Genomic DNA, 95,526 nt, shown 5'->3' on the forward strand with positions numbered 1-95,526 from the left:
AGCAGAGCAGGAGGAAAAGCGGCCGGAGAAGGAAACCCAGGCAAAAAAGCCGCAGGAAAAGAAGACGACAAAAGAGCTGGTCAGCGAGGCAAGCAAAGCCTTTAGTGACCGTATGCAGGAAGCCCACGCCAGTGGGAATGCCGTCTGGCAGAACCCGTACGAAGAGCGGCAAAATATCCATGCGCCTGTCCTGATCTATCAGGGCAGGGATGGAGAACACAAGTCGTTCTATCCGCCTGTTGCGAATATGCTGCCCGCCGTTCAGCATCAGCTGGATATTGGCAGTCAGGATAATCGCTGGATTCCCGCCAAGGAAGCAGGGGCGAACCCCGACATCACCATCCGTAAGGATGCGAAAGCCGTTACCTTTGTGCTCTTTACCAAAGACAAGCAGCCGTATACGAAGAAGTTCTTCAATATGGCCGACGTGTCAGGAAAAGGCGTTCCTGCACTTGCGCCGACACCGGAACTGCGGCGGGATACCTATCTGCACGATATGATCGACTATCTTGCACGGCGCACCGAGCGCGGCACGTTCAAGGGGGACAACTACTTCCTGATGGTCATGGATGCAAAGGAAGCGGCCAACAAGAGCTATCAGGCGAAAAAGGAAGTCTACGACTTCCAGAACCTCGACTACGGTACCTACATGAAGGCACGCCTTGAAGCCAATCGACGGCTGGACGCGATCCTGGGCGCGGATGTCCGGGAAGTCGTTCCCGCGAAGGACTACGAAAAGACCTTCATTCAGCTGCTGGCAAAAGAGATTCGCGAGCCGTCCAAAGAGACGAACTATGTCATTCGTGCGGCACGTAAGGCACTAAATGAGCTGAAATGGCAGCAGAGCCATGTAAAAGCGGCGATGAAGGCTCTTGTTCCACAGGCGGCGTTCGATTCGCTGGCACGCAGCGGGAAGATGCCGTCGCAGACACTCTTTATCATCGCAGTCAAGGGTGTGGAGCAGAACAATGCACAGGAGGCCGCCCGCTGAAGGAGGTGAACACAATGACGGATGAAGAGATCTATGAAATGTACTGCGGAGATGTTGACGACATGCCCGCAGATGATGCGCTGATGGAAGACTGAGCGCAGCTGCAGCAAGTGAATCATGAACGAAAGTCGGATGTTTTGCATCCGGCTTTTGTGTTTCTCATCAAGTTCTAACAGGAAAGTAAAAAAGATAGGAATTTTTTCCATTTCCTGTCACATATACTAAATATGAAATGGATGTGAAAGATTTACGTGAACAACAACACGTGTTTATGCGGTACACCGCATAGAAATCATATCTGTTTCTGAATGAATGGTAAGAGTATAGGAACGACGAGGAGGAACGGTCATGCAGCTTTTGGTGGCAAATGACAATGGAAACGCCGAACAGGATCTGGTGATTAACGGCCAGCGAATCAGTGCACCGAATGTTTTTGCGCGTGTCGGGAAACTGGTGAATTTGGACGAACTGAACCCGGAGTATGTGCTGAAGCACATCCACGACAATCTCATTGTCTCCGTGGAGGGAGCGATCTACTACGTCGGCGCGTATGCACTCTCGAGCGGGCAGCAGTGCCGGTCGATCACCGTCGGCGTAGATAATGACAAGGTGTCCAGCGATATTGTCTATGTGAATACGCTCGCACATATCGCAGGAGAGGCAGTCGCTGCGTGCTATCGGGAGAGCGGAGCTGTTCCTGATACGGGAGACGCGATCAAGGTGCATGTGGATATGGCGACAGCGATTCCCGTGTCCTACTACACGAAGGCAAAGGCGGCCGCATTCGCCGAGAAGTTCATGCACAAGCAGCATAAGGTTACCGTGTATGTCGGGGCAAAGGAGTATGTCGTTTTTATTCAGTTTGATTTCGTCAAGGCGATCCCCGAGGGAGTCACGGCAGCACACGCCTTTATGCACCGTCCGACACTGATTCATCAGCCCGAGAACCTTTCCGCCGGAAAGTTCAAGACGCTGCGTGTCCTTCATATCGCCATCGGTGAGGGCACGACGGAGTTTCCCATCACGACGGGAATCTCCTTTAAGCCCGACTTTATCATGGGGACGCATAACGGAAACGGCCACGCGATTGAGCGGGTGCTGGATCCGTTTAAGAGGGACTTCGGATTGCAGAGTGTGACACGGCAGGATTTCTCCCGCTATCTGCGTGATGCTGCACACAAGTATCATGATGCAGCCATGTCCTATTTCATGCCGGCACTCGAAGATGAGGCGGAGGAAATCCTGACGATGGCCGAGCAGGTCATTTCAAGAGCCAACAACGAAGTGGATGTTGTCGCTGTCTATGGAGGCGGCTCTATCCTGATGCGTGAGGCACTGGAAAAGCGGCTTATGGCGTTCTGCACACGGGCGAAGATTGAGCTTGCCTACATCGACGATCCAAGCGATGCCGTGTTCCTCGAGGCAGAGGGGCTGAACGCATTTATCAACAGCCCGCTCTTTCAGCTGCTGGGCGACAAGGCACGTAGTGGAGAGAAAGGATAACGGAAATGGCAGAGAAGAATGTGATCACAAAGTCCGTCTGCTTCCCACGGACAGCGGAATTTGAGGAGTTTGTCGCAAAGCAGAAGAATTTCAGTCGGACGATGTGTATCCTGGTTCAGCAGTCCATCTTTCAGCACGGCGGTAAGATCGTTGATGTGCTGGAGGAGTATGAAAGCGTGAGCAGGGACATCGTGTTTCGCCGTCAGATCAGCGAGCTCTCAAAAACAATGGAGGAGAGCGAAGGGGGACTGTTCCTCGTCGATGAAAATCCGACGATTCCTGCCGAGGAGGAGCACCGGAGGGAAGAACCAATGGCATCACAGGGGGATGACAGCATCCCCGAGGGCTACCAGTAAGAGGTTGTTGTCGCGGCATCCGCTCTGCGGTATAATTGATGTAGGAGGCGAGGCGCATGGAGCAGTACAAATATAATCCGAGTGACTACGTTGATTATCTCTGTGAGAGCATGACGAATTTTTACGCGGCACTTCCAACGGCGAATGCTATTGACTTATCTTGTATCTGGCAACGGATTTTTTTCGACACGAAACAGGCGATGAAGGAGCGCTTTATATCTCCTGATGAACGTGATGCTATCCTTGATTATTTTGGAGAGTTGATACCGGAGGATGAAGCTTTATCATGAGGCGCAATCAGGCTTATGAATCCTATGGGAGGCGATAACGATGGAGTACAAATATAATCCGGAAGACTATGAAGAGGTGCTTTGTGAATATATGACGGCATTCTACCGGGCGTATGAGGAGAAGAACCGTGCTTTCATGATCTCGGAAATGGAGCATCTTTTTTCCGAGACGAAATATGCTATGAAAGAAGGAGATATTACCTCTGCTGACCGTGAGGAAATGTTGATGTATTTTGGAGGATTGCTGGATGCTTGATTTAAGATATGCAGAATGGCTCCCAAATCGCTTTGGTGGTTCCGAGAGCAAGTGGACGATGGAGTATGAAGGGAAACTCTACATGGTGAAATTTCCAGACCCCAATCGTTCGCCAAAGCAGACAACATTGAGTTACATTAACAATCATTATTCAGAGTACATAGGCTGTCACATTTTCCAAACACTTGGAATCCCCGCGCAGAACACTTTTCTAGGCCGTGGGACTCCACCCAACAGCAAAAGAGAGAAAGTCGTTGTTGCTTGTGAGGTCTTCTGTCAAGATGAACCAGGCTACCTCATTGAATTTAGCAAGTTTCTTCTGCATGAGACGGACAGTGAGAAGCGGAAAAAAACGACCATTGAAGATGTCATGCGCGTGATTGACGAGGATGTGACGATAAAAAACAAAGCTCAGCTAAAAGAGTTCTTCTGGGACATGTTCGTAGTGGATGGCTTTATTGGCAATGGTGATCGTCATTTGGATAACTGGGGGGTCATTGCCCATGCAGACAAATCGCTTACTCCTGCTCCTGTATATGACTGTGGGTCGGGACTTTCTCCGTTATCATCTGACGAGAAAAAAATCGTCCTTTTAGAGGATGCTGTCAGCTTCAAGAATACGGAATACAATCTGTGTTCTGCCTATCGTTATCAGGGAAAACGAATTTTTTACCACGAAATCTTCAAGAACCCGCCGGAGGACCTGCATCGTGCGATCCAGCGCATCGTGCCGAGAATCAAGACGGCATCCACACAGATCGACCGGCTGATTGACAGCACGGAAGGACTATCGGACATCTCCAAAGAGTATATGAAAAAGTCCCTGCTGCTCAGAAGGGAGCTGATCCTGCTTCCAGCTCTTAAAAAATGCAACAAGAGGGACGAGTCGCGGGGCTTTGCCCGGTAATATGGGGATGCAGCTGCGCACAGAAATGTGTGCAGCTTTTTCAAAAGGTATACTTTTTAGGAGAGTGGCAGCCGGCATGAAAAAGTGTCTCAAAATATCATGTATATCATTTTGAAACATCTCAAAAGTAACATAGAGGTTTTGAAACAGATTGATCGAATGATGAAGGGAAGGAGGGCAAGATGAACATAGGATACATTCGTGTCTCCGACAAAAGTCAGAATCCTGATCGGCAGATTGAAAAGATGAAAGAGATCGGAATCGAGGAGCGGTTTATCTTTGTGGATCGACAGAGTGGGAAAGACTTTTCACGGCCGGCCTACCAATCCATGAAGCGGGTTCTCCGCGCAGGGGATCTGCTCTACCTGGATGCGCTTGATCGCTTGGGGCGCGATTACGACGGGATTATCGATGAGTGGAAAGATATGACACGAAACATCGGTGCCGATATTGTCGTGCTGGAGCAGGAATCACTGTTTGACAGCCGCAAGTTTCGAGAGATGGGGGAACTGGGAAAACTGATGGAAGACCAGTTTCTCAGTCTGCTCAGTTACGTTGCTGCGCAGGAGCGTAAAAAAATACGCACGCGGCAGCGGGAGGGGATTGATCTTGCACGACGGAAAGGCGTGTGTTTTGGCCGGCCACGGGTCGAAACGACAAAGGATTTCAGAGAGACCATAGAACGATGGAGGAACGGGGAAGTGACGGCAAGGGAAGCGATGCGCATTTGCCGTATGAGCCCGTCGACCTTCTATCGCCGCGTAGAAGAATGGAAGGAAGAGTTACGATGAAGCGATTGTTGTTGCTGCTCCTCTGTATGCTGGCCTATATGTCGGCAGCGTTTGCCTCGACATGGCAGGAGGACGTGGAGGCCGTTACAAGCCATCCAGAGAAAGTCTATGAAGTGTATTGCGGAATGCCTTATGAAGACTTTGAACAGACATGGGAGAATGTACCGAACTGGAGCTGTAAGGATAAAAAGCCGCGTCGGCAGATATTTGAGAAGATCATGGAAGGAACGCCACCGCTGCGGGAGACGTTCACCGTGCTCGGTGACCGTACGAGCGTCATACACATGGAGGTTTCCTTCCTGACTGATGACAAGAAGCTAATGGACTGGATCTTTAACTATACGCGAAACCGGTTGGCCATCAAATTTGGCAATCCGGGAGAAGTTGAAGGGTGCCAGGTCATCGACATGAATTATCCGACGTTTATCACATGGCCGGGACATCCTGTAATGCTGACACGCGGTTCCGTTGAACGGGGCGGAAAGACGTACCGGGTTACGATTATGCTTTAGCACACATAACGATGATAAATAGGGACTGCACCAACTAGGCGCAGTCCCTATTATCGTCTCAATTATTCCTCGTCGTAATATTCCATAGCCCATATCTTGTACTTTTCGAATCGCGGGAGCAGTTCCTTTTCAATATGCAGTGAATCGAAGGATTCTCCATTGGAAAAGTACACGTCGGCCAGGCTTTCCTGTATCACTTGGTTGTCGCCATCAGCACGTAAAAGATCATTGATGGTTTGATTCACAGTTGTGCATAGAAGGCCATTGCGCCGCTCATAGTCTACCGTATCGAAGGATGGGATTATGTGCTCCCGCGTTCCCTTCAAGTTTAATGGCGATAATACGTAAATGTCGGCCGCCTCATGAAAACTGCTTCCGTTGGATAGACCTAAGTAGTCCGCAGCAGTGTCGTATGCCAAGATGCAGGGCGCATCCTTCAGCAGATCGCGCAGATAGTCATTATATGTGTATATTGCCATTATCCTCATCCCTCCTTCCATGTCTTAGTCATATCTTATCGGAAAATGATGCTTGCTGTCAACGAATGAGCGTCTATAGATCACGATACATCCGCTTATTTGCCTCTTCCTCTTTTGCTGCATCAGACATGAGTGTCCATGTTTTGAGTGCAGAATTATCGTCCCGCATGGTGGCGACAAGGCTCGCATAATGTTCATTTCCAGAGACAGCCTCGGCGATAATACCGGGTCTGTCTTTTACTTTTTCCGGCGCAGCGATCTTGTAGCGTCTCACGTCGTTCCGATCTGTTTTTACCGCTTTGGCGAGCGCATCCATTTGCACTTTGGCGCGATCCATCCTTTCTGTCGCACGATCCAGCCGTGCTTTTAGTGCATCGTATCGTTTCTGATACGGCGCATTTTTCCGTATGATGCCGAGGGCGATTTCTTTGATTTTTTCCTTTCCCTGTGGGGCGTCAATCTGTGCGGGCAGACGTTTTTGCCATGCGGCCAGTTTTGCTTTCTGCTCGGCCAGTTCCTGTGCTTTTTTCGTCAGCGCATCACTTCGTTCGTCGAGTGCACGCTTGCGATCCTGATACTCCGCATAGGCATCCCGATCATCAGGAGATGGGATCGGCCGCCTTTGAAAAGCTACGATTTCCTGCTCCAGTTTTGTCCGATCATTTTGCAGATAACCTTCTTTCTTCTTCCAAGCACGAAGAGCTTCTCGCAGCTTTTTGAGTTCTCCCTTTGTGTAGATATTTGCCCCCATCTGCAAGGCGCGATCCATGGAAAATCGACGACATTTGGGGGATTGGTTTCGGAAGCATCTGTGCATGAAAATGCCGAGGGAAATCCTTCTGGTAACGTGAGTCAAGCGACCACACCGGAGGAGACATTCCGTTCCGAATCTGCTGTGCAGTGACTTTGACAGAGATACGACGAGGATGGTAGTATATGGATAAGCGACAGCTTTCTATGGACGAGATACAACGCGCGTAAAAGGAGCATCAGCGATGGTTGGACACAAATCATCAGTCTGGTACTCAGGCAGATTTCTCCAACTGCGATTTTCGCAGCTTCGATTTTTATTATGAGAAACGTGGGGAGCTACATGAGTTTCGTTCCATGAATTTTCGTGGAGCTGATTATGTCAGATGATGGAGGTATTACGATGCAGTATTGGGTAGATGCAAAACGATTGAATGACTTCATCACACTCCGTGAAATGACGATTGATGATGTCGAAGCGGAATGCAGTACGAAAGGACGACATGACGTTTTCCAACGTTTGGTAACAGAGGGGGGACCGACGCGTGAGTTCTTTTTGATCGGTGAGATTGGTCGGGCAATCAACGTCCCCAGTCCAGAATTTGTGAAATGCAAGATGGAAGAAGGCGATGGGACAGATGATCTTGCTGCAATAAAGAAAAAACAACTGATGCCGCTCGATTATGATGAAAGTCATTACATTGATCAGAGCATGGGCATTGAGCGTTTGAAGGAACGCGGTATAATCTGATGGATCACTAATGTGCAGGGTAGTACAAAAGATAGGTTTTTTTCCTCGTTTCAAGATATAGGTATGTCTTGAAAGGAGGCTTTATCTATGCGACCTGTCTGCCAAGACTGGGGTAAAGTGATGCGGCTGCGCAAGGGGAAGTAAGGGAACTTCTGGGCATGCGCCGGTCATCCTTTGCCAATCACAAAGACGCTCTGCCTTTTTGAATACCCGCTGCATGAAAAAAGACGAGTTGTGCAAATCGCAGGGCTCGTCTTTTGACTGTAATCTCGTTGTTGGTTGATCCGTCACTACGATCTATTCTCTTCTATTTTTGCCCCTAATTTGCCCCCTAAGAGATTGAAAAAGACGTAGAATATGTGTAATATGGAGAACTGAGAGAAAAAGAGTAGGCGAAATACACAGTTTGAGATATAATGTTAAACTGCTGTAGTTTTGCTGATATGGTCGAAGGAGGATTTAAATACTGTGGAAATATCATTGGCGGAGATGCTAAAGGTCGTTATTCTGGGAATTGTTGAGGGACTCACCGAGTGGCTTCCTGTGTCCAGCACAGGGCACATGATCCTCGTTGATGAATTCATTCGACTGAATGTATCAACTGCCTTTATGGATATGTTTTTGGTGGTCATCCAGCTCGGCGCTATTCTTGCTGTTGTGGTACTGAATGCAAAAAAGCTAAATCCGTTTCTTGGAAGTAAGACTAGATCAGAGCGACGTGATACATTGGATCTCTGGGGGAAAGTCATCGTTGCCTGTCTGCCTGCTGCGGTGATCGGGCTCGCGTTCAACAAATACATGGAAGAACATTTCATGAATGCGCCTGTTGTTGCTTCCATGCTGATACTATACGGTATTCTTTTCATTGTTGTAGAGCGCTGGAATAAACGCCGGACGCCGCGTGTCGATAGCCTTGCTGCACTGGACTATCGTACGGCATTCATCATTGGCGTCTTTCAGGTGCTTTCGCTCGTTCCGGGGACGAGCCGCTCCGGGGCAACAATCCTTGGCGGCATTATCTTTGGGGCTAGCCGCTATGTCGCAACGGAATTCACCTTCTTTCTCGCCATTCCTGTCATGTTTGGCGCATCCTTTCTGAAACTTGTCAAATTTGGCTGGCACTACACGGGGGCAGAACTGCTTATTCTCGCTGTTGGCATGGTAACAGCATTTGCCGTGTCGATTCTCTCGATTCAGTTTCTCTTACGATACATAAAGCGCAACGACTTTACCGCGTTCGGCTGGTATCGTATTGCTCTTGGCATCCTAGTACTTGCCTATCTCTTTATGATTGGTGATCCGACGAAGGAGCAGTGAATGAAACTTATTGCGGGGCTTGGGAATCCCGGAGCAGAGTATGCCAACACCAAGCACAACGTCGGTTTCATGCTGATCGATGCTCTGGCAGAGCATCTGAACGTCTCTGCATGGAAAGAGTATTTCTCTTCATCTGTTGCAGAGGCGCGCATCGGCGGAGAAAAGATTTTCCTTGTCAAACCATTGACTTATATGAATAACAGCGGGGAAGCGATCGGCCCCATGCTTTCCTACTACAAATTGAGCAGTGAAGATTTGATCGTTGTTCACGATGATATGGATATTCCTGTCGGGACAGTACGTATTCGGAAGAAAGGAAGTTCAGGCGGGCATAATGGGATTAAATCCATCCTTTCCCATGTCGGCAGCGAGGCGTTTGCTCGTGTCCGTATTGGCATTGGGCGTCCGCCAGCCGGATGGACCGTCATCAACCACGTTCTTGCTCCATTTGCACCAGAGGATACGCCAAAGATTCGCGAGGCGATAGCATATCTTTTGCCCGCAGTGACGTGTATCGTAACGGATGGGACAGATTTTGCAATGAACCGCTATAATCCACATCGGAAGAAGAAAAAACATCAAGAGGGCGATCATGAAACGAACGAGAACGGCGACACTTCTGCATGAGAAGAAGGATAGGATTACGGCAGTCTATGCCGACCATCACGGCAACATCTGTGACGCAGCGAATTTACAGGGGTTAGGTCGAGTTGGCACATTAAATGTTTCACTTCATCCCGATGAACTCATTCCGCTTCCTGACAGTGCTGATCTTATGTTTATGCCTTCGCATAAGGCGGTGGGTCTGCGTATGGATGGATGTGAGGAAGAGATCAATGGCACTGCCGTAGCCGCCATTCTTCCACAGGGCTATACCCGAACCCATCTTCCTGCTTTCCATCGCACAGATGATACATCTCTACTCCCATTATATGGCTATACGGCCGTATTGTCCTATCGCGGACAGCTGTGGGTGACTGCCGTATATACGGATGAAAATGACAAATGGGATCCATCCAACTATAATGGTACTGGACTCAAGAAGCTGGTGCGCCGCACGATGAAAGAGCTCCCCCATAACCGCATCGTAGAGCAGGTGGGGAACTGCTCGCTGAACTATCATTGCCTCACGGCACAGAACCTGTTCTACCGGCGCTGGGAATGCGGTGTGCCGACATCACCCGCCTGTAATGCCAACTGTCTCGGCTGCATCTCCCTACAGAGTTCAGAATGCTGTCCGTCTCCGCAAGAACGAATTACATTCGCACCGACAGCAGATGAAATCGCTGAGGTCGGCATCTATCATCTCTCGCTCGCCCCGGATGGAATCATCAGCTTTGGACAGGGCTGTGAAGGTGAACCGTCACTTGCCGCGGATCGGATTTCTGATGGAATCCGTAAAATACGCAGCGTTACCACGCGCGGTCAAATCAATATGAACTCCAACGCCGGATATCCGGAAGGCATGAGAAAAATTGTCGATGCAGGGCTTGATTCTTTGCGTGTATCCATGATTAGCGCACGGCCTGAAAGCTACAATGCATACTATCGCGCAAGCTATCAGCTGGACTCTGTTAAGGAGTCCATCCATTATGCATTGAAACACCAAGTATATGTCTCCATCAACTTGCTGCATTTTCCGGGATTTACCGATCGCCCCGAGGAACTCCATGCGTGGCAGCAATTTTTCCGCGAGCTTCCGGTTCAGATGATTCAGATGAGAAATCTCAATATTGATCCGACACAATTTCTGCAAGTCATGCCGGGGGCGGAAGGGATGCCCGTTGGGACGAAAAATTTTATGCATCTTCTTCATGAAGAATTTCCGCAGCTCGTCATTGGGAGTTTCAGTCACTATGTTGCCAAAATGCCATGAATCAACAGTATTTTTTTCTCGCAGATATGAACGATTGACTTATTGCGCTATATCGGATAGAATGTCCCCATGCATCATCTGATGCATGGGGGATTTCATTTATAAAAAAGAATTAATCTTAGCGCTGGCTCTGGGAAGATGTTTTCTCAGAGGACGAGGAGAAGGTTGTCGAGCCGTCAGCGGATGCCTTCCGGCATACTCTGCCGATAGGCTGTGGTCAAATCATGCGGGTGACCGCGTGGACAAAGCTGCAGTCAGAGTGAAATCCCTGAGCGATGTTTTACTCGATCAGGAGGTATTTTTATGTGTGGAATTGTTGGTTATGTCGGTGATCGTCAGGCAGCAAAGTTCCTGCTGGATGGTCTGTCCAAACTGGAGTATCGTGGTTATGACTCAGCCGGAATCGCTGTTTACGACAACGGAAGCATTCGTGTCGAGAAGAGCGTTGGACGCCTATCTGCACTTCGTGACAAGATCAAGGGAAACGTCCCCGTTGGCAACATCGGTATCGGTCATACACGTTGGGCGACGCACGGTCGTCCGTCGGATGTGAATGCACATCCCCATGTGGATTGTCACAACGATTTTGCCATTGTCCATAACGGCATTATCGAAAATTATCTTTCACTGAAGGAAGAGCTCATCGAAAAAGGTCATGTATTTAAGTCCGAAACGGATACAGAGGTAGTTGTTCATCTTCTGGAGGACGTATATCAAGGCGATTTCGTTGCAGCTGTTCGCGAGGTTCTGCGTCGTATCGAAGGGTCTTATGCTCTGGCATTTATGAGCCGCAAACACCCGGATATGCTTGTCTGCACAAAGCAGGACAACCCACTGATCATTGGCCTCGGCGAAGGGGAGAACTATATCGCCTCGGATATCCCCGCGATTATCTCCCGTACACGCCGCACCTACATCATGGGGGACGGCGAACTTGCCATTGTACACAAGGACAGTGTCGAGATCACTGACCGCAAGGGCGAGCCCGTTGCCAAGAAGGTATTTGAAGTCACATGGAATGCTGAGGCAGCAGAAAAGGGCGGCTATGAGCATTTCATGCTCAAGGAAATTCATGAACAGCCGAAAGCCGTTCGTGACACGATGAGCCAGCGTATTACGAGTGACAAAAAAAGTATTTCTTTTGAAGAACTTTCTTGGACCCCCGAGTATCTCAATTCCTTCAACAAGATCTATATTGTCGCCTGTGGTACGGCATATCATGCAGGACTCGTTGGGAAGTACTATATTGAGAAAATGGCGCGTGTCATTGTCGAAGTGGATGTCGCATCAGAGTTCCGTTATCGTGATCCGATCGTCGATGACAAGACGCTGCTGATCGTTGTATCGCAGTCCGGCGAGACAAGTGACACTCTTGCAGCACTCAAGGAGTCCAAGCGTCGTGGAGCGAAGACACTTGCGATTACGAACGTGGTCGGATCCTCCATCGCACGCGAGGCAGATCAGGTCGTTTACACATGGGCAGGACCTGAGATTGCCGTCGCATCGACGAAAGCATACACAACACAGCTTGTTCTCTTCTTCATGCTTGCACTCTATATGGCAGAGATCAAGGGAATGATTGCGCCAAAGCGTACGGCGGAATTGGTAGAGCATCTGCAGGAGATTCCCTCGCAGATTTCAGAGATCTTGTCTGATGTTGATCCCATCAAGACCTTTGCCAAGCAGTACGGGTTCAATGAGGATGTTTTCTACATTGGCCGTGGTCTTGACTATTCCGTATCCCTCGAGGGAGCACTCAAACTCAAGGAGATTTCGTACATTCATGCGGAAGCCTATGCTGCGGGCGAGCTGAAGCATGGTACGCTTGCTCTGATTGTAGAAGGCGTTCCGGTCATCGCACTGGCAACCCAGCGGAATGTCTACGAGAAAACGCTCTCCAACATCAAGGAGGTCAAGGCGCGTGATGCTGTTGTTATCGGTATCGCCGCCGAAGGGGATACCGAATTGAAAAAGTACGTGGATCATGTGATGCACGTACCGGCATCCGACGAGTTCATTATGCCGATTCTCTCGGTTATCCCGCTTCAGCTGCTTGCCTACTATGCTGCAATCACACGCGGCTGCGATGTAGATAAGCCGCGGAATCTCGCAAAGTCTGTTACCGTAGAATAATATCGTACATGGTGTATGCAGCAGGACTGTGAAAACGGTTCTGCTGTTTTTCTTTGAAAAAGCGTGACATAGCAATAAAGACATGTTATAACTATGTTCATTATGATAAACGAAACAGCACGAATTAACATCAACAAGATTCTGGAACGTGCCATCGATATTGGACAGCGCATGCTCGTAACGGGTGCGGAGGTAAGCCGCGTAGAGCGAACGATCAAATTTATATGTCGCGCCTACGGAGTTCGCCATGTGGATGTCATGGTCATTACCTCCAGCATTGTTGTGACGATACGTGGGGAGGACATCGGCGTCATTACACAGATGCGTCGTGTTCCGGGCCAGAACTTTGATTTTCAGCGATTGATCGCATTAAATCAACTTTCACGAGAAATTTGTGCACGTCCCATCACTTCGGATGAAATAAAGGCGCGTATACGCGACATTGATACGATGGGTGAGATTTCTCTCAAAGCGTCTGTATTTTATTGGGCCATTATCGCGGGCAGTTTTTCTGCTTTTTTCGGTGGGCGTTTAGAAGATGCCGTATGTGCCGGGATCGTTGGTGTTTTTCTTCGGCTCATTCAATATTTGCTTGGCAGAACAAAACTGAATCCATACTGTGCCCTTGTTTTGCTTAGTTTTATCGGTGGTGTTTTTGCCAACTCATTCATGTGGATGGGGATGGATATTCATCCGGCTGCGATAAATATGGGCAACATTATGCCGGTGATCCCAGGGCTTGCCCTCATGAACTCGATTCGCGATATGTTCAGTCAGGAAACGATTTCCGGGCTGCTCAAGAGTGCAGAGGCATTTATTCTGAGCCTGCTGATCGCTACCGGCTTTGCGTTTAGTTCATCAGGAACCATCATCGCTTTTCAAACAACGTGGTGGGTCTATCTCCTCACGTCTCTCATCGGTGGATTCTTTTTTCATCTGCTTTGGCATGGGCATATCAAAGATGCCTGTGTAGGAGCTGTAGTCTGTATGATTGCCTGGGGATTCACCATCCTGTTCATAGCACTCGATTGGAATGAGTATGCCGGTTACTTTGCTGGAGCTGTATTTGCGACACTTGCCGCAGAAATTCTGGCACGTTTTTATAAATGCCCCGCAACAATTTTTTTGATCATCGGTGTTATCGCCATGGTTCCCGGTGGTTCGCTCTACCGAACAATGTTCTATGCGGTTGCTGCTGACTGGGATAAATTTGGTACGCAGGGGATAAAGACCTTCCTCTATGCGGCATCCATCGCAGCGGGAATCGTCATTGCAACTGCAATATGGGAAACGATAAAGGCATGGCTGATGAGCCGCGGAAAGAAATCAACTGCTGCAAACGCTGCTTGAAACAATTGGTACATACAGCAAACGAGGATCAGGGAGAAATACAATGGACATGAATGCGCGTACGCGGCTTTGGCTGACCATATTCCTTGGTGTTATGACGGCAATTGCACCGCTCTCAACGGATATGTATCTCCCGGCACTGCCTGAGGTGCAGGAAGCCTTTTCTGTCCCAACGTCATTGGTACAGATGACGCTTACTATGACAACGCTGGGCATGGCACTTGGACAGATTCTTGCCGGTCCATGGAGTGATCTCTGGGGACGCCGCAGGCCTCTTCTGATCGGAATGCTTGTCTTTGTCGGTGCAACGCTCGGCTGCGTACTCGCGCAGAATATATATCTTTTCCTCTTCTTTCGCTTCTTTGCCGGTTTCTCTGGGGCGAGCGGAATTGTTATCTCACGTGCAATCGCACGTGATGTTTGCGAAGGCTCAGAGCTCACACGGTTCTTTTCTGTACTCATGATGGTCAACGGATTTGCCCCCATTATTGCGCCTGTGATCGGCGGACAGATTCTTCTTTTTGCAAATTGGCGCGCCACTTTCATTTTATTGACACTCATCGGCGTAGTGCTGGCTGGTGCAACTCTCGCTTATCAAGAGACGCTCCCCAAAGAACAGCGCAGCAAGAACGTGATGGATTCTCTGAAGAAATTCCCCATCCTTTTACATGATCGTTATTTTCTCGGACATTGTCTGTTGCAGTGCTTCGTATTTGGTGGTTTCTTTTCCTACCTCTCTGGCTCTTCATTCGTCTTTCAGAATATCTATGGTGTCTCTCCACAGGGATTTAGTATGATTTTTGCCGTAATTGGAGCGGGGCTTCTCCTTGCCGGAATTTTACCGGCCCGTTTTGCCGGACGTGTGCCGGATATCGTTATGTTGAAATATGCCGTACTTGTTCCACTGATCGGGAGCAGCTTGCTTCTGATTGGATTTTTTGTTTCCGCACCGCTTCCTGTTATCTTTATTCTACTCTTTATTACCATCATACCACTCTCGGTGATGGGTGCGGCGAGCTTTTCTCTCGCGCTTTCACGACAGGGGAAAAATGCGGGCAGTGCTTCTGCATTGATCGGGTGTTTCTCGATGCTGCTGGGAGCCTGCATGATGCCTGTGGTAGGCATCGCAGGTGATTATACTGCCATTCCGATGGGAGTCATTATGCTGACTTGCTACGGGCTTGGGATGTTTGTCTTTTATCGCATGATTGCATCAGTGCACATAGCGATGCGTTAGCTCCTTTTTCAGCTATCTTTCACCCCCCTTATCTATAATTCTATTCGATATAGCAGGGAGATGGTATTATGCGTGTGCTTTTGGCAGAAGATGATCTGCGCCTTGGCAAGCTCATCCAATATATGCTTGAACAAAACGACATCAGTGTTGAGTGGGTGACAGACGGCAGTGATATTTATGCGTATGCAACCTACACAGAGTACGATATCCTGATCTTGGACTGGATGATGCCGGGCGAGTCAGGAGTCGATGCCTGTGCACGCCTGCGCCGAAACGGCTATGATCGTGCCATTCTCATGCTGACCGCGCGGGACTCTGTGGAGGATCGTGTGAAGGGACTTGATGCCGGTGCGGATGATTATCTCGTAAAGCCATTCGAGTTTTCTGAGCTTTTGGCTCGTCTACGCGCACTTGGCAGACGATCAACGCAGCGTATACAGCATGAGGTTGATGAAATCGGCGGTTTTAAGTTGAATCGTACGGCAAATATTCTCGAAAAGAATGGAAAGATCATTCAACTCTCTCCACGAGAATTTCAGCTGTTTGATCTCCTAGCACAGAATATCGGAATCGTGGTTCCGCGCGATATCATCCTCGATCGAATCTGGGGCTTGGAGGCAGACGTCAGCTCGAATAATATCGACTCCTATATGAAAATGCTGCGAAAGAAGTTAGACGCAGCGGGAGAGGGGGCCTCCATCAAAACGATACGTGGTGTCGGATATAAGCTGGAGGCACCGAATTGAGCGAACAGAATCTGTTTGGACGCAGCCGCTTGCTGTTGATGCTGCGCTATGCACTGGTTATGGGAGGGCTGGTTATTGTCCTCCTTTTTGCTATGCACAAGACGATGCAGTGGGCGATTACTTCCGAGCAGGCGCGGGAACTTCTGGATACAGCGAACAGCATCGCAGAGTCTCAGGTGTATCATGAACTACATACGGGAACAGATGCAGATGAGGCACAGCTGTATCGCAGTACCAATGATCGTCTCTTTTATTATGTGTTTGATGATCGGGGTCGTCTCATAAATTTTTCGCGTGCCTCATCCCGTATCGAATCCTTTGTCTTGGACATCGTCGGGACATGGAATTCGTCCGACCGTGAGGTACGCGTATTTACCAAGACGAGTGAGCGCGGAGTTCAGACGAAAGTGATGATGACCTCACAAACGGTATCCAGCCCCCCCATGCCAATGCAAACGGTATATGTAGGAAAAGATGTTACAGCCATGTATAATGGACTAGAAAAAGCAACATCGGCACTGGCAGCATTGGGCGTTATCGCCATCATCTTTGCCGCAGCAATCGGCTATATTCTTTCGGGTGGCGCCATGCGGCCAATCCGTGAGGCGTATGAGCGCCAACGTCAATTTGCAGCAGACGCTTCCCATGAACTGCGCACCCCTCTCGCTGTTGTCCTAGCTTCTGCTGATCTTCTTCACAGTGATCCAACAATAACATCACCATTTTTAAAACAAGTCATTGAAGATGTACGTGATGAAGTAAAAAAAATGACAAAACTCGTGAGTGATCTACTTACGGTTGCGCGCACAGATGGACGGGCAACACAGTTCAAACCGGTACGCATGGATATCGCGGCAGCAGCCAGACAAACGGTACGCATGATGCGCCCATTTGCCGAGAAGAAAGATATTGCGATCGAAGAGCTCCTGCCCAAACGTGCAGAGGTATACGCAGATGAACAGAAAATACGTCAGCTTATTCTGATTCTTGTCGATAATGCAGTGAAGTATACACCGGAGCATGGTCACATTGAAGTTTCCTTGAGCACAGAGGAACGAGGCATGGTATGCCTTTCTATCACGGATTCGGGAATCGGTATTGAAAAAGAACATCAGGAACGCATCTTTGATCGATTTTATCGTGTTGATAAAGCGCGTTCGCGCCGTATGGGCGGCAATGGGCTCGGCCTCGCCATTGCACGCGAGATAGTTGAGGCACACCACGGTTCAATTACACTCAACAGCGAACTTGGCAAAGGTACGACATTCCATGTTCGCCTGAAAACAAAGTCGAAAAACATACGGGATGATAAAGACTAATGGAAGCACAATCTTTTTTTTCACTTGACCATGTGACGCATATCTATCAAGGCACGGATAACGAAAACCACGAGGCACTCCGTGATGTATCTCTGGAAATTCCGACCGGTGCGTTTATCGCTATCCTTGGCGCTAACGGCTCAGGGAAGTCTACACTAGCACGTCATCTGAATGCACTTCTTCTGCCATCATCAGGAATCTGTCTCGTCGATGGCATGGATACGCGGGACGAATCCCAATGGTGGAAGATACGCCAAAAAGTCAGTATGGTATTTCAGAATCCTGACAATCAACTGATCGCCGCTGTCGTTGAAGACGATGTAGCATTTGGCCCAGAAAACCTTGGTATTTCCCCATGCGAAATACGGACACGCGTCGAGGATTCGCTTGCATTGGTCGGGATGAGTAATCATGCGACGGATGCGCCGCATCTGCTTTCCGGAGGACAGAAGCAGCGTATTGCTATCGCGGGTGCTATCGCTATGCAAACGCAGTGTATTGTCCTGGACGAGCCCACAGCTATGCTGGACCCGCGCGGACGCTCGGAAGTTCTTTCTGCCGTGAAAAAACTGCACGAAGAGCAAGGGACAACGATCATCTATATCACGCACTTCATGGAGGAGGCAATTGCTGCGGATCGCATTATTCTGATGGATCAGGGGAAGATTGTCATGGATGGAACGCCGCATTACGTATTCTCTCACACGGAACGTATACAGCAGCTGGGACTCGATCTCCCCCTTGCTGCCGATATTGCACAACACTTGCGTCGTGCTGGAGAGCATCTATCGGAAAATATCTTAACAGACGAGGAGTTGATCCATTGTCTATCGAAATAGGTTCTGTTTCCTATACCTATATGGAGAACACACCTCTCTCCCATACAGCACTTTACGACGTTTCACTTGTCATTAACGAGGGAGAATTTACTGCAATAGCAGGGGAAACAGGCGCGGGAAAATCTACGCTTATGCAGCTGATCGGCGGGCTGATTCAGCCCACTTCCGGCACAGTCTCCGTAGATGGCGTGCCTCTTGGGAAGCGAACTCCCAAAAACAATATGAAGGATCGTTCCGCTCGCTTTCGCGTAGGCATGGTTTTTCAGTACCCTGAGCATCAGCTTTTTGAAGAAACTGTCTACGAGGATATTGCCTTTGGTCCGCACAACCAGGGCTTGTCCGAAGCCGAGGTTGAGCGGCGTGTGCAAGAGTCAATGGAGCTTGTCCATCTCCCACAGATCTATCGGGCGCGTTCTCCATTTGCGCTCTCCGGAGGAGAGCGCAGACGTACGGCGATTGCCGGTGTATTGGCTCTTGCACCACGCTATCTCGTTTTGGACGAACCGGCAGCCGGTCTTGATCCACGTGGTCGCGAAGAACTATTGTCGATGCTCTCGACACTTCACCGTGAGCGCGGTATGTCCATTGTTCTCGTCTCGCACAGCATGGAGGATATCCTTCGTTCTGCCGAGCGTTTAATCCTGCTGGCGAATGGTCGTGTCATCGGAGAAGGTGCTCCATGTGATATATTTCGCAATACAGAACTGTTGGAGCAAGCCTCGCTTACAGCACCGCATCTCCTGCTGCTTGGAAAGCAAATCGAAGAGATCGGCTATCCCGTCGGTCGTTGCAATACAGTAAGAGAGATGGCCGATGTAATCCTGAGAACGCAAAGATAAGCAACAAAAGTCCGTTAGTGTATGATAGATGCACGAGATCTACCATACGCTAACGGACTTCGTTTTATATTAATTCAACTTCGCACGCGGTGCCATCGACACACCGGAGGATTTTATCCCAGCGGCCGCATCCTTTTTTCGTTCCTCTTCGAGGTAGTAAGATGGGTCGACGCCTAGTTCATGGATGAAGTGATAGAGCTCATTTCCTGTAGGAACGACCTGTATGGATTTTGCTCCATTTGGTGTCTCATAGAGATCGATGACACTTCGCTCATTCAATAATTTTCCGTTTGTATCGGCAAAAAGAATGATGATCGGCGTTGTTGTGCGTCCGAACCTACTCTCTTTCACAACGGCAAAGCCAAATGTTGTCTTTAACACGGCACCTTCTGGATAGAGTGCGACGTTGTTGAAAAATGTATCCAGCAAATCTTGGTCAAATTGTCCCTTGTTGATATTATGCATGATATTGTAGGCGATATTTGGCATGTACGCCTTTTTGTAAGGACGTTCACTGGTTAGTGCATCATAGACATCGGCGATTGCCGTGATCTTTGCATAATGATGCATCTCATTGCCTGTAATCCCATTGGGGTAGCCTGATCCATCAATGTGTTCGTGATGCTGCGCAGCAATGGCTGCCAGAATACTTTTCTTGGGAAGGTCACTGACATTGAGGATTCGGCGAGACCCATCGAGTGGATGGTTTTTCATAATCTTGAACTCACGGTCAGAGAGTCCTCGATTTTTTGTCAGGATAGCTGAGCTCACGTCTACTTTGCCAAGATCGTGCAAGAGACCGCCGAGTGTAATCAGAGAGATTTCATCCCTTGGCATATGACAGAGCATGCCCATCATGGCAGAGAGTACGGCCACATTGACGCTGTGCGCGAAAGTATAAGCATCATGGGCGCGTATATCGGTCAGCTGGACGAGGTTATTCCGGTTTTCAAAGAGATCAAAGACAATGGAGTCTGTCACCCTCTGCAATGCCGTCGTATCAAGTGTTCCGTTCTCTTCAATGGATTGAAACGTATTGTAGACCGTACTGATTGCATTGATTCGTGTCTTTTCTTCAATGACATCGGGAGGAGGCGGCAGTTTATGTGCCGGATCCATGGAGGTAACCGTTACAGATTGAATGCCAATCTGACGCAGTTTCCGAATATAGTCAATGGTTACCGGCTGTCCCTTGACAAGATAGCTTCCTCCTGCCGTATTGAACAAGCTTTGCCCAAGAACCATTCCGTCTTTTAATTTCGATACAGGAAGTCGAAGCATAATTCCCTCTCCCTTGCAGCATTAGGCAACATCCCCATCTGTATTGCACTATGCCGATATACCGTTACAAATCCATATGTAAGTATAAATCATAGTTTACATGATATGTCTTTTTTTGTAAAGAAGGATTAAAACAGCATGGTTGTAGAAGGTATGTTTTATTGCAAGCATTATATTGCTCCCACTTATTCATACGTAGAGAATTTGCGCGGAACGCCTGTTTTTGCTATACTGGAGCCGATTGGTATAAGCGGAGAGGGAGATTTACGAATCGATGGCACAAGAACCAGAAATAACTCCATCAGACAAGAAAACAACAGATCGTATGTTCATTAAGTATGCGGGAATTATATTTACGTTTTCATTTGTACTGGTGTGTGTGATTTATTATGCAGGAGGATATTTTTTTTCCAGTTCATTAAAGGATGCAGATGTCGGCACCAGTGTTTCCGACGATCTCGGTTATGTGCTGCTCATGGGAGTAGATCGCAGAGATAACGATATTGGACGAAGTGATACGCTGATGCTTGCCGCCGTCGATGAAAAAAAAGATCGGATATCACTGCTGTCCATCCCTCGCGACACACGCGTTGAAATTGGAAACTATGGATATGATAAAATCAACCATGCGTATGCATTTGGCGGTCATGATCTGACAATTGCCTCCATTCGCAAGCTGCTTGGTGTTCCTGTCTCGCACTATATTTTGATTGACACGTCAGCGTTTGAGCGTATTGTCGATGCCGTCGGCGGTGTCGATATCGACGTAGAGAAACGAATGTATTATGAAGATCCTTGGGACGACAATGGCGGTCTTATCATTGACCTTCAGCCTGGCATACAGCACATGGATGGTGCTCATGCCATTCAGTATGTGCGTTATCGAGATGGGGAAGGGGATATTGGGCGCATTTCACGCCAACAACGCTTTATGCGGGTTTTTTTTACGCGTCTTATATCCCCTGAGATTCTTCCCCGCATCTCTGCCATCATAGGGGAAGTAAAGAATGCTGTTCAGACCGATCTTTCTCTGCGTCAGTTGATTGCGCTGGCAAAACGGTTTAAAACCATTGATGCAGATGGACTTTCGATGGCTATGGCTGCAGGAACCCCTGCATATCTTGGCGATGTGAGCTATTGGATTCCAGACATTGTCACGTCAAGATCACTGCTCATGGAAGGCGTTGGCAGAGAGCTGTCAGCCCCCATGCGCGAAGAAGCCGAACGGGATGCCGATAAATACCGTGCCGATATGCCGGAACGGCTGCGCAGGATGATGGAGAACAACGCAAAAGTCAATTTTCCTTCTGCTGATGAACTGCTGGCGGAGGGCGATCGCGTGATCGGCGCACATCGTACAGCCGAAAAAAAAGAATCAAAAGAAGCTGGCGCGGAAAAGCGCCAAGATTCAACGGATCGTATTTCCGTCCTCATCGTCAATTCCAGCGGAATTGACGGGGCAGGGGCAGATGTAGCAGATATTCTGCAGGCAAAAGGGTTTCGGATTTCAAGTGTCGAGACGGGACGATCGTCAGATCGCCCAAAAACTGCAGTCATGACGGCGAATTCGCATGTCAATCTTTTTTATGGCATGCCGTTTCCATGCGTTATTATGCCGGTGGAGGGAGCCGGAGAACAGCAGGCAATCATATACATTGGGCGTGACTATCAGTCAACGCCAAAACACAAGGACGGAGAAACGTAATATGGGGAGTTTTAAGGCGGTCGGGCTGGAAAAATCGTATGGGATACATACACTTTTTTCTCATGTGAACCTTGAAATTATGCGCGGTAATAAAATAGGTCTTGTTGGCGCCAACGGAAGCGGTAAAACAACACTGATGCGTGTTCTCCTTGGACGGGAAGAAGCGGATGATGGTACAGTGTCTGTCGATCCGACCGATACTATCGGCTACGTTGAGCAGCAGGCAGTATTTTCTTCGGAAACACTGTATAATGAATTATACAGTGCCTTCTCTGATATCATTTTACTTCGTGAAGAAAAAGAACGGATGGAACGTCGTATCTCCTCCGGACAGAGCAGCGAAGAAGATCTCAAAGCCTATGGAAATCTTGTAAATCGATTTGAGTCCATGAATGGTTATGATTTTGAACGACATATTCGGCGCGTTGCATTTGGTCTTGGTTTTTCAGAACCGGATTTGACTAAGGATGTTCATCATTTTTCCGGTGGTCAGACAACACGTATATGTCTTGCCAAAGCACTTTTGCGTGAACCAGATTTTCTTTTTTTAGACGAGCCGACCAATCATCTGGATATCGGCATGATCGAATGGCTGGAGGAATTTATCCGCTCCTACAGAGGCGGTGTTCTTTTAATTTCTCACGATCGTTATTTTCTTGATCGTGTCGCCTCACATATTCTCGAGCTCGAACATCAGACTATTACGTCGTATACAGGAAATTATACACATTACATACGCATAAAAAATGAGCGCCGCACAGCACTTCAGCATGCTTATGAAAAACAACAGGACCATATCCGTAAGACAGAAGAATTCATTCGCAAGTATAAAGCAGGGATAAAAGCCAAACAGGCACGCGGCAGACAGAGTCAGCTCAATCGGTTGGAACGCATCATACTTCCGCCTGAAGCAGCACAGTTTCAATTCTTTTCCTTTGCTCCCCCGGAGGAGTGCGCACAGCGTGTTGCGGAACTTGAGAATGTCTCGTTTTCCTATCAGGATGGGCATCGTATTCTTGATCACATCTCCCTTTTGATACGAAAAGGAGACGGTGTGGCACTAATCGGAGAAAATGGTGCAGGGAAGACGACACTCCTTCAAATTCTGGTGGGAGAACGTGAAGCAGAAGGCCGTGTCAAGATCGGCAGCCGTGTCAAGATCGGATATTTTTCCCAGCAGCACGAAGGCCTTAACCCTAATAATACGATACTAGATGAAATCAGCTATACCTACGGATTAAGTGAGGAGACTGCACGTAGCTATCTCGGTGCATTTCTCTTTCACGGAGATGATGTGCTCCGGCGTATTGGGGAATTGTCCGGTGGTGAACAGGCGCGCGTCGCATTTCTGAAACTGATGCTGACAGGCGCTAATTTTCTCGTTCTGGATGAGCCGACGAACCATCTGGATATCCCGGCACGTGAGGCAGTAGAGGAGGCTCTTATGGCCTTCCCTGGAACATTCATTGCCGTATCTCACGATCGTTATTTTCTGGATAAGACAGCAAACTGCACATTGGTATTGAACCAAGGAACGATCACAGAGTATCTCGGTGGATACAGTTACTATTTGATGAAAAAAGAAGAGGAGTCTTCACGGCCACAAGAGCAAGAACATGTCTCCCAAAAGAAGAAAGCAGAACAACCTCCTGCGCAAAAAAACAATTCCCATAGACAGTCGTCAGCAAGCACGCTGCCTACGAGCCGCCGTCAGGAAATGATTGAACGTGCTGAAGCAGAGATCGCTATGGCGGAGGCAGAGCTAAAAGGGTTGGAGTATGAGATGAATTTACCGGAAACACAATGTGACCCCGAACGCAGCCGTACTGTTGCTGCAGCGTATGCAGAAAAGGAGCAGGAAATTATACAGCGTTATGCTAAGTGGGAGCAGCTGACGGAGGTCGATGATGCAGCTTCAGCAAGATCTTGATTTCAATAACAAGGAAGAACGACTAACCGGTATTGTAGATCATATCATTTTTTCGGCTGCAAATGATGAATTTTCTGTTTTTCGCCTGCGGCTGCAAGGTCAGTCAAAATGTACGGCAACGGTGAACCTTCCCGCACCGCTTCTCGGACAGGAAGTGCATTTAAGCGGAACATGGTTTGTACATCCTCGCTTTGGGAGACAGTTTCGAGCTGTGCAAATGCGCGTTAGTACACCGACGACGGCACATGGAATCGAGCGGTTTTTGTCTTCCGGTGTGATCGAAGGAATCGGCCCAGCGATGGCACGTCGCATCGTTGAACGTTTTGGTACAGACACACTAAAGGTCATAGAGAGCACACCACGTCGTCTAACGGAAGTTACCGGAATTGGACCTAAAACGGCAGAAAAAATTACAGCATCCTATCTTAGGCAAAGCGAACTGCGTGATATTATGCTTTGGCTGGAAGAGCACGGTGTGACTGGGGGCTATGCTGCACGTATCTTCAAAAAATATGGCTCACTCTCTCTGAAGGTGATGGAGACAAATCCATATCAGCTGGCACAAGAAGTGGATGGTATTGGGTTTATCACGGCGGATACGATTGCTGCAGCATGTGGGTGGGAAAAAAACTCAACGGAACGGATTGCAGCAGGCATCCTTTTTGAACTGGCACAAATTGCATCCAATGGGCATTGCTGCATTCCGGAGGCTCTGCTGATTGAGCATACCACCAAGCGCCTCGGTGTTGAGCATGTTGAGATTATGGATGTACTCCGACGCGAAGTGAAAATGCATCGCGTCTATGCCGTGGACGAAATGGGAGAGCGTCTGATTTATTTGCCTCAATTGTATCATGCAGAGGTGGAAACCGCGGATCTTCTCCGCATGCTCAAGCATAAGGCAGAACCAATTCACGTTCACAACCCTGCAGCACTTGTCAGAAAATGGGAGGAAGAGCATGAGGTAACACTCGCACAGCAGCAGCGAGATGCCGTGATTGCATCCCTGCTTCATGGCGTTGTCATACTTACCGGCGGCCCTGGCACAGGAAAGACAACAGTAATTCGAAGCATGATTGATATAATGGGAAAGCAAGGGCTGGAAATCCTTCTCGCTGCGCCAACAGGCCGTGCGGCAAAACGTCTTTCAGAAGCGACTGGGGCTCCCGCAGCCACTGTACATCGTATGCTCGAAGCACAAGGACGTGAAGACGGCAATATGCATTTTGCACGTGATGCGGAATGTATGCTTGAGGCAGATGTTGTCATCATCGATGAGGTATCCATGATGGATATTGTGCTTATGCAGCATCTGCTTTCCGCTGTCCTTCCAGGCTCACACATCGTCTTCGTTGGAGATGCAGATCAACTTCCGGCAGTCGGGCCAGGATCGGTATTAAAAGATATTCTTCGTTCGGGCGTTTTTCCATGTGTGCGTCTGACACAGATTTTTCGTCAGAATAACAGAGGAACAATCGCGCTCAATGCACACGCAATCAACACAGGATCTATGCCGACATTTACAGGAAACGATTTCTCCTTTGTTTCGGCAGTATCCGCCGAGGAAGCTGCAAAACAAGTCCTATCAATTTGCCAATCGTTGATCGAAGCGGGGCACTCTGTGATGGACATGCAAGTGCTTTCGCCCATGCGTCGCGAAGCATGTGGCGTAGATGCACTAAACCGCACACTGCAGGAAGCACTCAACCCAGAAACGGAAGACAATGCGTCAATCGCCGGATTTCACAGCGGCGATAAGGTCATGCAGATACGAAACGACTATACTAAAAATGTTTTCAACGGTGATGTTGGCCGTATTGTATGGATTGATACAGAGAAACTTATCGTACAATACACAGATGATGTGGATGTTACGTATACACGGGATGAGTTCGCATCGCTTACACTCGCCTATGTGATGAGTGTACACAAGAGTCAGGGCAGCGAATATAGTACTGTCATTTTACCGCTTGTACGTGCGCATCATATTATGCTGCAGCGTAACCTCCTCTATACGGCTGTCACACGCGCAAAGAAACGTGTGATTCTTGTAGGAGATCGCATAGCACTCTTTACCGCTGTAAGCAATGATCGAACAAGACGACGCTATACACTCCTCGCGGAGCGACTCTCCGAAAGGATTTGAGTACAGTCAAATTTTGGCTTGCTGTCAATCTGAAATAATGATATTATTGGGGTGTGATTTTTCTGTATGTACCTCCAAGTAAATGTATTCCTGGGGAGGATCTGGATTTATGTTTAATTTCAAACAGAAGGATGATGAGTTCTTTGATCTATTCCTTGAAAGTGCGAAATTCTTTCATGCAGGAGCTTTGATTCTGGACGAGGTCATCCAGGATTACAAAACGACGGCGGTTAAGGTAGAAGAAATCAATAAAATTGAACACGAAGCAGATACTATCAACGACCGTATTATTGACAAGCTGAACCTCACTTTCATTACACCGATTGATCGTGAAGACATATACGCATTGGCAAATAACCTCGATGACGGCGTTGATCTCCTCCAAGGAATATTACAGCGATACGACATGTACCATATGGGGGAACCAATGACGGGAGCAGTAAACCTGACCAAGTTATTGCTCTCTGCAACGGAGGAGATCGTTCGTGCGGTATCCTTTTTGGGGAACATCCGCAAAAATCAAGTGGGTATATTGGACGCATCGCACAAGATTGAACGCTTTGAAAGTGAAGGCGATCTCATCTACCGTCGTGAAGTTGCCTACCTGTTTGAACACGAGAAGGATCCGATTGAGCTCATTCGCTGGAAAGATGTTCTGGAGCAGCTGGAAGACACGCTGGATCATTGTGAACATATTGCTGATATGCTGCGAGGAGTGGTAATGAAGTATGCCTGATTTGCAGCTATTGATCTTTCTGGTCATTCTGTTGGCCTTGATATTTGACTTTATCAATGGTTTTCATGATACAGCGAATGCAATTGCCACTTCCGTTTCCACGAGAGCGATTCATCCGCAGCATGCCATTATTATGGCCGCGGTCCTTAATTTTTTCGGTGCAATGTACAGCACCGGTGTGGCAAAGACCATCGGTTCAGATATCGTAAAATCAGCCTCTCATGTAGATGAACACGTTCTTATTGCTGCGCTCTTCGGCTCTATCGTATGGAATGTGATTACATGGAAGTTTTCGATGCCTTCCAGTAGTTCACATGCACTTGTCGGTGGGGTGATCGGTGCTGTTCTGATGACGTCCTCGGGCGTCGACGGATTAAACTTCACGGGAATCGGAAAAATTGTTCTCTCGTTGATTTTATCCCCTTTGGTTGGTATGGTTTCTGGATGCATCATCATGTTGCTTCTATTCCGCGTGTTTGGGCATTCGCGTCCGACATCCATCAATGGGAAGTTCAAGAAGATGCAGATCCTATCAGCTGCTACAATGGCATTTTCTCACGGCTCCAACGATGCACAGAAGTCTATGGGCATCATTACACTCGCCTTATTGGCCGGTGGATACATTGATGCGTTCGAGGTTCCCACTTATGTCAAAATCCTTGCCGCAACTGCAATGGCTTGTGGAACGGCCGTCGGCGGTTGGCGCATTATTAAGACAATCGGAGGTAAGATATTTAAGTTACAGCCGATTTCAGGCTTTTCGGCGGATTTGAACTCATCCATTATTATATTTGGTGCAACTTTGCTGCATCTTCCTGTGAGTACAACACATGTCGTCTCCGGCTCCATTATGGGGGTAGGAGCGGCAAAACGCATTAACGCCGTTCGATGGGGTGTCGCACAGCAAATGGTAGTAGCGTGGGTGCTGACAATCCCATGCACAGCCGCCATGGGGGCAATCACCTACAAAATTGTTACATTCTTTATCTGATGATAACCTGCTCGCAATGGGCAGGTTTTTCTGTAAAGAGAGAAGAGGGTTCTGATGAAAAAAACATTGATGCAGCTTGCACAAGAGGAAGAGCAGAATTACTCTAGTCCGATTGTTGCAGCTAAAATCAACGGTGAAGTACGAGATATACAGTCAGAATATGATCATGATGATGAAATTTCATTTATCGAGCTAAATACTGCCCTTGGATGGAGAATCTATCAGCGCTCCATCCTCTTTCTCTTTATCGTGGCCGTATCCAATATGAACAAAGAAGCAGAGGTCGTCGCCGAGTTTACGGTCAATAAAGGCCTATATTGTGAAGTTAAAATCCCAGGACAATCCATCAATCCTCGATTAATTCAAGACATCGAACAAGAGATGCGGGGGATGATTGCAAACAACGTGCCTATTCTTAAACACGGTATTCCGCGTCAAGAAGCAATTGAACTCTTTCAGGCGCGCGGTAATAGGGGAAAAGCTGCACTGATTGCGTCACTTCCACACCCTATGATCAGTATATATACGTGCTGTAACTACCCGGATTATCTGTATGGAGCGATGCTCCCAGAGACAAAACTCCTCGGACAGTTTGCATTAGATGTGGAACAATCCGGTGTATTGATACGTACGCCAGATGAAATGACAGACGGGAAAATAAGAATACGTGTAGAACAGCCGAAGTTTGGACACATTCTTTCTGAAGCGAAGGAATGGGCGAGGATCTTGGAGTGCCCATATATCTCGAGTCTGAATCAGATCAATACAGAACATCGTATGGGAGAACTTATACGCGTATCTGAAGCATTGCAGGAGAAACGTATCGGACAAATTGCGGATCACATCGCTTCACATCGAAACAATATACGACTCATTCTGATTGCTGGACCATCATCTTCCGGGAAGACATCCTTTGCTCAGAGACTGCGGATACAGCTTCGAGTCAATGGGCTGCATCCCATTATGATCTCATTGGATGATTATTTTTTGAATCGTGAGGATACGCCTCGAAATGAAAAAGGACAGAATGACTATGAGTCGATTGACGCCATCGATACGGCTCTCTTCAATCGAAATATGCTGGAACTCTTAAATGGACATAGGGTACAAATCCCTTACTACAATTTTATTACAGGAAAGAGGGAATGGCATGACGATAATTTCTTGTTGATGAAAGAAGATCAACCAATTATTATTGAAGGAATTCATGGCCTGAATGAACGGCTTACGGCCGATATAGCACGAAAAAATAAATACAAAATATATATTAGTGCATTAACACAACTGAATATTGATGCGCATAATCGTATTCCGACTACAGATGTGCGGTTTCTTCGCAGATTGGTTCGAGATCATCAATTTCGTGGTGCGAAGGCCATTAAGACGATTAAGCAGTGGCCGGACGTCAGGGCGGGGGAGGAAAAATATATTTTCCCATTTCAGGAAGAAGCCGATGTTTTGTTCAATTCCGCGCTGATCTATGAAATTGGTGTGTTAAAAAAATATGCAGTACCTCTTTTAGAGGCGATAGGCAGAGGGGAAGAGGGATATACAGAAGCGCGATTGATTCTGCGTTTTCTTCAATATGTCGATGAAATTCATGACATCGATGATATCCCCAATAATTCCATCTTTCGAGAATTTATTGGAAAATCGGTATTCTTCAAGGAAAAATAAAAGAAGGCGGAACGCGACGAGTCGCGTTCCACCTTCTTTTATGTCTGAGCTTATTCTTTTACGTATGCTGTAATCGGCTTGTAGTGTGCCTTGAAGAACTCCTCTGCAACTTGCGGGAAGAGGGCATAGGAGAGAACATCCTCATCGGTCGGATTGAGATATCCCTTTCCTTTCAGTTCTTCCTTAAACTCGGCGAATGTCTTTGCCTTTGCATCTTCGATCGAGCAGTCTTCGATGATATCTTCCGGAGCAATCCCAAGTGTATCGGTCAGGAACTTACGATCGACCTCAACGGGGGTTCTGCCGAATTTTCCGCGAGCAAGATCCTTGAACTCATTCGGCACCATCTTGTAACGCTGGCCGCTCATAACGTTAAACGTTGCCATGGTTCCAACGATCTGCGAAGAGGGTGTAACGAGCGGCGGATAGCCGACATCTTTGCGTACGCGCGGCATCTCGTCGAGAAGATCCTGGTACTTGTCTTCCATGCCGGCTTCTTTGAGCTGGTTCGCAAGATTGGAAAGCATACCGCCAGGAATCTGGAAATCCAACACGTTCGGATTGACGTCAAAGTATCCCTTAAGGTTGAACGTCTTAATGAGATCCTGCTTTACCTTGAGGAAGTACTTGGAGATCGGCGTCATTGCCTGACGGTCAAGTCCGGTATCACGCTCTTCTCCTTCCAGCATCGCAACCATCGTTTCAGTACACGGCTGAGATGTGTCGCTGGAGAAGGGCGCCAGTGCTGTATCGATGATATCAACACCCGCCTCGATGGCTTTCAGATACGTTGCATGACCAAATCCAGAGGTGCAGTGTGTATGGAGATCGATGGGGATCTTCACCGCTGCTTTGAGCTTCTTGACCAGATCCTCAGCAACATATGGCTTCAGCAGGCCTGACATGTCCTTGATGCAGACGGAATGACATCCCATCTTCTCGAGCTCGACAGCCAATTCAACAAAGCTTTCGTTTGTGTGAACCGGGCTGATCGTATATACAAGGCAACCCTGGACATGCGGTTTCTCCGGGCATTTCAGAGCCGAATCAATAGCAACCCTCAGGTTGCGGATATCGTTCAATGCATCAAAGATGCGGAAGACACCGACGCCGTGTGCAGATGCTTTCTGGACAAATTTCTCAACAACATCGTTGGAATAATGATTGTATCCAAGCAGGTTCTGGCCACGAAGGAGCATCTGAATTGGCGTCTTAAGATTCTTCTTCAGAATATCCAAGCGCTCCCACGGGTCCTCATCGAGGAAGCGAAGGCATGTGTCAAATGTGGCACCGCCCCATGCCTCAAGAGCATTGTAGCCGATGGCATCAAGCGCCGCAAGCTGTGGAAGCATGTCCGAAATGCGCATGCGCGTTGCTACCAACGACTGATGTCCGTCGCGGAGGACAGTCTCGGTAATTTTGACCGGATTCTTTGCCATAAAAGAACACTCTCCTTGATTAAAACTATAATCTATAGTTATATAACCCAATATCTAAATTATAGTTTCAAATTGCGTTATTGTCAATGACAAGTTATAAGATTCACATATCTTTTGCTCCAGTTTTTCTTTATTTCACCAGCTATCCATAATTACCATTATAGATAGTTGAATAAAAGAAGAGTTACATATCTGGACGTATGCCTGTCTTACCGGCAAATTTATGATATTTTCCTCCGCTGTTTCTCCGCTTCAATTCTTCCAGTAGATCTTCCGGCGTCATGTTGTGATACGCCAACAAGACGAGACAGTGATACCACAAATCTCCCATCTCATAGAGGACATCTTCGCGAATGTTATTCTTGGAGGCAATGATCGTCTCTGCCGTTTCTTCGGCGAGTTTCTTCAGGATCTTATCCTGTCCTTTATCAAATAGATAGTTGGTATAGGATCCTTCGACTGGATGCAGGCGTCGGCTCTGAATGACCTGATAAAGGGACGCCAAAACTTCAGTCAATGGATGCTCTTCTTTTTCTGTTAGAGGGATAATACTCTTACTGTCTGCGTCATAGAGTTTACGGCCGCTAAAACATGAGTAGGTGCCTGTATGACACGCTACGCCTGACTGCTTGACACGCAGCAATATGGTGTCACCGTCACAATCGTAAGAGATTTCTTTTACGCGTTGGACATTACCTGATGTTTCGCCTTTTTTCCATAGTTTTTGGCGGCTGCGGCTGTAATACCATGCAAATCCGGTCTCTATTGTTTTTTCAAGCGATTCCCGATTCATATATGCCAGCATCAGGACTTGATTGTTTTCTTCCTGTACAATTGCCGGCACCAGCCCTCGGTCGTCAAATTGAATCATTGACATATCTACATTCATCATAATCGAACCCCCAGTCCATGTGACCTAAGATATGTTTTTACCTCTTCTATCGTGAACTCACCATAGTGGAACAGCGACGCAGCAAGAACAGCATCCGCTTTTCCTTTTGTGAGAACATCGTAAAAATGCTGCAGTGTTCCTGCTCCTCCGGAAGCAATCACAGGAACGTTAACGCTTTCTGATACAGCACGTGTAAGTTCTATATCATAGCCGTTTTTTGTCCCATCTGCATCCATGCTCGTCAGCAGAATTTCACCGGCTCCAAGACGTACTGCATCCTTTGCCCACGCTACACAGTCAAGTCCCGTTGCCGTACGCCCACCATTGATATACACTTCCCATGTATCTCTTCCGGTACGACGTGCATCGATTGCGGCGACAATACACTGACGGCCAAATCGTAAAGCACCCTCTCGGATCAATTCTGGATTTTTTACGCCGGCGGTATTGACTGCGGTCTTATCGGCTCCCGCCTTGAGTATATGCTGCATATCATCTAGGGTGCTTATTCCGCCGCCAACGGTGAGCGGAATGAATACCTCGGACGCACAGCTAGAGACGACGTGATCCATCGTCTTCCGTTTTTCATGAGATGCTGTGATGTCCAGAAATACAATTTCATCAGCACCTTCTTCATCGTATCGTTTGGCTAATTCGACAGGATCTCCTGCATCCCTTAGTCCAACAAAATTTGTTCCTTTGACAACTCGTCCGTCTTTGACATCCAGACATGGGATGACACGTTTTGCAAAGGTTGTTTGCATGATGATATCAATCCTTTCGAAAGATACACGTATATGTCAGCGCGATGCTGCAATTGCTTCAGTGAGCGATAGTGTTCCTTCATAAATGGATTTTCCGACAATCACCCCGATGATGCCATCACATTCCCTTTTCTTGAGTTTCTCAATATCGCTGATGGATTTCACTCCGCCCGAGGCAATCACCTTGATCCCGGAGGAACGAGCCAAATGTGCCGTTTCTGTGACGTTCACACCGGAAAGTGTCCCATCACGTGATATATCAGTATAGATGATCGTCTCCAGACCAAATGCGCCGAGTTTTTTCGCAAGCTCTACTGCCGATATGCCGCCTGATTTTTCCCATCCATCCGTTGCGACAATTCCCTTCTTCGCATCAATGCCAACGACGATACGATTTCCGTATGAGCTGCATGCCTCCTGTACCAGTTCCTCTTTATGCACGGCAACAGAGCCTAAGATAACACGCGAAACGCCGATGGAAAGGAGACGATCAATCGATTCCATTGACCGTATGCCGCCTCCGACCTCAACGGGTATTGTCACCGCCTGAAGAATACGCTTTATCGCGTCCATATTCTGCGGCTCTCCAGCAAGAGCTCCATCCAAGTCGACGACGTGAAGAAATTCTGCACCTTCTCCTTCCCAGCGAAGAGCAATTTCTTCGGGATGTTCACTGTAGATCGTTTCTTGTTTGAAATCTCCTTTAACAAGGCGGACACAGTTCCCGCCGCGTAAATCAATAGCAGGGAGAATCAGCATAAAAACCCTTCCTATCAACAGTTTGCAAAATTTCTTATCATCGCCAGCCCAATTTTCCCGGATTTTTCCGGATGAAACTGCGTTGCCATGATGTGGTTGGAAGCAATCGATGCGGTGATCTTCTCTCCATAGCAACATGTCGATGAAATCATCGAAGGATCTGAAGGAACCGCATGGTAGCTGTGTACAAAATAAACATAAGAGGCATCCGGGATGTTTTTGAGCAGTCCACTCCTCCTATAATTCTCTTCGATATGCACGGCATTCCAGCCCATATGCGGTATTTTCTCATTTTTTGCACAGATTTTTTTCACATGTCCGCGCAGTAGTCCCAGCCCCTGCACATCCGGTGATTCCTCACTGCCCTCAAATAGGATCTGAAGCCCAACACATATTCCAAGGAGCGGTACTCCTTCGGCAATACGCTCTTTTAGCAAAGGAACCAGTCCCGACGCATTGAGTCTTGTCATGCAGTCTCCAAATGCACCCACGCCTGGCAGGACAATTTTATCTGCAGATGTAAGATCCTCTGCTCTTTCGCTTACACATACCTCTGCTCCGATTGCCGAAAATGCTTTTTCGACACTAAATAAATTACCTGCCCCATAATCTATTACGGTAATCATGTACTCTCCTTACAGAAGCCCCTTCGTGGAAGGAATCTCGTCACCTGCTCGTGCGTCCTTCTCTATGGCAATACGCAGTGCATGTGCAAGTGCTTTGAACACGGCTTCTACACGGTGATGTGAATTTTTTCCGTATAAAATTTTCACATGAAGTGTGATTCCTGCATGGGTGGAAAAAGCACGCAGAAACTCCTCGGTGAGTTCTGTGTCATAGGTTCCGATCATCGGCGTCATTGGCTCAGTTCCCGGGTCATAACACAAAAACGGACGTCCACTGATGTCCAAGGAGACCATTGCCAACGTTTCGTCCATTGGCAGGAAGAAGGTACCGTATCTGGAAATACCACGCTTTTCTCCAATGGCTGTCCGAAATGCATCACCTATGCTGATGCCGATATCCTCCACCGTATGATGTCCATCGACCTCGATATCCCCATGACACGTAACAGTCAAATCGACACGAGCATGTGCAGCAAACAGCGTGAGCATGTGATCAAAAAATCCAATCCCCGTATCAATATGAGATGTTCCGCTGCCGTCGAGCTCCATGGATACAACGACATCGGTCTCCGCTGTTGTCCGATGAATCTCTGCGTGTCGTGTACTCATGTACGTGCCTCCACATAATCTTTTATTGCGCGAAAAATGGCGTCATTTTCATCGGGTCTTCCCATGGAAATGCGCAGCGTATCCTCCAGCCGAGGTGCATTGTGAAAACTACGCACGCCAATTCCCTGATGGATCAATTCATCATTTAGCGCGCATGCTCCTGCATAATGAATCAGGATAAAATTAGTATATGACGGATATACCGTTACACCGCGCAGATGTTTGTATTTTTCCTGCATACGATCACGTTCTCCGCAGATCATCTGGATCTGCGGTTCAAATTCAACGCGCATTTGAAAGACTGTGTCTGCCGTGGTCAAGGATAACGTATTGATATGATACGGCATATATGTTTTCGCAGCCATGTCAATGATATCGCGATGTGCCAACATATAGCCGACACGACACGAAGCCAAGGAATAGGCCTTGGAGAAGGTACGTGCAATCATCAAGTGGTCATATTTTTTTAGAAGCGAAACGGCACTCTGATCACAGAATTCTGTGTATGCCTCATCAATGAGAAAAGCGCAGCGAATTCGCCCGGCAATATAATCTATGGTTTCAATCGACAGAACATTGCCAGTGGGGTTGTTTGGATTACAAAGAACGGCAAGGGATGCATTGTTTTGATTTACGGTCTGAATGAATGCATCTGCATCAAGAGAATAATCCTCTTGCAGCGGGACAACCACATCCTGCGCCCCGGATGCAGCTGCATAGATTTTATACATAGAAAAGGAAGGAGCCGGGTAAACGATCTTATGCGTGGCATCACCACCAAAGGCATAGAATATCTTTTCAATGATCTCACTGGATCCATTTCCAAGAATAACGTTCTCTTTCCCCAATCCGTAGGCGCATCCAATCTGTTCACATAACATATCGTATTCCAGATTCGGATAGCGTTGGAATGTAACGCGTGATAATCGGGAAAGCACACGTTCCTCGACCAATGGAGGAAGTCCAAGGTTCGATTCATTGGCATTTACTTTGATCTTCCAATCCTGTTCTGTCGTGTCATAGGATGGCATGCGATCCAATCCGTTTCGGTAGTTCAACATATATTGTCTCTCCTTGTCCGAATGGCTCTTGCATGGGCTTCCAGCCCCTCTGTTTCTGCCAGACGGATGATGTCATCACTCACTTCATCAAGCGCTTTTTTCGTATAAGATATGATGCTGGTTCGCTTCATAAAGGTTTCTACATTGAGGACGGAATAAAACCGCGCTGTTCCTCCTGTCGGAAGGACATGATTCGGTCCTGCGAAATAATCCCCCAATGGCTCCGGAGAATACGCGCCAACAAAGACGGCGCCTGCACATCGGATCTCTGGAAGTAAGTGAAAGGCATCCTTTACGAGAAGTTCAATATGTTCAGGTCCAGAATAGTTCGCAAGATGAACGGATTGCTGAATATTTTCCGTCACGATGATGCGTCCGTTGCGTTCCAGTGAAGCAGACGCAGTCTCCCTGCGCGGCAGACTCTGCAGCTGATCTTGTATTTCACAGTGAACGTTCGATGCCAAGTCCGCGCTATCGGTGATTAAGATGCTGGATGCCAGAGGGTCATGTTCGGCCTGGCTGAGCATATCTGCCGCAATATATTTTGGAGAAGCCTCCGCATCCGCTAGAATCAGAATTTCACTGGGGCCCGCGAGCATATCGATATCTACATGCCCGTATACTTCTTTCTTCGCCAAGGTGACAAAAAGATTCCCAGGACCCGTGATTTTATCGACACGAGGGATACTTTCTGTTCCGTATGCCATAGCGGCAATGGCTTGTGCGCCGCCAACTCTGAATATTTTCTTGATGCCAAGCATGTGTGCTGCGGCCAATACATATGGATTGAGAATGCCGCCTTTGGTCGGAACTGACATAATAATGTCATCAACGCCAGCGACAATGGCAGGTATGGCGTTCATGAGCACAGATGACGGATACGCCGCCGTCCCTCCCGGAACATAAATTCCAACACGCGAGAGTGGAATCACTTCCTGCCCCAAGATCGATCCATGGGCGCGATAGGTCATCCACGATTTCGGCTTTTGTTCTTCGTGAAAGGCGAAGATATTCTTTGCTGCCCGCTCCAGTGAAGCAAGAACGGCTGCATCCACCTGATCCGCTGCCGCCTGTAACTCTGATTCAGACACCATAATGTCCTTGCTGTTTAGGTCAAGACCATCCAGTAATTTAGTATAACGAAGAAGTGTTTGATCCCCCCCACTACGTACATCACGAACAATGCGATGAACCAATTCACTTGCGGTCAGGTCTTCGCCGAAAATCTCTTGATTCTTCGCCCGCATGGACGCCCCCAGCTCAATTTCGTCAAAGGCTTTTTTCGTGAGCTGTAATTCAGCCTCTTTTATTCCGACATCAGCAACAGAAATTATCTTCATAGGATTTCCCCACTCTCTATGATTGGTCTCAGGTTATTGACAATCTCATTGATTCGATGAAATTTCAGTTTGAAGCTCACGCGGTTGACAATAAGGCGTGCACTCACATCCAAGATGTGTGCGATCTCTTCCAGATCGTTTTCTGCCAGCGTCGTTCCCGTTTCAACAATATCTACGATGCTCTCGGACAGCCCAACAATGGGACCGAGTTCAATGGAGCCGTTTAACTTGATGTACTCCATCTGCATCCCCTGCCTTGCAAAAAAACTTTCTGCAATATGAGGGTATTTGGTTGCGACTCTTGTATAGGAGTAATCGAGCAAACGTCGACGCTTTTCCTTTTGGGGAACAGCCATCATCAAATGACATTTTCCAAAGCCAAGATCCAAAATTTCATACACATCTTTTGGGGATTCCAGCAGAACATCCTTCCCTATGATTCCGATATCCGCAGCGCCATATTCGACATAGGTCGGAACATCCGATGTTTTGGCAATGATAAATCGTACCTTTAGATCTCCATTTTCGATGACAAGTTTACGAGATTTTTCACTCAGGTGATCCGCTGAAAGTCCAACACGATGAAGAAGATTCTTAGAGATGGTAAACAATTTCCCTTTTGGCAAAGCTATCGTCAAATAATCATTCATGTAATTTTCCATAGAAAACAGCTCCAATCCTTTAGTCCATTAAAGAACTAATATGAGCACATACTAGCACTTAAATTCATGATGGTCAATGCTTAAAAAAGGATTTTTCCGGGGAATCTAGAATAATCCCTATGCAAAGGATTCATTTTATGAGAAGGAGATGCAGATGACGCTTCAGATATTATCATTTATTCAATTAAGTGATTCACAAAAGGATCTCATCCATAAAAGCGGCGACTGCCATATTAACTGTCTGCGCCCCAAAGAAGCTGCTGTTCATTTTGGACAAATCGACGTCCTCTTGGGATATGATGCGCAGATGGATATGGATGCATTTCTTCCACAAATGCCCAATTTAAAGTGGATCCATACATACAGTGCTGGTGTAGAGCGTCTTCTTTCCAACGAGAACTTCCGACGTTCCGATATTTTGTTGACCAACTCACGCGGGATTCACGGTATTCCCATGGCTGAACACATCCTCGGGACGATGCTCTCGTTCAGCCGCTGTCTCATCGAAGCGTGGGAGAATCAAAAAGCACACCAGTGGAAGAGGCTCACAGCCCCTGATGAGCTCTATGGGAAGACTGCTGCTGTCGTTGGCCTAGGAAGCATTGGTCGAGAGGTGGCAAAGCATCTAAAGAACGTTGGAATGCGTGTCGTTGCCGTCAAGCGAAAGAAAACGACCGAGCCGTTTGTAGATGAACTGTTCGACACGGAGCATCTGGGAGAGGCGTTGTCCAAGGCAGATTATGTGATCGTTGCACTTCCTCTGACTCCACAGACACATCAGCTCTTTGACAGCAGAGCATTCAATATGATGAAGGAGACTGCATTCTTTATCAACGTATCCAGAGGTGACGTGGTCAATGAAGACGACCTTGTTGATGCCCTGTCCTCAAAGCGGATTCGTGGGGCTTCCTTAGACGTATTTGCAGAAGAACCACTGCCGGAGGATTCACCGCTATGGGATGTGGAAAATCTTTATATCACTCCACACCACTCATCAATCTCCCCCATGTATCTGGATCGTTCTCTCAAAATTTTCCGCAACAATTTGCAAATCTTTCCGCAGCGAATTGGAATGCTCAATGTCGTAGATAAGATGCGCGGATATTAATGGCATGATTCTCCACGGCGCACCTCCCTGCGTCCCGTTTTTTCCTCGTTACGACCAAATGAACTGATAGCATAAGCTCAGTTCTCTCCATCAGCTTCCTTCAGAATAGCCAGCACCAGTGGATCCTCCGGTGCTGGTTTTTTTTGATGCTGTGAGATGATTTCTGCTTCTTTTATCGCTCCTATTTTCCGCAATTTATTTGCCCCAAGGATGGGATGGTATTGGCAGATATACAGCGCTGTACCAATTCTTCCACGATGTCCGTTCGTTTCCCGGATAAAGTACTCAACAAGATGTGGAAGGAACCGATACACAAGGACAGACAGTACCTTCCCCCATACATCAGCCATCCCCTTTTCGCGCCCGATATCATGCAATAGTGCACATCGCGTCAACAGGATATACGCATCGGAATGGACGACGTCATATTGCAGATATTTTTTTTGCGCACTACGTGCGACACGCCATGCATGAAATTGATCCGCTTCGTGCATGGCATAAAACAGCTTCTGCTCTTCTTTGGATAAGTAGCAACGAACGAATGTGTTTGCCTCTGCATCCAAACGTCCGAATACAGCATATAGAAACTGCCGTATACGCTGTATCATGCGAAATACTCAAAAGCAACGTATCCCTTTTGTTTTCCTGAGGATGCCGCTTCATTCTTTGTCTGCGGAACGACAGCAAGCTCTACGACATTGCCCTCATTTCGGAGGGCTTTTGCACGTGTGATCGCCGACTGGATCTGACCTTCCCCATATCCGATATATACGTCCTTCTGTGCCATTTGTGCATTGACGTTCTGTCGCTTTCGTGCCAGTATAACACGTTCCATCCCAAGGGCGAATCCGGTCGCAGGCATTGGAGCTCCATATTTCCCCAACAGATCATCATAGCGGCCTCCCCCGCACAAAGGAAAGCCAAGTCCCGGGGAGTATCCCTCAAAGACCATGCCCGTATAATAGTGAAAATCGCGAATTACGCCAAAATCAAAATGCACGTAGTCTGCCAAGTGATAGTCTTTCAGGATCGAGTATATTTCCACCAAATTATTCGTTGCATGTTGACTTTCTTGGTTCAATGGGAGTTTGTAAATATGTTCAATGACATCCTCCTTTCCATTCAAAAGAGGAATACTCTTTAGGAGCTCTTTAGAGGCAGAAGAGATAGCAAGTGTGTCAATGAGCTGATTCGTTTGCACAATGTCGTGAGATTCCATCGCATTCTTTAATGCTTCACGATGTGCATCATCGATCCCAAAGGCCGTCATCATTCCTTTGAGGAAGTTCACCTGCCCAATATGAATCTGGAATTCCTTGATCCCACATGCCAGAACAGCCTCGATGGCAAGCGCAATGATCTCTGCATCTGCTGCCGCAGTATTGCATCCCATCAACTCTACACCTGCTTGATGGAACTCGCATTGACGACCTTCCTGCGTCTGTTCAATGCGAAATACGTTGCCGATATACGATAATTTAAGCGGTGCAGGAAGATCTTTTAATCGACTGCTGACCAAACGCGCAATCGGCGTTGTCATTTCATTGCGCAAGGCAAGAAGTCTATTTTTATTGCCAGAAAGAATAAAGAGGTCATTCTCTTCCTGAATGCGCGAAACAAGAGTTTCCAAATGCTCGATTGTCGGCGTAGCGATCTCGTCATATCCCCATGAGGAAAAGATCTGCGATAGAATTTGATCGAGATAACGCATTTCAATGACATCAGCAGGAAGCAGATCTCTTGTCCCATATGGGGTTTCTAGGATAGCGTTTTTAGCATTCATCTGTATCTCCTCCGTCCGCATTCACCGAAAGACATCCATTCTTCAGAACGAGTGTGTATCCATCTGCACCGTAATTTAGGCAGCGCTTCACACGACTGATTGTTGCCGTGCTTGCACCTGTATGGGCAACAACCTCATCATAGGTATTCCCCCCATATAACATACGGGCGACATCAAGTCTTTGTGCCATAGCACGAAGTTCGCCAATGGTGCAAAGATCTTCAAAAAATTGATAGCATTCATCAACAGTCTGCAGAGAGAGAACCGCACGAAACAACTGATCAGTGGAAGGATCCTTTCGTCTTTGATCTATCATTTGCCGTTTCCTTTCATAGTATGTTCAGCAACAGTATAGCATAGATTCATGCTCACGAAAAGAATGAACAAAACATACATTCCCTACAAAGAAAAGTATAATTCGATTTGATCCGTCTGATGAAGATCAGACCAATCCGTGTTCGGCATAGAGACGGAAATTAAGACAGGGACATCTTCCTCTCCTGAATCATCTGCGGGGGTGATATCTTCTACCGTACCTTCCCTCTTTATTCCATCGAGTGAATAGGTAACGATTTGCCCGAGATAGATTTGTTTTGCCGTATCGGAGGAGACTTCTGCTTCGATTCGTATACGATCCGTGCATTCTATTTCCATAATGTTGCTGTCCGGTTCGAGGACATCTCCATTCTGAACATATAATTGAGAAACGACGCCATCCCATTTTGCATAGATATCAGTGGATGAAGATGGTTCTTTTGCTTTTTTTAACAGTGTTTCTGCCTGGTTTAATTGATCTTCTGCGCCTTTTAGCGCTGCAGAGTTGAACACTCTCGATGAAGTTCCCCTATTTTCTTGCACGGAAGACTGTATTTCCTCATACGCCCGAATCGCTTCCTCTTTTTTTGCTGCACTGACCGCCCCCATCTCATATAACGCAGACATACGTTCCACTTTACTGCGTGCAGCATCAACAGCTTCGTTGGAAATCGGTGAAATCTCTGGCTGATCAGAAACAGCTGCACCAGCGCGAAGCTGGTTAACATTGTTTTGAGCGAGTGTCACGCTCTGCTGTAAGCGTTGAATGTCCTCGTCAGAAAAAGTCTTTTGTACTGTTACTAGGAGATCTCCTTGTTTTACATGATCTCCGGTGCTGACATGGAGTTCCTGTACCATCATGCGATCCGAAGACTGCAGGTATTTTTTTTCGTAGGAAATATACGCTTGAGAAACATGAAAGCCACTGCTCGTACCTTTTGCATAAATCAATATGCCAGAGGCCAAAAGGATCATGCAGATAAATACAATAAGATAACGAATACTTTTTCCCTTGATTTTTTGTGTTATATCCTGTTCCATGTCTCTGCCTTCTAAAAAAGGGCTGTCAGCACGTGACAGCCCGATCATCATGGTTGTATTATTTTCCTGCCTGCTGACGTATGATAAGAACTGCATCGTCAAAGGCCTGCGACAAGTTTTGCGGTATTTTTCCCCCCGCCTGTGCCATGTCGGGGCGTCCACCACCGCCTCCGCCAACGGCTTTAGCAGCCGCCTTAATGATGTTGCCGGCATGGGCACCATAGGCTACAGCATCTTGGTCTGCCTTAACGACAAGATTCACCTTATCGTTGTCCGCCATACCAAGAACGACAATGCCCGCACTGAGCTTTTCACAGGCGAGATCTGCAATATTGCGAAGCTCCTCCATGGAATACACATTTACTTTTCCAACAATGACGTGGAATTTTCCAATTTCCTGGACATCTGACAGCAGTTTTTGTGCGTCTGCTTGATCACGAGAGTCCGCATAAGTACGTAACTGCTCCTGCATATTCTTCTTCTCGTCGATCAGTTTATCGACTTGCGTGGGCAGGTCTCCCGCCTTTACTTTCAGCCGCTGAGAAAGTGTACGGATCAGCGCATCCGTTTCTGACACATACTGATATGCCGCACGGCCGGTAATTGCTTCGATACGACGTACGCCTGCAGCAACACCAGATTCGCCAATAATCTTAAAAAGACCGATCTGTCCTGTGTTGGATACATGAGAACCACCACACAGCTCGATGCTGAAATTCGGAACCTCAACCACACGGACAATATCGCCGTACTTCTCTCCAAAGAGAGCCATTGCACCGCGTTCTTTCGCCACTGCAATTGGCATCGTCGAAATATCGAGATCGATTGAGCTAAGAATTTCTTCGTTGACCAAATCCTCGATATCCTGCACCTGCTGCTGTGTCAAAGGTTCAAAATTCGTAAAATCGAAGCGAAGTCGTTCAGGTGTCACCAAAGACCCTGCCTGATGCACATGATCTCCGACAATTCTCTGAAGTGCTGCCTGAAGAAGATGTGTTGCTGTATGATTACGTGCAGATGATAGCTTATGCACCTCATCCAGCTGGATTTGAACTGTCTCTCCGCGCTGAATCTGACCTTCCTCAACGTACGCCAGATGATAAACCGTCCCATCAGGAAGTCTTTTCGTATTACGGATAACAATTCGTCCGACATCACTGAGGAGAAGCCCAGCATCTCCCACCTGTCCGCCGCCCTCCGCGTGGAACGGCGTGGTGCTCAGGATGATTCCGGCGCTTTCTCCATCATGCAGCATGTCGACCAGAGTTCCATCACGCCAAATAGCGACAACGTTGGCCTCACGCACCTCTGCATTTTCGGTCAGGGCTGATGTATCCAATCCGGAAAGATCCGGAACAGCCACAGCCTGGTTCTCAGCCCGTGCACTTCTTGCCCGGTTGCGCTGTTTTTCCATCTCCTGCACAAATCCGGCATCATCCAACTTGAGGCCATTCTCATGAAGAATTTCCTCAGTAAGTTCACGGGGAAATCCGTAGGTATCATAGAGTTTGAATCCGACTTCTCCGGGAAGTATCTGCTGGGCATTCGCTTTCAGCGTGTCGATCTCTTCATTCAGGAGATCAATGCCCTGGACGAGTGTCGCAGCAAACCGTTCCTCTTCAATGCGTATGACACGCCTAATGTATTCCTCTTTCGATACAAGTTCGCTAAAGTCTTTTACATCACCAAAGATTTCGATGACAGCATCAACCGCTCCGTCCAGGAATGGCTTTGTGATGCCCAACATCCGTCCATGACGAATCGCACGCCGTATCGTACGTCGCAACACATATCCTCTTCCCTCATTGGAGGGCAGAATGCCGTCCATGATCATAATGACAACAGAACGCGCATGATCGGCAATGACCTTGAGGGATATATCTTTTTGTGGATCAGCACCATACTCCGTCTGAGATACATTGGCAGCATACTCGATAACAGGATAGAGCAAATCTGTCTCGAAATTCGTCTTCTTATTTTGTACGACAGAAGCAAGACGCTCAAGTCCGCAGCCCGTATCGATGTTTTTATGGGCAAGGAGGTTATACTCACCATCCTCGGTGCGATCATATTGCGTAAAGACGAGATTCCAGATTTCGAGGAATCGATCACAATCGCATCCTACACTGCAGGTCGGACTGCCACAGCCACGTTCCTCTCCAAGATCAATATATATCTCAGAATCAGGCCCGCATGGCCCCGGGCCGATCTCCCAGAAATTATCTTCCAACGGGACAATATGATCCGGGGAAAGACCAGGCTGCTCCAACCAAATCTGTCGTGCTTCGTCATCGTTTGGATAGATGGTTACCCAAAGCTTCTCTTTGGGCAGTTCGATGACTTCGGTCAGAAACTCCCATGCCCAAGGAATCGCTTCTTTCTTGAAATAGTCTCCAAAGGAGAAGTTTCCAAGCATCTCAAAAAATGTCTGATGCCGCGCTGTACGTCCGACGTTTTCGATATCTCCTGTACGCACACAGCGCTGACAGGTAACGATGCGATGACGCGGCGGCTTTACCTTACCGGTAAAAAAGGGCTTGAGGGGTGCCATGCCAGCACCGATCAAAAGCAGCGTCGGGTCATTCTCCGGGACAAGAGAATAGCTTGGCAAACGAAGATGTCCCTTCTTCTCTGCAAAAAAATTAAGATATGCTTCCCGCAGTTCTTTTCCCGTCATATATTTCAATTCAATCGCCCTCCCAACATCATTTCGTTTGTAAGTATAGCACATTTCATCGGAAAAATATATTACATCAGACTTTTAACCAATTCCATGGCCTGTTCCTGTGACATGAGGATTTCTCTCGGTTTATTTCCTCCCCCGCTCGGGCCAATGATACGCAGTTCCTCCATCGTATCCACCAGTCGTGCCGCTCTGGAGTATCCAACACGAAATCTCCTCTGTATACTGGACGATGATGCCTGCCCCGTGGACATGACTAGCTCTACGGCATCCGGAAGAAGTTTGTCCTGCTTGACGAGGAATTCGTCCTCTTCGGAAGAATCATCTTCTCTGGAGTCATTCTCAATAAAGTCAATGAGCTCTTCGTTTTCACTGACCTCTTGTCCTTGTGAGCGGATGTAGTCCAGAAGCATTTCAACTTCCTCGTCACTGATAAACGCCCCCTGCACACGAATCGGTTTGGGCGCTCCCTGTGGGGAAAAGAGCATATCACCCTTACCAAGCAAAGTTTCTGCACCGCCGCGATCCAAAATCGTACGGGAATCGACCTGTGAGGAGACTGCAAACGAGATACGGGAAGGAAGATTCGCCTTGATGATGCCCGTAATAACATTGACGGACGGCCGCTGTGTCGCTAGAATCATGTGGATTCCGGCGGCACGCGCTTTTTGCAGGATTCTGCAAATGGAATCTTCCACATCGCGCGGGGATACCATCATAAGATCTGCCAGCTCATCAATCACGATGACGATGAACGGCATCTTTTCGTCGGCATAACGACGATTGAACGACTTGATGTCACGCACACTATGTGATGCAAAGACAGCGTATCGTTTCTCCATCTCCTGCACAGCCCAATTCAGTACGGATGACGCCTTCTTAGGATCCGTCACAACGGGAACCATGAGGTGTGGGATTCCATTGTAATTAGAAAGTTCGACCATTTTCGGATCGATAAGGATGAACTTAACTTCATCCGGAGCAGCTTTGAACAGAATGCTGGAAATCAGCGTATTGATGCATACCGATTTACCTGAACCAGTAGCCCCGGCAACCAACAGATGCGGCATTTTCCCAATATCTGCAAAGATCGCCTGCCCGCTGATATCCATGCCAAGACCAACGGTCAGCTTTGACTTCGCCTCTTGGAAAGCAGGATTCTCCAAAACATCACGCAGCTGGACACTTTCCAAGATACGGTTTGGAATCTCAATACCAATGGCAGCTTTTCCCGGCACCGGTTCGATACGAACCGATGTTGTGGCAAGCTGTAAAGCGATATCTTCAGCCAAATTCGTGATTTTGCTCACCTTCACCCCGGGAGCAGGTTCCAAATCATAACGCGTTACGGCAGGACCGTGACATGCACTAATTACCTTTGCATTCACATGAAAGCTCTCCAGCGTCTGTTGGAGCGTATGTGCATTTTCTTCGATTTCTTGGTCAAGTGACTCATTCTCTTTCTTCACATGCTTAGAAAGTATATGCGTGACTTTAGGAAGTATATAAGCTGTTTGCCCTGCTGTCTCGGCGTTCGAGGAGCTAATCTGCGCAGAATACATTGCCGTAGCTGCCTCAGTATCGTCCTGTCGCACCTCTTCGTCTGACGGATCCTGTTCCTCTGCGTCGGATATCGTTTCGTCTGTTTCCTCGATTTTATCTTCCGCAATTTTTAGCGCATCAACGACCTGCTCGTGCGACGCAGATGGAATTTTCTCCGGTAAGTGTTCTTCGCTTTTTTGTATGGAGAATCGAATGGGTGTGTTCTCGTGTTCTTGTTTCAGCGTTGTCAAATAGGCGCCGGAACTTGTCTCCTTCTCTGCTACCATGCTTTCCATGGGAGAGGCGACAGGAACAGGTTCTTCCTCGGCGATAGGCGTATGTATTTCCAGATCCGCTGACACGCTGTCATGCATCTTTTCTTCGGTGTCATCTGGATGATGTTTCGGATCCTCCATCTGACTGTGCTGCTCTACAAAGAGTGGGTCTTTTTCCTGATTGTACGGCATCGTGTCGGTCATCTGATGGACCATCTGCGTTGTCCGCTGCTCAAATTTTTCTGCGACTGTTCCAATTGTCTCACGTGTCGTGTGAAGGGCAGCCCCCGCCGCCTGAGCACTTTTCTTTGCCTGTTCACGCGTTTTCATATAGCCGGATGCCAACGACCATGTCGTCGATAAGAGAATCGAACCGACAACGAATGTACCCAATAGAATGACCGCACCGTCTACTCCGAAGAGAGCGCGCAACACAAATAAAACACCCCCGCCAAGAAGTCCACCACCTTCCGAAAGACTTTGCGGAAGAATCTCTTCACCCACGGGAATGACGAAATGATGCCATATTGCCAAAAGGGAGATGAATAAACCAATCACACCGAAGAACTTTTTGGTGTACTGTACGCCGCGATGATGTGTGATATATTGTGTACTGATCAGCAGAACGATAAGGATGGCAAAGAATGCCCCCCAGCCAAATAGATAACGAAATATATCAGCAAAAAAGAATCCAACGAATCCCACGTTAAGACCGAGCAGCCCTATGCCGGAGATCAGTGCGAAGGAAAGCAGTATAAGACCGATGAGTTCGTATTTCCGTCCTGATCCATTGGTCGTCGTATTTCCACGTTTTGCAGAAACAGATTTAGACGGTCGCCGACCAGAACTTTTCTTTTTCAAAAAGAATCCCCCCATATCATATTATGCCTCCGTTCTTGACAGAACGGAGGCATAACACATACCCCATTGATCTGGGAAACAGTATACTATTTTGTCAGTCGATCTGCAACCCTTTGCGCCTCATAGAGGATACGCTCTTCATCAAGTGTTGTCAAAGTGCCCTTTTCCATCAGAAGTGAGCCATTGACCATCACTGTGTCAATCGATGAGGACTTCGCCGAATAGGCAAGAAGAGAAGCCGGATGATAACATGGCGTCCACTCCGCACCGTGCATCGAGAAGAGCACGATATCTGCTTTATCCCCCTTCTGAAGCTTGCCAACACGAGGAAGGGACAGTGCTTGAGCACCATATTCCGTCCCCATTTTTATGGCGGTCAATGCCGGGACAGCCAACGGATCTAACGTATTTACCTTATGAAGGAGCGCCGCCAGCTGGATCTCATCGAGCATATCCAGATTATTGTTGCTGGATGCGCCATCTGTGCCGAGTGCAACGCAGATACCCTCTGTCAGAAGTCGTGGAACAGGTGCCGTTCCGCTCGCCAGCTTCATATTGCTGCCCGGGTTGTGTGCCACACGAATGTGATACTTTTTGATGATATCAATGTCCTCATCATCCAAATGCACACAATGTGCTGCAAGCGTTCCGTTTTCGAAGAGACCGGTAGAAGCAACATGGGCAAACGGGCGTCTCCCGTATTTCTTCAAGCAATCTTCAACTTCTCCGATGGTCTCTGACATGTGGATGTGAACCTCAGCACCGAGAGACTGTGCTTTTTCAGCGACTTTTTTTAGATAGTCCGGCGGACATGTATAAAGTGCATGAGGACCAAACATGATCGTGATACGTCCATCTGCTGTGCCGTGGAAATTCTCGTAAAGATGCGCGTTTTCATCGAGTTTTTGCTCAGCATCGGGAGCAAGCCCGATGAGCCCTCTGGATAGTACGCCGCGCAAGCCGGAAATCTCAACGACTTCAGCAACACGTTCCATATCCGGACCATACATATCGGCAAACGTCGTTGTTCCGCTGCGAATCATCTCGACAGCAGCAAGCATCGCGCCCCAGTATATATCATCTGAGCAAAGCTTTGCCTCTATTGGCCATATCATCTGCTGCAGCCAGTCCATTAGCTTCATGTCATCTGCGTAACTGCGGAGCAGTGTCATCGAAGCATGTGTATGGGCATTGACAAATCCTGGAACGGCAAAGTGTTTCGTTCCATCGATCACTTTCTGTACGCTGAAGTCATCAGGAACATCACCGACAGAAAAGATTTCATCGTTGGCGACGGCAATATTGACAACATCCGTTGTCCCATCCGGGAGAAGTGCCGTTACATTCTGAATCAGCGTATTCAAGGTATATCTCCTTATGCCAAGCCAAGATAGCTCTTCTGGTCTGCACTGAGTTCATCGATTGCGATACCAAGCGATTTCAGTTTGATATTTGCAATCTCCACGTTGATCTCCTCCGGCATGAGATGAACGCCTTTTTCCATTTCCCGTCCATGACGAATCAAATGAAGGGCTGAGAAAAATTGAACGCCGAAGGAAAGATCCATGATCTCTGCCGGGTGTCCATCCCCTGCTGCGAGGTTGACCAGGCGCCCTTCTGCCAAGAGGTAGAGGCGTCGACCATCCTTCTGAACAAATTCGCGGATATTTTCACGCACAACAGCATTCGATACAGAGGCTTCGGTCAGTTCCGGAATGTTGATTTCAACATCAAAATGACCTGAATTTGCCATCATCGCGCCATCCTTCATCACATCAAAGTGATGCTTTCTAAGAATGTCTTTATTGCCTGTCAGTGTTAAGAAGATATCGCCAACCTTTGCCGCCTCATCCATCGGCATGACTCTGAATCCATCGAATACGGCTTCAATTGCTTTGATTGGATCGACTTCCGTAATGATAACGTCTGCCCCTAGGCCGCGTGCACGCATTGCACCGCCTTTGCCGCACCATCCGTAACCCGCGATGACCACAGTCTTTCCAGCAATGACCAAATTTGTCGTACGCATGATGCCGTCCCAAGTGGACTGCCCCGTTCCATATCGGTTGTCAAACAAGTATTTGCAGTATGCATCATTAGCAGCAATCATCGGGAACTCAAGTTTTCCCTGTCGCGCCAATGCATGAAGGCGATGAACGCCCGTCGTGGTTTCCTCTGATCCGCCAATCAGCGACGGAAGCAGTTCGCGCCGTGTGGTATGAAGCATATCGACCAAATCACCGCCGTCGTCGATGACAATATCCGGGTGTATATCGAGCGCCTTGTTCAGGAATTCGGCATACTCCTCATCGGTACAGCCATGCCATGCAAATACGTGGATACCTTCCTCAACCAGCGCTGCAGCAACGTCATCCTGCGTGGACAGAGGGTTGCTCCCCGTCACGGCAACGTCTGCTCCGGCATGCTTAAAGATCGTGGCCATGTATGCCGTCTTTGCCTCTAAGTGCAGCGTGATAACCATCTTAATCCCTGCAAACGGCTTCGTCACGGAATACTCTTTATCTGCAGCCGCCATGACAGGCATAAAGCGCTTTACCCAGTCAATTTTTGCATGACCGGACGGTGCCAATTTAATATCACGAATCATGGATGTCATTACATTCATCTCCTCTAGTTTTCAATTCCCTTACGCGCGTCAACACCATGTCGGTAGTAGTGCCGCACCTCTTCCATATTGGTGATCAGATCTGCCCGATCCTGAAGCCATGAAGGAGCATTTCGCCCCGTGCAGACGACCTCTGTCTCCACAGGAACAATATCCAACAGTGCTTCCATTTGCTCTCGCTGAATCAGTCCAAACGAGAGTGCCACATTGATCTCATCCAAAATGACGAGATCAAAGACCTGTTTGCGCAGGAGTTCGGTGACATGCTCCATGCCGTCAACCATCATAGCAAGATAGTCATGTGGTGGTTGTCCGTGTGGAAAAATGACGAGATCATCCCCAAAAGCAAGCCTCGTCTTTTCGTCCACCATCCCTTCCTCAGCAATAAAGAAGGGCTTTCCCGTTGTCTCCAGCATCATATTCGCTAAGTCCTTTAGAATATGCTGCTCTGCGTATGCAAGGCTTTTCATAAACTGCATCATGTATACACGATGCCCAGCCCCTAAAGAACGAATTGCCAATCCAATTGCAGCGGTCGTCTTCCCCTTACCGTTTCCGGTGTAAACTTGAAGCATTAGAGCAGTACCTTGTGACTGACGTTGATACGCCCTTTTTCATCGATTTCGACGACCTTGACTTCAAGTTGATCGCCAATATGAACAACATCCTCAATGTTTTCAACGCGGTGCTTGGCAAGCTGAGAAATATGACAGAGGCCTTCCTTTCCAGGGAGGAGTTCGACAAATGCCCCAAACTTCAAGAAACGCGTCACGCGCCCGGTGTAAACCTCTCCCACCTGTACTTCACGGACGATATCCTCAATCATCTTGCGTGCGAGATTCATGGCCTCTGTGTTGGGAGAGGTAATAAAGATATTCCCATCTTCATGGATGTCGATATCCACCCCGGTCTCATCGATGATTTTGCGTACGACCTTACCGCCGGTACCAATGACATCACGTATTTTCTCAATATCGATGGTAATTGTTTCTACGCGCGGTGCATAAGGCGAAAGTTCTTCTGCCGGCTTATCGATACACTCAAGCATTTTGGAGAGAATAAAGGCTCTTCCCTTCTTTGCCTGTTCAAGCGCTGAGGCAAGAATATCTCTCGTGATCCCGGCGATCTTAATATCCATTTGAATGGCTGTAAGCCCCTTCGATGTGCCAGCCACCTTAAAGTCCATATCTCCAAGAGCATCTTCCATCCCCTGTATGTCCGTCAGGATGGAATAGTCATCACCATCGCGCACCAAGCCCATCGCCACACCGGAGACTGGACGCTTAATGGGGACACCGGCACACATAAGGGAGAGTGTGCTTCCACACACGCTGCCCATCGAACTGGAGCCATTGGATTCCAATATTTCTGAGACCAGCCGTATGGTATAGGGGAAATCCTCAATCGATGGAATCATCGGAAAAAGAGCGCGTTCCGCCAACGCTCCATGACCGATCTCACGGCGTCCGGGACTTCGCATGGGGCGTGCTTCTCCAACACTGTAGCCAGGGAAATTATAATGATGCAGGTAGTGTTTGGTTGTCTCAGGGCCAAGTCCGTCGATGATCTGCTCATCACCAATAGCCCCCAATGTCGTTACCGTGAGCACTTGCGTCTGACCTCTGGTGAAAAGGCCTGAGCCATGGACACGCGGCAGAATGCCAACTTCACAGCTGACCGGACGAACTTCATCCAAGGCACGCCCATCCGGACGTATCTTCTCGTGCGTAATCATATGGCGCACGATTCCCTTCTCGATATGGTACAGGATCTGGGCAATTTCCTTCACAGCATCCGGGTATTCCTCAGCGAAATGGGCTATGGTCTCTTCCTTGATGGCAGAAATATCTGCATCACGGGAAAGTTTATCGCTGTTTCGCGTTGCAGTGTCGAGACGAGCTTCTGCATAGGAGCGCACTTTTTCTTCGAGTTCTTCGGATACTTTGAATACAGAAGGAATCTGTTTCTCTTTCCCACAGGCCTGTTGTATGTTCTGTTGGAACTCGACTAGTCGCCGAATCTCTGCATGTCCAAAAAGGATAATAGCATCCAAAACAATTTCTTCCGGCAGCTCGTTTGCTCCGGCTTCCACCATCATGACAGCATCGTATGACCCCGCGACGGTTAAGTTCAAGTCAGAGTCAGCGCGCTGCTCCTCTGTCGGATTGATGACAAATTCACCATTGATATAACCAACGCGCACTCCGGCAATCGGACCCATAAAGGGGATGTCAGACACCGTCAGGGCACAAGAGGCGCCGAACATCGCTGCGATTTCAGGAGGATTGTCCTGTTCCACGGAAAGAACCGTGGCTACAATCTGTACGTCATTGCGAAATCCATCCGGAAACAGCGGACGGATGGGACGGTCAATCAAACGCGCACAAAGGACAGCATCGCTGCTGGGACGTCCTTCCCGCTTGATAAAGCCACCTGGAATCTTTCCTGCGGCATACATCTTTTCTTCGTAGTCTACGGTTAATGGGAAGAAATCCACGCCTTCCCTTGGTGCTTTTGATGCTGTGGCTGTTACTAATACAACAGTATCACCATATCGAACTAAAACAGCACCGTTTGCCTGCTTCGCCATTTTTCCATGTTCGACCGTCAGTTTACGTCCGCCCAGGTCGATCTCGAAACTCTGCATAGTACCCTCCTCGGATTCTCACATACGCGTACAGTTAATCCATTCGACAAAACATTGCAGAATCCTTGTTTTCACAATAAAAAAGGACGGGAATCCCCCGTCCTGTGTTTTTGCTCCGCTAAGAAGTTACTTGCGAAGATTAAGTTTCGTGATGATGGAGCGATACCGCTCAATATCCGTCTGATAGAGATATCCAAGAAGACGACGACGATGTCCGACCATCTTCAGTAGACCACGGCGTGAATGATGATCCTTTTTATGCTCTTTCAGATGCTCAGTGAGATACTGAATGCGGGCAGTTAAAACAGCGATCTGTACTTCAGGAGAGCCCGTATCCCCCTCGTGCACTGCATATTTCTTGATAATGTCTTGCTTCTGTTCCTGTGTGATCATAAAAAATCCTCCTCATAAAATAAATAACCAATGACCAAGAAAACGTCGGATTACTCGCTATCTGAGTCATGGATACAACTGCGCAGTTCATATTACCATAGAAATTTTTTCTTGTAAATGAAAAGTTTCCTGAAATACGCATTCCGCGCATTCTTTATCAGATTTAATTTGTGAAATAAGCGCCTCAACGGAATCAAATCGCGTCTCACTCCGTATCCTTTTATGAAACGATACAAGAATCTTCTTTCCGTAAAGATCTCCGTCAAAGTCCATAATGTGAACTTCCATGCGCCGATCACATAGCCCAAACGTTGGATTATTTCCTATATTGGCAACGGCTGAATAGATACGGTGATGATATACAACCGTTACCGCGTATACGCCGTTCGGCAGAATCTCATAGGATTCGCGGAGTGCAATATTGGCTGTGGGAAAGCCAAGCAGCCGTCCACGTGCCTGCCCGTGTATTACCGTCCCAATCATCGTAAAAGGGTATCCAAGAAGCTCATTTACGTGCGTTATATCCCCCTGTTCAATATAGGTCCGAATGCGCGTACTGCTGATTGGTTCCCCATCGTACAAAACGGATGAACACACAATGGTCTCTATGGTATACCGTTTTCCCATATCGTGCAGGAGCTGTGGTGTTCCTGCACCTTTTTTTCCAAACGTATAGTTTTCACCGACAACAATGTATCGCGGTGAAAAATGGCGGTACAGCAGGTGAATAAATTCCTCGGGCGACGTGTCAGCAAAATCATGTGTGAAAGGAATTTCAACCAAGACATCGACACCCAAATTTCGCAGAATCCGCAGACTTACCTGTTCGCTGCTGATGCGGCGTGGGGCTCCCAAGGAATCAACGATGGTCCGCGGATGATTCGTAAAGGAAAAAACAAACGTAGTGCCATGAATCCTGCTTGCCTGTTCAGATGCTGTGCGGATGATCTTTTGGTGTCCGATATGCAGTCCGTCAAACATGCCAAGTGCAACGACGATATTTTTGTATTTTGACGCAAAATCAACCAGCTGATGATATGTTTTCATGGGGGAAAACATTCTCCTTATGGTTCTCCAATGATGCGAAGCTCCGGAAACAGTCTTACGTGATGCTTAGCATATACACGATTCTGTACAGAGTGTATGAGCTGCTGTACATCACGCGCTGTCGCACCGCCTATATTGATAATAAAGCCGGCATGTTTATGTGAGACCTGTGCCCCCCCGTATGTAAGCCCCTTAAGGCCTGTCTGGTCAATCAGCGTGCCGGCAAAATATCCGGGCGGTCGTTTAAACGTACTGCCGGCGCTGGGATAGGAAAGCGGCTGTTTACTTTCACGACGCTGATTGAGGTCAGACATTCTCTCCAAGATAGACGATGGATCATCCGTACGAAGACACAGGTGGGCTTCGCAAATCGCCTCATTATTCGTGTGAAAAACACTGTGACGATAGCCGAAGTCCAGCTCATCCGCAGAATACCGCCGTACCTCTCCATCTGGTGAAATGGTCTTGACTGCCATGACGACAGATTTCACTTCACCGTCGTAGGCGCCTGCATTCATAAAGATAGCACCGCCGATACTTCCTGGTATCCCACAAGCAAACTCCAAGCCAGAGAGGCCCTTCTTTTGTGCAAATGATGCAATATCTTTCAGAAGAGCTCCAGAGCAGACAATAAGCGTTGTCCCCTCCTGCGTGATAGCTGACATCTGACGACTAAAACGAATCACCAGGCCTCGTATACCGCCGTCTCGGATCAGCAGATTGGACCCATTGCCAAGTACGGTGACCGGAATATCATAGTGTTTCGCTTTCTGTATAATCGCGCGCACTTCTTCTGTGTTATGCGGATAAAATAGAAGATCCGCAGGTCCGCCGATACGAAACGTTGTATGGAAGCGCATGGGAGCGTTTTCAAAGAGTCTTGTCCGTTCAAACTCCTGATAACAGGAATGAATGAATGCTTCATTCATATCTGTGTGCTCCTTCCGTGGCAGCCGTTTCCGTATATACGCAAGTCGGCAAATCGATGCTGCCGCAGAGCTTCAAACGCCACGACGGCAACAGCATTGGATAAATTTAACGAGCGTGCTTCTTCCCGCATCGGAATGCGGATAGTATTGGCTTCGTAATCTGTCAATAAAGACTCCGGCAGTCCCGCACTTTCCTTCCCAAAAACGAGAAAATCGTCTATTTTGTAGGATATGTCACAGTAGCTGTGGCGCGCTTTTGTACTGCAGAAGTAAAATGTATGCTCATGATATTGTTGGTGGAGCGCCGCAAAGGAATCGTGATAGTGAACGCGGACAAGATGCCAATAATCGAGCCCGGCGCGCTTTAAGTGCTTATCATCGGTTGAAAATCCGAGTGGCTGTACCAGATGCAGCTCCATTCCTGTCCCCGCGCACAGCCGTGCAATATTTCCGGTATTTCCAGGGATCTCGGGCTCGACGAGAACAATATGCATATTGTTCGCTTCTCCATTCTTTTCCTGAACAACGCAACGACATTATATCGAATCGGCATCATAAAAACAACCCATAGGAGGAGAATCTCCCATGGGTCGAATCAAAATCACTGCAGAATTGCGCCGGTGTTGGCCGATGTTGTTAACTTAGCATAACGCGCAAGGTATCCCGTTTTGATTTTTTGTTCTGGTTTTACCCAATTCTTACGCCGTTTTTCAAGTTCTTCATCACTGACTTCGAGTTCAAGTCTGCGATTCGGAATGTCGATGGTAATCATATCCCCATCTTCGATCAGTGCGATAGGACCGCCTGACATAGCTTCGGGAGACACATGCCCTACACAGGCACCCTGACTTGCACCACTGAAACGTCCGTCAGTGATGAGCCCAACCTTGAGCCCCATGCCTGTAATCACGGCAGTTGGATTCAGCATTTCCTGCATCCCGGGTCCGCCTTTTGGGCCCTCGTAGCGTATGACAACGACATCACCATCATGGATCTTCCCCTCCATGATGGCATTTACTCCCTCTTCTTCGGAGTTAAAGCATTTCGCCGATCCGCGATAGGTAAGCATATCATCTGACACGGCAGATGCTTTCACGACAGCATAGTCCGGTGCAAGATTACCGCTCAGTATGGCAAGACCGCCCTCAGTGCGATAGGGATGATCAACGCTGTGGATGACCGTGGGATCCAGGACTTCTGCGTGTGCAATCCGCTCGCGTACAGTCCCCGTCACTGTCAATGCGTCCAGATGAAGCAAATTCTTCTTGGACAGTTCCTTCATCACCGCAGAGATGCCTCCCGCCTCGTTCAGATCCTGCATGTGATGTGTACCGGCAGGGCTCAACTTCGTAATGTACGGAGTGCGTCGGCTGATCTCATCAAAGAGAGGCGTAGGAAGCTCAATACCTGCTTCGTGTGCGATTGCCGTAAGGTGGAGGACGGTGTTGGACGATCCACCAATCCCCATATCAACGGTGATGGCATTCTCGAATGCATCACGTGTCATTATATCGCGCGGGCAAATATTCTTTCGAACGAGATCGAGAATAATGGTACCTGCCATCTTGGCGAGCAGACGACGTTCTCCGGTATACGGTGCAGGTATTGTCCCGTTCCCGGGAAGCCCCATGCCGAGCACCTCGGTCAAAGAGTTCATGGTGTTTGCGGTAAAAAGCCCAGAGCAAGAGCCACAGCTGGGACAGGCATGTTCCTCGATCGCCGTCATTTCCTCTGCGTCCATCTTGCCGGCGGCAAACATGCCGGCGGCCTCGAATGCCTGACTGACACTGATGTTACGCCCGTGATGGCGACCTGCCAGCATCGGTCCGCCGCTGACCAAAATGGCTGGAATGTTCAAACGCGCTGCCGCCATCAACATTCCCGGAACAACTTTGTCGCAGTTTGGGATCAGAACAAGTCCATCAAAGCCGGATGCCATGGTAACGGCCTCTATCGAATCGGCGATCAGCTCACGGCTGGCAAGGGAGTATTTCATCCCTGTATGCCCCATTGCAATTCCATCACACACACCGATGGACGGAAATTCAATCGGTGTGCCGCCGGCTGCAGCCACGCCGAGTTTTACGGCTTCCGCAATCGTATTGAGATGAAAATGACCGGGAATAATCTCGTTGAATGAATTGCAGACACCAATCAGTGGCTTTGCAAGATCTTCCTTTCCATATCCATTGGCATGAAAAAGTGAACGATGCGCACAGCGCGTCGCTCCTTTTTTTACAACATCGCTTCTCATAAGGATTCTCCCCCACTTCCACTTCGCTCATGCAGGAAGAATTTTTTCAGCACAAGTGAAGATAACAAATACATGACAGAGATTTTAGCGCATTCCTCCATTTTTTTCAACCGAATATTGCTGCAGTATGTATATCTTTCATAGCACGCTGTTGTCAAATATGCTATAATCGGATTAGAATTCGATCCCTTCTTGCGCCTTGATTCCCTGTTGATAAGGATGTTTGATCAGCTTCATCTCTGTGACAAGATCCGCCCGCTCAATGAGTTCCTGTGCGGCATTCCTGCCTGTGAAAATAAGGTGCATACAGGAAGGTCGTGCGGCGATCAGATCATCCAATTCATTTCGTTGGATAAATCCAAAGGAATATGCATAATTGAATTCGTCGAGGATGACCATATCCCACATTCCCCGTTGGATTTCATTCTTTGCCGTATGGAGAAGCTCCTGCGCGGCCTGACGATGCTTTTCCTCCCTATTGTCTCCGCGCTGAGAAAAGCCAAGGCCCCCTTGTCGAATCTCAATCCGCCCCTGCAGCGAATGAAGTGCCTTGATCGCCTCCAATTCACCGTAGGTTCGGCTTCCTTTAATGAATTGGAGGATCAATACGCGCATGCCATTTCCCCACGCACGCATCGCCATTCCAAGGGCTGCCGTTGTCTTTCCCTTACCGTCACCGGTGTGAACGATAATTAGACCTTTTTTTTTCATATTGACCCCTGCCTTTCTAAGGAGTTTTCTATCATATCATCTTTGGGTGAATCTATGAAGCAATATTTGTTTTTTACAAGTCTCATCTTTTTTATCGTTATCGGATGCATTTTTTTTCTTGAGAAAACCGATTTCCTGCATTTTCGTGAACTTGACATTTCTGCCAAGGTATACGAGGAAGACGGCATCGTCACATTGCGTTGGGAACGCCCTGCATATCCATGCTACTATCGTGTGGATACCTATATCAAGACAACGGGAATGGGCACAGACAAAGCTGAATTTGAGCTTGTTAAGACGGAATTTACAACAACACCTTCCTACCGGATCTCCTCGGCGCCGATTCCCTTTTATTATCGGATCACCGCATACGGTATGTTCGGTGCTCTGACATCTCCATCGACGGAGATTGCTTCCCCCTATTTCGCTGCACAGGCACCTATTCCAATCTACCATTATACAAAAGAACATCCAGCAAGTCTTATGCCCTTTCTCGTTTGGCACAGCATTCCTAACGCGGTTCTCTACGAAGTGGAGCTGCTCTCTGCTCCCCCGGAGCAAGAAGGCGGCATCGTACTTTCCACGAAATACCATTTGACCAGCACTCGCGATGTATTCACGAATGGTTGGCAGGCAGACCTGCGGAAGTTTTCCTCCCATAAAACAATCTATTGGAGAGTCCGTGCCTTGGGATTAAAGCAGGAACCCATCGGCGAGTTTTCTTCCGCTGAGCCGCTTGTCATCGATCAAAATGCAGCGATTCCCGATCGTCCCCTACCGAATATTTTCGATCAGGTCATGAATTTCCATCAGCCAATCTACCCAGTCTACCAATGGATTCCGATGAATGGCGTCCATACGTACGAGGTTGAACTTCTGACGGAAAAACCAAAGCATGACCACGGAACAAAACCTGATCCACACCGTGCCTGGGCACAAACCATCTCCGATGTTAATGCCATTTACGATGAATACGCACGCCCCTATGCCGGTACCTACTACTGGCGTGTACGCGGGCTGGATGCCAAAGGTCATACCGTTGGAACATGGTCGGATGTGGCATCATTTACAGTGAATCCATCTCCATCGGGACATGTTTACGCTGCGGCACTCGGAGACAGCATCACTCATGGAGGCGGTGCGATATCGAGCTCCCCCGCATTCCTAGAGTACAGCTATACGACATATCTATCCTTTGAATGTCTCAACCTTGGCCGCAGCGGGGATACATCGCACACGACACTGGAGCGCTTTGACCAAGACGTGCTCCCCCTACACCCGGCCAATCTTTTGATTCTCACAGGCTCCAACAGTCTGCGTGCGGATACGCCTGCACAGGAAATTATAAAGGATCTGGATGCCATCCGAAAGAAATGTTCTCTGCATGGTATACGTCCTATTTTCTTAACGCTGCTGCCGCTGAATCCGGAACGTATCCAGCTGGCATTTCATACTGAAACGGATCCCACGTGGAAAATGAAGTTGAGTCTCATCAATGCGTGGATTCGATCACAGGAGTATTACATTGACATAGAGCCATATTTCTATGATGCAAAGTGGAGTGTCCTAAATCCACTTCTGTCAACCGACGGACTGCATCCGGATGTCAACGGTAAGAGAATGATGGCCGATTTGATCAATCAGCACCATGACCTCCTGAGCGAGCTTCCGGAAAAGTAAGGGACAGTCATACGAAGAGCAACACCTTCGTATGACTGTCCTTTCTTTATGCTCGTGATTGAATCAACATGGCATCGCCGAATGAAAAGAATCGGTAGTTCTCCTCGACGGCTGTTCGGTACGCCTTCAGGGTAAATTCTCGTCCGGCAAATGCACTGACCAACATAATCAGTGTGGATTTTGGAAGATGAAAGTTTGTAATCACAGCATCAACGATTTTGAACTGGTACCCCGGATAGATGAAAATATTCGTCCATCCCTGCTTTGCTTCGATCATTCCATGGTCGACCGCCGCAGACTCCAGTGTTCGGATGGAGGTCGTCCCCACTGCAATTACTCGTCGGCCTTCCTGCTTTGCCATACGGATCAGGTCCGCTGTCTCGGTCGGTATGGAATAAAATTCACTGTGCATTACATGATCTTCGATCTCATCGACTTGAACCGGACGAAATGTACCGAGGCCAACATGCAGTGTGACGAATCCAAGGCGCACCCCCTTTTTTCTCAGCCGATCCATAAGGGCCTCCGTAAAATGAAGCCCTGCCGTCGGCGCTGCTGCAGAACCTTTCTCTCGGCTATAAATCGTCTGGTAACGCTCCGGGTCCTGCAGTGTCTCATGAATGTAAGGCGGAAGAGGCATGGTCCCCAAACGCTCCAGAATCTCTTCAAAAATCCCCTCATAGGAGAATTTTACAATTCGTCCGCCGAAATCCGTATATGCAAGCACCTCGCAGGACAGCTCATGACCAAACGTAATCACAGAGCCGACGCGCATTTTTTTGCCGGGCTTCACAAGAACTTCCCATCGATCTCGTTCCAGTTGGCGCAGTAAAAAAACCTCAGCCTTTCCCCCAGTCGGCTGTCTTACACCAATGAGACGCGCTGGAATCACACGGGTATCGTTGAATATCAGTACATCTCCATCCGTTAGGTATTCATCCAGCTGATAAAAGTGTCGATGTTCGATGCTCTGTGTTTTGGGGGACAACACCATCATGCGTGAAGAATCTCGCGGGTCTGCCGGAACTTGCGCGATTTGCTCCTCTGGAAGAAAGTAATCGAAATCAGAAATATTCATAGATCTCACCTTATATGACTACGGACTGCATAACACAATGTGTTGCTCGGTGTATCCGTAGTTCATTTAGTATATTTTCTCGATGGTTATATCCGTATAGTAGTGCGATAGGATCTCTCGGTCGGTCTTCCCCCGGTCGGCAAATGCCTTGGCCCCCCACTGCGAGAGTCCTAGACCATGTCCTCCACCATAGCCGCGAAAGACAATATCGAACGGTTCACGCTGAATCTCAAACAGGGTACTCGGCAGTGCAAATATCCTGCGTAAGTCATTTCCTGAAACAACACAAATTCCTTTGTCACCGAGGACCTCAATAAACTGGACGCGGCCGCTCGGGCTCCGATCTTTGCTCCCCTTGCCGATGCTGAGAGGAGAAAGATGAATCGACTTCAGATGCCCGACTCTTTTGCTGCTCTCCTCCAATTTTTTCACGAACAGTGTCGTCGAAACGCGCTGTGTCCACGGCTTTGTTTTCGTCTGCAGTTCAGATACGGCATGCAGATAAGGAACATAACTCCCCCACACATGCTCGGCGGACTCAGTCATACCGCCGGAATCCGTATGGAAGACTGCATCAATGACGGCACCATGATAAAACATCACTTCTCCGCGCGTACGATCAACAGCTTCCGTAGTTTCCTTCGTCTCTGCCGAACTTCCTTCATAAACTTGACAATGCGCAGTATTACACAGATCGAATCCTTGCTCGCTATGGCGATTTCTGTTCTTCAGGGCAAACGTTCGTGCTGCAATACTCTGCGCACGTAAAGCGCCCATCGGCCACGTCGAAGGCATTTCTTTGGGCACAACTCCGTACAAATAATCCTCCGTCAAAACATGGTTGATAACAGTCATACCGTTTTGTTTCAGCAATGTAACATAACCACGATATGGCATATCGTTGATGTAAATGGATTCATCTTCGCCTGCCTGAATGTATAACTGCTTAGCCTCATACAATTTTCCATTGAGTTCAAATGTATTATGAAGGAATCGAACCCGCAGTTTTTCCTTTTGTGGAATCGTCAGAATGGGGCTCTTTTGCTGCTCGTCTGTGTATACATAAAGCGGTGCATTCCTTCCGGAAAATTCTGCTTCCGCGACACCCTGGCTGATTCCTACCGTAATTTCCGGCTGCCACGATGCGGACACAATGCCAGGAACAACGAACAGAAATGTACTGATGACAAGAATACTGCACCGCAAATACAATTTCATTGCTGCACTCCCTTTTCATACGGAAAGCATTTGGCGTTGTCGTTTCTTCTCCCGATTTTCCTTTCGATGAATTTTTTGCAGTTCCTTGCTGTATCGTTCTTCTTCACTAAAAATACATCCACAGTAGGATTGACGGTAGAGCTCCATATCCTTGCTCATATCAATACCTTCCTGCCATCCGATACGAAAGTCTTCGTAGTAGAACGTGATGCAGTACTGATCTGCAAAATATTCTGCAACAGAGCGCATGAGATCATGCTGTTGGTAGATACTGTAGAACAGGGTTGATGTAAAGGCATCGAATCCGTTCTGTGCCGCATAGGCGGCAGTTTCCTGCAGGCGCCATGTATAGCACATACGGCATCGTCCACCGCGCGTATCCTCTGCAGGAAGAGCTTTTTTCAGAAATGAACGCATCTGATATTCCCGATCAATGACAATCGGCATCTGCACCATTTCCGCAAACTGTGCTGCCCCCTGCATCCGTGCTTTCCATTCCTGATATGGATGGATGTTCGGGTTAAAGAAATACCCGGTCGGCTCTATGCCGTCGCTGCGTAATTTTTTTACCGGATAGCAGGAACATGGACCGCAGCACATATGCAAAAGCATTTTCATGTTAGAGTAACTCTCCCTGTCTGTCATCACCGCGTGGATACGGTGCCCCGATGTGTTCATACCCACCCTGTGTCACAACACGTCCGCGCGCAGTACGAGCGATAAAGCCAAGCTGGATCAAATACGGCTCATAGACATCCTCTATGGTCTCTGTCATCTCACTCAGTGCCGCCGCAAGGGTCTTGAGTCCGACGGGGCCACCGGAGAATTTCTGAATCATGACTTCAAGCATATAACGGTCTTTGTTCTCTAGACCACATTCGTCGACTTCCAATGCATCCAGTGCATCGATGGTAACGGAACGCGAAATAATTTCCTCGCCTGCCACTTGTGCAATATCACGCACGCGCTTTAGAATACGGTTGGCAACGCGCGGCGTTCCACGCGAGCGACGTGCAATCTCAAGTGCACCGTCTCGTTCAATATGAACGGAAAGAATCTCAGCGGTACGTTCGATGATGAGCAGGAGAGCGTCGGTCGTATAGTACTCTAACCGCGCCTGTATCCCAAATCGGTCGCGCAGCGGTGCCGATAGAGATCCGGTCTTCGTCGTTGCCCCAACCAGCGTAAACGGTGCGAGGTCTAAACGGATGGATCGCGCACTTGGCCCTTTTCCTATGATAATATCAATGGCGTGATCTTCCATGGCAGAATAGAGTATTTCCTCAACATGATGGGAAAGACGATGGATCTCATCGATGAAGAGAACATCGTGTTCTTGTAAATTGGTCAACAGGGAGGCGAGATCTCCCTGCCGTTCGATGGCAGGCGCCGATGTCTGGCGAAAATTAGCCCCCATCTCATTGGCAATAATGGCCGCGAGTGTCGTCTTTCCAAGTCCCGGCGGGCCACAAAGGAGGACATGGTCGAGCGCTTCTCCCCGCGACAGCGCCGCTTGTATAAATTTGGATAAATTGGACTTTACTCTATCCTGTCCGATGTATTCACTGAGCCGCCGCGGCCGCAGACTATACTGCCAGCCATCGGTGGACTGCTCTTCATAGGAAATGATTTCTTCATCTTCCCCCATCTCAGGCATTGTGTTCCCTCCTCTCCTGGATCAGAGTCGCTGTAGTTCTGCCAATGCATACCTGATCAGCTCCTCCGTATTTTGGCAGGAATGCCTCTGTCGGAATACACGCTGAATCTCACTATCTTGAAAACCAAGCGTGAGAAGCGCTTCTGTCGCTTCAGCGATCATACTATTTTCGGTCTTTGTTCCGACGTTGTTGTCACCTTCCGGCAGATCTGCAACCGAGACATCTGATAGCTTGTCTTTCAGCTCCAATAGAATACGCTCAGCCGTCTTCTTTCCAATACCGGGAAGTTTTGTGATACCTTTTACGTCCTTTTGCTGCACCATACGGTAGAAATCATTTACTGTTGCCGAAGAAAGGATTCCCTGAGCGACTTTTGGTCCGATGCCTGAAATGCCGATCAAATGGAGGAACAGATCATATTCTTCCCGCGAAAAGAAGCCATAGAGAAGAATGGCGTCCTCTCGTACATTTGTATGAATGTAAAGCATGACTTCCGCACTTGGACTGATATGTGCACGCGTCTGATTGGAAATGAATACGCGATAACCTACATCATGCACATCAAGAAGGCAATAGTCGGATGTGATATGCGTTGCTTTTCCTTTTAGAAATCCGATCATAAATCTACTCTGCTCCTGTCAAAACAAATCCTCGCGAAGTTCAGCCTTCATTTCATCTCGGTCAACATGAGCCTACAATCGATTGCGCAAGGCAATTGTGTCCATGCAGTGTGCAGCACTGATCGCGACAGCGAGAGCATCCGCCGTGTCATCAGGATGAGGAGCCTCGGGCAGATGGAGGAGTTTTGTCACCATGTAGATGACCTGCTCCTTTGTTGCCTTTCCGTATCCCGTAACGGATTGTTTCACCTGAAGCGGCGTTCTCTCAATCAACAGAAGGTTATTTTTTGCCGCGGCGAGAAGTACGACCCCACGCGCCTGTCCGACCGGTATGGCTGTCGTAACATTGCGATTGAAGAAGAGCTGTTCCACGCCCATTGCATCGGGGCGATATTTTTGGATGAGTTCATCGAGCACTGTATGGATTTTTAACAAGCGCTGTTCCACAGGCATTTTTGATGGTGTTGTAACAGCTCCATAGGCATGTGCATGTAAACGCGACCCATTTTGCTCTACAAATCCGTAGCCGCAAATAGCTGTTCCTGGATCAATACCAAGTACTAACATTGTATATTCCTATGCGATTCCTAAAAAAGTGCAGACACGATGTCTGCACTCAAGGAAGGTTGTCGTCTACTCATCCATTTCATAGTTGCTGTAGACGTTTTGAACATCGTCATTGTCTTCCAGCGCATCAATCAGCGTCTGCATTTTCTCCGCATCTTTGTCAACGAGGTGAACCGTCGTGTCAGGAACCATCGTCACCTCTGCTGATGCCGTTTCAATCCCCTTTTCGCCCAATACAGTCTCAATGGCATCGTAGGCATCCGGCTCAGCGACGATCTCAAAGACATCGTCCTCGGAGCGCATGTCCTCAGCACCCGCCTCCAAAACGAGCTCCAGAAGTGCGTCCTCATCATCAAAGGTATCTCGTTCGACCACGAAAACAGCTTTCTTTTTGAACATCCATGAGACACAACCATCCTGTCCAAGGTTTCCGCCATACTTCGAAAAAAGATGACGCACATCCGCAGCAGTGCGGTTACGGTTGTCGGTCAGAATATCGAGCATTACCGCTGTACCACCCGGACCGTAACCCTCGTAGATCACCTCTTCGTAATTGCTGCCCTCGGTTGCTCCGAGTCCTTTTTGAATGGCGCGATTGATATTGTCCTTCGGAATATTATTGGCCTTTGCCTTGGAAAGCGCCAATTTCAGACGCATATTTCCCGTTGGATCCGCGCCACCCATACGGACAGCAATCGTGATTTCGCGCCCGATCTTCGTCGTGATTTTTCCGCGGATTGCATCATTTGCACCTTTTTTACGCTTGATATTTGCCCATTTTGAATGCCCGGACATTATTTATCTCCTTCCCATCGTCAACGTAGTATTCAGCAAACCAACTGATAGTGCTTCTTTTTTCCTTTTTTCAGCAGTGCTTTCCCCTCTGAAAAAACATCTGCCTGTAAGACATAATGTTCATCCGAGACGCGCGTCTCATTGAGCGTGACACCGCCCTGCTGAATCAAGCGGCGCGCCTCTCCTTTGGAAGAAAAGACGCCCTCGCGCGTCAGTGCATCAATCAGCTTCTCTCCACATGTCACATGGAGCTGTGGAACCTGTTCAGAGACACCACCACCGAACAGAGCCCGCGCCATCTCCTGTGCCTTATGTGCTTCCTGCTCTCCATGAACGATCTTCGTCACCTCGTAGGCAAGCACTTCCTTCGAGTGATTCATCTCCTGCCCTTCAACGGACGTCAGACGATGCACTTCCTCCATGGGGAGGAATGTGAGCAGAGAGAGACAGGTCAAAACATCCGTATCATCGACGTTCCGCCAATACTGATAGAAATCATAGGGAGAAGTCTTCTTCGGGTCAAGCCAAAGTGCTCCGCCCGCCGTTTTGCCCATTTTCTTTCCATCGCTTTTGGTCAGCAGCTTATTGGTTAGGCCAAATACGGTAATATTCTTCTTGCGACGGCAGAGTTCGACACCGGCGATAATATTCGACCACTGGTCGTCGCCGCCCATTTCAAGGCGACAGCCGTAGCGTCGGTTGAGCTCTAGGAAATCATACGCCTGCATAATCATGTAGTTGAACTCAAGGAAGGTAAGCCCTTTCTCCCACCGCTGTTTATAGCTTTCTGCAGCAAGCATACGATTTACTGTAAAGTGTGCTCCAACATCGCGGAGCAGATCAATATAATTGAGCTTGCGCAGCCAGTCGCCGTTATCGACCATGATGGCACGTCCATCCGTAAAATCGATAAAGTGCGAGATCTGTGCCCGAAAACAATCGCAATTATGCGCAATGGTTTCATCGGTCATGACCTTGCGCATATCTGTTCGTCCTGAAGGATCACCTACTGTCCCCGTGCCGCCACCAACAAGACAAATGGGACGATGTCCTGCACGCTGCATGTGGGACATGGCCATAAGTGCAATCAAATGTCCTGCGTGGAGGCTGTCTGCCGTCGGATCGAATCCTGTGTAGAATGTCACCTGTTCATGATCGAGCAGGTCGCGCAGTGCAGCTTCGTCTGTGCACTGTGCAAGAAACCCGCGCTCCTTTAAAATATCAACAGCATTCAATGAATGATCCTCTCTTCTCTAGTTTTGTCCTTTTTCTATCCCCATGCCAGGTTCAGGCGCAGCTCCTTGAGACTCGACCGGTGCAGAACGTACGGATTCCGCAGGAGCAGTATTTCCCCCGCCCTTGGAAGTGCTTCCAGAGGTCTTTCCCTGCTCCTTCTTTTTTTCATCCGCTGCCTTTTTCTCACCAGAGGACTTCTCATGATCGACTGCCGTCTCCTCTTTGGCAGACGTGTCAGAATGGGCCGAACTCCCAGCGAAGCTTCGTATGGGCATCTGAGCCAATGCTTTCTGCATAAATGCCTGCCAAATAACGGCGGGGGTCATACCACCGGACATGCCGTGCAAGTCACTGACACTGTCATTTCCGATCCACACGCCGGCAACCAGATCCGGTATATAACCGACGAACCATGCATCATGATAGTCGCTCGTTGTGCCGGTCTTTCCTGCGGCCGGGCGTCCGATGTTGGCGCGCGTACCCGTCCCGCGCCGAATGGCATCTTCAAGCATCGCCGTCAGTGCCGCCGCATTGTCCGCTGACATAACACTCTTTTCTTTGCGCTCTGCTTCTTCGAGTACCTTCCCGGTACGCGATACGACACGCAGAATAGCAACGGGTTTGACGTGGATGCCACGGTTGGCAAATGTACCATAGGCGCTGGTCAGTTCCAGCGGGGTTACACCGCGCGTCATTCCGCCCAGGGCTGTTGCCAGATTACGGTCATTCGTCGCACCATCCAGGACAAATGTGGAAATTCCCATCTCCTGCGCGTAAAAAATTGCTTTATCGATGCCAATATCCTGTGCGATACGAACGGTTGGAACATTGAGCGACCAGCGTACAACATCGCGCAGGCGAACCTTGCCGGAGAAGTTGCGGCTGTAGTTTTGCGGCTCCCAAGAACCGACCTTCAGCGGCTTGTCTTCGATGATGGATTCCGGCGTATACTTGTTCTCGAGAGCAGCGGCAAAAACGAAGGGCTTAAACGCTGAGCCAGGCTGTCTGACTGCCTGTGTCGCACGATTGAACTGATCCGTTCCACGTCCGCCAACCATCGCTTTAATATAGCCCGTATGCGGATCGATGGCGACCAATGCTCCCTGTGGCTGAACGATCCCATTGGCATCCGTAAAGTAGGTCGGCAGATTCTTCATCGCCGTCTCTGCCGCGGCCTGCATATCCATGTCGATGGTTGTATATATCTTCAGACCGTCCTTGTAGATCGCATCATCTCCATATTTCTCTGCCAGCTGCTGGAGAACGTAGTCCACAAAATAGGAGGCACTCTTGCCGCCATCATTTGTATTTTTTGCAATATGCAGCGGCTCCTTCTTTGCCGCTGCGGCTTCACTGTCACTGATATAGCCGTACTTAACCATCTGATCGAGCACGACAGCCTTGCGCTCTGTCGCCGCATCCATATTGTTGACCGGCGAGTAATAGTTCGGACTCTTTGGAATCCCCGCAAGCATGGCACACTCATTGAGTGTCAAATCCTTGGCATCCTTGCCAAAATAGGTGCGTGCCGCTGCCTGAACACCGTAGGCTCCCTGTCCAAAGTAGATCTGGTTCATGTAGAGCTCAAGAATTTCCTGCTTCGTATACTGCCGTTCCAGCTGCAGCGCGAGGAATACTTCCTGTACCTTGCGCTTCAGTGTGCGATCCTGTGTCAGGTAGGCATTCTTCGCAAGCTGCTGCGTAATCGTAGAGCCGCCTTCCGTGACAGTCCGGCCGCGAATATTTGCCCAGATCGCACGTACAATGCCACGTGGGTCAATACCGATATGATCATAGAATCGATTGTCCTCCACCGCAATAAAAGCATTTTGGAGGTTTTTGGGGATTTCATTGATGCCAATCGGACGACGATTCTCCGCCGCATGGATATTCGCAATCTCATTTCCATGAATATCGTAGATCTGCGACGATGCCGGCGGAACAATGTCCTCTGCAAGATTTGATCTGGTATTCAGACTCGCCGTCAGGAAACCACAACCGACGCCGATGACCATGACGAACAAAACCAGTCCTACGACGAGGAGCATCTTTCCCAGGGAAAACCCTGACGACTTCTTCGTTGCTTTCTTTTCGCTCTTCTGCATGGATACCTTCCTAACCTAGGGAAGCACGATAATTTTAGTGCCATCATCTTGACGCATCTTTATTGCCCGTACTTTGGGGGGGGAAATCTAGTGCAGAGTCTCACTCTGCGTCCGGTTTTCCACCTCGTTCGGACGAAAAAATACGCCAATCTGACAGATTTCATTTTGTCAGTGATTCCCAAGATGTGTCCATTGGAGGCGCTTTGTGCACTCAATTTCTCTATTGTAACACAAAGTTTGTATTTTGTAAGGAGATTTTCTCAAAAAGCGCGCGTCAAGAGGAGTTTTTCACTTCTATTTCAGTGTAACAACGGTTGCACCCGTACCACCCTCAGCAATATCAGCAAAGGAGAACGAGCGGATGGATTTATTTCGCTTAAAGTAATCACGCAGCCCAAGGCGCAGCGCTCCTGTCCCCTTTCCATGAATGACCAGCACAGTGGAAAGCCCTGCAAAGACAGCATCGTCGATGAATTTCTCAAGAACTGCCTCAGCCTCCAATACGGTCATGCCACGCACATCAATCTGTGGGCGAACCTCTGCCGATTTTTGCGCCAATGAACCGCCGATGCGTATCTTGTTGATCTTTTTTTTACGCTTTGGGTGTCCGACAAATGTGCACGCATCCATCTTGACCATGGTACGCAGACCGCCAACTTGAACACTGAGCTCCTTGCCCTGCACGGAAAGCACTGTACCCTCCTGGGCAAGCGTACGGATGTAAACCGTATCCCCGCTTTGGATCTCACCGGGGCGAACGGGTCTCCCCTCCGCAGGAATTTTCGGCGATATATTGTGCACATAGGCCTCATTCAGTCTTGACCGTGCTGCTTGAATCGCTTTTTGACGTTCCTTGATGCCATGGTCATCAAACTGTTCCTTGAGCGACTGAATGGTCTCCTCGGCACTTCGTCTTGCCTCACGTACAATGTTGTTGGCTTCTTCGCGTGCCTTATGGAGGAGTTCCTGCTTCGACTGCTCAAATGCAGCACGTTCTGCACGAAGGCGTGACTCAGCCCTGCCAACATCCGTTTCTTTTTTATAAAGGAGCTGATTTTTTTCCTCATAAATCGTCTTGGCACGTTCCAAATCGTGAACAACGGTTTCAAACTGGGCATGATCCTCGCTTACATATTCTTCCGCCCGTGCAACGATCTCCTCCGGCAGACCGAGTTGGCGGCTGATGGAAAAGGCGTTGCTTGCCCCCGGTATACCGATGAGCAAACGATAGGTCGGACGGAGCGTCTTGAGGTCAAATTCAACCGATGCATTTTCAACGCCTTGCTGTGTATATGCATACGTTTTGAGATCGGCATAATGCGTTGTCGCAACAGTAGCAATGCGATTCATAAGGAAGTGTTCGATGATACTCCGCGCAAGAGCAGCGCCCTCATCAGGATCAGTTCCCGCGCCGACCTCATCTAGGAGCACCAGGTCGCCAAATGTCGCTCGATCGATGATGCGTACAATATTGCGGGTATGCGCGGAAAACGTGGATAAACTCTGCTCGATGCTCTGCTCATCTCCAATGTCCGCATAAATATTTTGATAGATCGGTATCTCCGAGCCTGACTCAGCCGGAAGAAAACAGCCGGACTGGGACATCAGCGCAAGAATGCCGAGGGTCTTCATGCTAACCGTCTTACCGCCGGTGTTCGGCCCCGTGATCAGCAGTGTGGAAAAAGTTTTCCCCAGCTCTATATCAATTGGAACGACCTTGTCCGGAGGGAGCAGCGGATGCCGCGCTCTTCGCAGATGCACATACCCGTCTCTGTTCAAAATCGGTGGATAGGCGCTCATCTCACGCGCCAAAGAAGCACGAGCAAAAATGAGATCGAGATCGGATAAAATCGTGCAGTTGGCAGACAAAACATCAGCAGAACGGGCAATTTCACCGGTCAATCGCTGCATAATACGCAGGATTTCCTGCTCGCGTGCAATCCCCATCTGACGCACAGTGTTATTCAGCTCGACAATGGCGAGTGGTTCGATAAACAGTGTCGCGCCGCTTGCAGATTGATCGTGAATGACACCTGGAAATTGGCTGCGATATTCCTGCTTGACCGGGATGACATAGCGTTCATCGCGCACGGTGACAATAGCTTCCTGAAACATTTTTTGATAGGCTGCATCGTGAAGAATGGAAGAAAGCCGCTCCTTTACCCGCGACTGCGCCGTACGCAGCTCATTCGTGATGCGACGAAGGACGGGGCTGGCATCATCGCGAAAATTTCCGTATTCGTCAATCGCTGCCTTAAGATTCCGTTCCAACATGCCCAAGATTTCAATGCGCCGTGCCAAGTCTTTCAGCAGCTCTGCATCAGCAGACAGATCGCGGAAAAAACACTTCACGTCTCTCATGCCGCCAATGGTGCTCTTGACCAAGCGCAGCTCATCCAGCTCCAGCAGAATACCACGACCTGCCCTTTTAAGAATCTCCTGCAGATGATGGATGCCATCAAATGGAGGCGGCTGAATCTGCGCAACCCGCACTGCCTCTTCGGTCTCCCTCTGAAGCCGTGCAACGTGATCATAGTCGGAAGATGGCATGATACTTCTGCATCGTTCTTTCCCATAGGCTGTGGCGGCATACGATGCGAGTCTGGTTTTTATTTTTTCGTATTCTAAAACCTTAAATGACTCCGTGTCCATAAGTACCTCTTTTTATCGAGAATGCGTCAAAATAATGCGACAGAACTAATCGGTGCTTCTACAAGATTCCACGAAAGTAATGACCGCGTGTAATGTCATTTCCTTCCTGCATTTGCAGGCGCTTTTCTTCTTCCTCAGTTAATGGCAGAGATAATTTCATCGCATCCCTGTAGGCAGAAACCGTACGCCGCAGCTCATCCGGTGCCGTGCCGCGTCCTTCGATGCGCAGGGTCGTAATCCCCGCACGTAAAATCTTCGGAACATGTGGGAGGAGCGACAGCTTCTTGCTGTTCAATATATGCATACGACAGAATTGATCGGTTACAATGGGAAAATCGATCCCCTTGCGGTCATGCAAAGAATATCTTCCTTTTCGGCATGGCATCGTGCACTGTCCCTTATCTAAATCGCCGAGAAAACTTCCGAGCACACAGTATTCCGATACCATCAACGGCAAGCGGCCGCTGACCATCATGCTGAGCGGGATGGCAGAGTCATGGGCGAGCCGCGCTGCCTGTTTTTCGTTTAACTCTGGCGAAATCGTTGCTTCCTTAAAGCCATAAGACTGCAAAAACTCAATGGTTGCCCTATTGTAGCTGATCATTGATGCATCTGCATGAAGAGCAGCAGAACAATGCTCCTGCGCGAGATGGGCAGTTCCGATATTATGGACATGAAGAGCAGCAGGTAATTTGTTTTCAAAATGTGCCAGAAGATCCGCCAATGCAGCACATTCACTTTCATGGACGATACGTGGCGTATTATAGTCAATGCGTACGTGATGCGCCTGTGCATAGTCCCAGACAGCATCATAATCACGCGGCTGCAAATGGCGCCCCTCATAGGACTCACCGCCGTAGAGAATCCCATCTGCACCGCCGGAAATTGCTGCTTCGGCAGCCGCAAGGGAATCCACAGAGACCATCAATTTTGCAGGAGGTGCAGTCGGCACATTCTCCCGTACCGGAACCGTGACGTGACATGTCTTTTTCTTCGCCTGAAAGTGGCTAATGCGTACCTCTTCTAGTGCGGCAATAGCTGCTCTGCGGAGCTTATTCAGTTCGCTGACGGGAACCATTACTTCCGGATCGATCTCACAGGTGAGTTCTTTCATGACAAACGCCGTTGTTCCCAGGCGTTCCATCTGTGCTTTTGCTATTTCGTTGGTGAGAGGACGCTTTGTCGCGCGCACCGGCAGGTACTCACTTTTTTCATCGACACAGTTTCCTGCATCATCTTCAATATGAAGGGTCAGCGGAGCTCGTACTTTGGCATGAAGGTGCATGGCGACAGGAATCTTAGCAAGAGCATCCGCTGCATAGGAACGGCGCGCCGTCTCCATCAGTTTTGTATCATAGACCTTGAAGGCTCGGTCATGCATACGTACACGCCCACGGATCCGAAAGGAGACAATATCCCCCGCAGATGCTGCCGGACACTCGCGCCCCTCTTCGTCATAGAGATGTTCGATCTCCGCAGAAACGCGTCCTCCGACTTTGACCCAGAAATCCAGCTGATCGCCAACAGCAAGATCACGGGCAAGTTTCAGCGACACCATTTCCGTACGGGCATCATAATCGACGACACGGCCGACCAAGAGCCCCCGATTGTTCGGACGGCGGTCGCTCATCATCTGCTTCCCTTGGTGTCTTTCCATGTATGCTGTTGTGAAGTCCCGATTAAACACCTGCGCCAGATGATCGCGATCATCATCGTCGATCGGCGGATTTTTTGCAGCAAGATAGTGATCGATCGCCTTTCGGTACGTGCGGACAATGGTCGCAACATACTCAGGACGTTTCATCCGCCCCTCGATCTTCAGCGAATATATCCCTGCGTCGAGCAGCTGTGGAATCAGATCAACGGCATTCAGATCGCGCGGAGAGAGCAGAAAATTTCCGGCAGAATCGCCGAGCACATCTCGTCCTGCTGCATCGATCAGTGTATACGGAAGGCGGCAGGGCTGCGCACAGCGGCCACGATTCCCGCTGCGCCCGCCGATCATGCTGCTCATCAGACATTGTCCTGAGTAACAGACACAGAGTGCGCCATGCACAAAGCATTCGATCTCAATACTGCTCTCACAGCATATCTTCTGTATCTCAGGAATGGACAATTCCCGTGCGAGAACGACGCGGGAAAATCCAAGCGCTGCAAGAGCCTTTACCCCTGCACTGTTGTGGATGGTCATCTGCGTACTCGCATGCAGCGGAAGAGACGGTGCGATTTGCTGTGCCAGACGTGCCGCGCCGAGATCCTGTACCAATACAGCATCTGCTCCAACCGAGGAAAGAAAGGATAGGTATTCCTTTAACTTAGGGAGTTCCTCATTGTCGATGATCGTATTGACAGCGACGTGTACCTGAACGTTCTTCAGATGCGCATAGCGGATGACATCGCTCAGTTCCTGCTCGTCAAAATTGGCCGCATAGGCACGCGCACCAAACATTTTTCCCGCGAGATAGACGGCATTCGCTCCATTTTCAACAGCAGCATAAAAAGCCTCTTTCGTTCCCGCAGGCGCGAGCAGTTCTACCAATGATTCCACCCCTTTATTTCGCATAAGCTAAGTTATTCTTCTTCCGTAGAATCCGATGCCCCCTGCATCTCCTCAAATAGACGCAGCTGGTCATCATCCAGCGTCTTCTTTATATCGTCGATGTTCGGTAAGGCAGGAAGATCCTCTATCCGCGCTAGGCCAAAGGAGCGCAAAAACAAATCTGTCGTTCCATACAGAATGGGACGCCCGACGACGGGTTTACGTCCCATTTCACAGATAAGTTCCAGCTCCATCAACCGTCCAATGGAGCGTTCGGCGCGCACCCCGCGGATGTGTTCTACCTCCTGCTTGGTGATGGGCTGCCGATAGGCAATAATGGAAAGGGTTTCCATCGCAGACGAGGACAGTGTCGGCTGTATTTTTTCAGCGAGCTTCTGCACCCACGGAAAGGCACTGGGGTGCGTCACGATCTGATAGCCGCCTGCCGATCTGCGCAAAAATATTCCGCGCCCCTGCGCAGCGATATCGCGTTCGAGGACGGTCAGCGCCTCCTGCACCTCCCACTCCGGAACCTCGATGATCTCTGCCAGTTTTGAGAGTGGAAGCGGTGCACCTGCGGCAAACAGAACGGCTTCAAGAATACTCGAGCGGCTAAGAGACTGCACTGCTACCCTCCTTTGTTGAAATCGTAATCACATGATACAGACATTCCTGCGTAACGAGTACCGTCTGCATCTTGACGAGCTCCAGCAGTGCCAAAAAGGCAGAGAGCAGCTCTTCCCGCGTTCCGCTGGGAAACGCGTCGCTCAGTTTCATGCGGCCATGATGTGTATGGAGAAGAGACAGAATATCCGCCATCTTATCCTGCACACGATACTCCTCCGCTGAAATGACAACCGTCGGGATGCGTGGCTTCTCCTGCGCGCGCAGGACATCCGAAAAAGCCCGCAACAGCGCATCAGGAGAAAGACCAAGCAGCGGCATGCGATGCGCAGGGAGCGGCATGGGAGAGCGTTCCACATAGGGACTTTGTGCATCGTTCATCGTTGCGAGAAGCGACGCGATTTCTTTAAATCGACGATACTCCAATAGACGTTCGACAAGTTCCCTGCGCGGATCTTCTTCCTGCTCCTCATCTGTTTCGGCTGGAGGAAGCAGCATACGGGCTTTAATCCGCAGCAATGTTGCCGCCATGACCAAGAACTCGCTGGCATATTCAATATCGAACTGGTAGAGCCTGTCAATATGATCTAGATACTGGCGCGTCAAATCGGCAATTGGAATATCGTAGAGATCGATCTTATTCTTTTCAATAAGATGCATGAGCAGATCCATGGGTCCTTCAAACGCATCTAATTTGACCAGATAGTCGTCCTTCATGACACAACCTAAAATAGGAGTGCCGATCCAAGCACTTTATAGAATCCGTAAACCAATCGAAAAAGCGGCATCAGTACAACGCTCAGAATCGGTGTGGCAATAAATACGATCATGATGAGAATACTGTATCGTTCTATCGACTGATAACGATAAGCAAGATCCGGCGGCAGCAGGTTGCGGAGAATATGCGAGCCATCGAGCGGCGGAATAGGAAGCATATTGAAAATGGCGAAGTTCACGTTGTAGACAAAGATCATCTGTATGATCGTATAGGTGATCTGCGAGACATCAAGGCGGTGTGCATTGATCAGCAGCATAACGTAAAAAGCCACAAAGCCGAGGAACAAATTCATCATCGGCCCCGCGAGTGATACGAGGATATCGTCACGTTTGGGTTGACGAAAATTGCTTGGATTGATCATGACCGGCTTTGCCCATCCGAATCGTACCAAGAAGAGCATCAGGAGACCAATGGGGTCGATATGGGCCGTTGGGTTCAACGTCAACCGCCCCATGAGACGCGGGGTAAAGTCCCCCAGAGAGACGGCGGCACGCGCATGCGCATACTCGTGAAAGGTCATTGCAATGACAAGCCCGGGAATGCCGAGCAGCATTTCCTGTAAATCAAATCCGAACATCAATATCTCCTATGACTCGATGGGACAATGCGGTGCTGCCATCATCAGCGAGATGATGGTTTTGGCATCGATGATTTCTCCTGTATTGACCAGATGCAGTGCTTCTTTTAGCGGCATTTGTACCACATTGACAAACTCATCTTCATCCGTATGCTGTCGTCCGGAGGAAAGCTGACGTGCGAGGTACAGATGAATGTACTCATTCGAAAAGCCGACGGTGGTTGCAATCGTCGTCAGTTTATCGTACTGCTCCGCCGTGTAGCCCGTCTCCTCCGACAGCTCCCGCCGCGCACAGTGCAGTGGATCTTCCCCTTCGGCATCAAGCTTTCCGGCAGGGACTTCCAAGGTAACCTTGCCGATCGGGTGGCGATACTGCCGCACGAGAATAACATTTCCATCGGGGAGGAGCGGAAGTACGGCCGCAGCCCCCGGATGGCGAATCCACTCGCGCACCCCCTCTTTTCCGTTCGGCAGACGCACTATGTCGCGGCGCACATGAAGCAGCGTGCCGTCAAATATATCCTCGCTGCGAACGGTATGTTCGATCAGATCTTCATCCATCGACGATCCCTTCTTTCGTTACAGATACCTGTCTCTATTATGCTTCTGCATCTTCGCGTTTGGCAAACAGTGCGTTGACGAAATCCTCCGCATGGAAGGGACGTAAGTCGTCAATGCCCTCGCCTACGCCAATCCACTTGATGGGAATGTCGAGCTGCGCTGTGATGCCGATCGTGACGCCGCCCTTCGCCGTTCCGTCCAGCTTGGTGAGGACGACACCGGTGACAGGGGCTACCTGTGAAAACAATTCTGCCTGGCTAATCGCGTTCTGCCCCGTCCCTGCATCGAGAACAAGCAGTGTCTCATGGGGAGCCCCCGGGACCTCGCGTCCGATCACACGGTAGATCTTCTCCAGTTCCTGCATGAGATTGGACTTTGTCTGAAGGCGCCCCGCCGTATCCACGATGACAAGCTCCGTTCTGCGTGCCTTTGCCGCCTGAAGCGCATCAAAGACAACGGCGGCGGGATCCGATCCTTCGCCGTGTTTAATGACCTGAACATCCGCTCGCTTGCCCCAGACCTCAAGCTGCTCGATGGCGGCCGCGCGAAACGTATCTGCCGCCGCCAGCAAAACACTTTTGCCCTGATGACGATAGTAGGCACTCAGCTTCCCGATGGTCGTCGTCTTGCCGACACCATTTGTCCCAACCACCAAGATCACCGTTGGAGGTTGATCCGCCATGGGCGTATCACTCTCTCCACGATCCAAGATGCGAACAATTTCTTTTTCCAGAAAAGGAATCAAGTCATCCGGCGTCTGAATTTCCTTATTTCTGATCCCCTTTCGTACAGATGCAATCAGCATCTCCGTCGTCTTGACGCCTACATCGGCCATCAAAAGGGTTTCTTCCAGCTCATCGATGAGATCGTCATCAATATCAGCATAGCCAATAATCAAGCGTTCAATGCTATGGGTAAAATTCTCCCGCGTCTTCGTTAAGCCTTTTTTCAGGCGATCAAAGAATCCCACGACAACTCCTTTCTCTGAGGAAGCACTGATTAGGCGCTCTGCTCTGCCTCATAATCCTTCAGGCGGATTGACAGCACCTTGGAGACGCCGGCATCCTCCACGGTAACGCCGTACATCGTATCCGCTGCCCTCATGGTTCCCTTTCGATGCGTGACCACAATAAACTGCGTGTGTTTTGCAAACTCCTGCAGGAAGTCACCGAAGCGCAACACATTTGCCTCATCCAGCGGCGCATCGATCTCGTCGAGAATAGAAAATGGAGACGGCCGATAGCGAAGAAAGGAAAACAACAAGGCGATCACCGTGAGTGCACGCTCACCACCAGATAGAGCAGACAGATTCTGCCGTTTCTTATCCGGCAGAGTAACGAGAATCTCAACACCGCTGTTCAGAATATCTTCCTTGTCCGTCAGCCGCAATTCTGCGATTCCTCCGCCAAAGAGCCGCACAAATATCTTGTTGAAATACTCCTGAATCTGACGGAACGCTTCGCGGAATGTCCGGGTCATATCCTGGTCTATCTTTTGAATGATCTGCTCGATATCCTGTTTGGCCGACTTCAGATCCTCTACTTGACGTTCTTCTTCCTCGTATCGCGCTTTCTTTTCTTCGTACTCCTCTATGGCATTCGGATTGACTGTGCCAAGCGATTGGATGGCGGATTCGAGTTCGTGCAGATAGGCGCTGACTACCTGCGGCTCTGCATGCTTTGCCTGGACAGATGCTGATTCGGGCGTGAGGCCAAAGTCGCTCAGTAAACGCTCACGACAGTCCTCCATGCGCAGCTGAATCCGTTCCACGAGCTTATCGCACTCATGCCGTTTGGAGCGGATCTCTTCCAAATTTAAGAGACATTTCTTCAGTGCCTCATCCAAAACGCGCACGTCTGCTTCGTGGGCAAGACGTGCATCCCGGAGATCACTGCTGTTTTTCCTGCTCTCACGAAGGAGTTTCTCCTGTGCAGATATCTCCTCTGAGAGCGATGCGATCCGCGCTGTCCCCTCTGTCAGTTCCTCAGACAGCTGTTTCTCTTGGGCAGTAATATCACTTTGTGTCTTACGGGCATCCTGCTCTTCCAATACGCGGGACTTACGATGCATTTCCTCCGTATCAATGGAGGTTCGAAGTGAGGCAAGCTCCACTTCGAGTGCATGGATGGCGTCCGCTGTCTTTTTTAATGCAGCACCGTACTCCCTGCCAGCCTGATTCAGCTTCTCCTGTTCATGGATAAAGCGAGACTCATGTGCCTCACACTGCGCAATATGACGCTCCAACTGCACACGTTTCTTGGCGAGCTGTGCGGAGTATATGGCACGTTCCTGCTCAGCATGCTCCATCTTCTGAACGGCCTCTGCATGATCCAGTGCGCGCGCCTGTAGCAGTTCACGATTTCCATTGTTTTTTAATAGTTCACCCGACAGTTGCTCGATTCGCTTCGTACAACGCTGAACGTCACGATCTTTTATTTGCCACGCATTCTGATGCGCTTCTCGTGCAGCACGATATTCGCCGCATAGTTTGCTTTTCGCTGCAAGATTCGCCTCAGTTGTCTCGATCTCCGCATGGCGATTGAGCAGCATTGTCTGCTGTTTCCTTCGCCCTCCACCCGAAAGTGACCCGCCGGGATTCAGCAACTCTCCGGTAAGTGTGACGATGCGAAGACGATATCCTTCCTTCTTCGCTGTCACAAGAGCATCGTCAAGGGTTTCCATCACCAGTGTCTGTCCAAGGAGATGATCCACGACCCTCTGGAATCGTCCATCCGCCTGAACAAGTGTATTCGCCCAGCCGATAATGCCTTTATGCTGCTTGGTATCTATATCCCGTGGAGGGCGCACCGTAATCGTCGTCAGTGGGAGAAAGGTGACGCGTCCGCCATGATTCCGTTTCAGATAGCCGATCGCTTCCTTTGCCGTCTGTGCATCTTCGGTGACAATATTGCGCACACTCCCACCGAGCGCTGCCTCCATTGCCGCAAGGAAGCGCTGCGGAATACGTATGAGATCGGCGACGGTTCCCGCCACGTGGCTTCGCCACGGCTCCTGGGCACGGAGGACGATCTGTACGTCCTTGCCAAATCCCTCATAGCTCTCCTGCATACGCCGAAGAAACTCCAGACTCTGCTGTGCACGGAGCATCTCGCCCTCAGTCTGTCTGATCTGCCGTTCATCATTCTCCTGTGCGCGGCGAAGTTCTTCCATCTCTTGTTGGATGCGGCTGCATTTTTCTTTCCCCCCGCACAATTCTTCTTCGATACGGCGGGCCGCATCCTCTGCTGCTGTAATTTCAGACTGTGTCTCTATCAAAAGTGACCTTCTTCGGGCAAGCTCCTCCTGTGCCGATGCCGCATGGTCGCTGTCTTGATGCGCCCCCGATACGGCAGCAAGTTTTTCACGCAGGCGTGCCAACACACGCTGCACGGCGTGCCGTGCATGCGCATTACGCTCCTGTTCCTTTTCCTCTGTATGCACGAGAGCCTGCACGCGTTCAAGTTCAGCACATGCCTCATGCAGCGCATGTTCTTTTCCGGTACATTCCTCTCTTTTCCGTACGAGGAGAGCATCAATCTGAGCAATTTCCTGTAGTGTCGTCTGAATCTTAACTTCGGCAGACTGGCGTTGTTGCTCAATATATGCTTTTCGTTTCTCTCCTTCATCCCGGCGCCCTTCCAGGAGAGCAGCTTCTCTGGTTAAATGATCCAGCTTAGATTGAAGCTCTGTACTCTTTTGCTCCTGTTCTCCCATACGGAGATCAATGGCAGCCATTTTCTCTTCGAGTGCAGTCTTCTGATCTTCTTTTTCTTTCCTCTCCTGCATCGCACGTATCTCTGCCTCTTCGTGCACATGCAGATCTCGATCAGCGGATTCTTGCTCTTTTTGCAGGCTTTCGTGCTGGTGGACAAGGGCAGTCAGCTGGTAGCTCCGTCGCTCTGAATCCAGTCCACGGAACTGTTTGGTCTTTTCCGCCTGTTGGGACAACGGCTGAAGCTCAGTGGCCTGCGCGTGCATAATGTCACTCAAGCGCACGAGGTCAGTATCATTGTCACGCAGCTTGCGGAGTGCCTCCTGTTTGCGCGTGCGGTATTTTGTGATCCCCGCAGTTTCATCGAAAAAAACGCGCCGATCTTCCGGACGGCTGTCAAGGATATCGTTCAGGCGATTCTGTCCGATGATGCTCATACCATCGTGTCCGATCCCTGTGTCGGCAAACAACTGATATATATCCTTGATACGACAGCGGGAGTCATTCAGGTATATTTCACTGTCCCCATTGCGATACAGTCGGCGCTTGACCACAACCTCCTCGTAGTCAATGGGCAGCGTCTTATCCGTATTGTCAAATACAAGAATTACCTCTGCCACACTCAACGCACGCCGTGCAGAAGAGCCGGCAAAGATGATGTCCTCGGCACGCAGCCCACGCAGCATACGGATATTCTGTTCCCCCAGAACCCAGCGCACTGCGTCGGTAATATTGCTTTTTCCACTGCCATTCGGTCCCACAACCGCTGTGATTCCCTGATCAAACTGGACGACAATTCGCTCGGCGAATGACTTGAATCCATAAGCCTCCAAGCGCTTTAACTGCACGCGATGCACCCGCCTTTACCGATTAGTGTTCCCATTATAGCAGAACCGATGGGAAATTTCAAAAAGCGGTATCTTCACTCAATAATCTATGCTATAATTAAGACATTCGATGAATCATTGTTAATCTGTTTAGGGGGTAATCACATGCCACTCGTCGGAACAAAAGAAATGTTTAAGAAAGCCTACGACGGCGGATATGCCATCGGCGCTTTCAACGTCAACAACATGGAGATTGTCCAGGGGATTACGGATGCCGCCGGAGAGTTAAAGTCTCCGCTGATTCTGCAGGTCTCCGCAGGTGCACGCAAGTATGCCCGTCATGAGTACCTTGTCCATCTCGTCAAGGCAGCACTCGAAATCAACGATATTCCCATTGCGCTTCACCTCGATCACGGCGCAGATTTTGACATCTGCAAGGCGTGCATCGATGGCGGTTTCACCTCCGTCATGATCGACGGCTCGCATCTCCCCTACACAGAAAACGTGGCACTTGCTAAGCGCGTTGCCGAGTATGCACATGCGTACGGCGTTGTTGTCGAGGCGGAGCTTGGTCAGCTGGCAGGGATCGAAGACGATGTCAACGTCTCGGCAGAAAATGCGTCCTACACGAAGCCGGAGGAAGTCCAGGACTTCGTCGAGAAGACGGGCGTTGACTCCCTCGCCATCGCGATCGGCACCTCGCACGGCGCATTTAAATTCACGCCGGATCAGTGCACGCGCAATGCGGATGGCGTTCTTGTCCCGCCGCCGCTCCGTTTCGACATCCTTGCGGATATCGAGACGCGCATCCCCGGGTTCCCCATCGTGCTCCATGGTGCATCCTCTGTTATTCCGAAGTACGTCAAGATCATCAACGAGAACGGTGGCCACATGCCGGATGCGGTCGGCATTCCCGAGGATCAGCTCCGCCGTGCCGCAAAGTCGGCTGTCTGCAAGATCAACATCGATTCTGATCTGCGTCTTGCGATGACGGCAGGCATCCGCGAGCACTTCAAGAAGGAGCCGTCGCACTTCGACCCGCGTCAGTACCTGTCCGATGGTCGTAACTACATCAAGGAGCTCGTTGCTCACAAGATCAAGGAAGTCCTCGGCTCGGATGGAAAGGCACCCGAAGTTCAGGCTCTCATCGACCAGAATAAGTAATTCTGCGACTTAAGCAGTACAAAATAGCTCATCCATAAGGATGAGCTATTTTTATGTTATTTCAGGTTTCAGGAATCACTGATAAATGCTGTTCAAATCATCCGCGCACGGCTTTCACAACGACCGAAAGCAATTTATCCTCGGACGAAACCTCGGTGAATGACAGACCCGCAGCATCCGTCGGCACGGCACGATCACGACGATTGTACCAAACAGCACTCCAGCCTGCCTCTATCGCACCTTTCACATCCATCTCAAACGCATCACCGACATAGAGAAGCCCTGCTTTATCCAGATCCATACGTTCCTCCATCAGTTGGAAAATGCGGGGGTCTGGTTTACGAAACTTGTGGTCACCTGATACGATCATCGTCTCTTCCGGTATCCATTTTGAGAGACCGAGGGAGGCTATCTTTTTTCTCTGATGTGCAGATTCGCCATTGGTAATCACACCGAGTTTGGCGCGCGGACGAAGCTCGTTGAACATACGGATCATCATCGGCGAGAGCCGAATCTGATACTGGAGCCCCATATAGACGCGCTGAAAGGCCAACGCCTGCGCATCCGTCGTCTGAACGTCAGCTTCTTCTAGCGTTTTTTGGATGCGATAAATATAGAATTGCTCCATACTGATTTTCCCTGTTTGTGACTCCTCAAACCGCTCATCGCTATGGCGGCGAAAGGATAGAAAGAGAGATGGCAAGTCGAACTCACTGCGCTCTCCATAGAGTCTTCGTAATGCAGCATAGAATGGCTGAGCCATATCATACAGCGTGTCATCAACGTCAAACACTACGCCCTGTATTCTCATAACATCCTCATTTCATATAACTCTTATGACTCTTATTCCTATTATAAGGGAAAAAGGAATATCGCGCAATCTAGGAAAGCACGGATAAAACAAAAGATGTTCTCCAATGAAAGAGAACATCTTCTGCATGGATATTATTTTTCCGCCAGCGTGCGTGCCGCCTCGGCAATATGGTCTGCAGTCAGACCAAACTCCTTCAGGAGCTCGGCCGCAGGGCCAGAGTGTCCGAACGCATCATTGACACCGACACGGCGGACAGGAACGGGGCATCCTTCCGCAAGCGTAGCGCAGACCGCTTCGCCAAGTCCGCCGATGATGTTATGTTCCTCTACCGTGACAATCTTCCCGCATTCACGCGCTGCACGGAGAACGATCTCTGTATCGAGCGGCTTGATCGTCGCCATGTTGATCACACGTATGCTGATGCCCTCGGCCGCAAGACGTTTTCCTGCCTCGATCGCCTCCGGCACGAGAATCCCCGTGGCAATGACCGCGATATCCGTGCCATCCTGCAGCACCTCTCCCTTGCCAACAACAAAAGGAAAATCCTCTGCATGGTAGACCGGCGTTGCTGCACGGCCAAAGCGGATGTAGACAGGACCATCCATCTCGTAGGCAGCATGCAGCATTTTGCGCGCCTCCACATCATCCGAAGGGCACATGACCGTCATGCCGGGGATCGTACGCATGAGAGCAAAATCCTCACAGCACTGATGCGACGCACCATCCTCCCCGACGGAGATGCCGCCGTGCGTCGCACAGATCTTGACGTTCAGATGAGGATATCCGATCGTATTGCGCACCTGCTCATAGGCACGCCCCGCCGCAAACATGGCAAACGTCGAGACGAACGGCACGAGCCCCATCGTCGACAGACCTGCGCCGACATCCACCAGATTGCACTCTGCAATGCCGCAATTGAAGTGACGATCGGGGAATGCCTTCTTAAAGATTGCCGTCTTGGTTGCACCGGCAAGATCCGCATCCAGCACAACGACGTTATCGTGTTCTTTTCCTAATTCCACCAATCCATTGCCGTAGCTCTCACGGGTTGCGATTTTCTTTACCTCTGCCATGCTCATGCCTCCTCGATGCTCTTTCGAACCGCAGCCAAGTCCTCCAACCCCTGGGCAAGCTCGGCATCGTTAGGAGCTTTGCCATGCCAGCCGACCTGATTCTCCATAAAGGAGACATCCTTGCCCTTGACCGTCTTCATCAGAATCACCGTTGGTTTCTTGCTGCCCTTATTCGCATGGAACGTGCGGAATGCCGACGCAAGAGCAGTGAAATCATGCCCGTCAATCCACTGAACGGCACAGCCGAACGCCTCGAATTTCTTATCCACAGGAGCACTATTCATGACATCTGCTGTTTTGCCGTCGATCTGAAGCCCGTTGACATCCACCGCAATGCAGAGATTGTCGAGACCATAGTGCGCGGCGAACATCGTCGCCTCCCAGATCTGTCCTTCGGCAAGCTCGCCATCACCGAGCAGTGTGTAGACGTTGATGTCCTTTCCAAGATACTTCGCGCCCTTTGCCATGCCCGCAGCCGTCGAAAGCCCCTGACCAAGCGAGCCTGTAGACATATCGATGCCGGGCGTGAGGTTCATATTCGGATGCCCCTGCAGACGCGATCCAATATGACGGAGGGTCAGCAGTTCCTCCACGGGGAAAAATCCGCAGTTCGCCAGTGTCGCATAGAGCCCCGGTGCAACGTGCCCCTTGGAAAGAACAAAGCGGTCGCGGTTCGGATCACGCGGATTTTTCGGATCGACACGAATTTCCTTATTGTAGAGATAGGTGAAATAGTCCGCTGACGAGAGTGATCCGCCCGGATGCCCGCTTTTCGCCGCATGCGTGCCGCGCAGAATCCCTTCGCGCACCTTCACTGCAAAGAGCTGCAGCTCTTTCTGTTCAGCCGCTGTCATAAAACTCCTCCTCATCCACTTCAAAAACTATCACAAAACATGCTTATTCTATCTCTTTTTCTGCGCGACTTCAAGTTATCTGTGCAGCAATATCATCAATATTTTCCAACGAAAACACCGCTCCGATTTGGAGCGGCGTACATAGATCAAACTTCCATAATGATTGGAAGGATCATTGGGCGGCGGCGTGTCTTGTCGAACAGATAGCGGCTGAGCGCATCGCGCACATTCGACTTGATCGCCGACCACTCACGCACATTCTCGTCCTCACAGCGGTCGAGTGCCTGCTGAACGCGGGCACGCGCCTCATCCATCAGTGCCTCCGATTCACGTACGTAGACAAAGCCGCGTGAGACGATATCAGGTCCTGAGACAACGCGGTTGCTCTGGCGGCTCATCGCGACAACAATGATGAGGATTCCGTCCTGTGAAAGCTGACGACGATCACGCAGAACGATATTGCCAACATCACCAACACCAAGCCCATCCACCATGACCATGCCCGACTGCACGCGTCCAACGACCTGTCCCTTTTCCTTCGTGAACTCAAGCACCTGTCCGTTCTCACTGATAAAGATATTTTCCTTCGGCATCCCGAGCTCACGGGCAAGCCCCGCGTGCTGAACGAGGTGATGATATTCGCCATGTACGGGCATGAAAAATTTCGGACGCACAAGATTGTGCATCAGCTTCAGTTCCTCGCGGCTTCCATGTCCCGAAACGTGGATCCCCTTATCGCGCCCGTAAATGACATTGGCACCGAGCTTCATCAGATTATCCACCGTCTTGGATACCAGCTTCTCGTTCCCCGGGATCGGCGTCGCCGAAATGATGACCGTATCGCCCGGTACAATCGTGATTTTACGATGATCGGATGCAGCCATGCGTGAGAGTGCGGACATCGGCTCGCCCTGGCTGCCCGTTGTCACGATGACGATCTGCTCCGCACGATAGTTATTGATCTCATCGATGCCGATAATCGTCCCCTCAGGCGCAGTCAGATAGCCGAGCTCAAGTGAGATGCCGACAACATTCTCCATGCTGCGGCCAAGAACGGCAACGCGCCGCTTGTACTTGACCGCCGTATCAATGACCTGCTGAATGCGGTGCACATTCGAAGAGAACGTGGCGACAATAATGCGCCCACGCACATTGTGAAATGCCTTGTCAAATGCCGCACCTACTGTCCGTTCGCTCGCCGTATGTCCCTCACGCTCGGCGTTCGTACTGTCAGCGAGCAGGAGCAGAACTCCCTTGTTGCCAAGATCGGAAAAGCGGCGGAAATCCGTCATCTGCCCATCTACCGGCGTATAGTCGAGCTTGAAGTCGCCCGTATGGACGATCATTCCTACAGGGGTCTTGATCGAAAGTCCGACCGCATCGGGGATGGAGTGATTCACTCGAATAAACCCGACGCTGAAGCACCCGATATTGATGATGTCACCAGCCATAACGGAGTGCAGATTCGTCGAGTCCACCCCGTTCTCCTTCAGACGTCCCTCCAGTATGCCTAGCGTCAGACGCGTACCGTACACAGGACACGGAATCTGCTTCATCACATACGGGAGAGCACCGATATGATCCTCATGTCCGTGCGTCAGCACGATTGCTTTGACCATATCACGGTTCTCGATGAGATAGGTAATATCCGGGATAACAAGATCAATCCCCAGCATATCCTCCTCCGGGAACATCAGCCCAGAGTCTACCACGAGGATTTCATCATCCACGCGGATGACCGTCATATTCTTTCCGATCTCACCCAAGCCGCCCAGCGGGATGACTTGTACCTTCTGTCCGCCTTTTCCATGATTGCCATTACGATTGAACGACAAAAAACACACCTCCATAAATCCTTCGGGAAAATTCCCTTCTATATTTTCTCAGTCTTTCGATCATGAAATCAGAATTCATCCGCACGAAAACACAGCGACCACACGTCCTATACGCCTGTCGCTATACGGAAAAGAGCCATTTTCGATGTCATTGCCATGAAAATACGTCCGCACAGCAAATACGAAAATCGCAAAAAAATAATCCGATCCAGTCACTTGGTGCTATTGTACCATCTGTACAGTGACAATGCAAATAAAATTTAAGGACTTGCTGATAAAAAAACAATCAGCAAGTCCTTCTCATTGAAATTACGACAATATATTCTGTTTTTCCGTCAGTACGGAGACGATGCGCTTCTCCTCCGTCATGAGATTTTTCGCAGCCTCAAGCTGCATTTCTGCCTGCTCGTACGATGTACCGCCGTAAGAGTTGCGGCAGGAAACGCAAGTCTCAGGAGAAATGGCATCATAGATATCCTCCGCAAAGAGCGGCGAGAGCTGCTGATAGTCTGCGATCGGCAGATCCGCGAGATAGATTCCGCGTGCGATGCACTGTGCCACTGCCTGCCCCGCAGCGGCATGTGCCTTGCGGAACGGCAGTCCCTTGCGCACGAGATAGTCCGCGAGATCCGTGGCATTCGAGTAATCCGCTTCGACGGCATGACGCATGACGTCCTCACGCAGTTTCATGCCCCGTATCAGCTGTGCATATACCGCAAGGCTGAATTTCACCGTGTCGATGGCGTCAAACAGCCCCTCCTTATCCTCCTGCAAGTCTTTGTTGTAGGCAAGGGGAAGCCCCTTGACCGCCATGAGCATCGCCATGAGATGCCCAACAACACGTCCAGTCTTCCCGCGCACGAGCTCGGAGACATCAGGATTTTTCTTCTGCGGCATCATCGACGAGCCCGTACAGTGCGCGTCGTCCAATTCGACAAACGAGAACTCACGTGAGCACCAGAGAATGATCTCCTCTGAGAGGCGGGAAAGGTGCACCATGAGAATTGATGCGGCAGAGAGGAACTCGAGGATATAGTCACGATCGCTGACGGCATCCAGACTATTCGTGTAGATGCGCTCGAAGTGCAGCCGCTGTGCCACGAACTGCCGATCTATCGGCAGTGTCGTCCCCGCAAGTGCTCCGGCACCGAGCGGCATGATATCCGTACGCGCATATACACCCTGAAACCGCTCAAAATCGCGCGCGAGCATTCCAAAATACGCCATGAGATGGTGGGAAAAGAGGATGGGCTGCGCACGCTGGAGATGCGTATAGCCCGGCATAATCACATCCCGATGCTGTGCAGCGGACTCTGTGAGGGCCTGCTGCAGCGCGCGAATGTGTGCCATCACGTCCACGACGGCATGGCGTACAAAGAGATGCGTATCGAGAGCCACCTGATCGTTGCGGCTGCGTGCTGTGTGCAGGCGGCTGCCCGCATCGCCGATTGCGTCCGTGAGACGCTTTTCGATATTCATGTGAATATCTTCAAGTGCCACACTGAAATCAAAATCTCCGTGCTCGATCTGGGCAAGGATGTCCTTCAGCCCCTTCTCGATTGCCGCATGATCCTCCTCCGAGAGGATGCCGACCTTGGCGAGCATGGCGGCATGGGCAAGTGATCCCGCGATATCCTCGCGATACATACGGCGGTCAAATCCGATGGATGCCTGAAACTCATTGATCATCTCATCGGTCGTCTTGGAGAAGCGGCCGCCCCAGAGCTTTTCGCTCATTATTTCTGCCCCTCCTGCATGAGTGCACGCACCTTGAGCGGCAGGCCGAAGAGGTTGATAAAGCCCGTTGCATCCGCCTGATCGTAAACATCGTCATGTTCGAAGGTGACGAACTCCTGACTGTAGAGGGAATAGGGGGACTTCGCACCGGCAGAGATGATGTTGCCCTTGTAGAGCTTCAGGCGTACCTCACCCGTCACGGTCTCCTGCGTGCTGTCCACGAAGGCAGCGAGTGCCTCGCGCAGCTGACAGAACCACATGCCGTCATAGACCAGCTCACCGTAACGGATGGCAAGTCCCTCCTTGTAGTGGAAGGTAGAGCGGTCGAGGCAGAGGTATTCCAGCTCACGATGCGCATAGTAGAGAATCGATCCACCCGGGTTCTCATAGACACCGCGCGACTTCATGCCGACGAGACGGTTCTCGCAGATATCGACGATGCCGACACCATTGCGTGCACCGACCTCATTGAGTTTCGTCAGCAATTCGACTGCGCCCATCTTCTCACCGTTGACAGCGACGGGGATTCCCTTCTCAAAGGAAATGGAGACATACTCCGGCGCATCCGGTGCATCCTCAGGTGCACAGGAGATGAGGAACATGGAATTCTTCGGCTCGTTCGCGGGATCCTCGAGGTCTGAGCCCTCATGTGAGAGATGCCAAATGTTGCGGTCCATGCTGTATGTCTTATTCTCCGTCGCAACGGGGATTCCGTGCTTCTTCGCATAGGCGATCTCTGCCGTGCGCGAGTCAAGATCCCATTCACGCCACGGTGCGATGATCTGGAGATTGGGCGCAAGCGCCTTGACCGTCAGCTCAAAACGCACCTGATCGTTCCCCTTTCCTGTTGCGCCATGAGCAATGGCATCCGCCCCCTCGCGCTTCGCGATGTCAACGAGCGCCTTGGCAATCACAGGGCGGGCAAACGAAGTGCCAAGCAGATATTTGCCCTCGTAGACCGCACCTGCCTTCAGTGTCGGCCAGACATACTCCTCAAGGAACTCCTTCGTAAGATCGACGATGAACACCTTCGATGCACCAGAGGCGAGTGCTTTGTCGTGAACAACACTCAGCTCATCGCCCTGTCCAACATCGGCACAGGCAGCGATAACCTCACAGCCATCGTAGTGCTCTTTCAGCCAAGGAATGATCACCGACGTATCCAGTCCGCCGGAATAGGCAAGAACGACTTTTTTGATCTGTTTAGCCATAATAAAACAACTCCTTAATTTCCCATGGTGAGTGCCATGATTGCCTTCTGAACATGCAGACGGTTTTCCGCCTCGTCAAAGATCACATCGGCAAATTCCTCAAAGACATCCTCCACGATCTCCTCTCCCCGGTAGGCGGGCAGGCAGTGCATGACGATGCAGCGCGCATTGCCTGACTCGGCAACGAGCTCCCAATTCACCTGATAGGGACGGAAGACCGCCGTGCGTGCGTCGTGCTCCGCCTCCTGTCCCATGCTCGCCCACGTGTCCGTGACGATGACATCTGCGTCCGCAGCTGCTTCCATCGGATTGTGCGTGATCGTGACGGTCGCGCCCGTCGCTGCCGCATCAGCCTTGGCATTTGCTACAACTTCGGCATTCGGTTCATATCCCTCGGGGGTCGCTGCCGCGAAGTTCATGCCGACCTTTGCCGCCGCATACATGAGCGAGTGCGTCATATTATTGCCGTCGCCGACGTATGCCATCTTCAGCCCCGTGAGATTCTTGCCCTTATACTCACGGATCGTGAGAAGATCGGTGAGCGCCTGGCACGGATGCAGGAGGTCACTGAGCGCATTGATAACGGGCACATCCGCCCACTCCGCAAGCTCCTCGATACGGTCATGTCCATACGTACGGATCATAATTCCGTCAAGGTAGCGTGAGAGCACGCGCGCCGTATCCTTGATCGGCTCACCGCGCCCGAGCTGCAGATCACGGCTACTGAGGAACAGTGCCTGGCCGCCAAGCTGATACATCCCCACCTCGAAGGACACGCGCGTCCGCGTTGAGGACTTCTCAAAGATCATGCCGAGCGACTTGCCCTCCAGAAGGCGGTGCGGTATCCCCGCCTTCTGCTTTTCCTTGAGCTCTTGCGCGAGGGAGAGAATCTCCTCGACCTCATCTCGACTGAGTTCATGAATGGACAATAAGTCCTTCCCTTTCAGCATATAACCCCTCCCATTTCTGTATTATATCGTATTACAGCATCGCCGTAAAGAAAACAGCACATCACGCATAGTGCGAGATCACATCATCAAGAACACTGACGACCTCGTCGATCTGCGGCTCGGTGATGATGATCGGCGGCAGGAAACGCAGCACCTTCCCCACCGTACAATTGATGATGATTCCCTTTTCAAGACACACATTCACAATATCACGTCCATGTGCATCCGATGCGAGTTCCGCGCCAAGTATCAGCCCCGTGCCGCGCACGTCGACGATGAAAGCCGGATACTTCTTCTGCAGCTCTACGAGCTTCTGCTTGAAGTACGCGCCGAGTACCGCGACACGTGCCAAGAACTCCTTTTTCGGGACTGTATCGAGGACAACGTTCGCCGCCGCACAGGCAAGGGGGTTGCCGCCAAATGTCGTGCCGTGATCCCCTGCATGGAACGCAGCTGCGACTTCATTCGTGACAGCAAAGGCACCGATCGGCACGCCGCCAGCAAGACCTTTTGCAAGCGTCACAATATCGGGCTTTATGCCGTATTTCTCATAGGCGAAGAACGTCCCCGCGCGCCCGATGCCCGCCTGAATCTCATCGAGGATGAGGAGCGCACCATGCTGGTCGCAGAGGGCACGAACTTTTTTCAAATAGTTGTCCTCCGGCGGATAGACGCCACCCTCCCCCTGAATCGTCTCGAGCATGACCGCTGCCGTCTTATCGCTGATCTTCGTCTTGAGATCTGCAATATCATTGTAGCGGATATAGTCAAAGCCTGCCGGTAGTGGCCCAAGACCCTCGTGATACTTCGGCTGCCCCGTCGCGGTCAGTGTCGCAAGCGTACGACCATGAAAACTGTCCCACGCCGTGAGAATCTGCGATTTCCCGGGATGGATTTGGCAGGCGTACTTACGTGCAATCTTTATTGCCCCCTCATTTGCCTCTGCTCCCGAGTTGCAGAAGAATACTTTGCCGAGCCCGCTGAGTGCCGTGAGTTTTGCCGCTGCGTCCGCCTGCGGCTTCGTGTAGTAAAGGTTCGAGGCATGGATGATCTTTGCCGCCTGCGATGCAATTGCCTCGACAAGCGGCGGATAATGATGCCCGAGAACATTGACAGCGATGCCGCCGAGAAAGTCAAGATACTTTCTGCCCGCAACATCCCAAACATAAACGCCCTCACCATGATCGAGCACGATTTTATAGCGATTGAATACGGGGAGATAGTCTTTCTCATCGATTTCAAAAATTTTCTTCTCTGCTTCGCTCATATATACTCCCTATCGTACAACCTGTGTACCAACACCAGTCGACGTAAAAATCTCAAGGATAATGGCGTGCGGCAGACGTCCATCGATAATGTGCGCCTTTGCCGCGCCGCGCTCCAGTGCCGTCAGACACGCCTCTACCTTGGGAATCATCCCGCCCGAGATGATGCCGTCGCGGATGTAGTCGCGCGCCTCCTGCAGATGGATGGTCGAGAGAAACGAACTCTTGTCGTTAAAATCTTTATAGATGCCCTCGATGTCCGTCAGGAGAAGCAGCTTCTCCGCCGCAAGGGCCCCTGCGATCTCCGCCGCAACGTAGTCGGCGTTGATGTTGTAGCTCTCGCCGTCCATCCCTACGCCGATTGGCGCAATAACCGGCACATAGCCGTGATCCAGCAGATCTTCAATTACAGAGACGTCGATTGTTTCCACTGCGCCCACGAAGCCAATGTCCACCTCATGCACCGTATCGTTCTTGTATACGGTCGCCATCTTCTTGCGCGCACGGATCAGCCCTGCATCCTTTCCCGAGAGGCCGACGGCACGAACGCCGCGCTGGTTCAGGAGATTGACAATCTCCGAGTTGATCTTGCCGTCGAGCACCATCTCGGCGATCTCAACGGTCTCCTCATCCGTCACGCGGAGCCCGGCGACGAAAGAGGACTCCTTTCCGACCTTTTCCAAAAAGCCCGTGATCTCCGGTCCCCCGCCATGGATGATGACAGGACGGATGCCGACATACTTCATCAGTGCCACGTCGCGCATGACGTTTTCCTTCAGCACATCGCTCACCATCGCGTTGCCGCCGTACTTTATGACGACCGTCGTGCCCGAGAACTCCTGGATGTACGGGAGGGCATCAACCAAGATCTCTGCCTTGTCCTTATCGCTATACATAGCCCTCACCTCAGGTATGATACTCGCCATTGATCTTGACGTACTCATAGGAGAAATCACAGGTCCAGACAGTTGCTTCCTGTGCGCCCATCCCCATGTCGATGTCAATCACAATATCATGTTCGCCCATGACCTTCTTGAGCGCTGCCTCATCGTAGTCTGCACCGACACCGTGCGCGTAGACGGGGATGCCGCCGAACTTCACAACGGTTGTCTCGGGATTCATCGGAACACCTGCATAGCCGACCGCACAGATCACGCGACCCCAGTTCGGATCCTCACCGAAGAACGCCGTCTTGACGAGCGGACTCTTTGCCACGCTCATCGCAATTGTCTTGGCATCGGCAAAGCTCTTCGTCCCCGCCACATGAACCGTCAGGAACTTCGTTGCACCTTCACCGTCGGAGGCGATGCGCTGTGAAAGACCTTTGCAGATCTCTGCGAGCGTTGCCTTGAATGTCTCGTAGTCCGCCCCCTCTGCCGTGATCTTCGCATTTCCTGCCGCACCGTTGGCGAGCACAACGGCCATATCGTTCGTGCTCATATCGCCATCAATCGAAATCATGTTGAACGAAATTTCAACGACCTCGGAGAGTGCCTTTTGGAGAAGCTTGCCGTCAATCGCTGCATCTGTCGTGATGAAGGCGAGCATCGTCGCCATATTCGGCTGAATCATCCCCGAGCCCTTTGCGATTGCACCAAACCGTACCTGCTTGCCGCCGAGTGTCACCTCCGTGGCACACGACTTGGAGTAGGTATCCGTCGTGATAATGGCGTTGCCCGCACTGGCACTGCCGTCCGTCGAAAGTGCGGCAACTGCGGCTTTCAGTCCCGCCTCCATCTTGTCCATCGGAAGATTTATGCCAATCACACCCGTTGAGGCGACGAGAACGTCCTCCGGCGTGCAGCCGAGTGCTGCCGCCGTGATCTCCTGCATCGCGCGCGCATCCTTTTCCCCTTGTGCACCGGTGCAGGCATTCGCACAGCCTGCATTTGCTGCAATCGCATGCGCTGCCCCCGTAGCAACGACCTTCTTCGAGGCGAATACCGGTGCAGCGGCAACGGCATTCTGCGTAAATACACCTGCAACAGCCGCCTCCCGCTCTGTATAGATCACAGCAACATCGAGATTGCCGCTCTTCTTGATGCCCGCCTTTACCCCCGCTGCCTTAAATCCCTGCGGGAATGTAACCCCGGCTTTTGCATTCTGCTCGCTGAACATATCAATATCCTCCATTCCCGTTTATGGATACATCGGCACAAGGTCGAGTCCTGTGCGCTCATCCAAATCAAGCGCGATGTTCATGTTCTGAATCGCCTGCCCTGCCGCTCCCTTGACGAGATTGTCAATCGCGGAAAAAACAATAACACGATGCGTACGCGGATCAATATGCCATGCGATATCGCAGTAATTTGTTCCGCGCACATACTTCGTCGATGGATACGCGCCACGCCCAAGCAGACGGATGAAAAACTCATCTGCATACTGAGCCGCAAACGCCGCGTCGACATCCTCTTCCGTTACGCCATCCGCAAGGCGTGCATAGCACGTGGCAAGGATACCGCGTGCTATCGGGGCAAGATGTGGCGTAAAGTTAATCGTAACCGGCTCACCTGCCTGCTCGGAGAGCGCTTGCTCGATTTCTGGGGTGTGTCGATGACTGACTGCGCCATACGCCGTGAAGCTGTCATAGAACTCCGGGAAATGCGTGCTCTCCTTCGGTGTACGCCCTGCGCCGGAGACACCGGAAACCGCATCGACGAGAATTGAATCCATCTGTACGAGATGCTCCTGCACGAGCGGGGTCAGTGCGAGAATGCCTGCCGTCGTATAGCAGCCTGCATTGCCGATGAGATGCGCCCCACGGATTGCATCGCGGTACAGCTCGGCGAGTCCATAGACCCGCTCTGCCTCCGGATCCGTGTGCGGGACATGATACCATGCCTCATAGACCGATGTGTCGGCAAAGCGATAATCTGCCCCGAGATCAATGATACGCACCGGCAGATCAGCAATCGCCTTGACCAATTTCATTGCATGTCCATGCGGAAGTGCGATAAAGAGAACATCGCTGTCCTCTGCCATACGGTGGATATCCTCCATCGAGTCTAGTATATTGTCATAAATATGCGTTAAATGTGGATAAAGTTTCGATATTCGCTCGCCCGTATGGCGCTCCGATGTCAGATGTACAATCTCGGCATGCGGGTGGCCATGAAGAAGTCGGATGAGTTCTTCCCCTGCATAGCCAGATGCACCGATGATACTGACCTTCATGACTGTTCCTCCATCTCCCTAAAAAGATGTTTATGATTATACATCCTTTATGCATATTCTTGCAAGTATTTTTTTAAATATTATGCCCCCACTTCCTCTATTGCATGGAGTGGGGGCATATACTACGGGAATCACTGATAAATTCGC

Annotated in this window: 84 protein-coding genes; 28 read left to right on the top strand and 56 right to left on the bottom strand. The window is 49.6% G+C overall.

Features of this window, described 5'->3' with window-relative positions; all coding sequences use genetic code 11:
* From HMPREF9166_RS00760 to HMPREF9166_RS00795, 8 genes are all read left to right on the top strand, one after another.
* Positions 1 to 991, top strand: a 991-nt coding sequence (locus HMPREF9166_RS00760) for a hypothetical protein (RefSeq protein ID WP_175279219.1), incomplete at its 5' end; no start/stop codon positions are given.
* A gap of 348 nt (positions 992 to 1,339) precedes the next feature.
* On the top strand, positions 1,340 to 2,494 hold the full coding sequence (locus HMPREF9166_RS00765) for a ParM/StbA family protein (RefSeq protein ID WP_009442125.1): 1,155 nt from the start codon (positions 1,340 to 1,342) through the stop codon (positions 2,492 to 2,494).
* 5 nt (positions 2,495 to 2,499) lie between these two features.
* Complete coding sequence (locus HMPREF9166_RS00770; protein WP_009442126.1) at positions 2,500 to 2,850, top strand: hypothetical protein; 351 nt, start codon at positions 2,500 to 2,502, stop codon at positions 2,848 to 2,850.
* A 56-nt stretch (positions 2,851 to 2,906) separates the two neighbouring features.
* Complete coding sequence (locus HMPREF9166_RS00775; RefSeq protein WP_009442127.1) at positions 2,907 to 3,140, top strand: hypothetical protein; 234 nt, start codon at positions 2,907 to 2,909, stop codon at positions 3,138 to 3,140.
* A 40-nt stretch (positions 3,141 to 3,180) separates the two neighbouring features.
* Complete coding sequence (locus HMPREF9166_RS00780; protein ID WP_009442128.1) at positions 3,181 to 3,396, top strand: hypothetical protein; 216 nt, start codon at positions 3,181 to 3,183, stop codon at positions 3,394 to 3,396.
* Positions 3,389 to 4,303: a HipA domain-containing protein gene (locus HMPREF9166_RS00785; RefSeq protein WP_009442129.1), complete on the top strand. Its 915-nt coding sequence runs from the start codon at positions 3,389 to 3,391 to the stop codon at positions 4,301 to 4,303. The genes HMPREF9166_RS00780 and HMPREF9166_RS00785 overlap by 8 nt, the downstream gene beginning before the upstream one ends.
* A 182-nt stretch (positions 4,304 to 4,485) precedes the next feature.
* Positions 4,486 to 5,094 (top strand): recombinase family protein, encoded by a 609-nt coding sequence (locus HMPREF9166_RS00790; protein WP_009442130.1) that lies wholly within the window; start codon positions 4,486 to 4,488, stop codon positions 5,092 to 5,094.
* Positions 5,091 to 5,606: a hypothetical protein gene (locus HMPREF9166_RS00795; protein WP_009442131.1), complete on the top strand. Its 516-nt coding sequence runs from the start codon at positions 5,091 to 5,093 to the stop codon at positions 5,604 to 5,606. The genes HMPREF9166_RS00790 and HMPREF9166_RS00795 overlap by 4 nt, the downstream gene beginning before the upstream one ends.
* Before the next feature lie 62 nt (positions 5,607 to 5,668).
* Here the strand turns inward: HMPREF9166_RS00795 and HMPREF9166_RS00800 are convergent, their stop codons facing one another.
* Complete coding sequence (locus HMPREF9166_RS00800; protein WP_139062642.1) at positions 5,669 to 6,085, bottom strand: hypothetical protein; 417 nt, start codon at positions 6,083 to 6,085, stop codon at positions 5,669 to 5,671.
* A 73-nt stretch (positions 6,086 to 6,158) separates the two neighbouring features.
* Complete coding sequence (locus HMPREF9166_RS00805) at positions 6,159 to 6,854, bottom strand: hypothetical protein (protein WP_009442133.1); 696 nt, start codon at positions 6,852 to 6,854, stop codon at positions 6,159 to 6,161.
* Positions 6,855 to 7,238: 384 nt separating this feature from the next.
* Between HMPREF9166_RS00805 and HMPREF9166_RS00810 the strand changes: the two genes are divergently transcribed.
* From HMPREF9166_RS00810 to HMPREF9166_RS00860, 11 genes are all read left to right on the top strand, one after another.
* Positions 7,239 to 7,586: a hypothetical protein gene (locus HMPREF9166_RS00810; RefSeq protein ID WP_050749684.1), complete on the top strand. Its 348-nt coding sequence runs from the start codon at positions 7,239 to 7,241 to the stop codon at positions 7,584 to 7,586.
* Positions 7,587 to 8,054: 468 nt separating this feature from the next.
* A complete protein-coding gene (locus HMPREF9166_RS00815; protein ID WP_071586063.1) occupies positions 8,055 to 8,903 on the top strand; it encodes an undecaprenyl-diphosphate phosphatase in 849 nt (282 codons plus the stop codon).
* Entirely contained in the window at positions 8,904 to 9,530 is a 627-nt protein-coding gene (pth, locus tag HMPREF9166_RS00820; protein WP_009442136.1) for an aminoacyl-tRNA hydrolase, read from the top strand.
* Complete coding sequence (locus HMPREF9166_RS00825; protein ID WP_009442137.1) at positions 9,496 to 10,779, top strand: radical SAM protein; 1,284 nt, start codon at positions 9,496 to 9,498, stop codon at positions 10,777 to 10,779. Before pth ends, HMPREF9166_RS00825 begins: the two co-directional genes overlap by 35 nt.
* 303 nt (positions 10,780 to 11,082) lie before the next feature.
* Positions 11,083 to 12,912 carry a glutamine--fructose-6-phosphate transaminase (isomerizing) gene (gene glmS, locus HMPREF9166_RS00830; protein WP_009442138.1) on the top strand — a complete coding sequence of 610 codons (1,830 nt, stop codon included), beginning with the start codon at positions 11,083 to 11,085 and terminating at the stop codon, positions 12,910 to 12,912.
* Between the two features lie 93 nt (positions 12,913 to 13,005).
* Entirely contained in the window at positions 13,006 to 14,262 is a 1,257-nt protein-coding gene (locus HMPREF9166_RS00835; RefSeq protein ID WP_009442139.1) for a threonine/serine exporter ThrE family protein, read from the top strand.
* A gap of 43 nt (positions 14,263 to 14,305) precedes the next feature.
* On the top strand, positions 14,306 to 15,499 hold the full coding sequence (locus HMPREF9166_RS00840) for a multidrug effflux MFS transporter (RefSeq protein ID WP_009442140.1): 1,194 nt from the start codon (positions 14,306 to 14,308) through the stop codon (positions 15,497 to 15,499).
* 68 nt (positions 15,500 to 15,567) lie between these two features.
* On the top strand, positions 15,568 to 16,245 hold the full coding sequence (locus HMPREF9166_RS00845) for a response regulator transcription factor (RefSeq protein WP_009442141.1): 678 nt from the start codon (positions 15,568 to 15,570) through the stop codon (positions 16,243 to 16,245).
* A complete protein-coding gene (locus HMPREF9166_RS00850; protein ID WP_039980779.1) occupies positions 16,242 to 17,564 on the top strand; it encodes a cell wall metabolism sensor histidine kinase WalK in 1,323 nt (440 codons plus the stop codon). The genes HMPREF9166_RS00845 and HMPREF9166_RS00850 overlap by 4 nt, the downstream gene beginning before the upstream one ends.
* Positions 17,564 to 18,403, top strand: a complete 840-nt coding sequence (locus tag HMPREF9166_RS00855) for an energy-coupling factor transporter ATPase (protein ID WP_009442143.1) — start codon at positions 17,564 to 17,566, stop codon at positions 18,401 to 18,403. Before HMPREF9166_RS00850 ends, HMPREF9166_RS00855 begins: the two co-directional genes overlap by 1 nt.
* Entirely contained in the window at positions 18,388 to 19,242 is an 855-nt protein-coding gene (locus tag HMPREF9166_RS00860; protein WP_009442144.1) for an energy-coupling factor transporter ATPase, read from the top strand. The genes HMPREF9166_RS00855 and HMPREF9166_RS00860 overlap by 16 nt, the downstream gene beginning before the upstream one ends.
* Positions 19,243 to 19,311: 69 nt before the next feature.
* On the opposite strand, the gene HMPREF9166_RS00865 is transcribed toward HMPREF9166_RS00860, so the two are convergent.
* Entirely contained in the window at positions 19,312 to 20,523 is a 1,212-nt protein-coding gene (locus HMPREF9166_RS00865; RefSeq protein WP_009442145.1) for an HD-GYP domain-containing protein, read from the bottom strand.
* A 274-nt stretch (positions 20,524 to 20,797) separates the two neighbouring features.
* On the opposite strand from HMPREF9166_RS00865, the gene HMPREF9166_RS00870 reads away from it, so the two are divergent.
* The 6 genes from HMPREF9166_RS00870 (at position 20,798) to HMPREF9166_RS00895 (ending at position 29,708) form a co-directional block, all read left to right on the top strand.
* The gene (locus HMPREF9166_RS00870; protein WP_009442146.1) at positions 20,798 to 22,228 is read left to right on the top strand and encodes an LCP family protein; all 1,431 of its coding nucleotides are present in this window, start codon (positions 20,798 to 20,800) and stop codon (positions 22,226 to 22,228) included.
* 1 nt (position 22,229) lies between these two features.
* Positions 22,230 to 24,158 (top strand): ABC-F family ATP-binding cassette domain-containing protein, encoded by a 1,929-nt coding sequence (locus HMPREF9166_RS00875; protein ID WP_009442147.1) that lies wholly within the window; start codon positions 22,230 to 22,232, stop codon positions 24,156 to 24,158.
* Positions 24,136 to 26,304, top strand: coding sequence for an ATP-dependent RecD-like DNA helicase (locus tag HMPREF9166_RS00880; RefSeq protein WP_039980780.1), 2,169 nt, complete (start codon positions 24,136 to 24,138; stop codon positions 26,302 to 26,304). The genes HMPREF9166_RS00875 and HMPREF9166_RS00880 overlap by 23 nt, the downstream gene beginning before the upstream one ends.
* A gap of 109 nt (positions 26,305 to 26,413) precedes the next feature.
* Entirely contained in the window at positions 26,414 to 27,040 is a 627-nt protein-coding gene (locus HMPREF9166_RS00885; RefSeq protein ID WP_009442149.1) for a DUF47 domain-containing protein, read from the top strand.
* Positions 27,033 to 28,031 (top strand): inorganic phosphate transporter, encoded by a 999-nt coding sequence (locus HMPREF9166_RS00890; protein ID WP_009442150.1) that lies wholly within the window; start codon positions 27,033 to 27,035, stop codon positions 28,029 to 28,031. Before HMPREF9166_RS00885 ends, HMPREF9166_RS00890 begins: the two co-directional genes overlap by 8 nt.
* Positions 28,032 to 28,085: 54 nt before the next feature.
* Positions 28,086 to 29,708: a nucleoside kinase gene (locus tag HMPREF9166_RS00895; protein ID WP_009442151.1), complete on the top strand. Its 1,623-nt coding sequence runs from the start codon at positions 28,086 to 28,088 to the stop codon at positions 29,706 to 29,708.
* 50 nt (positions 29,709 to 29,758) lie between these two features.
* On the opposite strand, the gene HMPREF9166_RS00900 is transcribed toward HMPREF9166_RS00895, so the two are convergent.
* The 9 genes from HMPREF9166_RS00900 to hisG all read right to left on the bottom strand — a co-directional run bounded on the left by HMPREF9166_RS00900 (position 29,759) and on the right by hisG (position 37,860).
* Positions 29,759 to 31,147 carry a pyruvate carboxylase subunit B gene (locus HMPREF9166_RS00900; RefSeq protein ID WP_006689472.1) on the bottom strand — a complete coding sequence of 463 codons (1,389 nt, stop codon included), beginning with the start codon at positions 31,145 to 31,147 and terminating at the stop codon, positions 29,759 to 29,761.
* Positions 31,148 to 31,331: 184 nt separating this feature from the next.
* Positions 31,332 to 32,036: a bifunctional phosphoribosyl-AMP cyclohydrolase/phosphoribosyl-ATP diphosphatase HisIE gene (gene hisIE / locus HMPREF9166_RS00905; protein WP_039981499.1), complete on the bottom strand. Its 705-nt coding sequence runs from the start codon at positions 32,034 to 32,036 to the stop codon at positions 31,332 to 31,334.
* On the bottom strand, positions 32,036 to 32,803 hold the full coding sequence (hisF, locus tag HMPREF9166_RS00910; RefSeq protein WP_009442153.1) for an imidazole glycerol phosphate synthase subunit HisF: 768 nt from the start codon (positions 32,801 to 32,803) through the stop codon (positions 32,036 to 32,038). The genes hisIE and hisF overlap by 1 nt, the downstream gene beginning before the upstream one ends.
* 36 nt (positions 32,804 to 32,839) lie before the next feature.
* Positions 32,840 to 33,562 (bottom strand): 1-(5-phosphoribosyl)-5-[(5-phosphoribosylamino)methylideneamino]imidazole-4-carboxamide isomerase, encoded by a 723-nt coding sequence (gene hisA / locus HMPREF9166_RS00915; RefSeq protein WP_009442154.1) that lies wholly within the window; start codon positions 33,560 to 33,562, stop codon positions 32,840 to 32,842.
* Positions 33,563 to 33,576: 14 nt separating this feature from the next.
* Complete coding sequence (hisH, locus tag HMPREF9166_RS00920; RefSeq protein ID WP_009442155.1) at positions 33,577 to 34,188, bottom strand: imidazole glycerol phosphate synthase subunit HisH; 612 nt, start codon at positions 34,186 to 34,188, stop codon at positions 33,577 to 33,579.
* 9 nt (positions 34,189 to 34,197) lie between these two features.
* Positions 34,198 to 34,797: an imidazoleglycerol-phosphate dehydratase HisB gene (hisB, locus tag HMPREF9166_RS00925; RefSeq protein WP_009442156.1), complete on the bottom strand. Its 600-nt coding sequence runs from the start codon at positions 34,795 to 34,797 to the stop codon at positions 34,198 to 34,200.
* The gene (hisC, locus tag HMPREF9166_RS00930; protein ID WP_009442157.1) at positions 34,794 to 35,858 is read right to left on the bottom strand and encodes a histidinol-phosphate transaminase; all 1,065 of its coding nucleotides are present in this window, start codon (positions 35,856 to 35,858) and stop codon (positions 34,794 to 34,796) included. Before hisC ends, hisB begins: the two co-directional genes overlap by 4 nt.
* Complete coding sequence (gene hisD, locus HMPREF9166_RS00935; protein WP_009442158.1) at positions 35,852 to 37,198, bottom strand: histidinol dehydrogenase; 1,347 nt, start codon at positions 37,196 to 37,198, stop codon at positions 35,852 to 35,854. The genes hisC and hisD overlap by 7 nt, the downstream gene beginning before the upstream one ends.
* Positions 37,195 to 37,860, bottom strand: a complete 666-nt coding sequence (gene hisG / locus HMPREF9166_RS00940; RefSeq protein ID WP_009442159.1) for an ATP phosphoribosyltransferase — start codon at positions 37,858 to 37,860, stop codon at positions 37,195 to 37,197. Before hisG ends, hisD begins: the two co-directional genes overlap by 4 nt.
* A 154-nt stretch (positions 37,861 to 38,014) precedes the next feature.
* Between hisG and HMPREF9166_RS00945 the strand changes: the two genes are divergently transcribed.
* Complete coding sequence (locus HMPREF9166_RS00945) at positions 38,015 to 38,968, top strand: D-2-hydroxyacid dehydrogenase (RefSeq protein WP_039980782.1); 954 nt, start codon at positions 38,015 to 38,017, stop codon at positions 38,966 to 38,968.
* Positions 38,969 to 39,045: 77 nt separating this feature from the next.
* Here the strand turns inward: HMPREF9166_RS00945 and HMPREF9166_RS00950 are convergent, their stop codons facing one another.
* From HMPREF9166_RS00950 to cobO, 16 genes are all read right to left on the bottom strand, one after another.
* Positions 39,046 to 39,576 carry a hypothetical protein gene (locus HMPREF9166_RS00950; protein ID WP_009442161.1) on the bottom strand — a complete coding sequence of 177 codons (531 nt, stop codon included), beginning with the start codon at positions 39,574 to 39,576 and terminating at the stop codon, positions 39,046 to 39,048.
* The gene (gene hisZ, locus HMPREF9166_RS00955; protein ID WP_009442162.1) at positions 39,573 to 40,772 is read right to left on the bottom strand and encodes an ATP phosphoribosyltransferase regulatory subunit; all 1,200 of its coding nucleotides are present in this window, start codon (positions 40,770 to 40,772) and stop codon (positions 39,573 to 39,575) included. The genes HMPREF9166_RS00950 and hisZ overlap by 4 nt, the downstream gene beginning before the upstream one ends.
* Entirely contained in the window at positions 40,741 to 41,067 is a 327-nt protein-coding gene (locus HMPREF9166_RS00960; RefSeq protein WP_009442163.1) for a YerC/YecD family TrpR-related protein, read from the bottom strand. Before HMPREF9166_RS00960 ends, hisZ begins: the two co-directional genes overlap by 32 nt.
* Positions 41,068 to 41,150: 83 nt before the next feature.
* Positions 41,151 to 42,107: an HlyD family secretion protein gene (locus HMPREF9166_RS00965; protein ID WP_039981501.1), complete on the bottom strand. Its 957-nt coding sequence runs from the start codon at positions 42,105 to 42,107 to the stop codon at positions 41,151 to 41,153.
* A 58-nt stretch (positions 42,108 to 42,165) separates the two neighbouring features.
* Complete coding sequence (alaS, locus tag HMPREF9166_RS00970) at positions 42,166 to 44,784, bottom strand: alanine--tRNA ligase (RefSeq protein WP_254655040.1); 2,619 nt, start codon at positions 44,782 to 44,784, stop codon at positions 42,166 to 42,168.
* A 71-nt stretch (positions 44,785 to 44,855) separates the two neighbouring features.
* Positions 44,856 to 47,483 carry a DNA translocase FtsK gene (locus HMPREF9166_RS00975; RefSeq protein ID WP_009442166.1) on the bottom strand — a complete coding sequence of 876 codons (2,628 nt, stop codon included), beginning with the start codon at positions 47,481 to 47,483 and terminating at the stop codon, positions 44,856 to 44,858.
* Positions 47,484 to 47,554: 71 nt separating this feature from the next.
* The gene (locus HMPREF9166_RS00980; protein ID WP_009442167.1) at positions 47,555 to 48,832 is read right to left on the bottom strand and encodes an amidohydrolase; all 1,278 of its coding nucleotides are present in this window, start codon (positions 48,830 to 48,832) and stop codon (positions 47,555 to 47,557) included.
* 11 nt (positions 48,833 to 48,843) lie between these two features.
* Entirely contained in the window at positions 48,844 to 50,085 is a 1,242-nt protein-coding gene (locus HMPREF9166_RS00985) for an adenosylhomocysteinase (protein ID WP_039980784.1), read from the bottom strand.
* Between the two features lie 14 nt (positions 50,086 to 50,099).
* Positions 50,100 to 50,669 carry a cob(I)yrinic acid a,c-diamide adenosyltransferase gene (locus HMPREF9166_RS00990; RefSeq protein ID WP_009442169.1) on the bottom strand — a complete coding sequence of 190 codons (570 nt, stop codon included), beginning with the start codon at positions 50,667 to 50,669 and terminating at the stop codon, positions 50,100 to 50,102.
* Positions 50,669 to 52,741 carry a polyribonucleotide nucleotidyltransferase gene (locus tag HMPREF9166_RS00995; protein ID WP_009442170.1) on the bottom strand — a complete coding sequence of 691 codons (2,073 nt, stop codon included), beginning with the start codon at positions 52,739 to 52,741 and terminating at the stop codon, positions 50,669 to 50,671. The genes HMPREF9166_RS00990 and HMPREF9166_RS00995 overlap by 1 nt, the downstream gene beginning before the upstream one ends.
* A gap of 126 nt (positions 52,742 to 52,867) precedes the next feature.
* Complete coding sequence (rpsO, locus tag HMPREF9166_RS01000) at positions 52,868 to 53,134, bottom strand: 30S ribosomal protein S15 (RefSeq protein ID WP_009442171.1); 267 nt, start codon at positions 53,132 to 53,134, stop codon at positions 52,868 to 52,870.
* A gap of 87 nt (positions 53,135 to 53,221) precedes the next feature.
* Positions 53,222 to 54,181, bottom strand: coding sequence for a bifunctional riboflavin kinase/FAD synthetase (locus HMPREF9166_RS01005; RefSeq protein ID WP_039980786.1), 960 nt, complete (start codon positions 54,179 to 54,181; stop codon positions 53,222 to 53,224).
* A gap of 17 nt (positions 54,182 to 54,198) precedes the next feature.
* Entirely contained in the window at positions 54,199 to 55,110 is a 912-nt protein-coding gene (murB, locus tag HMPREF9166_RS01010) for a UDP-N-acetylmuramate dehydrogenase (RefSeq protein ID WP_009442173.1), read from the bottom strand.
* Positions 55,107 to 55,604 carry a tRNA (uridine(34)/cytosine(34)/5-carboxymethylaminomethyluridine(34)-2'-O)-methyltransferase TrmL gene (gene trmL, locus HMPREF9166_RS01015; protein WP_009442174.1) on the bottom strand — a complete coding sequence of 166 codons (498 nt, stop codon included), beginning with the start codon at positions 55,602 to 55,604 and terminating at the stop codon, positions 55,107 to 55,109. Before trmL ends, murB begins: the two co-directional genes overlap by 4 nt.
* A 107-nt stretch (positions 55,605 to 55,711) precedes the next feature.
* Complete coding sequence (ilvD, locus tag HMPREF9166_RS01020; protein ID WP_009442175.1) at positions 55,712 to 57,364, bottom strand: dihydroxy-acid dehydratase; 1,653 nt, start codon at positions 57,362 to 57,364, stop codon at positions 55,712 to 55,714.
* Between the two features lie 174 nt (positions 57,365 to 57,538).
* On the bottom strand, positions 57,539 to 58,075 hold the full coding sequence (cobO, locus tag HMPREF9166_RS01025; protein WP_009442176.1) for a cob(I)yrinic acid a,c-diamide adenosyltransferase: 537 nt from the start codon (positions 58,073 to 58,075) through the stop codon (positions 57,539 to 57,541).
* 54 nt (positions 58,076 to 58,129) lie between these two features.
* Here cobO and HMPREF9166_RS01030 point away from each other — a divergent pair, with 54 nt between their 5' ends.
* Entirely contained in the window at positions 58,130 to 59,755 is a 1,626-nt protein-coding gene (locus HMPREF9166_RS01030) for a GDSL-type esterase/lipase family protein (protein WP_009442177.1), read from the top strand.
* Between the two features lie 46 nt (positions 59,756 to 59,801).
* Here the strand turns inward: HMPREF9166_RS01030 and queA are convergent, their stop codons facing one another.
* The 17 genes from queA to smc all read right to left on the bottom strand — a co-directional run bounded on the left by queA (position 59,802) and on the right by smc (position 81,323).
* Positions 59,802 to 60,833 (bottom strand): tRNA preQ1(34) S-adenosylmethionine ribosyltransferase-isomerase QueA, encoded by a 1,032-nt coding sequence (gene queA / locus HMPREF9166_RS01035; RefSeq protein ID WP_009442178.1) that lies wholly within the window; start codon positions 60,831 to 60,833, stop codon positions 59,802 to 59,804.
* 66 nt (positions 60,834 to 60,899) lie between these two features.
* A complete protein-coding gene (locus HMPREF9166_RS01040) occupies positions 60,900 to 62,051 on the bottom strand; it encodes a SpoIID/LytB domain-containing protein (protein WP_009442179.1) in 1,152 nt (383 codons plus the stop codon).
* A 15-nt stretch (positions 62,052 to 62,066) separates the two neighbouring features.
* Positions 62,067 to 62,669 (bottom strand): epoxyqueuosine reductase QueH, encoded by a 603-nt coding sequence (locus HMPREF9166_RS01045; protein WP_009442180.1) that lies wholly within the window; start codon positions 62,667 to 62,669, stop codon positions 62,067 to 62,069.
* Between the two features lies 1 nt (position 62,670).
* The gene (ruvB, locus tag HMPREF9166_RS01050; protein WP_009442182.1) at positions 62,671 to 63,708 is read right to left on the bottom strand and encodes a Holliday junction branch migration DNA helicase RuvB; all 1,038 of its coding nucleotides are present in this window, start codon (positions 63,706 to 63,708) and stop codon (positions 62,671 to 62,673) included.
* Positions 63,709 to 63,729: 21 nt separating this feature from the next.
* Positions 63,730 to 64,329 (bottom strand): Holliday junction branch migration protein RuvA, encoded by a 600-nt coding sequence (gene ruvA / locus HMPREF9166_RS01055; protein ID WP_009442183.1) that lies wholly within the window; start codon positions 64,327 to 64,329, stop codon positions 63,730 to 63,732.
* Positions 64,330 to 64,401: 72 nt separating this feature from the next.
* Positions 64,402 to 64,896, bottom strand: coding sequence for a crossover junction endodeoxyribonuclease RuvC (ruvC, locus tag HMPREF9166_RS01060; RefSeq protein WP_039980788.1), 495 nt, complete (start codon positions 64,894 to 64,896; stop codon positions 64,402 to 64,404).
* A gap of 66 nt (positions 64,897 to 64,962) precedes the next feature.
* On the bottom strand, positions 64,963 to 65,691 hold the full coding sequence (locus HMPREF9166_RS01065) for a YebC/PmpR family DNA-binding transcriptional regulator (protein ID WP_009442185.1): 729 nt from the start codon (positions 65,689 to 65,691) through the stop codon (positions 64,963 to 64,965).
* 32 nt (positions 65,692 to 65,723) lie between these two features.
* A complete protein-coding gene (tyrS, locus tag HMPREF9166_RS01070; RefSeq protein ID WP_009442186.1) occupies positions 65,724 to 66,926 on the bottom strand; it encodes a tyrosine--tRNA ligase in 1,203 nt (400 codons plus the stop codon).
* 18 nt (positions 66,927 to 66,944) lie between these two features.
* Positions 66,945 to 69,032, bottom strand: coding sequence for a transglycosylase domain-containing protein (locus tag HMPREF9166_RS01075; protein ID WP_009442187.1), 2,088 nt, complete (start codon positions 69,030 to 69,032; stop codon positions 66,945 to 66,947).
* A gap of 294 nt (positions 69,033 to 69,326) precedes the next feature.
* Positions 69,327 to 71,684: an endonuclease MutS2 gene (locus tag HMPREF9166_RS01080; RefSeq protein ID WP_009442188.1), complete on the bottom strand. Its 2,358-nt coding sequence runs from the start codon at positions 71,682 to 71,684 to the stop codon at positions 69,327 to 69,329.
* 58 nt (positions 71,685 to 71,742) lie between these two features.
* Positions 71,743 to 74,247: a DUF3656 domain-containing protein gene (locus HMPREF9166_RS01085; RefSeq protein ID WP_009442189.1), complete on the bottom strand. Its 2,505-nt coding sequence runs from the start codon at positions 74,245 to 74,247 to the stop codon at positions 71,743 to 71,745.
* Between the two features lie 8 nt (positions 74,248 to 74,255).
* On the bottom strand, positions 74,256 to 74,849 hold the full coding sequence (scpB, locus tag HMPREF9166_RS01090; protein ID WP_009442190.1) for an SMC-Scp complex subunit ScpB: 594 nt from the start codon (positions 74,847 to 74,849) through the stop codon (positions 74,256 to 74,258).
* On the bottom strand, positions 74,836 to 75,564 hold the full coding sequence (locus HMPREF9166_RS01095) for a ScpA family protein (RefSeq protein WP_009442191.1): 729 nt from the start codon (positions 75,562 to 75,564) through the stop codon (positions 74,836 to 74,838). Before HMPREF9166_RS01095 ends, scpB begins: the two co-directional genes overlap by 14 nt.
* A gap of 8 nt (positions 75,565 to 75,572) precedes the next feature.
* Positions 75,573 to 76,202, bottom strand: coding sequence for a site-2 protease family protein (locus HMPREF9166_RS01100; RefSeq protein ID WP_009442192.1), 630 nt, complete (start codon positions 76,200 to 76,202; stop codon positions 75,573 to 75,575).
* 9 nt (positions 76,203 to 76,211) lie between these two features.
* Positions 76,212 to 76,763, bottom strand: coding sequence for an NUDIX domain-containing protein (locus tag HMPREF9166_RS01105; protein WP_009442193.1), 552 nt, complete (start codon positions 76,761 to 76,763; stop codon positions 76,212 to 76,214).
* A gap of 37 nt (positions 76,764 to 76,800) precedes the next feature.
* A complete protein-coding gene (gene ftsY, locus HMPREF9166_RS01110) occupies positions 76,801 to 77,733 on the bottom strand; it encodes a signal recognition particle-docking protein FtsY (protein WP_009442194.1) in 933 nt (310 codons plus the stop codon).
* A 29-nt stretch (positions 77,734 to 77,762) separates the two neighbouring features.
* Entirely contained in the window at positions 77,763 to 81,323 is a 3,561-nt protein-coding gene (gene smc / locus HMPREF9166_RS01115) for a chromosome segregation protein SMC (protein WP_009442195.1), read from the bottom strand.
* Positions 81,324 to 81,467: 144 nt separating this feature from the next.
* Between smc and fba the strand changes: the two genes are divergently transcribed.
* Positions 81,468 to 82,466 (top strand): class II fructose-1,6-bisphosphate aldolase, encoded by a 999-nt coding sequence (fba, locus tag HMPREF9166_RS01120; RefSeq protein ID WP_039980791.1) that lies wholly within the window; start codon positions 81,468 to 81,470, stop codon positions 82,464 to 82,466.
* 97 nt (positions 82,467 to 82,563) lie between these two features.
* On the opposite strand, the gene HMPREF9166_RS01125 is transcribed toward fba, so the two are convergent.
* The 11 genes from HMPREF9166_RS01125 to argC all read right to left on the bottom strand — a co-directional run bounded on the left by HMPREF9166_RS01125 (position 82,564) and on the right by argC (position 95,379).
* Positions 82,564 to 83,277 (bottom strand): HAD family hydrolase, encoded by a 714-nt coding sequence (locus HMPREF9166_RS01125; RefSeq protein WP_009442197.1) that lies wholly within the window; start codon positions 83,275 to 83,277, stop codon positions 82,564 to 82,566.
* 134 nt (positions 83,278 to 83,411) lie between these two features.
* Entirely contained in the window at positions 83,412 to 84,359 is a 948-nt protein-coding gene (locus tag HMPREF9166_RS01130; protein ID WP_009442198.1) for a transketolase family protein, read from the bottom strand.
* On the bottom strand, positions 84,356 to 85,207 hold the full coding sequence (locus HMPREF9166_RS01135) for a transketolase (RefSeq protein WP_039980794.1): 852 nt from the start codon (positions 85,205 to 85,207) through the stop codon (positions 84,356 to 84,358). The genes HMPREF9166_RS01130 and HMPREF9166_RS01135 overlap by 4 nt, the downstream gene beginning before the upstream one ends.
* A 146-nt stretch (positions 85,208 to 85,353) precedes the next feature.
* Positions 85,354 to 87,057: a ribonuclease J gene (locus HMPREF9166_RS01140; RefSeq protein WP_006689607.1), complete on the bottom strand. Its 1,704-nt coding sequence runs from the start codon at positions 87,055 to 87,057 to the stop codon at positions 85,354 to 85,356.
* Positions 87,058 to 87,351: 294 nt separating this feature from the next.
* On the bottom strand, positions 87,352 to 88,779 hold the full coding sequence (gene argH / locus HMPREF9166_RS01145; RefSeq protein WP_009442200.1) for an argininosuccinate lyase: 1,428 nt from the start codon (positions 88,777 to 88,779) through the stop codon (positions 87,352 to 87,354).
* On the bottom strand, positions 88,779 to 89,990 hold the full coding sequence (locus tag HMPREF9166_RS01150) for an argininosuccinate synthase (protein WP_009442201.1): 1,212 nt from the start codon (positions 89,988 to 89,990) through the stop codon (positions 88,779 to 88,781). The genes argH and HMPREF9166_RS01150 overlap by 1 nt, the downstream gene beginning before the upstream one ends.
* 14 nt (positions 89,991 to 90,004) lie before the next feature.
* Positions 90,005 to 90,940, bottom strand: a complete 936-nt coding sequence (argF, locus tag HMPREF9166_RS01155; protein ID WP_009442202.1) for an ornithine carbamoyltransferase — start codon at positions 90,938 to 90,940, stop codon at positions 90,005 to 90,007.
* Between the two features lie 61 nt (positions 90,941 to 91,001).
* Positions 91,002 to 92,207 (bottom strand): acetylornithine transaminase, encoded by a 1,206-nt coding sequence (locus HMPREF9166_RS01160; protein ID WP_009442203.1) that lies wholly within the window; start codon positions 92,205 to 92,207, stop codon positions 91,002 to 91,004.
* Positions 92,208 to 92,216: 9 nt separating this feature from the next.
* Positions 92,217 to 93,101, bottom strand: a complete 885-nt coding sequence (gene argB, locus HMPREF9166_RS01165) for an acetylglutamate kinase (protein WP_039980798.1) — start codon at positions 93,099 to 93,101, stop codon at positions 92,217 to 92,219.
* 10 nt (positions 93,102 to 93,111) lie between these two features.
* On the bottom strand, positions 93,112 to 94,323 hold the full coding sequence (argJ, locus tag HMPREF9166_RS01170) for a bifunctional glutamate N-acetyltransferase/amino-acid acetyltransferase ArgJ (RefSeq protein WP_039980800.1): 1,212 nt from the start codon (positions 94,321 to 94,323) through the stop codon (positions 93,112 to 93,114).
* 21 nt (positions 94,324 to 94,344) lie between these two features.
* Complete coding sequence (argC, locus tag HMPREF9166_RS01175; protein ID WP_009442206.1) at positions 94,345 to 95,379, bottom strand: N-acetyl-gamma-glutamyl-phosphate reductase; 1,035 nt, start codon at positions 95,377 to 95,379, stop codon at positions 94,345 to 94,347.
* Between the last annotated feature and the right edge of the window lie 147 nt (positions 95,380 to 95,526).

Source organism: Selenomonas sp. oral taxon 149 str. 67H29BP (assembly GCF_000146365.1).
Taxonomy (GTDB): Bacteria; Bacillota; Negativicutes; order Selenomonadales; family Selenomonadaceae; genus Centipeda; species Centipeda felix.

Excerpts from the sequence above, each read along its gene's own strand:
- HMPREF9166_RS00765 (WP_009442125.1), top strand. The coding sequence starts at position 1,340 with ATGCAGCTTTTGGTGGCAAATGACAATGGAAACGCCGAACAGGATCTG.
- HMPREF9166_RS00770 (WP_009442126.1), top strand. The coding sequence starts at position 2,500 with ATGGCAGAGAAGAATGTGATCACAAAGTCCGTCTGCTTCCCACGGACA.
- HMPREF9166_RS00775 (WP_009442127.1), top strand. The coding sequence starts at position 2,907 with ATGGAGCAGTACAAATATAATCCGAGTGACTACGTTGATTATCTCTGT.
- HMPREF9166_RS00780 (WP_009442128.1), top strand. The coding sequence starts at position 3,181 with ATGGAGTACAAATATAATCCGGAAGACTATGAAGAGGTGCTTTGTGAA.
- HMPREF9166_RS00785 (WP_009442129.1), top strand. The coding sequence starts at position 3,389 with ATGCTTGATTTAAGATATGCAGAATGGCTCCCAAATCGCTTTGGTGGT.
- HMPREF9166_RS00790 (WP_009442130.1), top strand. The coding sequence starts at position 4,486 with ATGAACATAGGATACATTCGTGTCTCCGACAAAAGTCAGAATCCTGAT.
- HMPREF9166_RS00795 (WP_009442131.1), top strand. The coding sequence starts at position 5,091 with ATGAAGCGATTGTTGTTGCTGCTCCTCTGTATGCTGGCCTATATGTCG.
- HMPREF9166_RS00800 (WP_139062642.1), bottom strand. The coding sequence starts at position 6,085 with ATGGCAATATACACATATAATGACTATCTGCGCGATCTGCTGAAGGAT.
- HMPREF9166_RS00805 (WP_009442133.1), bottom strand. The coding sequence starts at position 6,854 with ATGGATCGCGCCTTGCAGATGGGGGCAAATATCTACACAAAGGGAGAA.
- HMPREF9166_RS00810 (WP_050749684.1), top strand. The coding sequence starts at position 7,239 with ATGCAGTATTGGGTAGATGCAAAACGATTGAATGACTTCATCACACTC.
- pth (WP_009442136.1), top strand. The coding sequence starts at position 8,904 with ATGAAACTTATTGCGGGGCTTGGGAATCCCGGAGCAGAGTATGCCAAC.
- HMPREF9166_RS00825 (WP_009442137.1), top strand. The coding sequence starts at position 9,496 with ATGAAACGAACGAGAACGGCGACACTTCTGCATGAGAAGAAGGATAGG.
- glmS (WP_009442138.1), top strand. The coding sequence starts at position 11,083 with ATGTGTGGAATTGTTGGTTATGTCGGTGATCGTCAGGCAGCAAAGTTC.
- HMPREF9166_RS00835 (WP_009442139.1), top strand. The coding sequence starts at position 13,006 with ATGTTCATTATGATAAACGAAACAGCACGAATTAACATCAACAAGATT.
- HMPREF9166_RS00840 (WP_009442140.1), top strand. The coding sequence starts at position 14,306 with ATGGACATGAATGCGCGTACGCGGCTTTGGCTGACCATATTCCTTGGT.
- HMPREF9166_RS00845 (WP_009442141.1), top strand. The coding sequence starts at position 15,568 with ATGCGTGTGCTTTTGGCAGAAGATGATCTGCGCCTTGGCAAGCTCATC.
- HMPREF9166_RS00855 (WP_009442143.1), top strand. The coding sequence starts at position 17,564 with ATGGAAGCACAATCTTTTTTTTCACTTGACCATGTGACGCATATCTAT.
- HMPREF9166_RS00865 (WP_009442145.1), bottom strand. The coding sequence starts at position 20,523 with ATGCTTCGACTTCCTGTATCGAAATTAAAAGACGGAATGGTTCTTGGG.
- HMPREF9166_RS00870 (WP_009442146.1), top strand. The coding sequence starts at position 20,798 with ATGGCACAAGAACCAGAAATAACTCCATCAGACAAGAAAACAACAGAT.
- HMPREF9166_RS00875 (WP_009442147.1), top strand. The coding sequence starts at position 22,230 with ATGGGGAGTTTTAAGGCGGTCGGGCTGGAAAAATCGTATGGGATACAT.
- HMPREF9166_RS00880 (WP_039980780.1), top strand. The coding sequence starts at position 24,136 with ATGCAGCTTCAGCAAGATCTTGATTTCAATAACAAGGAAGAACGACTA.
- HMPREF9166_RS00885 (WP_009442149.1), top strand. The coding sequence starts at position 26,414 with ATGTTTAATTTCAAACAGAAGGATGATGAGTTCTTTGATCTATTCCTT.
- HMPREF9166_RS00890 (WP_009442150.1), top strand. The coding sequence starts at position 27,033 with ATGCCTGATTTGCAGCTATTGATCTTTCTGGTCATTCTGTTGGCCTTG.
- HMPREF9166_RS00895 (WP_009442151.1), top strand. The coding sequence starts at position 28,086 with ATGAAAAAAACATTGATGCAGCTTGCACAAGAGGAAGAGCAGAATTAC.
- HMPREF9166_RS00900 (WP_006689472.1), bottom strand. The coding sequence starts at position 31,147 with ATGGCAAAGAATCCGGTCAAAATTACCGAGACTGTCCTCCGCGACGGA.
- hisIE (WP_039981499.1), bottom strand. The coding sequence starts at position 32,036 with ATGAATGTAGATATGTCAATGATTCAATTTGACGACCGAGGGCTGGTG.
- hisF (WP_009442153.1), bottom strand. The coding sequence starts at position 32,803 with ATGCAAACAACCTTTGCAAAACGTGTCATCCCATGTCTGGATGTCAAA.
- hisA (WP_009442154.1), bottom strand. The coding sequence starts at position 33,562 with ATGCTGATTCTCCCTGCTATTGATTTACGCGGCGGGAACTGTGTCCGC.
- hisH (WP_009442155.1), bottom strand. The coding sequence starts at position 34,188 with ATGATTACCGTAATAGATTATGGGGCAGGTAATTTATTTAGTGTCGAA.
- hisB (WP_009442156.1), bottom strand. The coding sequence starts at position 34,797 with ATGAGTACACGACACGCAGAGATTCATCGGACAACAGCGGAGACCGAT.
- hisC (WP_009442157.1), bottom strand. The coding sequence starts at position 35,858 with ATGTTGAACTACCGAAACGGATTGGATCGCATGCCATCCTATGACACG.
- hisD (WP_009442158.1), bottom strand. The coding sequence starts at position 37,198 with ATGAAGATAATTTCTGTTGCTGATGTCGGAATAAAAGAGGCTGAATTA.
- hisG (WP_009442159.1), bottom strand. The coding sequence starts at position 37,860 with ATGGAAAATTACATGAATGATTATTTGACGATAGCTTTGCCAAAAGGG.
- HMPREF9166_RS00945 (WP_039980782.1), top strand. The coding sequence starts at position 38,015 with ATGACGCTTCAGATATTATCATTTATTCAATTAAGTGATTCACAAAAG.
- HMPREF9166_RS00950 (WP_009442161.1), bottom strand. The coding sequence starts at position 39,576 with ATGATACAGCGTATACGGCAGTTTCTATATGCTGTATTCGGACGTTTG.
- hisZ (WP_009442162.1), bottom strand. The coding sequence starts at position 40,772 with ATGCGGACGGAGGAGATACAGATGAATGCTAAAAACGCTATCCTAGAA.
- HMPREF9166_RS00960 (WP_009442163.1), bottom strand. The coding sequence starts at position 41,067 with ATGATAGATCAAAGACGAAAGGATCCTTCCACTGATCAGTTGTTTCGT.
- HMPREF9166_RS00965 (WP_039981501.1), bottom strand. The coding sequence starts at position 42,107 with ATGGAACAGGATATAACACAAAAAATCAAGGGAAAAAGTATTCGTTAT.
- alaS (WP_254655040.1), bottom strand. The coding sequence starts at position 44,784 with ATGACGGGAAAAGAACTGCGGGAAGCATATCTTAATTTTTTTGCAGAG.
- HMPREF9166_RS00975 (WP_009442166.1), bottom strand. The coding sequence starts at position 47,483 with ATGGGGGGATTCTTTTTGAAAAAGAAAAGTTCTGGTCGGCGACCGTCT.
- HMPREF9166_RS00985 (WP_039980784.1), bottom strand. The coding sequence starts at position 50,085 with ATGACATCCATGATTCGTGATATTAAATTGGCACCGTCCGGTCATGCA.
- HMPREF9166_RS00990 (WP_009442169.1), bottom strand. The coding sequence starts at position 50,669 with ATGCTTCAAGTTTACACCGGAAACGGTAAGGGGAAGACGACCGCTGCA.
- HMPREF9166_RS00995 (WP_009442170.1), bottom strand. The coding sequence starts at position 52,741 with ATGCAGAGTTTCGAGATCGACCTGGGCGGACGTAAACTGACGGTCGAA.
- rpsO (WP_009442171.1), bottom strand. The coding sequence starts at position 53,134 with ATGATCACACAGGAACAGAAGCAAGACATTATCAAGAAATATGCAGTG.
- HMPREF9166_RS01005 (WP_039980786.1), bottom strand. The coding sequence starts at position 54,181 with ATGAAAACATATCATCAGCTGGTTGATTTTGCGTCAAAATACAAAAAT.
- murB (WP_009442173.1), bottom strand. The coding sequence starts at position 55,110 with ATGAATGAAGCATTCATTCATTCCTGTTATCAGGAGTTTGAACGGACA.
- trmL (WP_009442174.1), bottom strand. The coding sequence starts at position 55,604 with ATGCATATTGTTCTCGTCGAGCCCGAGATCCCTGGAAATACCGGAAAT.
- ilvD (WP_009442175.1), bottom strand. The coding sequence starts at position 57,364 with ATGAGAAGCGATGTTGTAAAAAAAGGAGCGACGCGCTGTGCGCATCGT.
- cobO (WP_009442176.1), bottom strand. The coding sequence starts at position 58,075 with ATGAAAAAAAAAGGTCTAATTATCGTTCACACCGGTGACGGTAAGGGA.
- HMPREF9166_RS01030 (WP_009442177.1), top strand. The coding sequence starts at position 58,130 with ATGAAGCAATATTTGTTTTTTACAAGTCTCATCTTTTTTATCGTTATC.
- queA (WP_009442178.1), bottom strand. The coding sequence starts at position 60,833 with ATGAATATTTCTGATTTCGATTACTTTCTTCCAGAGGAGCAAATCGCG.
- HMPREF9166_RS01040 (WP_009442179.1), bottom strand. The coding sequence starts at position 62,051 with ATGAAATTGTATTTGCGGTGCAGTATTCTTGTCATCAGTACATTTCTG.
- HMPREF9166_RS01045 (WP_009442180.1), bottom strand. The coding sequence starts at position 62,669 with ATGAAAATGCTTTTGCATATGTGCTGCGGTCCATGTTCCTGCTATCCG.
- ruvB (WP_009442182.1), bottom strand. The coding sequence starts at position 63,708 with ATGCCTGAGATGGGGGAAGATGAAGAAATCATTTCCTATGAAGAGCAG.
- ruvA (WP_009442183.1), bottom strand. The coding sequence starts at position 64,329 with ATGATCGGATTTCTAAAAGGAAAAGCAACGCATATCACATCCGACTAT.
- ruvC (WP_039980788.1), bottom strand. The coding sequence starts at position 64,896 with ATGTTAGTACTTGGTATTGATCCAGGAACAGCTATTTGCGGCTACGGA.
- HMPREF9166_RS01065 (WP_009442185.1), bottom strand. The coding sequence starts at position 65,691 with ATGTCCGGGCATTCAAAATGGGCAAATATCAAGCGTAAAAAAGGTGCA.
- HMPREF9166_RS01075 (WP_009442187.1), bottom strand. The coding sequence starts at position 69,032 with ATGCAGAAGAGCGAAAAGAAAGCAACGAAGAAGTCGTCAGGGTTTTCC.
- HMPREF9166_RS01080 (WP_009442188.1), bottom strand. The coding sequence starts at position 71,684 with ATGGACACGGAGTCATTTAAGGTTTTAGAATACGAAAAAATAAAAACC.
- HMPREF9166_RS01085 (WP_009442189.1), bottom strand. The coding sequence starts at position 74,247 with ATGCGAAATAAAGGGGTGGAATCATTGGTAGAACTGCTCGCGCCTGCG.
- HMPREF9166_RS01095 (WP_009442191.1), bottom strand. The coding sequence starts at position 75,564 with ATGAAGGACGACTATCTGGTCAAATTAGATGCGTTTGAAGGACCCATG.
- HMPREF9166_RS01100 (WP_009442192.1), bottom strand. The coding sequence starts at position 76,202 with ATGTTCGGATTTGATTTACAGGAAATGCTGCTCGGCATTCCCGGGCTT.
- HMPREF9166_RS01105 (WP_009442193.1), bottom strand. The coding sequence starts at position 76,763 with ATGGATGAAGATCTGATCGAACATACCGTTCGCAGCGAGGATATATTT.
- fba (WP_039980791.1), top strand. The coding sequence starts at position 81,468 with ATGCCACTCGTCGGAACAAAAGAAATGTTTAAGAAAGCCTACGACGGC.
- HMPREF9166_RS01125 (WP_009442197.1), bottom strand. The coding sequence starts at position 83,277 with ATGAGAATACAGGGCGTAGTGTTTGACGTTGATGACACGCTGTATGAT.
- HMPREF9166_RS01130 (WP_009442198.1), bottom strand. The coding sequence starts at position 84,359 with ATGAGCATGGCAGAGGTAAAGAAAATCGCAACCCGTGAGAGCTACGGC.
- HMPREF9166_RS01135 (WP_039980794.1), bottom strand. The coding sequence starts at position 85,207 with ATGACAGCGGCTGAACAGAAAGAGCTGCAGCTCTTTGCAGTGAAGGTG.
- HMPREF9166_RS01140 (WP_006689607.1), bottom strand. The coding sequence starts at position 87,057 with ATGGAGGTGTGTTTTTTGTCGTTCAATCGTAATGGCAATCATGGAAAA.
- argH (WP_009442200.1), bottom strand. The coding sequence starts at position 88,779 with ATGAGCGAAAAGCTCTGGGGCGGCCGCTTCTCCAAGACGACCGATGAG.
- HMPREF9166_RS01150 (WP_009442201.1), bottom strand. The coding sequence starts at position 89,990 with ATGGCTAAACAGATCAAAAAAGTCGTTCTTGCCTATTCCGGCGGACTG.
- argF (WP_009442202.1), bottom strand. The coding sequence starts at position 90,940 with ATGCTGAAAGGGAAGGACTTATTGTCCATTCATGAACTCAGTCGAGAT.
- HMPREF9166_RS01160 (WP_009442203.1), bottom strand. The coding sequence starts at position 92,207 with ATGAGCGAAGCAGAGAAGAAAATTTTTGAAATCGATGAGAAAGACTAT.
- argB (WP_039980798.1), bottom strand. The coding sequence starts at position 93,101 with ATGTATAGCGATAAGGACAAGGCAGAGATCTTGGTTGATGCCCTCCCG.
- argJ (WP_039980800.1), bottom strand. The coding sequence starts at position 94,323 with ATGTTCAGCGAGCAGAATGCAAAAGCCGGGGTTACATTCCCGCAGGGA.
- argC (WP_009442206.1), bottom strand. The coding sequence starts at position 95,379 with ATGAAGGTCAGTATCATCGGTGCATCTGGCTATGCAGGGGAAGAACTC.